This is a genomic window from Arthrobacter sp. Y3224198 (genome assembly GCF_059090025.1).
This window is the reverse complement of sequence record NZ_JBNHFG010000009.1, coordinates 1-114,295: the sequence shown is the minus strand read 5'-3', so window position 1 is coordinate 114,295 and position 114,295 is coordinate 1. Positions and strand designations below refer to the sequence as shown.

At 67.2% G+C, this 114,295-nt stretch carries 102 protein-coding genes and 4 tRNA genes (1 of these 106 cut by a window edge); 44 read left to right on the top strand and 62 right to left on the bottom strand.

The genetic code is table 11. The annotated features are described in order from the left end of the window. Positions 1 to 247: the start of a dihydroxy-acid dehydratase gene (gene ilvD, locus AC5RUF_RS07390; protein ID WP_494130148.1), read on the bottom strand. 1,460 nt of this gene lie to the left of the window's left edge; only the first 247 of its 1,707 coding nucleotides appear in the window; its start codon is at positions 245 to 247; its stop codon lies beyond the left edge, outside the window. A 194-nt stretch (positions 248 to 441) separates the two neighbouring features. On the opposite strand from ilvD, the gene AC5RUF_RS07385 reads away from it, so the two are divergent. Further along, positions 442 to 891, top strand: a complete 450-nt coding sequence (locus AC5RUF_RS07385; RefSeq protein ID WP_493996649.1) for a hypothetical protein — start codon at positions 442 to 444, stop codon at positions 889 to 891. A gap of 16 nt (positions 892 to 907) precedes the next feature. On the opposite strand, the gene AC5RUF_RS07380 is transcribed toward AC5RUF_RS07385, so the two are convergent. Beyond that, the gene (locus AC5RUF_RS07380; protein ID WP_494130147.1) at positions 908 to 1,870 is read right to left on the bottom strand and encodes a 2-hydroxyacid dehydrogenase; all 963 of its coding nucleotides are present in this window, start codon (positions 1,868 to 1,870) and stop codon (positions 908 to 910) included. 105 nt (positions 1,871 to 1,975) lie between these two features. Between AC5RUF_RS07380 and AC5RUF_RS07375 the strand changes: the two genes are divergently transcribed. From AC5RUF_RS07375 to AC5RUF_RS07360, 4 genes are all read left to right on the top strand, one after another. Continuing rightward, positions 1,976 to 2,299, top strand: coding sequence for a hypothetical protein (locus AC5RUF_RS07375; protein WP_493996645.1), 324 nt, complete (start codon positions 1,976 to 1,978; stop codon positions 2,297 to 2,299). Between the two features lie 116 nt (positions 2,300 to 2,415). After that, positions 2,416 to 2,491 (top strand) — tRNA-Lys (locus AC5RUF_RS07370). Between the two features lie 514 nt (positions 2,492 to 3,005). Then, a tRNA-Lys gene (locus tag AC5RUF_RS07365) sits at positions 3,006 to 3,081 on the top strand. 313 nt (positions 3,082 to 3,394) lie between these two features. After that, a complete protein-coding gene (locus AC5RUF_RS07360; RefSeq protein ID WP_494130146.1) occupies positions 3,395 to 5,125 on the top strand; it encodes a tannase/feruloyl esterase family alpha/beta hydrolase in 1,731 nt (576 codons plus the stop codon). 202 nt (positions 5,126 to 5,327) lie between these two features. Here AC5RUF_RS07360 and AC5RUF_RS07355 read toward each other — a convergent pair whose 3' ends face one another. Then, on the bottom strand, positions 5,328 to 5,825 hold the full coding sequence (locus AC5RUF_RS07355; RefSeq protein WP_493996647.1) for a MarR family winged helix-turn-helix transcriptional regulator: 498 nt from the start codon (positions 5,823 to 5,825) through the stop codon (positions 5,328 to 5,330). Between the two features lie 160 nt (positions 5,826 to 5,985). Here AC5RUF_RS07355 and bcp point away from each other — a divergent pair, with 160 nt between their 5' ends. The 5 genes from bcp to AC5RUF_RS07330 all read left to right on the top strand — a co-directional run bounded on the left by bcp (position 5,986) and on the right by AC5RUF_RS07330 (position 10,584). Beyond that, positions 5,986 to 6,453: a thioredoxin-dependent thiol peroxidase gene (gene bcp, locus AC5RUF_RS07350; RefSeq protein ID WP_493996643.1), complete on the top strand. Its 468-nt coding sequence runs from the start codon at positions 5,986 to 5,988 to the stop codon at positions 6,451 to 6,453. 58 nt (positions 6,454 to 6,511) lie between these two features. Then, positions 6,512 to 6,593: transfer RNA gene (locus AC5RUF_RS07345), tRNA-Leu, on the top strand. A gap of 284 nt (positions 6,594 to 6,877) precedes the next feature. Then, on the top strand, positions 6,878 to 8,536 hold the full coding sequence (locus AC5RUF_RS07340; protein WP_493996642.1) for an ABC transporter substrate-binding protein: 1,659 nt from the start codon (positions 6,878 to 6,880) through the stop codon (positions 8,534 to 8,536). A gap of 102 nt (positions 8,537 to 8,638) precedes the next feature. Continuing rightward, positions 8,639 to 9,643 carry an ABC transporter permease gene (locus tag AC5RUF_RS07335; RefSeq protein WP_493996641.1) on the top strand — a complete coding sequence of 335 codons (1,005 nt, stop codon included), beginning with the start codon at positions 8,639 to 8,641 and terminating at the stop codon, positions 9,641 to 9,643. Continuing rightward, entirely contained in the window at positions 9,640 to 10,584 is a 945-nt protein-coding gene (locus AC5RUF_RS07330; RefSeq protein ID WP_493996640.1) for an ABC transporter permease, read from the top strand. The genes AC5RUF_RS07335 and AC5RUF_RS07330 overlap by 4 nt, the downstream gene beginning before the upstream one ends. Positions 10,585 to 10,660: 76 nt before the next feature. On the opposite strand, the gene AC5RUF_RS07325 is transcribed toward AC5RUF_RS07330, so the two are convergent. Both AC5RUF_RS07325 and AC5RUF_RS07320 read right to left on the bottom strand, forming a co-directional pair. Then, entirely contained in the window at positions 10,661 to 11,179 is a 519-nt protein-coding gene (locus AC5RUF_RS07325; RefSeq protein WP_494130145.1) for a tetratricopeptide repeat protein, read from the bottom strand. A 2-nt stretch (positions 11,180 to 11,181) separates the two neighbouring features. Further along, on the bottom strand, positions 11,182 to 12,975 hold the full coding sequence (locus tag AC5RUF_RS07320; protein ID WP_494130144.1) for a dipeptide ABC transporter ATP-binding protein: 1,794 nt from the start codon (positions 12,973 to 12,975) through the stop codon (positions 11,182 to 11,184). A 125-nt stretch (positions 12,976 to 13,100) separates the two neighbouring features. Between AC5RUF_RS07320 and AC5RUF_RS07315 the strand changes: the two genes are divergently transcribed. The 5 genes from AC5RUF_RS07315 to AC5RUF_RS07295 all read left to right on the top strand — a co-directional run bounded on the left by AC5RUF_RS07315 (position 13,101) and on the right by AC5RUF_RS07295 (position 21,347). Next, on the top strand, positions 13,101 to 14,834 hold the full coding sequence (locus tag AC5RUF_RS07315) for an ABC transporter substrate-binding protein (RefSeq protein WP_494130143.1): 1,734 nt from the start codon (positions 13,101 to 13,103) through the stop codon (positions 14,832 to 14,834). A 128-nt stretch (positions 14,835 to 14,962) separates the two neighbouring features. Next, positions 14,963 to 16,456 (top strand): malate:quinone oxidoreductase, encoded by a 1,494-nt coding sequence (locus AC5RUF_RS07310; protein WP_493996750.1) that lies wholly within the window; start codon positions 14,963 to 14,965, stop codon positions 16,454 to 16,456. A gap of 95 nt (positions 16,457 to 16,551) precedes the next feature. Next, a complete protein-coding gene (locus AC5RUF_RS07305; protein WP_494130142.1) occupies positions 16,552 to 19,665 on the top strand; it encodes an efflux RND transporter permease subunit in 3,114 nt (1,037 codons plus the stop codon). 95 nt (positions 19,666 to 19,760) lie between these two features. After that, positions 19,761 to 20,882, top strand: coding sequence for an LLM class flavin-dependent oxidoreductase (locus AC5RUF_RS07300; RefSeq protein ID WP_494130141.1), 1,122 nt, complete (start codon positions 19,761 to 19,763; stop codon positions 20,880 to 20,882). Between the two features lie 9 nt (positions 20,883 to 20,891). Beyond that, entirely contained in the window at positions 20,892 to 21,347 is a 456-nt protein-coding gene (locus AC5RUF_RS07295; protein ID WP_494130140.1) for a MarR family winged helix-turn-helix transcriptional regulator, read from the top strand. Between the two features lie 31 nt (positions 21,348 to 21,378). Here AC5RUF_RS07295 and AC5RUF_RS07290 read toward each other — a convergent pair whose 3' ends face one another. The 8 genes from AC5RUF_RS07290 to AC5RUF_RS07255 all read right to left on the bottom strand — a co-directional run bounded on the left by AC5RUF_RS07290 (position 21,379) and on the right by AC5RUF_RS07255 (position 30,422). Then, on the bottom strand, positions 21,379 to 22,839 hold the full coding sequence (locus AC5RUF_RS07290; protein ID WP_494130139.1) for an MFS transporter: 1,461 nt from the start codon (positions 22,837 to 22,839) through the stop codon (positions 21,379 to 21,381). Then, positions 22,839 to 24,218, bottom strand: coding sequence for a M20/M25/M40 family metallo-hydrolase (locus AC5RUF_RS07285; protein WP_494130138.1), 1,380 nt, complete (start codon positions 24,216 to 24,218; stop codon positions 22,839 to 22,841). Before AC5RUF_RS07285 ends, AC5RUF_RS07290 begins: the two co-directional genes overlap by 1 nt. Before the next feature lie 50 nt (positions 24,219 to 24,268). Then, positions 24,269 to 25,417, bottom strand: coding sequence for a cysteine desulfurase family protein (locus AC5RUF_RS07280; RefSeq protein ID WP_494130137.1), 1,149 nt, complete (start codon positions 25,415 to 25,417; stop codon positions 24,269 to 24,271). Then, the gene (gene nadC / locus AC5RUF_RS07275) at positions 25,414 to 26,301 is read right to left on the bottom strand and encodes a carboxylating nicotinate-nucleotide diphosphorylase (RefSeq protein WP_494130136.1); all 888 of its coding nucleotides are present in this window, start codon (positions 26,299 to 26,301) and stop codon (positions 25,414 to 25,416) included. Before nadC ends, AC5RUF_RS07280 begins: the two co-directional genes overlap by 4 nt. Next, positions 26,298 to 27,884: an L-aspartate oxidase gene (nadB, locus tag AC5RUF_RS07270; protein WP_494130135.1), complete on the bottom strand. Its 1,587-nt coding sequence runs from the start codon at positions 27,882 to 27,884 to the stop codon at positions 26,298 to 26,300. Before nadB ends, nadC begins: the two co-directional genes overlap by 4 nt. After that, positions 27,881 to 29,125 (bottom strand): quinolinate synthase NadA, encoded by a 1,245-nt coding sequence (gene nadA / locus AC5RUF_RS07265; RefSeq protein WP_494130134.1) that lies wholly within the window; start codon positions 29,123 to 29,125, stop codon positions 27,881 to 27,883. Before nadA ends, nadB begins: the two co-directional genes overlap by 4 nt. Then, positions 29,122 to 29,859, bottom strand: coding sequence for an NUDIX hydrolase (locus AC5RUF_RS07260; RefSeq protein ID WP_494130133.1), 738 nt, complete (start codon positions 29,857 to 29,859; stop codon positions 29,122 to 29,124). Before AC5RUF_RS07260 ends, nadA begins: the two co-directional genes overlap by 4 nt. A gap of 86 nt (positions 29,860 to 29,945) precedes the next feature. Next, a complete protein-coding gene (locus AC5RUF_RS07255; protein ID WP_493998057.1) occupies positions 29,946 to 30,422 on the bottom strand; it encodes an Lrp/AsnC family transcriptional regulator in 477 nt (158 codons plus the stop codon). 229 nt (positions 30,423 to 30,651) lie between these two features. On the opposite strand from AC5RUF_RS07255, the gene AC5RUF_RS07250 reads away from it, so the two are divergent. Then, the gene (locus tag AC5RUF_RS07250; RefSeq protein ID WP_494130132.1) at positions 30,652 to 32,124 is read left to right on the top strand and encodes an amino acid permease; all 1,473 of its coding nucleotides are present in this window, start codon (positions 30,652 to 30,654) and stop codon (positions 32,122 to 32,124) included. A 33-nt stretch (positions 32,125 to 32,157) separates the two neighbouring features. Here the strand turns inward: AC5RUF_RS07250 and AC5RUF_RS07245 are convergent, their stop codons facing one another. Beyond that, the gene (locus AC5RUF_RS07245) at positions 32,158 to 32,289 is read right to left on the bottom strand and encodes a hypothetical protein (protein WP_494130131.1); all 132 of its coding nucleotides are present in this window, start codon (positions 32,287 to 32,289) and stop codon (positions 32,158 to 32,160) included. Between the two features lie 221 nt (positions 32,290 to 32,510). Between AC5RUF_RS07245 and AC5RUF_RS07240 the strand changes: the two genes are divergently transcribed. From AC5RUF_RS07240 to AC5RUF_RS07220, 5 genes are all read left to right on the top strand, one after another. Further along, a complete protein-coding gene (locus AC5RUF_RS07240; protein ID WP_494130130.1) occupies positions 32,511 to 33,524 on the top strand; it encodes a thiamine pyrophosphate-dependent enzyme in 1,014 nt (337 codons plus the stop codon). A gap of 127 nt (positions 33,525 to 33,651) precedes the next feature. Beyond that, positions 33,652 to 34,617: an alpha-ketoacid dehydrogenase subunit beta gene (locus AC5RUF_RS07235; RefSeq protein ID WP_494130156.1), complete on the top strand. Its 966-nt coding sequence runs from the start codon at positions 33,652 to 33,654 to the stop codon at positions 34,615 to 34,617. Further along, a complete protein-coding gene (locus AC5RUF_RS07230) occupies positions 34,610 to 34,939 on the top strand; it encodes a biotin/lipoyl-containing protein (RefSeq protein ID WP_494130129.1) in 330 nt (109 codons plus the stop codon). The genes AC5RUF_RS07235 and AC5RUF_RS07230 overlap by 8 nt, the downstream gene beginning before the upstream one ends. A 3-nt stretch (positions 34,940 to 34,942) precedes the next feature. After that, the gene (locus AC5RUF_RS07225) at positions 34,943 to 35,746 is read left to right on the top strand and encodes an alpha/beta fold hydrolase (RefSeq protein WP_494130128.1); all 804 of its coding nucleotides are present in this window, start codon (positions 34,943 to 34,945) and stop codon (positions 35,744 to 35,746) included. A gap of 187 nt (positions 35,747 to 35,933) precedes the next feature. Then, complete coding sequence (locus AC5RUF_RS07220; RefSeq protein ID WP_494130127.1) at positions 35,934 to 36,905, top strand: serine/threonine-protein kinase; 972 nt, start codon at positions 35,934 to 35,936, stop codon at positions 36,903 to 36,905. Positions 36,906 to 37,005: 100 nt separating this feature from the next. On the opposite strand, the gene AC5RUF_RS07215 is transcribed toward AC5RUF_RS07220, so the two are convergent. The 5 genes from AC5RUF_RS07215 to AC5RUF_RS07195 form a co-directional block, all read right to left on the bottom strand. Beyond that, on the bottom strand, positions 37,006 to 37,167 hold the full coding sequence (locus tag AC5RUF_RS07215; protein WP_493998415.1) for a hypothetical protein: 162 nt from the start codon (positions 37,165 to 37,167) through the stop codon (positions 37,006 to 37,008). A gap of 81 nt (positions 37,168 to 37,248) precedes the next feature. Further along, positions 37,249 to 38,622, bottom strand: a complete 1,374-nt coding sequence (locus AC5RUF_RS07210) for an MFS transporter (protein WP_494130126.1) — start codon at positions 38,620 to 38,622, stop codon at positions 37,249 to 37,251. 116 nt (positions 38,623 to 38,738) lie between these two features. Beyond that, positions 38,739 to 41,831, bottom strand: coding sequence for an AAA family ATPase (locus tag AC5RUF_RS07205; RefSeq protein ID WP_494130125.1), 3,093 nt, complete (start codon positions 41,829 to 41,831; stop codon positions 38,739 to 38,741). Continuing rightward, positions 41,828 to 42,985: an exonuclease SbcCD subunit D gene (locus AC5RUF_RS07200; protein ID WP_494130124.1), complete on the bottom strand. Its 1,158-nt coding sequence runs from the start codon at positions 42,983 to 42,985 to the stop codon at positions 41,828 to 41,830. The genes AC5RUF_RS07205 and AC5RUF_RS07200 overlap by 4 nt, the downstream gene beginning before the upstream one ends. 117 nt (positions 42,986 to 43,102) lie before the next feature. Then, positions 43,103 to 44,131, bottom strand: coding sequence for an MIP/aquaporin family protein (locus AC5RUF_RS07195; RefSeq protein ID WP_494130123.1), 1,029 nt, complete (start codon positions 44,129 to 44,131; stop codon positions 43,103 to 43,105). 185 nt (positions 44,132 to 44,316) lie between these two features. Here AC5RUF_RS07195 and AC5RUF_RS07190 point away from each other — a divergent pair, with 185 nt between their 5' ends. Then, a complete protein-coding gene (locus AC5RUF_RS07190) occupies positions 44,317 to 45,357 on the top strand; it encodes an ADP-ribosylglycohydrolase family protein (RefSeq protein ID WP_494130122.1) in 1,041 nt (346 codons plus the stop codon). A 28-nt stretch (positions 45,358 to 45,385) separates the two neighbouring features. Here AC5RUF_RS07190 and AC5RUF_RS07185 read toward each other — a convergent pair whose 3' ends face one another. The 8 genes from AC5RUF_RS07185 to clpS form a co-directional block, all read right to left on the bottom strand. Further along, positions 45,386 to 46,402: a 3'-5' exonuclease gene (locus AC5RUF_RS07185; protein WP_494130121.1), complete on the bottom strand. Its 1,017-nt coding sequence runs from the start codon at positions 46,400 to 46,402 to the stop codon at positions 45,386 to 45,388. Further along, positions 46,395 to 47,150, bottom strand: a complete 756-nt coding sequence (locus AC5RUF_RS07180; protein ID WP_494130120.1) for a DedA family protein — start codon at positions 47,148 to 47,150, stop codon at positions 46,395 to 46,397. Before AC5RUF_RS07180 ends, AC5RUF_RS07185 begins: the two co-directional genes overlap by 8 nt. Positions 47,151 to 47,257: 107 nt before the next feature. Then, a complete protein-coding gene (gene rdgB, locus AC5RUF_RS07175; protein ID WP_494130119.1) occupies positions 47,258 to 47,902 on the bottom strand; it encodes an RdgB/HAM1 family non-canonical purine NTP pyrophosphatase in 645 nt (214 codons plus the stop codon). Further along, positions 47,903 to 48,667, bottom strand: coding sequence for a ribonuclease PH (gene rph / locus AC5RUF_RS07170; RefSeq protein ID WP_493998878.1), 765 nt, complete (start codon positions 48,665 to 48,667; stop codon positions 47,903 to 47,905). A gap of 35 nt (positions 48,668 to 48,702) precedes the next feature. Further along, positions 48,703 to 49,548, bottom strand: a complete 846-nt coding sequence (locus AC5RUF_RS07165) for an MBL fold metallo-hydrolase (RefSeq protein ID WP_494130118.1) — start codon at positions 49,546 to 49,548, stop codon at positions 48,703 to 48,705. After that, entirely contained in the window at positions 49,545 to 50,486 is a 942-nt protein-coding gene (gene murI / locus AC5RUF_RS07160) for a glutamate racemase (protein ID WP_494130117.1), read from the bottom strand. The genes AC5RUF_RS07165 and murI overlap by 4 nt, the downstream gene beginning before the upstream one ends. A gap of 192 nt (positions 50,487 to 50,678) precedes the next feature. After that, entirely contained in the window at positions 50,679 to 51,233 is a 555-nt protein-coding gene (locus AC5RUF_RS07155) for a DUF2017 domain-containing protein (protein ID WP_493998576.1), read from the bottom strand. Positions 51,234 to 51,281: 48 nt separating this feature from the next. Further along, complete coding sequence (clpS, locus tag AC5RUF_RS07150; RefSeq protein ID WP_494130116.1) at positions 51,282 to 51,590, bottom strand: ATP-dependent Clp protease adapter ClpS; 309 nt, start codon at positions 51,588 to 51,590, stop codon at positions 51,282 to 51,284. An 86-nt stretch (positions 51,591 to 51,676) separates the two neighbouring features. Here clpS and AC5RUF_RS07145 point away from each other — a divergent pair, with 86 nt between their 5' ends. Continuing rightward, complete coding sequence (locus tag AC5RUF_RS07145) at positions 51,677 to 53,002, top strand: nicotinate phosphoribosyltransferase (protein WP_494130115.1); 1,326 nt, start codon at positions 51,677 to 51,679, stop codon at positions 53,000 to 53,002. Between the two features lie 2 nt (positions 53,003 to 53,004). Beyond that, positions 53,005 to 53,622: a nicotinamidase gene (locus tag AC5RUF_RS07140; RefSeq protein WP_494130114.1), complete on the top strand. Its 618-nt coding sequence runs from the start codon at positions 53,005 to 53,007 to the stop codon at positions 53,620 to 53,622. A 42-nt stretch (positions 53,623 to 53,664) separates the two neighbouring features. Here the strand turns inward: AC5RUF_RS07140 and AC5RUF_RS07135 are convergent, their stop codons facing one another. The 7 genes from AC5RUF_RS07135 to AC5RUF_RS07105 form a co-directional block, all read right to left on the bottom strand. Next, on the bottom strand, positions 53,665 to 55,458 hold the full coding sequence (locus AC5RUF_RS07135) for a DEAD/DEAH box helicase (RefSeq protein ID WP_494130113.1): 1,794 nt from the start codon (positions 55,456 to 55,458) through the stop codon (positions 53,665 to 53,667). Positions 55,459 to 55,641: 183 nt separating this feature from the next. Then, positions 55,642 to 55,950 (bottom strand): DUF3039 domain-containing protein, encoded by a 309-nt coding sequence (locus tag AC5RUF_RS07130; protein ID WP_494130112.1) that lies wholly within the window; start codon positions 55,948 to 55,950, stop codon positions 55,642 to 55,644. Between the two features lie 23 nt (positions 55,951 to 55,973). Further along, a complete protein-coding gene (locus AC5RUF_RS07125) occupies positions 55,974 to 57,551 on the bottom strand; it encodes a transporter (protein WP_493997579.1) in 1,578 nt (525 codons plus the stop codon). Beyond that, the gene (locus AC5RUF_RS07120; RefSeq protein ID WP_493997578.1) at positions 57,533 to 58,306 is read right to left on the bottom strand and encodes an ABC transporter ATP-binding protein; all 774 of its coding nucleotides are present in this window, start codon (positions 58,304 to 58,306) and stop codon (positions 57,533 to 57,535) included. The genes AC5RUF_RS07125 and AC5RUF_RS07120 overlap by 19 nt, the downstream gene beginning before the upstream one ends. A gap of 160 nt (positions 58,307 to 58,466) precedes the next feature. Beyond that, entirely contained in the window at positions 58,467 to 59,588 is a 1,122-nt protein-coding gene (locus AC5RUF_RS07115; RefSeq protein WP_494130111.1) for an NADH:flavin oxidoreductase/NADH oxidase, read from the bottom strand. Between the two features lie 13 nt (positions 59,589 to 59,601). After that, on the bottom strand, positions 59,602 to 60,576 hold the full coding sequence (locus AC5RUF_RS07110) for a co-chaperone YbbN (RefSeq protein ID WP_494130110.1): 975 nt from the start codon (positions 60,574 to 60,576) through the stop codon (positions 59,602 to 59,604). A 62-nt stretch (positions 60,577 to 60,638) separates the two neighbouring features. Continuing rightward, complete coding sequence (locus AC5RUF_RS07105) at positions 60,639 to 62,312, bottom strand: DUF8094 domain-containing protein (protein ID WP_494130109.1); 1,674 nt, start codon at positions 62,310 to 62,312, stop codon at positions 60,639 to 60,641. A 284-nt stretch (positions 62,313 to 62,596) separates the two neighbouring features. Here AC5RUF_RS07105 and AC5RUF_RS07100 point away from each other — a divergent pair, with 284 nt between their 5' ends. After that, positions 62,597 to 63,946 (top strand): AI-2E family transporter, encoded by a 1,350-nt coding sequence (locus AC5RUF_RS07100; RefSeq protein ID WP_494130108.1) that lies wholly within the window; start codon positions 62,597 to 62,599, stop codon positions 63,944 to 63,946. Positions 63,947 to 63,969: 23 nt separating this feature from the next. Here AC5RUF_RS07100 and AC5RUF_RS07095 read toward each other — a convergent pair whose 3' ends face one another. Beyond that, on the bottom strand, positions 63,970 to 64,314 hold the full coding sequence (locus AC5RUF_RS07095; protein WP_494130107.1) for an Rv1322 family protein: 345 nt from the start codon (positions 64,312 to 64,314) through the stop codon (positions 63,970 to 63,972). A gap of 40 nt (positions 64,315 to 64,354) precedes the next feature. Here AC5RUF_RS07095 and nucS point away from each other — a divergent pair, with 40 nt between their 5' ends. From nucS to AC5RUF_RS07080, 3 genes are all read left to right on the top strand, one after another. Beyond that, positions 64,355 to 65,050 carry an endonuclease NucS gene (nucS, locus tag AC5RUF_RS07090; RefSeq protein WP_493998946.1) on the top strand — a complete coding sequence of 232 codons (696 nt, stop codon included), beginning with the start codon at positions 64,355 to 64,357 and terminating at the stop codon, positions 65,048 to 65,050. Positions 65,051 to 65,120: 70 nt separating this feature from the next. Next, a complete protein-coding gene (locus tag AC5RUF_RS07085) occupies positions 65,121 to 66,278 on the top strand; it encodes an amidohydrolase family protein (protein WP_494130106.1) in 1,158 nt (385 codons plus the stop codon). Between the two features lie 212 nt (positions 66,279 to 66,490). Then, on the top strand, positions 66,491 to 66,694 hold the full coding sequence (locus AC5RUF_RS07080) for a cold-shock protein (protein WP_146361532.1): 204 nt from the start codon (positions 66,491 to 66,493) through the stop codon (positions 66,692 to 66,694). Between the two features lie 72 nt (positions 66,695 to 66,766). Here the strand turns inward: AC5RUF_RS07080 and murA are convergent, their stop codons facing one another. The 13 genes from murA to AC5RUF_RS07015 form a co-directional block, all read right to left on the bottom strand. Beyond that, positions 66,767 to 68,032, bottom strand: a complete 1,266-nt coding sequence (murA, locus tag AC5RUF_RS07075; protein ID WP_493996407.1) for a UDP-N-acetylglucosamine 1-carboxyvinyltransferase — start codon at positions 68,030 to 68,032, stop codon at positions 66,767 to 66,769. A gap of 115 nt (positions 68,033 to 68,147) precedes the next feature. Then, positions 68,148 to 68,576 carry a DUF2550 domain-containing protein gene (locus tag AC5RUF_RS07070; protein WP_493996406.1) on the bottom strand — a complete coding sequence of 143 codons (429 nt, stop codon included), beginning with the start codon at positions 68,574 to 68,576 and terminating at the stop codon, positions 68,148 to 68,150. 9 nt (positions 68,577 to 68,585) lie between these two features. Then, a complete protein-coding gene (locus AC5RUF_RS07065; RefSeq protein WP_493996405.1) occupies positions 68,586 to 68,873 on the bottom strand; it encodes a F0F1 ATP synthase subunit epsilon in 288 nt (95 codons plus the stop codon). 5 nt (positions 68,874 to 68,878) lie between these two features. Beyond that, complete coding sequence (gene atpD / locus AC5RUF_RS07060) at positions 68,879 to 70,342, bottom strand: F0F1 ATP synthase subunit beta (RefSeq protein ID WP_493996404.1); 1,464 nt, start codon at positions 70,340 to 70,342, stop codon at positions 68,879 to 68,881. A gap of 76 nt (positions 70,343 to 70,418) precedes the next feature. Beyond that, complete coding sequence (locus AC5RUF_RS07055; RefSeq protein ID WP_494130105.1) at positions 70,419 to 71,312, bottom strand: F0F1 ATP synthase subunit gamma; 894 nt, start codon at positions 71,310 to 71,312, stop codon at positions 70,419 to 70,421. A gap of 100 nt (positions 71,313 to 71,412) precedes the next feature. Continuing rightward, positions 71,413 to 73,050: a F0F1 ATP synthase subunit alpha gene (gene atpA, locus AC5RUF_RS07050; RefSeq protein WP_493996402.1), complete on the bottom strand. Its 1,638-nt coding sequence runs from the start codon at positions 73,048 to 73,050 to the stop codon at positions 71,413 to 71,415. A 93-nt stretch (positions 73,051 to 73,143) separates the two neighbouring features. Beyond that, positions 73,144 to 73,959: a F0F1 ATP synthase subunit delta gene (locus AC5RUF_RS07045; RefSeq protein ID WP_494130104.1), complete on the bottom strand. Its 816-nt coding sequence runs from the start codon at positions 73,957 to 73,959 to the stop codon at positions 73,144 to 73,146. Further along, complete coding sequence (locus AC5RUF_RS07040) at positions 73,959 to 74,507, bottom strand: F0F1 ATP synthase subunit B (RefSeq protein WP_494130103.1); 549 nt, start codon at positions 74,505 to 74,507, stop codon at positions 73,959 to 73,961. Before AC5RUF_RS07040 ends, AC5RUF_RS07045 begins: the two co-directional genes overlap by 1 nt. A 44-nt stretch (positions 74,508 to 74,551) precedes the next feature. Continuing rightward, positions 74,552 to 74,770: an ATP synthase F0 subunit C gene (gene atpE, locus AC5RUF_RS07035; protein WP_227913847.1), complete on the bottom strand. Its 219-nt coding sequence runs from the start codon at positions 74,768 to 74,770 to the stop codon at positions 74,552 to 74,554. A 73-nt stretch (positions 74,771 to 74,843) separates the two neighbouring features. Then, complete coding sequence (atpB, locus tag AC5RUF_RS07030; RefSeq protein ID WP_494130102.1) at positions 74,844 to 75,647, bottom strand: F0F1 ATP synthase subunit A; 804 nt, start codon at positions 75,645 to 75,647, stop codon at positions 74,844 to 74,846. A 362-nt stretch (positions 75,648 to 76,009) separates the two neighbouring features. Continuing rightward, positions 76,010 to 76,483, bottom strand: coding sequence for a hypothetical protein (locus tag AC5RUF_RS07025; protein WP_493996398.1), 474 nt, complete (start codon positions 76,481 to 76,483; stop codon positions 76,010 to 76,012). A gap of 176 nt (positions 76,484 to 76,659) precedes the next feature. Beyond that, positions 76,660 to 77,655 carry an MraY family glycosyltransferase gene (locus AC5RUF_RS07020; RefSeq protein WP_494130101.1) on the bottom strand — a complete coding sequence of 332 codons (996 nt, stop codon included), beginning with the start codon at positions 77,653 to 77,655 and terminating at the stop codon, positions 76,660 to 76,662. After that, positions 77,655 to 79,565, bottom strand: a complete 1,911-nt coding sequence (locus AC5RUF_RS07015) for a polysaccharide biosynthesis protein (protein WP_494130100.1) — start codon at positions 79,563 to 79,565, stop codon at positions 77,655 to 77,657. Before AC5RUF_RS07015 ends, AC5RUF_RS07020 begins: the two co-directional genes overlap by 1 nt. Before the next feature lie 159 nt (positions 79,566 to 79,724). On the opposite strand from AC5RUF_RS07015, the gene AC5RUF_RS07010 reads away from it, so the two are divergent. The 4 genes from AC5RUF_RS07010 (at position 79,725) to map (ending at position 83,419) form a co-directional block, all read left to right on the top strand. After that, positions 79,725 to 80,624, top strand: a complete 900-nt coding sequence (locus tag AC5RUF_RS07010; RefSeq protein WP_493997856.1) for a glycosyltransferase — start codon at positions 79,725 to 79,727, stop codon at positions 80,622 to 80,624. Position 80,625: 1 nt separating this feature from the next. Next, positions 80,626 to 81,597, top strand: a complete 972-nt coding sequence (locus tag AC5RUF_RS07005) for a glycosyltransferase (protein ID WP_494130099.1) — start codon at positions 80,626 to 80,628, stop codon at positions 81,595 to 81,597. Beyond that, on the top strand, positions 81,594 to 82,565 hold the full coding sequence (locus AC5RUF_RS07000; protein WP_494130098.1) for an NAD-dependent epimerase/dehydratase family protein: 972 nt from the start codon (positions 81,594 to 81,596) through the stop codon (positions 82,563 to 82,565). Before AC5RUF_RS07005 ends, AC5RUF_RS07000 begins: the two co-directional genes overlap by 4 nt. Positions 82,566 to 82,636: 71 nt before the next feature. Next, positions 82,637 to 83,419 (top strand): type I methionyl aminopeptidase, encoded by a 783-nt coding sequence (gene map / locus AC5RUF_RS06995; RefSeq protein ID WP_493998613.1) that lies wholly within the window; start codon positions 82,637 to 82,639, stop codon positions 83,417 to 83,419. Between the two features lie 4 nt (positions 83,420 to 83,423). Here the strand turns inward: map and AC5RUF_RS06990 are convergent, their stop codons facing one another. From AC5RUF_RS06990 to argS, 9 genes are all read right to left on the bottom strand, one after another. Beyond that, positions 83,424 to 84,152, bottom strand: a complete 729-nt coding sequence (locus AC5RUF_RS06990) for an L-threonylcarbamoyladenylate synthase (protein ID WP_494130097.1) — start codon at positions 84,150 to 84,152, stop codon at positions 83,424 to 83,426. Beyond that, positions 84,149 to 85,093 carry a peptide chain release factor N(5)-glutamine methyltransferase gene (gene prmC, locus AC5RUF_RS06985; protein WP_494130096.1) on the bottom strand — a complete coding sequence of 315 codons (945 nt, stop codon included), beginning with the start codon at positions 85,091 to 85,093 and terminating at the stop codon, positions 84,149 to 84,151. The genes AC5RUF_RS06990 and prmC overlap by 4 nt, the downstream gene beginning before the upstream one ends. Then, complete coding sequence (gene prfA / locus AC5RUF_RS06980; RefSeq protein WP_493991212.1) at positions 85,080 to 86,159, bottom strand: peptide chain release factor 1; 1,080 nt, start codon at positions 86,157 to 86,159, stop codon at positions 85,080 to 85,082. The genes prmC and prfA overlap by 14 nt, the downstream gene beginning before the upstream one ends. Before the next feature lie 160 nt (positions 86,160 to 86,319). After that, entirely contained in the window at positions 86,320 to 88,467 is a 2,148-nt protein-coding gene (gene rho / locus AC5RUF_RS06975; protein WP_494130095.1) for a transcription termination factor Rho, read from the bottom strand. 425 nt (positions 88,468 to 88,892) lie between these two features. Then, the gene (gene thrB / locus AC5RUF_RS06970) at positions 88,893 to 89,882 is read right to left on the bottom strand and encodes a homoserine kinase (protein WP_493998179.1); all 990 of its coding nucleotides are present in this window, start codon (positions 89,880 to 89,882) and stop codon (positions 88,893 to 88,895) included. Positions 89,883 to 89,896: 14 nt separating this feature from the next. Then, positions 89,897 to 91,024 (bottom strand): threonine synthase, encoded by a 1,128-nt coding sequence (gene thrC / locus AC5RUF_RS06965; protein WP_494130094.1) that lies wholly within the window; start codon positions 91,022 to 91,024, stop codon positions 89,897 to 89,899. A gap of 3 nt (positions 91,025 to 91,027) precedes the next feature. Beyond that, on the bottom strand, positions 91,028 to 92,320 hold the full coding sequence (locus tag AC5RUF_RS06960) for a homoserine dehydrogenase (protein WP_494130093.1): 1,293 nt from the start codon (positions 92,318 to 92,320) through the stop codon (positions 91,028 to 91,030). Between the two features lie 25 nt (positions 92,321 to 92,345). Next, positions 92,346 to 93,770 carry a diaminopimelate decarboxylase gene (gene lysA, locus AC5RUF_RS06955; protein WP_494130092.1) on the bottom strand — a complete coding sequence of 475 codons (1,425 nt, stop codon included), beginning with the start codon at positions 93,768 to 93,770 and terminating at the stop codon, positions 92,346 to 92,348. 3 nt (positions 93,771 to 93,773) lie between these two features. Next, positions 93,774 to 95,423, bottom strand: coding sequence for an arginine--tRNA ligase (gene argS / locus AC5RUF_RS06950; protein WP_493998084.1), 1,650 nt, complete (start codon positions 95,421 to 95,423; stop codon positions 93,774 to 93,776). A 165-nt stretch (positions 95,424 to 95,588) separates the two neighbouring features. On the opposite strand from argS, the gene AC5RUF_RS06945 reads away from it, so the two are divergent. The 3 genes from AC5RUF_RS06945 to AC5RUF_RS06935 are packed head-to-tail and all read left to right on the top strand — an operon-like array spanning position 95,589 to position 98,578. Beyond that, the gene (locus AC5RUF_RS06945; protein ID WP_494130091.1) at positions 95,589 to 96,098 is read left to right on the top strand and encodes an FMN-binding protein; all 510 of its coding nucleotides are present in this window, start codon (positions 95,589 to 95,591) and stop codon (positions 96,096 to 96,098) included. Between the two features lie 9 nt (positions 96,099 to 96,107). Further along, entirely contained in the window at positions 96,108 to 96,977 is an 870-nt protein-coding gene (locus AC5RUF_RS06940) for an FAD:protein FMN transferase (protein WP_494130090.1), read from the top strand. Further along, entirely contained in the window at positions 96,974 to 98,578 is a 1,605-nt protein-coding gene (locus AC5RUF_RS06935) for an FAD-dependent oxidoreductase (RefSeq protein WP_494130089.1), read from the top strand. The genes AC5RUF_RS06940 and AC5RUF_RS06935 overlap by 4 nt, the downstream gene beginning before the upstream one ends. A 169-nt stretch (positions 98,579 to 98,747) precedes the next feature. Here the strand turns inward: AC5RUF_RS06935 and AC5RUF_RS06930 are convergent, their stop codons facing one another. Then, positions 98,748 to 100,463: an HNH endonuclease signature motif containing protein gene (locus AC5RUF_RS06930; protein WP_494130088.1), complete on the bottom strand. Its 1,716-nt coding sequence runs from the start codon at positions 100,461 to 100,463 to the stop codon at positions 98,748 to 98,750. Between the two features lie 279 nt (positions 100,464 to 100,742). On the opposite strand from AC5RUF_RS06930, the gene AC5RUF_RS06925 reads away from it, so the two are divergent. Beyond that, positions 100,743 to 100,815: transfer RNA gene (locus AC5RUF_RS06925), tRNA-Arg, on the top strand. 90 nt (positions 100,816 to 100,905) lie between these two features. Here AC5RUF_RS06925 and AC5RUF_RS06920 read toward each other — a convergent pair. Next, on the bottom strand, positions 100,906 to 101,346 hold the full coding sequence (locus AC5RUF_RS06920; protein ID WP_494130087.1) for a DUF6176 family protein: 441 nt from the start codon (positions 101,344 to 101,346) through the stop codon (positions 100,906 to 100,908). Between the two features lie 224 nt (positions 101,347 to 101,570). On the opposite strand from AC5RUF_RS06920, the gene AC5RUF_RS06915 reads away from it, so the two are divergent. From AC5RUF_RS06915 to AC5RUF_RS06890, 6 genes are all read left to right on the top strand, one after another. After that, positions 101,571 to 102,149, top strand: coding sequence for a TetR/AcrR family transcriptional regulator (locus AC5RUF_RS06915; RefSeq protein ID WP_493997379.1), 579 nt, complete (start codon positions 101,571 to 101,573; stop codon positions 102,147 to 102,149). A 151-nt stretch (positions 102,150 to 102,300) separates the two neighbouring features. Beyond that, the gene (locus AC5RUF_RS06910; RefSeq protein ID WP_493997378.1) at positions 102,301 to 103,086 is read left to right on the top strand and encodes an ABC transporter ATP-binding protein; all 786 of its coding nucleotides are present in this window, start codon (positions 102,301 to 102,303) and stop codon (positions 103,084 to 103,086) included. Further along, positions 103,083 to 103,799, top strand: a complete 717-nt coding sequence (locus AC5RUF_RS06905) for an ABC transporter ATP-binding protein (protein WP_494130086.1) — start codon at positions 103,083 to 103,085, stop codon at positions 103,797 to 103,799. Before AC5RUF_RS06910 ends, AC5RUF_RS06905 begins: the two co-directional genes overlap by 4 nt. Next, positions 103,799 to 104,677: a branched-chain amino acid ABC transporter permease gene (locus AC5RUF_RS06900; RefSeq protein WP_494130085.1), complete on the top strand. Its 879-nt coding sequence runs from the start codon at positions 103,799 to 103,801 to the stop codon at positions 104,675 to 104,677. The genes AC5RUF_RS06905 and AC5RUF_RS06900 overlap by 1 nt, the downstream gene beginning before the upstream one ends. Continuing rightward, positions 104,674 to 105,873 carry a branched-chain amino acid ABC transporter permease gene (locus AC5RUF_RS06895; RefSeq protein ID WP_494130084.1) on the top strand — a complete coding sequence of 400 codons (1,200 nt, stop codon included), beginning with the start codon at positions 104,674 to 104,676 and terminating at the stop codon, positions 105,871 to 105,873. Before AC5RUF_RS06900 ends, AC5RUF_RS06895 begins: the two co-directional genes overlap by 4 nt. Beyond that, positions 105,873 to 107,156, top strand: a complete 1,284-nt coding sequence (locus AC5RUF_RS06890; protein ID WP_493998337.1) for an ABC transporter substrate-binding protein — start codon at positions 105,873 to 105,875, stop codon at positions 107,154 to 107,156. Before AC5RUF_RS06895 ends, AC5RUF_RS06890 begins: the two co-directional genes overlap by 1 nt. Positions 107,157 to 107,215: 59 nt before the next feature. Here the strand turns inward: AC5RUF_RS06890 and AC5RUF_RS06885 are convergent, their stop codons facing one another. Both AC5RUF_RS06885 and fabG read right to left on the bottom strand, forming a co-directional pair. Continuing rightward, positions 107,216 to 107,668, bottom strand: a complete 453-nt coding sequence (locus AC5RUF_RS06885) for a MaoC family dehydratase (protein ID WP_493998336.1) — start codon at positions 107,666 to 107,668, stop codon at positions 107,216 to 107,218. A gap of 2 nt (positions 107,669 to 107,670) precedes the next feature. Continuing rightward, on the bottom strand, positions 107,671 to 108,444 hold the full coding sequence (gene fabG / locus AC5RUF_RS06880; protein WP_494130083.1) for a 3-oxoacyl-ACP reductase FabG: 774 nt from the start codon (positions 108,442 to 108,444) through the stop codon (positions 107,671 to 107,673). A gap of 185 nt (positions 108,445 to 108,629) precedes the next feature. Here fabG and AC5RUF_RS06875 point away from each other — a divergent pair, with 185 nt between their 5' ends. Continuing rightward, positions 108,630 to 109,607: a helix-turn-helix transcriptional regulator gene (locus tag AC5RUF_RS06875; protein WP_494130082.1), complete on the top strand. Its 978-nt coding sequence runs from the start codon at positions 108,630 to 108,632 to the stop codon at positions 109,605 to 109,607. A 35-nt stretch (positions 109,608 to 109,642) separates the two neighbouring features. Next, positions 109,643 to 113,563: an ATP-dependent RNA helicase HrpA gene (gene hrpA, locus AC5RUF_RS06870; RefSeq protein ID WP_494130081.1), complete on the top strand. Its 3,921-nt coding sequence runs from the start codon at positions 109,643 to 109,645 to the stop codon at positions 113,561 to 113,563. Between the two features lie 27 nt (positions 113,564 to 113,590). Here the strand turns inward: hrpA and AC5RUF_RS06865 are convergent, their stop codons facing one another. Continuing rightward, on the bottom strand, positions 113,591 to 113,824 hold the full coding sequence (locus AC5RUF_RS06865; protein ID WP_494130080.1) for an LAVTG motif-containing sortase-dependent surface protein: 234 nt from the start codon (positions 113,822 to 113,824) through the stop codon (positions 113,591 to 113,593). Positions 113,825 to 114,295 lie beyond the last annotated feature (471 nt).

The window sequence follows — 114,295 nt, the reverse complement described above, 5'->3', positions numbered from 1 at the left end:
TGCCGAACTGCATGGGGAAGCCGCCGCCGGCATGGATGCCTTCCTTGGCACCCTGCGCCAGCCGGTTCAGGGAAAGATTGCAGGGGGTGATCTCGTTCCAGGAGCTGGCGACACCGATCTGCGGTTTGGCGAAATCGTCGTCGCCCATCCCCACGGCACGGAACATGCCCCGGGCAGGAGCTGCGTGTATGCCGTCCGTGACCACTCGGCTGCGGGGTTTGATATCCGGTGTGTTTTCTCCGCTCATGGCTAAATCCTAGGACTTAAGCCGGCCCGCGCGGTCCATGTGACGGACACCGGCATCCGTTGTTACGGCCTGTGAACAGCAGATGAAGATTCCAGGCGCGGCAGGGGCGGGCTTCACGGATGGGGGGAGGGTGTTCATAGACTGGGGAGATGACATCGGACAGAGGATCCACGGATCCAGGTACGGAACCAGGCATGGACACAGGCTCGGAAGCCGGCACCGCGGCCGGCGCTGGCAGCAGCGACAGCCTGAAGCTGGTGCTGCGCCGGGTTTTCGAATCCCAGATTCCGAACTACGGCGACTACAACCTGGTGTGCGCCACGCCCGCACTGGATTCGGATGCAGGCTTCTACGTGCTGGGTTACCGGTGGCGGCCTGCCGAGCTGGTGTTTGCGCCCTTTGACGCCGCTTCCCTGGCCGGGCTCGAGGCACCCACTGCGGTGAACACCACCAACCTCAGCCACACGGACGAGCTCGACACCGATGCGTACGAGGTGGGGACCAACACCGGCCGCATCTTCCGGTTCAGTGTCGAACCCGAAGCCATGCTGCCGGCAGCCGGCGAGGACCCGCGGCTGCTGGAGCAGGCCGCGGACTGGGAAGACTTCCGTTCGTTTGTGGAGTCCTACCTGGAACTGGCCTGACCCGTTCCCCCTGCCATCAGTTCCGCCAGGGGCCGGGGCGGACCAGGTTCAACGGCTCGGCCCCTTCGGCCAGGAGCTGCAGCTGGCGGCGCAGGAACCGGCGGATCCGCGGCTCGAACGCATCCGTGTTCCCGCCCCAGTGCGGGGTAATGATGGCACCGGGTGCCAGGCGCAGCGGATGATCCGCCGGTACCGGCTCGGGATCGAAAACATCCACGGCCGCCCGCAGCCGGCCGGAGAGCACTTCCTTGGTCAGCGCTTCGCTGTCCACCACCGCACCCCGGGCCACGTTGACTACCAAGGCCCCTTCAGGCAGGGCGGCCAGGACCCGGGCGTCCACCAGATGCCGGGTCTGTTCGTCCAGCGGAGTGATGACCACGAGGATTTCCGCCTGCGACGCCAGGTCCGCCAGTTCTTCCGTGCCGTGGACAACACCGTCCTCATCCGTCCTTGCCGTGCGGCCCACACGGGTCAGCTCCACGTCGAACGGACGCAGCCGCGCAGCGATTTCCCGGCCGATGCCGCCCACCCCCACCAGCAGCACCCGCCGGTCGGCCAGCCCGGGATAGCGCACGGAGTCCCACGTACCGGCCTGCTGGCCGCGGACGGCGGCGTCGATCCCGCGCTGTGCCGCCAGGATCAGGGTCAGGGCCATTTCAGCCGTGGCGGCGGCATGGACCCCCGCAGCACTGGCGATGGCCGTGTCCGGCCCCACCAGTTCCGTCAGCCCGTCGTATCCGGTGGTCTGGGACTGCAGCAGGGCGAGCCCGGGCACCTGTTCCAAGGCCGCGCGGTAATCCGTGGCGGACGCGTACGGCAGCACCACCGCGTCAATATCTGCATAGTCCACGCCCTGCGGCTCGCCGGCCAAGTCCCACACGGCGACATTGACACCCTCCGGAAGCGGCTCCAGCGCCGCGCGAAGGTCTTCATCGGGGACGGTCACGGTACGGATGCGTCGGGATGCCATGGAAGCCATGCCTGTCAGCGTAACGGCACCGTGCCGGGACCGCACCGGCTCTGGACAGGGCAAAGCGCTGGCCGTACCGTCGAATGGTGGCTTCCGCCAACCGAAGGATGCGTTGTGGCTCGGAAATCGGTGCTTTTCACTGCCCTTGGAATCGGCTCGGCGGCAGCAGTGTGGGCGGCCCGCACAATCGGCCGGATACTGGGCAACGGCCCCGTGCGGCTGGCAGCCGGCGGGGACACGGCGGCTAGTCCAGCACCGCGGACGACGCCGGTGCCGGCCGATTCCGTCGCGGTCACCACCGTGACCACCGGGGATCCGGCGTCGAACCTTCCTGCCCGCACCTGGGTGGTGGATAACAGTGCCGATTGGGACGGCAGCCCCGGCGAACTGGTGGTACTCCCCCGGTCCCGTTCGTCCAAGGACCGCGGCACAAAGTGAAACAGGCCACAAAAGCGGCCCCGATTTCGTTCTTCGGCAAAACTGCTGGTAGAGTTTCATGCTGTTGCTGATGCCAACGACGGAGAAAATCCGCCGCGAAAACAGCAGTGAAGTACGCACCTCTAGCTCAATTGGCAGAGCAATTGACTCTTAATCAATGGGTTCCGGGTTCAAGTCCCGGGGGGTGCACCAGCAAACCCGTCCGGTCAGGTTCGTCGCCTGGCCGGGCGGGTTTTTTGCTGCTCGGCGCAGGGTTGGATGCACCGTAGCCGAGCCACCGCATACTTGGCGCGGCCATCAAATGGGGTTTTCCATGGCAGGAACCCGGTCCCGATATTGCGGATACGCCCAGACAGCAAGTGCGGTTCTTCTGATCGGCGGTGCGGTCGCCTTGTTGTTGGAGGCCGGTGTTGCTGCCGACCAAAACCGACTTGCTGATGGGGTGCCCCTCGCTGTATGGCTGGTCCTGGCCGTAGGGCCGGCAGGGCTGATTATCAGCCTCCCCTCCTGCTTGGGCATAGGCACAATGCACGGAACCGCCCGCAACTGCCCCCGCCGGAAGACCACCCCTAGCCCCCACATGACAGAACTGCGGCCGATCCTGCAGACCTGATTTCGTGGACCCTGCTCCTACGTGGTAATGTTTCATGTCGTTGCGGAGAACGAACCGCGCCTCACGGCGAAGGTCTGCCTTCCGCCAAAGTGCGCACCTCTAGCTCAATTGGCAGAGCAATTGACTCTTAATCAATGGGTTCCGGGTTCAAGTCCCGGGGGGTGCACCACCGAAAGCCCCGTCTGATCAGGCATTACGCCTGTCAGGCGGGGTTTTTATTTTACCTAAGGGAATCTCCGCCCAGCCTGCGCCCCCCCGAAACAGCGACGAAAAGCGGTTACGGATCGTCAACAATATTGGTACCGTTTCCGCCGTGGCAGCGTTGCCACAGCCTCGCGGGGGGAGGCCTCTACGTCAAAGGAGACCTGATGCACCGATCCGGATCCACCCATCACTCGCTTTTCCTCCACCCGCAGCGCCCTCAATCCGACCGTACGAAGCGCCGGCTTAGCGCCTTCCTGTGCTTCCTGACCGTGCTTGCAGTGTCGCTTTTCCCAGTACAGGGAGCCGTGGCCGACCACCGCAGGCCCGCGCCGCCGCCCGCCGTCACGGCGGAAGGGCTCCGGGTCCTGCCGGCGGTCGCGCCCGTTATGTCCTGCGGCGACGTCACCGAACTGGACCTGCACCGTGCGGCCGAAGCCAAAGTAACCATCATCTCCGCCGTCGTCGTCAGCGAAAACACGCCCAACCCCTACTGCGAGGTGCGCGGAACCATCGCGCCGGCCAACACGATAGTGGTCAGGCTGCCGCTCAATGGATGGACCCAGCGGTACCTTCAGACCGGCTGCGGGGGCCTCTGCGGCAACGCCGACATCAATTATGGCCAGGCGGCGGAATGCCCTCTGGTGGAGGACGGCACCATTGCCAGCGCCACCACCGACATGGGACACCAAGGGCAGAATGACGGGTCCTGGGCGGCAGGGAATCCGCAGGCACAGATCGACTTTGCCTACCGCGGCGTACACGTCACGGCCCTGACGGCGAAGGCTCTGATCACGAAGTTCTACGGCCGCTCCCCCGCCTACTCCTATTTCACTGGCTGCTCCGACGGCGGCCGTGAGGCACTGATGGAGGCGCAGCGCTTCCCGGACGACTTCGACGGGATTGCAGCCGGCGCACCGGCGAACAACATGGCGGTGCAGAACACCTACCACCATGCATGGAACGTCCTCGCCAACAAGGATGCCAATGGCAATGACATCCTCCTCGCCGGGAAACTGCCGCTGATCCACGACGCCGTCCTCGCCGCCTGCGATACATTGGACGGCTTAGCGGACGGAGTCCTGGACGACCCGCGGGCCTGTGGCTTCGACCCGGCGTCTCTCATCTGCGCAACCGGACAGGATCCCGCAACCTGCCTGTCCGCAGCCGAGGCCGGCGTGGTCCAAAAGCTGCATGACGGGGCCGTTGACAACAAGGGCCAGCGGCTGGAACCCGAGATTTCACATGAGTGGGGCTCGGAACTGGCTTGGACGCTCTTTGTTCCCGAGGCTCAGGGTGATCCTGTGTCCAGCGAACAATTCGCCCTGTCCTACCTGCGCTACCTGGCAGATCCGAACAACCCTCGGCCGGACTTCGAGCTGACCGATCTCGAATTCACCAAGCAGGCCTTCTGGGAAACAATGCAGTCCTCCAGCTATATGTCCGCCATGGACCCGAACCTCGGAGCATTCAAGACGAGCGGCGGCAAACTGCTGCTGTGGCACGGCTGGAATGACCACCATATTTCTCCGCAGTCCACGTTGGCCTATTACGATGCCGTCCGGCGCACGATGGGCAAACACGCCGTCAACGACTTCACCAAGCTGTTTATGTTCCCCGGCGTCGAACACTGCAGCGGCGGCGAGGGACCGGACAGCTTTGACGTCCTCACCCCCGTGATGGCCTGGGTGGAAAGCGGTCGGGCGCCGGCGTCGATCATCGCCTCGAAAATAGAAACTGCCGACGACGGGACGGAGACGCTTTCCCGCACCAGGCCCGTCTACCCGTATCCAGCCGTGGCCCGCTATGACGGCTCGGGCAGTACCGATGACGCCGCCAACTTCGCTTCCTACACGCCGAAACGGGAGATCGGGCCGGACTACAAGTGGTTGGGGTCCCGGTTGTATTCGTCCGACTACCAGACGTGGTGCCGGGCCGAGGGAACGGAGCTCGTCTGCGAGCAACACCGCGGCCGCCACAACTGGCTTTCCCAGGAAGCCGGCCGGCACTAGCAGCCCCCCTTTCCAGATGGGCAGCTGGCATGGCGGCGGGATGTCCTCCCCGTCCGGCTAGTCCGTCTGGTCCGGCTGGTCCGGCTGGTCTGGCATCGAGGTCACATCGAGGCCGGAGGCGTTTAACCCGGAGACGTTAAACGCAGGAAGGCGCATCAGTTGGATGCGCCTTCCTGCGAAGCCCTGCCGCAATGCGGTCAGGTCAGCGGCTTTCAGCCACCGGCTCCGGGACAATCTCCAACCCGGCTTCGGGCGGAACCGGAAGTCCGGGAACATCCACGGCAACCTGCCAGCGCGGACTGCCCAGCTCCCTGATGACATTCCGAAGCTGGCTCCGGAGCGCCTCGGACATGAGTTCGCCGCCGTCGAGCAGCGTACGTTCGATGTTCTGCGCCTCGTGCAGGGCTTCGGCGCCCTGCGGGGTGATGGTGACCATGTGGCTGCGCTTGTCGAGATCATTGCGCACACGCGTGACGTGGCCGTGGGTCTCCAGGCGTGCCAGGGTTTTACCCATGGTCTGTGCCTGGACGCGCACCAGCTGTGCCAGGCGTGCCTGTGTCATTGGTCCCTGTGTGTCCAAAACGCCCAACGCGATGACGCCCGCATGGGTCAGCCCGATGCTGACCAATCGTTCGTTCCAGGCGTGCTCTACCAGGCGTGCTGCAGTTGACAACAGGCGACCGGTGGGCCAACGCTCCATATCCGGCATAAAATAAAACTCTTCCTCTCGGCTTGGGACTCGCCCGCTAACAGTCAGTTTGCTGATAACGCACCGATCCACAGTCTAGGATAGCCACCCCGCGTGGGAATGTCGCGTTAAGACGTACGCCACGCCAACCCAACATCTAGGAGAGACACATATGCCCCGCCTCAGCCCGGCCGAAACCGCCCCGGATTTCACCTTGACCGCAGCCGACGGGAGCACCGTTTCCCTGGCCGACCTGCGGGGCAGCAGCACCATAGTGTACTTCTACCCGGCAGCGTCCACCCCGGGCTGCACCAAGGAAGCCTGCGACTTCCGTGACAACCTGAACAGCCTCAAGGGTGCCGGCTACACCGTCCTGGGCATCTCCCCCGACCCGGTGGCCAAGCTGGAAAAGTTCGCCGAAGCGGAGAACCTCAACTTCCCGCTGCTCTCCGACGCCGACCACGCAGTGGCCGAAGCCTACGGCGCGTGGGGCGAGAAGAAGAACTACGGCCGCACCTATGAAGGGCTGATCAGGTCCACCGTGGTGGTTGGTCCCGAAGGCAAGGTTGCCCTCGCCCAATACAACGTCAAAGCCACCGGCCATGTTTCCAAGCTCCGGCGTGATCTGGGGCTCGACTGACCTCAGGTACACTGGAGGCTGGTTTCCGCACCGCGCTCCGGCGCGATTGGGAAACCGCGCGCGAGTGGCGAAATTGGCAGACGCGCTGGATTTAGGTTCCAGTGTCTTCGGACGTGTGGGTTCAAGTCCCTCCTCGCGCACAACATTCCACCAAAAGCCCCGGTCTTCGGACCGGGGCTTTTGTGTTTTCCGGATCCGAAGCACCGCTGTTGCCGCGTTGCTGCGTGACCAAATCGTGACCGCGCCGCATGCGTCCAATTTCACGTAACAGAAACACTTCGCCATTAGGCTCTGTCCATACGTTTGTGTCCCAGGACACAAACGGGCCGCTGTGCCGGCCGCAGCACCACTCGCTTAGCGTTCATCCGCCCTAGAGGAGTACCGAAAAATGTTCCCAGCAGACAGAGTCCGGAAAGGCCGCACCGTGAAGAAGCGCGCGTCCGCCCTTACCGCAGGCCTTGCCCTGAGCGCTCTTGTGCTCTCGGGCTGCGCCCAGAGCAACCGTGAAGAGGGCGACGGCGGTGGGTCCGGCGACGTCGACGGCACGTTTGTCTTCGCCGCATCGTCCGACCCCAAATCCCTGGACCCCGCGTTCGCCTCCGACGGCGAGTCCTTCCGCGTGAGCCGCCAGATTTTCGAAGGCCTCGTGGGCGTGGAGCCCGGTACCGCTGACCCGGCTCCCCTGCTGGCAAAGTCCTGGGAAGTTTCCGAAGACGGCATGACCTACACCTTCGCCCTCGAGGAGGGCGTGAAGTTCCACGACGGCACCGATTTCAACGCCGAGGCCGTCTGCGCCAACTTCGACCGCTGGTACAACTTCAGCGGCATCCAGCAGGCCGAAAGCCAGGCCTACTACTACGGCATGCTCTTCAAGGGCTTCTCCGATTCCCCGGAGACCGCCACCTACAAGTCCTGCGAGGCAAGCTCCGACACGGAGGCCGTGATCGCACTGAACAAGCCGTTCGCCGGCTTCGTGGCGGCACTGTCCCTCCCGGCCTTCTCCATGCAGAGCCCCTCCGCCATGGAGGAATTCGGCGCCAACGAGTCCTCCGGCACTGCCGAGGCCCCGGAGCTGACTGCCTACGCCAAGGAACACCCCACCGGCACCGGCCCGTACAAGTTCGATGCCTGGGAAGTTGGCAACCAGATCACCCTGTCCCTGAACGAGGACTATTGGGGTGACGAGGAAGCACAGGTCACGGACATCATCTTCCGTGTGATCGACGATCCGCAGGCACGCCGGCAGGCACTGGAATCCGGCAACATTGACGGATATGACCTGGTTGCCCCGGCCGACACCGAGCAGCTGGCCGCGGCCGGCTTCAAGGTCATCCCCCGCGACCCGTTCACCATCCTGTACCTGGGCATGAACCAGCAGGTCCCGGAGCTGGCCGACGTCAAGGTCCGCCAGGCCATTGCCTACGCCATCGACAAGCAGGCGCTGGTGTCCCAGACCCTGCCCGAAGGCACGAAGGTTGCCACCCAGTTCATCCCCGAAGTGGTGAACGGCTACAACGACGAGGTCACCGAGTACGCCTACGACCCGGAGAAGGCAAAGTCCCTCCTGGCCGAAGCCGGCTACCCGGACGGGTTCACCATCGACTTCAACTACCCGACCGGCGTCTCCCGCCCGTACATGCCGACGCCGGAGCAGGTCTTCACCAACCTGCAGGCCCAGCTGTCCGAGGTAGGCATCACGGTCAACCCGCAGCCGAACAAGTGGTCCCCGGACTACCTGGACCGCGTGCAGGCAGGCTCCGACCACGGCCTGCACCTGCTGGGCTGGACCGGCGACTACAACGACACCGACAACTTCGTGGGTGTCTTCTTCGGCCAGGAAAAGCCGGAGTTCGGCTTCAACAACCCGGAGATCTTCGCGGCGCTGGAAGAAGCACGCCAGGTCTCCAAGCTCGACGAGCAGACCCCGCTCTACGAGCAGATCAATGAAGAGATCGCCCAGTTTGTGCCGGCAGTCCCGCTGGCCCACCCGGCGCCGTCGCTCGCGTTCTCCGAGCGGGTGGAGTCCTACCCCGCCAGCCCGGTGAATGACGAAGTCTTCAACCAGATCAAGCTCACCAAGTAACGCAGCGAAGGCCGGGGACCCCAGCGGTCCCCGGCCTTTACGCGTGATCCAGTCTTTTTCCCCACCAGATCCTCCAGCTTCCACGGCTGGGAAAGGACGCTCGTGCTACGAGTCATCGGCAAACGCCTGCTTATGCTGATCCCCACCCTCATAGGCCTGTCCATCCTGCTCTTCCTGTGGGTACGCAACCTCCCCGGAGGCCCGGCCACCGCCCTGCTCGGAGACAAGGCCTCCCCGGAAGCCATTGCCAACATCAATAAGGCCTACGGATTCGACCGTCCGCTCATTGAGCAGTACTTCACCTACGTCGGGAAGCTCCTGCAGGGTGATTTCGGCACCTCCATCGTCACCGGCCGTCCCGTCCTGGAAGAATTCGCCACGCGCTTCCCTGCCACCGTGGAACTGGCAGTCGTGGCACTGATCTTCGCCATCGGCATCGGTATCCCGCTCGGTTATCTGGCTGCCCGGCACTACGGGCGTTTCTGGGACCACTCCTCCGTGGTCCTCTCGCTGATCGGCATCACGGTTCCCGTCTTCTTCCTGGCCTTCATCCTCAAATGGGTGCTGGCCATCCAGCTCGGCTGGTTCCCCGCCGACGGACGGCAGGACCCGCGGATCAATGCCACCCACGTGACGGACTTCTACGTGCTGGACGGACTGCTCACCAGGGAATGGGACGCCTCCTGGGACGCCATCATGCACCTGGTGCTGCCGGCCATTGCGCTGGGCACCATCCCGCTGGCGATCATCGTGCGCATTACCCGCGCATCCGTCCTGGAGGTACAGGGCGCCGACTACGTCCGGACCGCACGCGCGAAGGGCCTGATGGAAAAGACCATCCGCGGCCGCTTCGTCCTGCGCAACGCCATGCTCCCGGTCACCACCACCATCGGCCTGCAGACCGGCCTGCTGATCTCGGGAGCGGTGCTGACGGAGACCGTCTTCGCGTTCAGCGGGATCGGCAAATTCCTGCGGGACGCCATTTTTGCCCTCGACTACCCCGTGCTGCAGGGTTTCATCGTCTTCATTGCCGTGGCGTATTCATTGATCAACCTGCTGGTTGATGTGTCCTACGGCTTCATCGATCCAAGGGTGCGTGTCCAGTGAGTACAACTCTGCCCCCCGCCACCGGCGGGTCCGTCCTTCCCGAAGGTGCGCCCACCGCCAAGCCGGCCACCGGAAGCGGCATGTGGAAGGACGCCTTCCGCCGCCTGCGCCGCAACCCGGCCGCCGTTGCCGGCGCCGTGATTGTGGGCCTCTTTATCCTGGTTGCGCTCCTCGCGCCGCTGCTGGCTCCGTACGGCGGAAACGACCTTCCGGGCCGCACGAACATCACCCCCACCAGCATCCCGGGACCGGGCGCGATCGACGGGTATCCGCTTGGCCTCGACCGCTTCGGCGGAGACGTCCTGTCCAAGCTCATCTGGGGTGCCCGTGCCTCACTGATCATCGGTGTGGTGTCCACCGCCCTCGGCCTGCTGGGCGGAATGCTGCTCGGTGTCCTTGCCGGCGGGCTGGGCGGCTGGGTGGACAGCGTCATCATGCGTTTCGTCGACATCCTGCTGTCGGTTCCGAACCTGCTGCTGGCGGTGAGCATCGCCGCCATGATGGGTCAAAGCTCGCTCGCCATCATGATCGCCATCGGCGTGTCCCAGGTGCCGATCTTCGCCCGGCTGCTGCGCTCCTCAATGATTTCCCAGCGCAGCGCCGACTACATCCTCTCGGCCCAGACCCTGGGGCTGAGCCGGCGCACCATCACCATGAGCCACCTGCTGCCCAACAGCACCGGGCCCCTGATTGTCCAGGCCACCCTGACGCTGGCAACGGCGGTCATCGACGCCGCAGCCCTGTCCTTCCTCGGGCTCGGCGGCGGGCTGCCGCAGACGGCCGAATGGGGCCGGATGCTCACCTACGCGCAGTCCGAACTGGGTGTGGCTCCGCAGCTGGCGTTCCTGCCGGGTATTTGCATTGCCATCACCGCCCTGGGCTTCACCCTGCTGGGCGAGTCCCTCCGCGAAGCGCTGGATCCGAAAACGCGCCGGAAGTAGCTTTCCACGGCTCCTTACGGCTCGTTGAAAGGGAAAGGCCCCGCCCGCTGGGTGGGGCCTTTCCCTTATATAAGGGCTAGCTGTCCCTGTAGTCCAGGGATGCCAGGTATTCGGCGTTGCCCCTGATGGCCGGCTTGTAGCGGTCCAGGTCCGCGGAGGAAACGTTGTCCGCCAGCAGGAGCAGCAGGCTCCCCAGCGCGCTGCCGGCCCGCCCTGCGGCATGCAGTGTCAGTGCTTCGAAGACACCCAGGGAAACAGCGTCCGGAAACTCGGCCCGGGCCCGGGCAAACACCGCCAGGGATTCCTCCGTGCGGCCGAGGTTGCGCAGGGTGCTGCCGTACTGCAGCCAGCACCGCCGCAGCACGTCACCGTCCAGCCCGGCCGCCAGGGCGCGTTCGTACAGCCCGGCAGCCGTGCCCTCCTCCCCCGCGGTGTCATAGGCCCCGGCAAGCTCATAGAGGACCCGGGCGTTGCCGGGATGGCGGCGTTCGACGTCGTGCAGCGCGGCGATGGTGGGGGCCATGTGGTTGCGGTTGCGGGCAGACAGCAGGGCATCCAGCTCCGCTTCCAGTTCAACCCCAAGCCCCCGGGCCATGGCTAGGAGGCCAGCTCGCCGTCGTGTTCCAGGTCTGCACCGATGTTCAGCTCGTTGCCCGGGATGGAGGCCAGGAGCTTCCGTGTGTACGGGTGGCGCGGGTTGGAGAAGACCTCTTCGGAGGTGGCGGCCTCCACCAGTTCGCCGTCCTTCATCACGCAGACATAGTCCGAAATCAGCCGGACGACGGCCAGGTCATGGGAAATAAAGAGGTAGCTGAGGCCGAACTCGCGCTGCAGGTCCCCCAGCAGCTGCAGGATCTGGGCCTGGACCAGGACGTCGAGGGCCGAGACCGGCTCGTCGCAGACAATCAACTCCGGCTTGAGCGCGAGGGCGCGGGCGATCGCGACACGCTGGCGCTGGCCGCCGGAAAGTTCGGCCGGGTAGCGGTGCAGCATCTCATGCGGCAGTGCGACCTGGTCCATCAGCTCCCGGACCCGCCGGTGCCGCTCGGCCCGGTCACCGCGCTTGTAGGTCTTCAACGGCTCCTCAAGGATCCGCTCAATGGTGTACATGGGGTCCAGGGAGGAATACGGATCCTGGAAGATCGGCTGCACCCGCTGCCGGAAGTCGCGCAGTTGGACCTTGTTCAGGGTGGCGACGTCCATCCCGTCGAAGGTCATGGTCCCCGACGTGGGCTCAATGAGCTTAAGCAGCATCCGGGCGGTGGTGGTCTTTCCGGAACCGGACTCCCCCACGATGGCCACCGTGCGGCCGCGCGGAATGTCCAGCGTGACATTCCTGGCCGCGTAAAAATCATCCGAACGGCCGCGGATCTTGAAGACCTTCGTGAGGTCGCGGAACTCCACGATGTTGTCCGGGGCGCTGCTGTCAGGAGCTTCGCCGTTCCCGGTGGCGGTGCGGCCTTCGGTGGCGGTGCTGCTTTGCTTGGCGGCGTTGCCGGGGGTCCGGTCGTCGACGGGCTCCGCGCTGCCTGCGGCAGGGCCGGCAGCGGACGCACCGGCGAAGGCACCGGGGCTCAGCCGCACGGCGGCAACGCTGGGAGCTGCCCGCACCAGCGACTGGGTGTAGGGGTGCTGCGGGTCCTCAAGCAGCCGGCGTGCCGGCCCGGTCTCCACCACTTCGCCGCGGTGCATCACCACGAGCTGCGAGGCCCGTTCGGCGGCAAGGCCGAGGTCATGGGTAATCAGCAGGACGGAAGTGCCCAGTTCCTCTGTCATCAGGTCGATCTGGTCCAGGATGGTCCGCTGCACCGTGACATCCAGGGCGCTGGTGGGTTCGTCGGCAATAAGCAGCCGCGGCCGGCAGGCCAGTCCGATGGCGATCAGTGCCCGCTGGCGCATGCCGCCGGAGAATTCATGGGGATACTGCTTGGCGCGTTCCTCGGCATTGGGCAGGCCGGCGGCGGTCAGAACCTCCACGACCTTGCGGTCCACGTCCTTGGAAGTTGCCATGCCGTGCACCAGCAGCGTTTCGGCTACCTGGGTGCCGATCTTCGTCACCGGGTTGAGATTGGACATCGGGTCCTGGGGTACCAGCCCGATGGACCGCCCCCGGATGGCACGCATTTTCGACTCGGGGAGCCCCACCAGTTCCTGCCCGTCAAAACGGATGCTGCCCGAAGCCACGGTGCCGTTGCCGGGCAGCAATCCGATCACGGCCATTGCGGTGGTGGATTTGCCGGACCCGGACTCGCCGACGATGGCCAGCGTTTCCCCCGCCGGAAGGGAGAATCCGGCATTGCGGACGGCGGAGACCTGTCCGTCCATGGTGCGGAAATTAACCGCGAGGTTGCTCACCTCGAGCAGGGGCGCATCAGTGCTCAAATCAGTCATTTCCCCATCCTGCCCCACAGGAGCCCCATGTGACGCGTGTCTCTACCGCTCTTTACCTGTTTTTAATCATTTAGAATGGGAAATCATCAAAACAGAGGGATGGAGCGTCCCGGAGGAGTATCACCGTGACGAAATCCGGCAGGGCAGCATCCGGGACCGCCAGGCGCGGTAAAGCAAGTTCGGACCCCACCGGGCAGACGCTCCTCACCCGCCGGTCCATGCTCCAGGCCGGGGCCGCTGCCGCCGCTTTTATGCTGGCCGGCTGCACGGCCGAGGCAGCGGACGACAAGTCCACCGCTACCCCCTCCACCGCCGCCCCACAGGGTCCTGCCGAGCGGTTCACGTTTGCAACGGCCGCACATCCGGTCACCCTTGATCCGGCACTGGCATCGGACACGGAGTCCTACCGGGTCACGCGGCAGGTCCTCGAAGGGCTGGTAGGCATTGACGCCCTCACCTCGGCCCCCACGCCGTTGCTGGCCAAAAGCTGGACCCAGTCCGAGGACCGCAGGGTCTATACCTTTGACCTGCGCAGCGATGTGACCTTCCACGACGGCGAGCCGTTCAACGCCGAGGCCGTCCGGGTGAACTTCGACCGCTGGTACAACCTGCCCGAATCGGTCCGCAGCGACTCGCTGATGTACAAGTCCGTATTCCGGGGCTATTCCGACACCCCCGCCACGGCCATTTACAAACGCTGCGTAGTGGAGGACGAATACCGGATCCGGGTTGAGCTGACCGAACCCCTGGACAGCTTTATTGCCGCACTGGCAGCCCCGGCTTTCGCCATATCCTCACCGAAGGCGCTGGCGGACGCCACCGCGGACGCGCTCACCCAGGAGCGCTACGGGCGCAAGGTATCCGCCTACGGTGTGCACCCCGTGGGCACCGGCCCCTTCTCCTTTGTCCGCTGGGATGAAGACATTGTCGAACTGGCGGCACATCCGGGTTACTGGGACGAGGCAGGGCAGATCGGCACTGTCCTGTTCAGGACGGTGAACAGTCCCGAAGGCCGGCTGCGGGCCCTGAAAAAGGGTGAAGTGGACGGCTACGACCTGGTGACGGTGAACGACGTCGGCGACCTCGCCCGCAACGGTCTGCAGATCCAGCAGCGGGACCCGTACTCGGTCCTCTACTTGGGCATCAACCAGAACTTCCCGGGCCTGGACAACGTGCTGATGCGGCGCGCGGTAGCCCATGCGGTCGACAAGCCGGCCGTCCTGGACGGATTGTTCCTCAACGGCACCAAACCGGCCAACCAGTTCCTGCCGCAAAAACTCGGGCTCACGTCCGACTCCGTCACCGGCTACGGGTACGAGCCGGAAAAGGCCAAGGAACTGCTCATCGAAGCCGGATACGACGGCCGGGAACTGCCGTTCTACTACCCGCGCCGGGTGACCCGCAGCTACCTGCCCACCCCTGAAAAGGTGTACGCCCGGCTCAGCCGCCAGCTCACGGCGGCCGGATTCAACATCCGTCCCGTCCCGGTTGACTGGTCCGAGGGATACCTGGAGAAGGTACAGGGCAAGGAAGACCGCGCATTCCACCTGCTGGGGCTGGCGGGCAGCTACGAGGCGGGCGATAACTTTGTCGGCTCCCTCTTCGGCCGCTACACGGAGGAATTCTCCTTCAACGACCCCGAAGTCTTCACCGGAATCGAAAAAGCCCGCACCCTGCCGGAAGGCCAGGAACAGGCTGACGCCTACCGTGCCGTCACGGACCGGATTGCCGAGCGCGTACCGGCGGTTCCGCTCGCGTTCCCCATCTCGGCACTGGCTCTCTCCCCGCGTGTGGCGTCCTACCCCACCAGCCCCGTGCTGCACGAGGTCTTCAACCGGATCAGCCTGGCGAACCGCTGATCCGGCCCCGCTTCGGGAAACCGGTTACCTGCCGCCCTGCCTAAACCCGTATATGTACGGCGATAATTTTAGGAAGCCACCTGCTCGGGGATACGCTTCTATGGCTAGCGCCCACGCGACTGGAGAAGATGTTGACTGCTAATAGCCCGGCGGATAATTCCGCAACGAATACTGATGTACTGCTGATCGGCGGAGGCATCATGAGCGCAACCTTGGGGGCGTTCCTGAAGCAGCTGGCACCGGATTGGGACATTTCCCTCTTTGAGCGCCTCGACCGCGCGGGACTGGAGAGTTCCGATCCCTGGAACAACGCAGGCACCGGACACGCCGCACTCTGCGAACTGAACTACAGCCCGGCAGCAGCCGACGGCTCGGTTGACCCTGCCAAGGCGGTGGGCATCAACGAGCAGTTCCAGGTTTCCCGGCAGTTCTGGGCGCACATGGTCTCCGCAGGCCACATCTCCGGCAGCTTCATCAATCCCCTGCCGCACATGAGCTTTGTCTGGGGCGACGCGCACTCCGAATACCTGCGCCGCCGCTACGAATCCCTGAGCGCACAGCCGCTGTTCAAGACCATGGAGTTCTCCGAGGACCCGGCGAAGATCGCCGAGTGGGCCCCGCTCATCATGGAAGGCCGCGACGCCGGCCAGCGCGTTGCCGCTTCACGCGTCGAAGGCGGCACCGACGTCGACTTCGGTGCCCTGACCCGCGAGCTGACCAACTACCTGGGTGCCAACGGCGTGCACCTGAACTTCGGCCACGAGGTCGGCAACGTCACCCGTTCCTCCTCCGGCGGCTGGGACGTGAAGGTCAAGGACCGGGCGACCGGCAGCACCCGCACGGTCAGCGCCAAGTTCGTCTTCATCGGCGGCGGCGGCGGCGCCCTGCACCTGCTGCAGGCTTCCGGCATCCCCGAGGGCAAGGGCTTCGGCGGTTTCCCCGTCTCCGGCCAGTTCCTGCGCAGCACGGACGAATCCATCATCTCCCGGCACAACGCCAAGGTGTACGGCCAGGCCTCGGTAGGCGCCCCGCCCATGTCCGTGCCGCACCTGGACACCCGCTTCGTGAACGGCAAGCGTTCCCTGCTGTTCGGTCCGTACGGCGGCTTCTCCCCGAAGTTCCTGAAGACCGGCTCCTTCCTGGACCTGCCGCTCTCTGTCCGCCCCTCCAACCTGGTACCCATGCTGGCGGTGGCCAAGGACAACATGAGCCTGGTCAAGTACCTGGTCACCGAGGTCCTGAAGACCCGCGAAGGCAAGACTGCAGCGCTGCAGGAATTCATGCCGCTGGCACAGACCGAGGGATGGGACCTGATCACCGCGGGCCAGCGCGTCCAGGTGATCAAGAAGGACCCGAAGAAGGGCGGCGTGCTGCAGTTCGGCACCGAACTGATCACAGCCGCCGACGGTTCCATCGGCGCCCTGCTCGGCGCTTCGCCGGGCGCGTCCACGGCCACCCCGATCATGATCAACCTGCTCAAGCGGGCGTTCCCCCGCCAGTTTGACGGGTGGGAGCCCAAGATCAAGGAAATGATCCCCGGCTACGGCGTCAAGCTCAACGAAAACGAGCGGCTGGCCGAAGAGATCGAAGCCGACACCAACAAGGTCCTGGGCCTGTCCTAGTACCCACCTCCCGCGGCGCGTGCCCGGCCTGACGGCCGGCCGCGCCGCGGCTTGTTTTATCCACTCCTCCAGTTCGCCCTTCCGAAGGCAGGATCATGGACCGTTTGGCCAAGCTGTCCCTCTCCAACCGGGCGCTCATCGCCCTGATCACGGTGTTTATTGCCGTCTTCGGGGTGATCTCCATGAGCTCCCTGAAGCAGGAGCTGATCCCGTCCCTGGAGTTCCCCCAGATCAGCGTGATTACCGCCCTTCCCGGCGCGTCCCCGGATGTGGTGGATGCACAGGTCAGCGAACCGCTCGAGGGCGCGCTCACCGCAGTCGAGGGCCTGGAATCCTCCTCCGCAACCTCTCGGTCCGGGATCTCGACGATCGCCCTGACCTTTGCCTACGGCACGGACCTGGACCGCGCCCGGGGCCAGGTGGACCGGGCCATCTCCAATGCCCGGCAACTGCTGCCCGAAGATGCGAACCCGCAGTCGCTGGCCGGCAGCATCAGCGATTTCCCGATCGTGTACCTGGCCGTCTCCTCGGATAAGCCGCTGGCCGAACTGAACGCGGACCTGCAGCGCCTGACCGTGCCCCGCCTGCAGAAAATCGAGGGGGTCCGCACGGCCGAGGTCACCGGCGGCTCCACCAGGCATGTGGCTATCCTGCCCGATGAAGCCGCCCTTGCCGCGCTGGGCGTGACCCCGTCCGGGATTGTCGACGCACTGGAGAACAGCGGTGCCCTGCTGCCCGCCGGCACCGTGCAGGAGGAGGGCCGAACCCTCTCGATCCAGGTCGGCGCGCCGCTGGACAGCCTGGAAAAGATCTCCGCCCTGCCGGTGGCCTCCGAGCAGGAACAGCCCGGCGGGACACCGGTAACCATCGGCGATGTGGCGTCCGTCGATATCACCGAGGATGACGCCGGTTCGATTACCCGCACCAACGGCCAGCCCACCCTGGCCGTGTCCATCACCAAGACCCCGGCCGGCGACACGGTGGGAATCTCCCACGAGGTCACCGACCTGCTGCCCGCCCTCCAGGACGAGCTGGGCGGCGGGGCGAAGTTCACGGTCATCTTCGACCAGGCGCCCTTCATCGAAAAGTCCATCTCCGACCTCACCACGGAAGGCCTGCTGGGCCTGGGCTTCGCCGTCCTGGTGATCCTGGTCTTCCTGCTGTCGATCCGTTCCACGCTGGTCACGGCGGTTTCCATTCCGCTGTCGCTGCTGGTGACCTTCATCGGCCTGCTGGCTTTCGGCTACTCACTGAACATCCTCACCCTGGGTGCACTCACCATTGCCATCGGCCGCGTGGTGGACGATTCCATCGTGGTGATCGAGAACATCAAGCGGCACCTGGGCTACGGCGAGGACAAACGCACCGCCATCCTCACCGCGGTCCGTGAAGTGGCCGGTGCGGTGACCGCGTCCACCCTGACCACCGTGGCCGTGTTTGCCCCGATTGCGTTTGTGGGCGGCCTGGCCGGGGAGCTGTTCCGCCCCTTCGCCGTGACCACCTCGCTGGCGCTGCTGGCCTCGCTCCTGGTGTCGCTGACCATTGTGCCGGTGCTGGCCTACTGGTTCCTGAAGTCCTCTCCCCCGGTGGCTGATCCGGAAGCCTTCCGCGCCGAAGCGGAGGAACGCGAAGCCCGCACGCTGTTGCAGCGCGGCTACCTGCCGATCCTGCGCACCACCCAGAAGCACCCGGTGTACACCGTGGCCGCCGGGCTGGTCATCCTGGTGGCAACAGCGGCCATGACACCCCTGCTGCCCACCAACCTCCTGGGCGATACCGGCCAGAACACCTTCAGTGTCCGCCAGGAACTGCCGGCCGGCACCTCGCTGGAACGTACGTCCGAAGCGGCCGAACAGGTTGAGCAGGTCCTCGGGGACACCGAGGGCGTGAAGGATATCCAGGTCACCATGGGCACCTCCACCTCGGGGCTGGGCGCCTTCACCGCGGGCGGGGCCTCCGTAGCCAACTTCACCGTGATCACAGAGGAAGGCGTGGACCAGGTGGCCCTGCGGGACACCGTCCGTGCCGCCCTCGAGGATGTGGACGACGCCGGTACGGTCACCCTGGGCAGCACCGGCGGCGGCTTCGGCACCTCCAACACGGTGGACATCGCCCTCTCCGCCGGAGACCCGGCCGATCTCCAGCCGGCCAGCGACACCCTGGTGGCCGCCATGTCCGACCTCCCCGGCGTCGCCGAGGCCAGCAGCAACCTCTCCTCCTCGCAGCCGGTGGTGCAGGTGACCATCGACCGCGGCAAGGCCGTGGCCGCGGGCCTGAACGAGCAGCAGATCGCAGGCCTGGTGGCCTCCACCATCAGCCCCCTGCCTGCCGGCACCGTCCGGCTTGGCACCGATGACCTTCCGGTGCTCATCGGCGAAGGCACTCCCATCACTTCCCTGGAGCAGCTCAACAGCATCTTCGTGCCCACCGGTACAGGTCCCGTGCCCCTGAGCTCGCTGGCCACGGTGGAAGAAGTGGAGGTGCCGACGTCGGTATCCTCCTCCGGCGGGGAACGCACCGCCGTCGTCTCCGTCTCCCCCGAGGGCGACAATCTGGGCGCCACCATCACCGAAGTGCAGGCCCGGCTCGCGGAAACGGACCTGCCGGCCAGTGTCACCGCGGAACTCAGCGGTGCGGCCACGCAGCAGAACGAGTCCTTCACGCAGCTGGGCCTGGCCCTGCTGGCGGCCATCGCCATTGTCTACGTGATCATGGTGGCTACCTTCAAGTCCCTGCTGCAGCCGCTGATCCTGCTGGTCAGCGTCCCGTTTGCCGCCACCGGCGCCATCCTGCTGCTGCTGGTCAGCGGCGTCCCCCTGGGCCTTCCCTCGCTGGTGGGCATGCTGATGCTGGTGGGCATTGTGGTGACCAACGCCATTGTGCTGATGGACCTGATCAACCAGTACCGCCGGCCGCAGGGCAACCGGCCGGGCATGAGCGTGGAGGACGCGATCTTCCGCGGCGCGCGCCAGCGCCTGCGGCCCATCCTGATGACGGCCCTGGCCACGGTGTTTGCCCTGACCCCGATGGCGCTCGGCGTCACCGGCGAAGGCGGGTTCATTTCCCGGCCGCTGGCCGTGGTGGTGATCGGCGGCCTCATCTCCTCCACAGCGCTGACCCTGATCCTGGTCCCGGTGCTGTACCGGCTGGTCGAGGGCTCCCGGGAGAAGCGTGCCCGCAGGAAGGAAACGGCAGCAGCAGCGCCCTGATGCGCCGGGAATGATGCGGCCCGGGTAACCGTTGAAGGAAAGTGTATGCATATGCATATACTTTTCAGGAGACATCCCGACTTCCGGAGGCCAGCATGCAGATCGGCGTATTCAGCGTCAGCGACATCACCCGCGATCCCGTGACGGGACGGATCCCCACCGAGGGTGAACGCATCAAGGCGGCGGTGGCGATTGCCCGCAAGGTCGAAGAGATCGGCATGGATGTCTATGCCACCGGCGAGCACCACAACCCGCCGTTCTATGCCAGCTCCCCCACCACCCTGCTGGGCTACATTGCGGCACAGACCGAACGCATCATCCTCTCCACCACCACCACGCTGATCACCACCAATGACCCGGTGAAGATCGCCGAGGACTTCGCCATGCTCCAGCACGTGGCGGACGGCCGCGTGGACCTGGTGCTGGGCCGCGGCAACACCGCCCCGGTCTACCCGTGGTTCGGCAAGGATCCGCAGGACTCGGTGGAGCTGACCGTAGAGAACTACAACCTGCTGCGCCAGCTCTGGGACAAGGACGTGGTGAACTGGCAGGGCAAGTTCCGCACGCCGCTGCACAACTTCACGGCCACTCCGCGCCCGCTCGACGGCGTCGCACCCTTTGTCTGGCACGGATCCATCCGCACGCCGCAGGTGGCCGAGATTGCCGCGTACTTCGGCGACGGTTTCTTCGCCAACAACATCTTCTGGCCGAAGGAGCACTACATGCAGCTGATCGGGCTCTACCGTGAGCGGTATGAGCACTACGGCCACGGCCGCGCCGATCAGGCAATCGTGGGATTGGGCGGCCAGTTCTTTATGCGGAAGAACTCCCAGGACGCCGTCAACGAGTTCCGCCCCTACTTCGACAACGCCCCGGTCTACGGCCACGGCCCCTCCATGGAGGATTTCACCGCGCAGACCCCGCTGACCGTGGGCAGCCCGCAGGAGGTGCTGGAAAAGACGCTGAGCTTCCAGGAGTACTTCGGCGATTACCAGCGCCAGCTGTTCCTCATCGACCACGCCGGCCTGCCGCTGAAGACCGTCCTGGAGCAGCTGGACCTCTTCGGCGAGTATGTCCTTCCCGAACTGCGGAAGGAATTTGATGCCCGCCGCCCGGCGGATGTTCCGGATGGCCCCACGCACGCCGCACGGGTTGCCGCCCGGGAGGCCGGCGGCGCCGTCGCGCACGGCACCGCAGCTGCCGCCGGCGTTCAGTAGGCTGGATGCATGCACTCCTCCAACGACGCCACCGCGAAACAGGCAGCCGAAGCGTGGGAATCGCTTTTCCGCGTACAGGTGGGGGTGATGCGCCGGCTCCAGCGCGACCCGGAGTTCAAGGAACTCACCATGCGCGAGTACGACGTCCTGTTCAACCTCACCCGCTGCCCCGGCGGCTGGATCCGGCTGAACGAGCTCAATGAGCACCTGCTGATCAGCCAGCCCAGCCTGAGCCGGATGGTGGACCGGCTCGAGGCCCGGGGGCTGGTGCAGCGCCGCCCGGCCGAACAGGACCAGCGCGGCGTCGAACTCTCGCTCACGGACGAGGGCCGGGCCGTGCAGCGGCGCCTGGGCCGGATCCACGTGCGCGGCATCCATGACCTGCTCGGCCCCGCCCTGGACAGCGCGGAACTGGCCCGGCTGAAGGAGCTCACGGACAAGGTCCTGGCCAGCCTGGGCGACTAGCCGGAGCCGCTTTTAGCGGCTCCGGCCCGAATCAGGCGGCGGTTTCCGCCAGCGGCGGATCCGCAAAGGCGAGCCGGGGCACCAGCATCAGCAGGGCCGCAGCCACAAAGGCCGTGGCCGAACACACCGTCCACACCGTCAGGTAGCCTTCCAGCGGCGCGGCCGTGGTGGCGGCCGCGGCCGGCGTGAGCGCATCAGCGGCCGCGCTGGCCAGGGCAATGCCGAACACCGCCGATGCGAAGGAACCGCCGATGGTCTTGGTGGTGTTCGTCAGGCCGGTGGCCATACCGGTCCGGTTCAGGGGTGCTGCCGCCGCAGCAGCCGAAGGCAGCGCCGCGACCAGTGCCCCGGAGCCCAGCCCTGCCACCACCATGTTCGTCAGTGTCTGCGGCAGGGTGTCATGGAACGGGAGGAACAGGGCGTATCCGGCACCGACCAGCAGCGCCGCCCCCACCAGCGTATTCCGCGGGGTGGTGCGCCGGGCCGCCGCCGGGAACAGCAGGGCCCCGGCCAGCAGCGCCAGGACATAGCTGCCGATGATGATGGAGACCTGGGACGCTTCCAGCCCCAGGCCGTAGCCGTGCTGCCCCGGATCGGTGCGGGCAAAGGTGGACATGGGCGCCTGGGCACCCAGCACCGAAATGCCGAAGAGGCCTGCCGTGAGCTGCACGGGCCACATGGAGGGACTGCGCAGCATCGCGAAGTCCACCAGCGGGTCCTTGCGGCCCAGCTCATACCTGACAAAGGGAATGAATGCGGCCGCGCCGGCCGCCAGGACGGCCCAGGCCCACCAGGTTCCCGGGCCGTTGATCCGCAGGAAGGTCAGCCCCGAAGTGAGCGTCAGCAGCCCGATGGCCAGCAGCACAAATCCGGTCCGGTCCACGGTCCCGCCGTCCAGCGCAGTGGATTCGGGCACGCCGAACTGCACGGCGAAGATGCACAGGGTCACGGCAACTGCCGGGATGGACAGGGTCAGCCACAGTTCCAACTGTTCCACCAGCACCCCGCCCAGCAGGGCGCCGCCGATAACGCCGAACTCCAGGGCAGCTACGAGGATGCCGGCTGCCTTCCGGGTCAGGACGGCGCGGTCCGGGGCCTGCCGCAGCCGGCTGAAGATCAGCGCGATCTCCATCGGCAGCCAGACCACATAGAAGCCCTGGAGCGACCAGGCGGCCAGGAAGGTCCAGAAGTCCGGCGCAAACGCCACACCCCAGGATGCAGCGGCCGTCAGCACCGTGGAGACCAGCAGGATGCGCTTGTGGCCGTAAATGTCCCCCAATTTGGCCAGGATGGGCACGGCCAGTGCGCTGAGCATCAGCTGTGCCGATTCGAACCAGTTGACGTCGCCGTCGTCGATCCCCAGGTGCCGCGCAATGTCGGTGAGCATAGGGGTGTAGTAACCCTGCAGGATGCCGCTGGTCAGTTCCACCAGCACCAGGAACCCCACCACGGGGCCGATCATCCGCAGTCCGGCCGCGGGTAGGGAGCCCATCACAACGCTCCCATGAGGCGGCGGTAGAACAGGATGCCTTCGCCGAAGGTTTCAATGCCGATCTTTTCGTTGTCGGCGTGGATGGACGCGCGGTCGGCAGCGCTCATCCGGAACGGTGCAAAGCGGTAGACGGCCGGGCAGATCCCGGTGAAGCGCCGCGCGTCGGTACCGCCGAGCATGATGTAGGGCACCGGGACCGCGTCCGGGAAAGTCTCACGGATGGTGCCTTCCAGCAACGCGAACTGGGCGTTGTCCGTGGCCGAGACCGGCGAGGGTTCGTTGCCTTCCACCACCCGCAGGGACACCTTGGGATCGCCGATGATCCGGCGCAGGCGGGCCAGCGTGGAGTCCACGCTCTCGCCCACGGCCACCCTGATGTTGGCGTTGGCTGTGGCCCTGGTGGCCAGCACGTTGGAGCCCTTGCTGCCACGCAGCTGGGTGACGGCCACGGTGGTGCGGGTCATGGCGTTGGGCTCGCCGCCCAGCAGCCCGAACACCCGGGTCAGCAGTCCGCGCAGGCGGTGCACGTTGCCCAGGACCAGCCGCGGCAGCAAGGGGGCGGAACCGGACAGGCGCTGGATCATTTCCACCGTGACGTCGGGCAGGGAGGCCGGGAAGGGCCGGCGGTCCAGCCGCACGATGGCGCGGGCCAGGCGGGCAGTTGCACCCATGCGGTTGGGCGTCGAGGCGTGCCCACCCGAATCCCCGGTGGCCAGTTCGACGTCGAGGATCCCTTTCTCCGCCACCCCAACGACGGCGAGCGGTGCGGGAACAAACGGGAAGGCACCCGATGCCACGGCACCGCCTTCGTCCAGCACGAGCCACGGCCGGACTCCGCGCGCGGCCAGCAGTTCCGCGGCCGCGGCGGCGGTGTCGCCGGCGGTCTCCTCGTTGTTGCCGAAGGAAAACCAGAGATCCTGCTGCGGGGCGAAGCCCTCGGCCAACAACTGCTCGGCGGCTTCCAGGACTGCGGCGAGGGCGCCCTTGTCGTCCAGGGCACCCCGGCCGCAGATTTCCATGGCCGTGACTGTGCCGGCAAAGGGCGGATGGTCCCACTTGTCCGGGTCCTCCACCGGGACCACGTCATAGTGCGCCATCAGCACGCTCGGTCCGCGCCCGCCCGATTCGGCCGCCGTTCCGGGCCAGCGGTACAGCAGCCCCAGGCCGTTGACACGCTCCACCTCCAGGCTGCGGTGCACACGGGGGAAGAGCTCGGCCAGTGCCGCGATGAAGGCTTCGAACTGGTCCGTCTCCACCTCTTCGGGCACACGGGAGGAGACGGTGCGGCAGGTCAGGAGCCGGGCAAGTTTCGGGGCGGCCGCACGGCCCGTCTGCAGAGCCGTTGCACCGGCTGCCCGGGAAGGGGTTTCGCTAAGCATGGGCCGAGTGTAGCCGGGATGTGACCACCCTCACGGCGCCGTCCGGAATGTTAAGTTACCGACAGGTAACCACGGACCGCCGCTACGGCCTCCACCACCGCGGAGGCGGCTAGGGCAACCTGGGCCTGGGTGAGCGTCGGGGTGAAAGTGAAGCGCACGGCCGTCCGTGCCGTGTCCCCGTCGATACCCATCGCCGTCAGCACGGCGGAGGCCTCCTCGGACCCGGCGGCGCAGGCGGAACCGGAGGAGCAGAGGATCCCGCGCCGCTCCAACTCCAGCAGCACCGTCTCACCGCCGGTACCGGGAAAACAGAACGAGGCGTGTGCCGGCAGCCTCCGGTCCGGATGGCCCGTCAGGAGGGCGCCGGGCACGGAGGCCAGGACCCGGGATATCAGGTAGTCACGCAGTCCTTCGGCGTGCTGCACGGCTGTTTCACGCTCGGCCGCGGCCAGTGACAGGGCGGTTGCCGCAGCTACCGCACCGGCCACGTTTTCGGTCCCCGAACGCTTTCCGCGTTCCTGGCCGCCGCCGTGCAGCAGCGGTTCAAGCGGAAGTGCGCCCCGGACGTAGAGCAGCCCGCATCCCTTGGGTGCACCCAGCTTGTGGCCGGAAATGCTCATGGCATCCACGCCCAGCTCCCGCACGTCAAGGGGCAGCCACCCGGCGGCCTGCACGGCATCGGTATGGAAGGGAACGCCGGCTGCTTTGCAGATCCGGCCGAGTTCCGCCGCCGGCTGGACGGTTCCCACCTCGTTGTTGGCGTACATGACGCTGCACAGGGTGGTGTCCGGGGTCAGGGCGGCAGCAACTGAGCCGGGGTCCACCAGCCCGTCCCGGTCCACGGGGAGCAGAGTGATCCTGAAGTTGTGGATCTTTTCCAGATACCTCAGGGATTCCAGCACTGCGGGATGCTCCACCGTGCTGGAGACGATATGCCGCCCCCGCGGTGAGGCCAGGGCCAGGCCCTTGACCGCCAGATTGTCCGCTTCGGTGCCGCCGGAGGTGAAAACGATATCTCCGGGCCGGCAGCCCAGGACGTCGGCCGCGGTTCTCCGGGCATAATCCAACGCCCGCGCCGCCCCCTCGCCCTGGCTGTGCCGGCTTGAGGGATTGCCGAACTCCGTACTGAGCAGCGGACCGATCAGCTCCAGGATCTCGGGGCGGACCGGAGCGGTGGCCGCAGCATCGAGATAGATCACCGGGACACTCCGGCCGGGTGCAGGACCAGATCCAGGCCGAGGTCCAGGGCCCGCACGCTGTGGGTCAGTGCTCCGGCGGAGATCAGGTCCACACCGGTGGCGGCTATCGCAGCGACTGTCTCAAGCCGCACGTTGCCGCTTGCCTCGATGAGCGCCCGCCCGGCCACCAGTTCCACGCCGCGGCGCAGGTCCGGCAGCGTGAAGTTATCCAGCAGCACGGTGTCCGCACCTCCGGCCAGCACCGCCTCGATCTGGTCCAGCCGGTCCACTTCCACCTCGAAGTGCACCGTGTGCGGCAACCTGCCTTTGGCACGGCGCAGCGCCGCGGACAGCTCGTCCCCGCTGCCGAGCACCGCCAGGTGGTTGTCCTTCGCCATCACGGCGTCCGACAGGCTGAACCGGTGGTTGAATCCTCCACCGCACCGTACCGCGTGCCGTTCCAGCACCCGCAGGCCGGGAGTGGTCTTGCGGGTATCGGTAATGCGGGCCTTGGTGCCGCGGGCCTGCGCCACGAATGCTGCCGTGAGGGTGGCAATACCGCTGAGCCGCTGCGCCAGGTTCAGCGCCACCCGCTCTGCGGTCAGGACAGCCCGCGCATCCCCGTCGATCCGGGCCAGCACCGCTCCCGCCTCGAAGGTGTCGCCGTCGGCCACCGGCAGGGTCACCGAGGTGTCATCCGAGACCAGGCGGAATGCGGCCTCGATGACCTGTCCCCCGCAGAAGACGCCCGGTTCCCGCGCCGTGACGGTCGCGGCAGTGCGGGTGCCCTCCGGCACCAGCACCGAGCTGGTGAGATCGCCCCACGGGGCGTCTTCAGCCAGGGCTGCCGCTACGATGCGGTTCACGGCGGCCGGGTCCGGCGGCAGGATGTCGTGGAGGCTCATGCGAAAAGATCCGTTCTGCCAGCCCCGGCGGGAGCGGCGGAGAGAGGCGGTTCGTCGGTGCGCTGGTGCGCTCCGAGGGAGGTTCGGCGCTGTTGGGCCGCTGCCACCAGCAGGCGGGCGCAGAGCAGCAGGTTGGCTGTCTCGCGGTCCGCCACGGCGGTGCCCGACGGCGGGTTCCAGGCGGCCAGCTGCCGGGAGGCCGCGGACAGATCCGGGCCGTTACGCAGCACCCCTGCACGGGAGGACATCAGCTGCTGCAGTTCCGGCCGCGTCACCTCGGAGCCGGCGGGACCCGGGGCCGGCAGCGCGGCGGGCGCCGCCGTCACGGGCAGCGCAGCGGTGGATGTTCGGGCGGGCCGGGGCTCGGGCCGGGCCTCAAGCCGGGTCTCAGGCCGGATGCCCGGCCAGGCACTCGGTCGGCCGGTGGCCTCTGCCACCCGGGCAGCGAAGACCAGTCCTTCCAACAGGGAATTCGAGGCCAGCCGGTTGGCACCGTGGGCACCCGTGCAGGCAGCTTCACCTACCGCATACAGGCCCGGGACGGAGGTGCGGCCCGCCAGGTCCGTACGGACCCCGCCCATCCAATAGTGTGCCGCCGGCACCACGGGCACCGGCTCTGTCTCCCAGTCGTATCCGTGGGCCAGGGTCAGGGCGGTGAGCCCGGGAAAGCGCCGGGCCAGATACCCCTTCCCGCAGCGGGTGCGGATGCCGGTCGCGTCCAGGAACACCCGGCGGGCGCCCGTGACCTGCAGGTGGGCGGCGATGCCGCGTGAGACCACGTCCCTGGGGGCGAGTTCGGCATCCGCAGCGTAGGCGGAGAGGAATCGGGCACCCGTCCCGTCGCGCAGGACGGCACCCTCGCCGCGGACTGCTTCGGACAGCAGCGGGCTGCCGGGGACGTCCAGGGCCGTGGGGTGGAACTGGAAGAACTCAAGGTCCGCGAGCGCTGCACCGGCCCGGGCAGCCAACGCGACACCGTCCCCGGTGGCAACGGACGGATTGGTGTTGTACGCGTAGAGCTGGCCGGCGCCGCCGGTAGCCAGCACCACTGCGGATGCCGGCACTACGCCCAGCTGCCCGTCGCGCAGCATCTCCAGCCCGGCCACCCGTCCGCCGGCCAGCACCAGGTCCGTGGCAAAGGCGTGGTCGAGGATCCGGATCCGCGGCTGCGCACGCACTGCGGCGATGAGGGCGGCGGCTATGCCCGCGCCGGTGGCATCGCCGTCGACATGCAGGATGCGCCGGGCCCGGTGCCCGCCTTCCAGCCCCCTGCCCGTGTCAAAGCGCACCCCGTAACGGGTCAGGGCACTGATCCCGTCCGCCGCCCCGGCGCAGAGCGCTGCGACTGCGCCGGAGTTGTTGTGCCCGGCGCCGGCACGCAGGGTGTCACGGATGTGCGCCTGGACGGAATCCGGTTCCGTTCCGGGCAGCACGGCGGCTATCCCGCCCTGGGCGTGCCAGGTGTTGCCCGCTTCCGGCTCCCGTTTGGTCACCAGGAGAACCTCCTGCCCGGTGGCGGCAGCACACAGCGCGGTGTACAGGCCGGCAATCCCGCTGCCGGCCACCACCAGCGGTTCCGTCACGGACGGACCGCCAGCATCCGCTCAAGCGCGGTCCGGGCCGGGCCGGCGACGTCCAGGGGTACCGTAATGCGGTTGTACCGCTCGCCGCGCACCAGGCCCTCCAGCACCCAGGCCAGATAACCGGGGTGGATCCGGTACATGGTGGAGCAGGGGCAGATCACCGGGTCCAGGCAGAAGATGGTGTGCTCCGGGTGGGCCGCAGCCAGCCGGCGGACCATGTTGATTTCGGTGCCGACGGCGAAGGTGCTTCCGGCGGGCGCCGCTTCGATGGCTTTTCGGATGTAGTCGGTGGAACCGGATTCGTCTGCCGCGTCCACAACGGGCATGGGGCATTCCGGGTGGACAATCACGCGCACGCCGGGGTACCGGTGCCGGGCCTCGTCAATCTGTGCGGTAGTGAAGCGCTTGTGGACGGAGCAGAAACCGTTCCAGAGCAGCACCCGGGCGTCCCGGATCTCCTCGGCACTGTTGCCGCCGAGCGGAAGCCGCGGGTTCCACATGGGCATGGCTTCCAGCGGGACGCCCATGGCCTTGGCGGTATTGCGCCCCAGGTGCTGGTCCGGGAAAAAGAGCACGCGCTTGCCCCGGGCGAAGGCCCAGGCCAGGACGGCGGCGGCGTTGGAGGAAGTACAGACGATCCCGCCGTTCCGGCCGCAAAAGGCCTTCAGCGCGGCCGATGAGTTCATGTAGGTCACCGGAACCACTTCGGCTGCCGGGCCTTCCCCGGCGCCCAGGAGCTCCGTCAGCTGCTCCCAGCATTCCTCCACCGAGTCGATATCGGCCATGTCGGCCATGGAGCAGCCAGCCGCCAGGTTGGGCAGCAGCACCGCCTGGTCCGGTGCCGAGAGCAGGTCGGCTGTTTCGGCCATGAAGTGCACGCCGCAGAAAACGATGGCTTCCGCATCCGGCCGCGAGGCGGCCGCCTGGGCCAGCTGGAAGGAGTCGCCCACAAAGTCCGCGTGCCGGACCACTTCGTCGCGCTGGTAGAAGTGTCCGAGGATCACCATCCTCTCCCCCAGTGCCGCCTTGGCCGCGAGGATCCGCTCGTCGAGTTCGGCGTCGGACGCCGAAAGGTACTCGGCCGGCAGCGAGCCCTGCCGCGGCGTGCCGGCGGGTGCCTGGTCCGCCTGTGAGGCTCCGGGCCCGTACACGGGCAGCAGGCCGCCGTCGGACAGCCAGGGCGGCGCCGCCAGCGCGGGGCTGCAGGTGCCGGCGGGCGGGGGAAGGGTTTCCATGCTCATGGGGTGCTCCGTTGCGGGGTGTCGGGGTGGGCAGTGCCGGGACCGGGACCGGGGTCCGCGTCCGGGGTGTAGCGGTACAGGCGGGGAGGACGGTGCCGTCCGCCCTCCAGGTACTGGTCGGTGGCGGAGATCTGCGGGGTGGCCCGGAGCTGGCGGCGGAAGTTGGCCGGATCCAGCTCCCGGCCCAGCACCGCTTCGTAGACCCCCCGCAGCTGGGCCAGGGTGAAGGTCTCGCCGAGGAACGCGTAGGCCGCCGGCCCGTATTCGGTTTTGTTCCGCAGCCGCCACAGGGCGTACTCCACGATGGTGTTGTGGTCGAAGGCCAGCTGCCCCACCCGGTCGGCCCGGAACCAGCGCACATTGTCGCCCTCGCGGGCCAGCGCTGCCTCATCCGGCTGGACCAGCGCCCAGTACACAATCGACACCACCCGGGGCGACGGCGAGCGCTCCGGGCCGCCGAAGGCATACAGCTGCTCGAGGTAGCGCGGGGCCAGCCCGGTGGTCTCGGCGAGGTTCCGTCCGGCGGCGTCCTGCAGTGATTCGCGCGCCCGGAGCGGTCCGCCCGGCAGTGCCCACAGCCTGCGGTACGGCTGGCGGGTCCGCCGCACCAGGGGAAGCCAGAGCTCCGACCGGCCGGTTTCCGGGTCGCGCCGCAGGGCGAAAATCACGGTGGAGACCGCCAGCGAGGGCGGTTCCAGTTCCCGTTCGGAAACGTTGGCGTGCCGGGAAACCACAGGTCCCCTTTCGGAGCGGTTCGAGTAAAAGTCAGAATGACTCTAACTCATGCCGCACGGTTTCCCGTTCGGGAACGCGCCGCGGGTCAGCCCTCGGGATCCGCCGCGGCATGCAGCAGGGGAAGCATCCGCCCTTGGAAGTGCGTGTTGAGCACAATCACCGAAGAGGTCCGCAGCACCGTATTGGTGGCCACGATCGCGTCGATCACCCGCTGCAGGTCCGAGTTTGACCGGGCCACTACCCGCGCCAGCAGGTCGCTCTCCCCCGAGACGGTATGCACTTCCTGGATTTCCGGAATGCGGGCCAGCGCCGCCACCACGGCGTCGTGGCCCGTATCCTGGCGGATGGTCAGGGAACAGTAGGCCACCACGTCATACCCCAGGGCCTCGGCGTCGATCCGCGGGCCCCAGCCGGCAATCACCCCTGTCTGCTGCATCCGGTCCAGGCGGGCCTGCACCGTTGCCCGGGCCACGGACAGTTGGCGTGATGCCTCCAGGACCGACATCCGGGGATTGTCCGTAAAGAGGGTGACGATGCGGGCATCGAGGGCGTCGGTGGGCATGGGATCCTTTCGAAGGCGGCCAACGGCAGCCGGGGCAGCACGGAAAACAGGGGAGGTGCACCGACCGTCCGGTGTACAAATTGTAAAGCCATCCCGCCGCCCTGCCGGACCGGAGGTCACACAAAGCGGTTCTAAGATGGAATGCGGTGTACACACCCGCAGTTTCCGCCAGGCGGGATCTGCGGTCTCCACCGGCAGCCCGTCCTCCGTTCTAAGGCTTTGTTCTTCCATGCCGAAATCCGCCCTCCCGTCCAGCACGCAGACACCCGCCGGGGAAGCGGATCCCGCCAAAACCCGCATGATGCAGCCGCGCCACCTTGTCCTCATGAGCCTCGGCAGCGCCATCGGCACGGGGCTCTTTGTCGGCTCGGGAGCCGGGATCGCCGCCGCCGGTCCCGCGGTGCTGATTTCCTTCCTGATCGCCGGAACCCTGGTGATCCTCATCATGCGGATGATGGGCGAGATGGCCGCCGCCGATCCCAGCAGCGGCGCGTTCTCCGTTTACGCCGAAAAGGCCCTGGGGCGGACGGCGGGCACTACGGTCGGCTGGCTGTGGTGGTTCCAGATCGTGATTGTCATTGCCGCCGAGGCCACGGCCGCCGCGGCCATCGTCGCTTCGATGGTCCCCGGCGTCGAGCAGTGGGTCCTGGCGCTGGCCTTCATCATTGTCTTCACCGCCGTCAACCTGGGCGGCGCGGCGAGCCTGGGTGAATTCGAATACTGGTTTGCGATCCTCAAGGTGGCAGCCATCATCCTCTTCCTGGCCATCGGCGCCGCCTTTATCGCCGGCTGGCTGCCCGGCGTACCGTCACCGGGCGTGGACAACCTGTTCCACAACGGCGGTTTTATGCCCAACGGGCTGACCGGTGTGGCCTCCGGACTGCTGCTGGTGGTGTTTGCCTTCGGCGGCACCGAGATCATCACCATTGCCGCCGCGGACACGGCGGAACCGTCCAAGAACATTGCCGGTGCCATCACCTCGGTAATCTGGCGGATCCTCGTCTTCTACATCGGCTCGGTGCTGGTGATGGTCACCGTCCTGCCCTGGGACAGCGAGGCACTCAGCACCGGTCCCTTCGTGGCCGTGCTGCACGCCGCCCAGGTGCCCGGTGCGGACAGAGTGATGGCCGTGGTGATTGTGATCGCCCTGCTCTCGGCCATGAACGCCAACCTGTACGGTGCCTCCCGGATGATCTACTCGCTGGGCGAACGGGGACGGGCACCCGCCGCACTGGGCCGCCTCGGATCCGGCGGAGTGCCCCGCCGCGCCGTACTGGCCTCGGTCGGCTTCGGTTTTGCCGCCGTCGTCCTCAACTACCTCTACCCCGACACCGTGCTGATGATCCTGCTCAACCTGGTCGGCTCCACCTGCCTGGTGGTATGGGGAATCTCGATCGTGTCCCAGATCATCCTGCGGCGCCGGGCCGATGCCGCCGGCACGGAACTCACGTTCAAGATGTGGGCGTTCCCGTGGTTTTCCTACTTCGCCCTCGCGCTGCTGGCCGCCATCATTGTCCTGGGCTTCTTCGACGCCGCCGTACGTATCCAGCTGGCGGCGACGGCGGGCCTGAGCGCGATGCTCGTGCTGCTTGCCTGGCTGTTTGAGCGGCGCAGTGCCCGGCGGCGCGGTTCCGCTCCGGAGACTTCCGCTCCGGACACTTTGACTCCGGACGGCGAGACACCGGCCGGTCCGGCAAAGTAGGCGCCGGACCGGCCGGGTGCCGCTTCGAAGGGCCTAACGCCCCTTGCGCCGCTTAGGCAGGAACTCGGCCTCGACGGCGCTCTTGGCGCGCTTCTCCGCCCGCTTCTCCTTGAGTGCCTTGCCGTGCTTCTTGGAACTAGATCCCTGCGGGGACTTTCCTGACATGTCCGGCTCCTAACTCACTCACTTGGGATAGGTGCCTGAAACCATACGCGGATCGCCCGCCGATTCCAGCCCCTTTCCGTAAACAGCCGGAACCGGCGGGCCGGAAACCTGCTAGGCAAACTGCCTAGTGCCACCGCGTCCTAAATCACACATTTGTACAGACTGTGCAGCGATCCGTGTTCTGTTTGCTCAACGTGTCATAACGCACTACGTTGCGGGTTATGGACATCACTCAGCAACCGGTTGCCGCGGAGGAGCTGCGCAGGCTGTACCGCCTCCTCACCGCCGTCCGGCAACTGGACCTCGCCGCAATCGCCTGGCAGCGCCAGGGCATCATTCCCGGTTACGCGCCGGAACTGGGACAGGAAGCAGCGCAGGTCGGCAGCGCCCTCGCCATGGATCCCGAACGCGATTTCATCTTCCCCACGTACCGCGAAATGGGCGTGGCCCTGACCCTGGGTGTGGACATGACCGCCTACATGTCCACCCACAAGGCCAGCTGGCACGGCGGACTCTACGATCCGGTGCAGACCCGCCTGGCTCCCATCCAGGCCGTAGTGGGCGGTTCCGTGCTGCACGCCGTCGGCTGGGCGCACGGCCAGACGCTGGCCGGCACGCGCGGCGTGGCCCTGACCTACTTCGGGGACGGCGCCAGTTCGCAGGGCGATGTCCACGAGGCCATGAACTTTGCCGGCGTGCTGAAGGCGCCGGTCATCTTCTTCGTGCAGAACAACGGCTGGGCCATTTCGCTGCCCACCGAGGCCCAGGTGGCCGGCGGCACCGTGGCAGCGCGCGCCGCCGGTTACGGCATGCGGGCCATCACGGTGGACGGCAACGACGCCGCCGCCGTCCTCCTGGCCACCCGCGAGGCCGCCGCACACGCCAGGGCCGGACACGGACCCGTGCTGATCGAGGCCATGACCTACCGCCGCGGACCGCATTCCACCAGCGACGATCCGGGCCGCTACCGCACTTTGGACGAGGAACGCCGCGACGCCGGCGCCGACCCCGTGCAGCTGCTCGCGGACCGCCTGCTGGCCGAGGGCGCCGCGGACCAGGCGTTCCTGGCCGCAGCACTCGAAGATGCCAAGGACAACGCCGAACGCGTCCGCGAAGGCGTGGAAGCCCTGGGCCCGAGGCCGGGCAAAGAGATGTTCGACTTTGTCTACGCCGAACCCACCGAAGCACTCAAGGCCCAGGCCCGCGCCTGGCGGGAGGAATCCGAACATGTCTGAGCAGCTCACCCGGGAGACCTCCTCCTCCGACCTGGCAGAAGCAGCCCGCAACACCGCCGGGACCGCCGCCACGCAGCAGTCGGCGGTACCCGTTACCGGCGCGGACGGACCGATCCAGCACCTGTCCATGCAGCAGGCCCTGAACCGGGCGCTGGCCGAGATCCTGGCCGAAGACCCAAAGGCCGTGGTCCTCGGCGAAGACGTGGGCCGCCTGGGCGGGGTCTTCCGCATCACGGACGGCCTGCAGCAGCGGTTCGGCGCCGAGCGCGTCTTTGACACTCCGCTGGCAGAGTCCGGGATCCTGGGCATGTCCGTGGGACTGGCCATGGCCGGTTTCCATCCCATCCCCGAGGTGCAGTTCGACGGCTTCGCCTATCCGGCCGTAAACCAGATCGTCACGCAGCTGGCCCGGATGAACTACCGCAGCCGCGGTACCCTGCCGATGCCGGTCACCCTGCGCGTGCCGAGCTTCGGCGGCATCCGCGCCCCCGAACACCACGGTGAATCCCTGGAAGCGCTCTTTGCGCACGTGCCCGGCCTGAAGGTGGTTTCCCCCTCGAGCCCGCATGAGGCGTACCACCTGCTCAAGCACTCCGCCGCCCGGCCGGACCCGGTCATCTTCATGGAGCCGAAGTCCCGCTACTGGCAGAAGGGCGATGTAGCCCTCGACGACGCCGGCCCGGTGGAAGGCGCAAAGGTGGTCCGCCCCGGCCGGCATGTCACGCTGGTCGCCTGGGGCGCCATGGTGGCCCGGTGCCTGCAGGTTGCCGAACTGGCTGCCGAGGACGGCATCGAGGTGGAGGTTCTGGACCTGCGCTGGCTCAAGCCGATCGACGCAGCCGCCCTGGCCGAATCCGTGGGCCGGACCCGGCGCGCCGTCGTCGTCCATGAGGCGCCCCTGACCTCCGGCCTGGGCGCCGAAGTGGCCGCGCTGATCACCGAGCACTGCTTCGACACCCTGCGCGCCCCGGTTGGGCGGGTCACCGGATTCGACGTACCGTATCCGTCAGGAGACCTTGAAGACGAATACATCCCGAACATCGACCGCATCCTGTTCGGGATCCAGCGAGTATTGGAGTACCGGCGTGGCTGAAATTTCCTTCCCCCTTCCCGACCTCGGCGAAGGACTGATCGAGGCCACCGTGCTGGAATGGCTCGTGGCCGAGGGTGACCAGGTGGAGCGCAACCAGCCGCTGGTAGAGGTGGAGACCACCAAGTCCGCAGTGGAACTCCCCAGCCCGCAGGCCGGAAAGGTGGCCCGGATCTACGGCGGGCCCGGCGAGAAGATCAACGTGGGCGAGCCGCTTATTGTGTTCGAGGTGCCGGACAACACGGCCGGCATTGTCGGCACCGTTCCGCAGGAGGCCCCGGCGAAACGCCGCGTCCGGCTCAGCGCCGTCCTGGACGAGGACTAGCCGGTGCCCGGCTACGGCTCCCTGGTGGAGGGCACCGACCCCCGGCTGGACGTCAGGATCTTTGCGGGCAGTGACGACGCCGCTTCCGCCGTGCGCCCGGTCCTGCTGCTGCACGGGTTTGCCTCCAATGCGCAGCTGAACTGGCACAACTCGGGCTGGATCGATGCCCTGGTGTCCGCCGGCCGGCGCGTCATCACCGTTGACCTGCCCGGCCACGGATCCAGCGCCGCCCCGGCGGACCTGGACGCGTACCGGCCCAGCCGCATCCGTGCGGACCTGCTGCAGGTGGTGCAGGACGCCGGCGCGCGGCCGCTTGCGGACGGCGACCCGGCGGGCGGTTTGGACGTGGTGGGTTATTCCCTTGGCGCCCGGCTGGCCTGGGAATTCGGGGCCACGCAGCCGGAACTGGTGCACCGGATGGTGCTGGGCGGCCCGGGCAGCGGAGATCCGCTGGCGGCCTTCGACCTGGACGCGGCCCGCGAGGCCGCGGCCGGCGGCGCCCCGGTGGCCGATCCCCGCACCGCCGAGCTGCTGCGGATGGCGCAGCTGGTTCCGCAGAACAACCTCGCCGCACTGTTCCGCATGGTTGAAGCCATCAAGGAGGAGCCCTTCTCCCCGGCGTCCGCGGTTCCGTCCATGCCGCTGCTGCTGGTGGCCGGTGAGCGTGATGATCTGGCCGCCACTGCGCCGGAGCTGGCAGCGCTCAGCGGACAGGCCGAAGTGCTGACACTGCCTGCCCGCACGCACACCAACGCGGTCACCTCGCGGGCCTTCAAGACTGCCGCCCTGGAATTCCTCAACGGCTGACCTGCCGCCCCGCCCGGGGCGGCAGGAGCTCCCAGGGTTACGAGTTGGTCACGTCCATCCAATTCTGCCCGGATTCGGGTCTGTCGCACGCTAGGATGAAATGTCCAGTGGGCTAGCCTGAGATTAATCAGCCTACTGATGGTTATTACTCTCACTCTCGCTACTTCACCCTCAAGGGAGGACACCCGTGGATGTACTCCTTGGGCACCGATACCGCACCACCGAGCTCATAGGTTCCGGCGGTGCTGCTTCGGTGTACCGGGCGGTGGACGAGAACCTGGGCCGCGAAGTAGCCGTGAAGCTCTTCAACGCCACGGTCAACGGCGACGACGAGACGCGCCGCCAGCAGACCGAAATGCAGCTGCTGGCGACCCTTAACCATCCCGGGCTGGTCACCCTGCTCGATGCCGGCGTCAATGTGGACGCGGAAGGCCGCGCCGCCAGCTACCTGGTGATGGAACTGGTGGACGGACCCGACCTGCGCGGAAAACTCAAGGAAGGCCCGTTGTCCTCCCCCGCCACGGCTGCGCTTGGCGCCGACCTGGCCGATGCCCTGAACTTCGTACACAGCAACGGCGTAATCCACCGCGACGTCAAGCCGGCGAACATCCTGCTCTTCCCCCAGGAGGACCAGGACACCCGGCTGTATCCGCGCCTGACCGACTTCGGCATTGCCCGGATGGTGGAGGCCACTGTGGCCACGGCTCACGGTGCCACCATCGGCACGGCGAACTACCTGAGCCCCGAGCAGGCGCAAGGTGCGGCGGTTGACCCGCGCACGGACATTTACTCCCTGGGACTGGTTCTCCTCGAGTGCCTGACCGGAGAAAAGGCTTTTCCGGGGCCCATCGTGGAAGCGGCAGTGGCACGTCTGCTCCGTGACCCCGAGATCCCCGGATGGGTGGGACCGGAATGGACGGAAATCCTGCGGGCCATGACGTCCCGCATGGTGGATGCCCGGCCGGAAGCCCACGAGGTTGCCGTTGCCCTGCGCGCCCTCGGAGCAGAGGTCCTTGTGCTGGACGGCCCGGTGGCACCGCCGTCGGACGCCGCGGCCGTCCGCGAACCGGTGACCGGTGAATCCGGCAGCACCGGCGGCATCACCACCGGCAACATCTACATCCCGGCCCCGCCGCCACACGCACCCAGCCTGGGCTAGGCGGGCACCAGCGCGACAAGGCAAGCCAAGGCAAGATACCGGCCTAAACAACAACGGACCGGCCCGCAGGGGCCGGTCCGTTGTTGTTTTTCAGGGGAGGCTACTTGCCGTCGTCGGCGGCTTCATCCTCTTCGGGTTCAAAGTTCGAGGCCTCTTCGGTGCTCGCAGCGGCAATACCGTCCTTGCTCTGTGGGATGGTGCCCTCGGGCCCCTTCGAACCGGTCTGGTCCTCCCGGCCGGCTTCCTTTTCGGTATTTCCCATGGTGTTTCTCCTTAGTGGTGCTCGCTGGCCTACTTGTTCGATACTAGGCCAACCGTGGCGCAGCCGACACCTGCTGCCGGTTCAGGCTCCGGCCTTCCGCCGGGCCGCCGCCGCCCGGGAGGCAACCAGGCTCAGCAGCAGCAGCGCCCCGGCGGCCGCGGACGGGACGATGAAGGCGTGGCTGTAGCCGTAGGAGTCGGCCAGCCTCCCGGCCACGGCGGAGCCCAGTGCGGTTCCGGTCACCACACCGCTGGCCAGCAGTGTCATCACGGTTCCCATCAGCCGGCGCGGAGCCACGATGGCGCCGATGCCGAAAATGCTCACCATGGTCGGCCCCACCGGGATGCCCAGGACCAGGAGCACCACCAGCATGGTGGCGATGTCCGACGGCAGGAACAGCAGCAGGCTGAACGCCGTCATGGCCGCCGCACACAGCATCCAGCGGGCAGCCGGACCGAAGCGCTCGGGCCAGAATGCAACCGACAGTGCCGCTACGGCGGAGCTCAGGCCCATCACGGCGTAGAGCAGCCCGGCCGAGGACGCCACACCGAAGCTGCCGGCAAACGCCGTCAGGCTGGTCTGGGTGGAGCCGAAGAAGGAGCCCATGGCCACCATGCCCAGCACGGGAAGCATAACCACCAGCCACCGGGTGCGGGGGGCTTCCGTGCTCCCGGCAGGGGCACTCTCTGCTGCCGCGGCGCTGCTGCCGGCCGGGCCCTTCCGTGCGGCGGGGCGCCGGGAGGCCGGGACCACATAGCCGACGGTGCGGTGGACCGCGAAAGCGGACACCATGGCCGCTGTCAGGACGGCGGCCAGTGCCAGGGGAAGCCAGGGCGCGACGGCGGCTGCGAGCAGCCCTACCAGCGCAGGGCCCAGCACAAACGTCAGCTCATCGGCCGTGCCTTCGTAGGACAGGGCGGTATCCATCTCGCGGCCCTGCGGCCGCCGGGCCGTCATGGCCATCCAGCGCACGCGGGCCATGGGGCCGACCTGCGGGCAGGAGGCGCCCATAAAGAACGCGGCTGCCAGCATCCAGAACGCGTTGCCGGACGGTTCCAGCAGGGCGGCAGTAAGGAGGAACAACCCGATGGCCACCGGGTTCAGTACCGCGGTGGAAAGCAGGACGGGGCGTTGGCCGATCCGGTCCGCGAGGTATCCCAGCAACGGGGCCCCGACTGCCGAGCCGATGCCGACGCCGCCGGCAGCGAAACCGCCCAGGGCATAGGAACCCGAAACTTCGGTAATCAGGGTCAGGGCGCCGACGGTCAGCATCGCCAGCGGCAGCCTGGCCAGGAAGGCGATGGGGAAGAAGGACCGCCCCGCCAGGGCGAAGATGGCCTGGTAGCGGCCCACGGTTTCAGCCGCTTCGGGCTCCGCCGGGGCGGCAGGATCGGGGACGGGCGCCGGGGCGGGTTCGGGAACCCGGGAACCGGGCGTGGAGGTGTTGTCGTTCATGGTGCGGTATCCAGATATGTCGAACCGCACACCGTCCCTCCTCCCGGTGCGCACAACCCTGGTTACCTGCGTGATTTTACCCATCCCGGGCCGTCCCGCCTAACCGGGGCCGCGGATCAGCGCAGGAGTGCGTCGCCCGCCGTATAGCGGACCGTCGAGCCGTTGCGGCCCTTGAGGATCTGCAGCTGGGCAGGTATCCGCTGCTTCATTTCGGCGACGTGGCTGACCAGGCCCACCACGCGTCCGCCGTCGCGCAGGCCCTCCAGCGCGTCCATCACCTGCTCCAGGGACTGCTCGTCCAGGCTGCCGAAACCCTCATCCACGAACAGGGTCTCGATGTTCACTCCCCCGGCCTCCTGCTGCACCACGTCGGCAAGGCCCAGGGCCAGCGACAGCGACGCCATGAAGCTCTCTCCGCCGGACAGGGTGGAGGTGTCCCGGTGCTGTCCGGTCCATTCGTCCGTCACGTGCAGGCCCAGCCCGGCCTTCCGGTTGCCGGACTTGGAGTCGCTGTGCACCAGCGCATACCGGCCGCCGGTCATGGCAGCCAGCCGTTCGGTGGCGGCAGCGGCAACCTGTTCCAGACGGGCAGCCAGCACGTAGGTGCTCAGGGTCATTTTGTACTCGTTTTCCCCGCCGCCCCGGGCCGTGTCAGCCACCGACTGCAGCAGCTCCCGGCGGGCCCGCAGCGGAGCGGTGCGCTCCAGGGCTTCCGCCAGTTCTGTGGAGTATTCCGCCAGGCGGACGGCCGAGCCCTCCAGCAGCCGGACCAGCAGGGCGGCCTCCTCCTGTGCCTTGCGGGCGGCCGCGGCCTGTTCGGCGGCTTCCGCAACGTCCTCCTCGTCGGGAACGGGCAGCGGCTCGCCGTCGGTGTCCGCGGACGCGTCCTGGCCTTCCCGGCGCACGAGAAGCCGCCGGCCCGCTTCATCCCATTCCTGCAGCGCCGACGCGTAGGCATCCGCCGTACGCGCGTCGAGCAGGGCGGCGTTGACCTCGGCAGCGGAGGAAAAGCCCGTTCCGGCCAAGGCCTCCCCTAGCTCGACGCGGACCCGTTCGAACTCTTCGTCAGATGCTGCGGCTGTGCCCGCTGCCTCCCGTACCGCCCCGGCCAGGCGCCCCAAAAGGTCGAGCGACCGGACCCGTGCATCAATGCTTTCAAATCCGTGCAGGGCCTCAGCCACCCGGCCCGAGAGCTCGGCGGCCTGTTCCGCGGCGGCAGCTGCCCTGGACTCCGCCTGGGCTGCCTGGATCAGGTCCTCGGAGCGTGCGGCCTCCAACGCCGCCACCTCCGCTCCGATCCCCTCCAGCCGGCGTTCGGCGTCCGCCAGCGCACTGGCCGCATCGCGGGCACGTTCCAGCTCCGTCCGGGCCGCCTCAAGCTGCTCCTGCGCCAATGCGGGGTCCCCATCACCGCCGCGGGCCCGGAGGGCGGCAGCAGCTTCAGCGGCCCTGCCCGCCATGCTGCGGGCGGCATCGAAGGCTGCTTCGGCGGCGTCGGCGCGGGCTTTGGCGTCCTGCTCTGCTTCGCGTGTTACCGCTTCCTGGCCGGGCGGCAGCGATGCCGGGCGGGGGTGCTCCAGCCCGCCGCACACCGGACAGGCCGCTCCGTCCTCAAGACCGTGCGCCAACTCCGCAGCAGCCTGCTCCAGGCGTTCCTGCAGCAGGTCCTGCCATACCTGGCGGAGGTCCTGGTATTCCTGCCGGGCGTCCGCTGCGGCCTGTTCGGCGGTTTCGGCTTCCTCCCGGGCGGCCGCATAGGCGCTGATGGTGGACACCAGCTCCCCGGCCCGTGCCTCGGAGGCCTCGGCCCGGGACTCCCCCTCAGCCAGCCGGCTCAGCTCGGCAGCCTCGCCGGTCAGACGGGTTTGTTCGCCGGCAAGGGATGCGAGGGTCTCGGCTGCAGTTTCCGCCTGCGAGCGCAGGGCTCCGGCCTGCGCTTCCTCTCTGCGGGACCGTTCCCGGAGGGCATGGATGCGTTCCTCCTCTTCCAACACGGCCTTTGCTGCAGCGAGGTCCGCTCCGATGCGGGCTTCGATGCCCTCGGGGAGAACGGTTGCGGAACCCGCGGCAGCAGCCTGCACCCCGTAGTCCTGTGCCAGTGCGTGTCCGGAAAGTTCCGCCACGGCAGCCTCACAGGCGGCGGTACGTGCTGCGGCACGTTCCTGCGCGGCCTCGACAGCCCGAACGTACCCGGACAGACCCGCGGCGGCGGTGTGCGTTTCCAGGGCGCGCCGCTGCGGTTCAAGCCCGGCACCGGTGCGCGCATGTTCGGCTTCCTCCCGGAGCAGCTGCTCCAGGGCCACCCCGCGCGCACGCAGCCGCTCAAGATCCTGCAGGTGCTTTTCCGCCTGTTCCCGGGCAGTCCGCAACCGGTCCAGTTCCGTGCGGGCCGCGGCAGTCCGCTGTGCCAGCTCTGCCCGGAACGCGTCAATTTCCTGCTCCGGTTGCCCAGGCTCCGCCTGGTTTTGTTCTTCCCCCGGCTGCCCTTCCTCCGGCTGATCCCCCTGGCGGGACGTGCCGTGCTCCTCACGGTAGCGGCGGATTTCATCGCGGGCGCGCCGGAGCACGTGCTCTGTCTCCGCCTCGGCCGCTTGGAAGAGTTCAGTGGCCGTGGCCAGTTCGGCCTTCAGCTGGCGTTCGATGTCCTCGAACCGCGAGGTACCGAACAGCTGCTGCAGAAGCTGCTCGCGGGAGGCCGCGTCCGCGCGCAGGAAGGCGGCGAAGTCGCCCTGCGGCAGCATCACCACCCTGGTGAACTGCTCCCGGTTCATCCCGAGCAGTTCGGTGATTTCCGCGGACGCCTCATCGTTGCGGGAGGACTTCTCCACCCAGGCCCCGTTGACGTATTCCCGCAGCAGGGTTTTGGCCTGTTCGGTAACCGTGCTGCGGCCGCCCGCGCGCCTGGCCGGGCGCTCCCACTGGGGATTGCGTACCACCTCGAACCGGCGCGGCCCGGAACTGAACTCGCAGACCACTTCCGGTGCCGTCTCCGGCGCCGCATGGTCGCTCCTCAGCCGCCGCGCCTGCTGCCGGGCGCCCGGCACCGCACCGTACAGGGCATAGCAAACAGCATCCAGCACACTGGTCTTCCCTGCACCGGTGGGCCCGTTGAGCAGGAACAGCCCGTGCGCACCCAGCTCGTCGAAGTCGATGGCCTGGCGCTGGGCAAAGGGGCCGAAGGCCTGCATTTCCAGGCGGTGGATCCTCACTTCGCTGCCTCCGATTCGCGGACCTTGTCCAGGATTTCGATAAAGAGGTCTTTTTCTTCATCCGCGGCGCTGCGCGAGCGGACGTGTTCAAGGAAACCGCAGCAGATCTCAAGGTCGTCGGTGGCCTTCGCGAGCCGCTGGCTGTAGGTCTGTTCCGGGCCCCGGGTTCCCCCCTCGGGCTCGAAGGCAAGGACCAGGGTGTCCGGGAAACGGGTGCGCAGCTGCTCCATCGCTTTCGCCGGTCGCTGGCTGTCCGTCAGCGTCACCTGGCAGTACGCCCCCTCCGCGTCGGCGAGCGCCGGATCCGCCAGCAGGTCGGCGAGTTTGCCGCGCAGCACGGCCAGCCGCCGGGCAGCCGGCCAGCTCACTGCTTCCACGGAGGCCAGGACGCCGCCGTCGAACTCAAGGAGCCAGCCGCCCTTGTCCTGCCGCGCTTCGGAGAACGAGTAAGGCAGCGGCGAGCCGCTGTAGCGGACCGAGGGGCTGAGCTTCTGCCGGCCGTGGAGGTGGCCAAGAGCGGTGTAGGAGAATCCGTCAAAAAGGTCCAGCGGCACTGCGCCCAGCCCGCCGACGGCGAGGTCGCGTTCGCTGTCGCTGCTGATACCGCCGCTGGCGAAGGTATGCGCCATGACCACGGAGGCCACCGGGGCACCCGCCCCCGCCCGGGCGCTCACGTCCTGCCGGATACGCTGCACTGCGGCTTCGGTGACCGTGAAGTGGTTGGGCACATCCACCCCGAGATCGGGTGCGGCCAGCCGCGGTTCCAGGTACGGAATGCCGTAGACGGCCACCGAGCCGCCGTCCAGCAGCACGGGCCGGTCAAGGTCTTCGTAGCGTGTGCGCAGATGCACGCCCGCCCGCTCGAACAGGGCACTGCCGAAACCCAGCCGGGCGGCGGAATCGTGGTTGCCGCTGGACAGGACCACGGCAGCCCCGGCGGCGGTAATACGTTCCAGGGCGGAATCGAGGAGGCGCACCGTGTCCACCGCCGGCAGCGCCCGGTCGTAGACGTCTCCGGCGACGAGGACCGCGTCTATCCGCAGGTTGCGGACGCTGTCCACCAGGGCATCGATGAAGGTCGCCTGGGCCTCCAGCATCCCCACGCCGTGGAAGGACCTGCCGAGGTGCCAGTCTGAAGTGTGCAGTATGCGCATGTCTTCAAAGCTACCTGCCGCCTCCGACAGTTAACGGATCGGGGGCAGCGGCGTCGGCCACTGCCCCCCCCCTGCGATACTGCTTCCTTTTATGCTGCCGGCGCTTGCCGGCTGCCGCTAGTTGCGGGTACCCGGCGTACCGTCCGCGTCGTCGCCGGGACGGGCGCCGCGTGTGTCGGCGTCGTTCGCGGCAGCGGGCTTGTCGAAGAAGCCGCGGGCTTCCTCGTCCACCACGGGGCGTCCGCCGGTGGTATCGGCGGGCGTGCCGGTTCCGGGCGTGGCGGTTGCCGGCTTGGATACGACCGGCTTGGCGGTTGCGGTTCCGGCGGTTTCAGCCTCGTCCACCGTCACTGCGGAGTGGCCACGGCGGGACTCGACGGTCATGTCGACGCTGAGGAAGATCAGACCGGCGATCACGGCACCCAGCAGCGGTGCAGCCCAGAAGAGCCAGAGCTGTTCCAGGGAGGTGCCGCCGGCAAAGATGGCGGTTGCCGTGGAACGGGCCGGGTTGAGGCCGCCGCCGGTGACCGGGGCAAGCATGGTCAGGAGCACTGCGTAGGTCACGCCGACGGCGAAGGCACCGGCGACGGCGCCGAAGCGGCGGGCGGTCACGCCCAGGAAGACGGCGGTCAGCAGGGCACCGGCGATAACTTCCAGCAGCAGGGCGCTGGGCAGCGGGAAGGCCGTGGGCGAGTTGTCGCCGAAGCCGTTGGAGGCACTGAGCATGAACTCCTGCGTCTGCGCACCGAACTGCTCGTGGCCGTTGATGGCCACCCACAGGATGGCGACGCCCAGGACGGCACCGATCAGCTGGGCCACAATGTACGGCAGGACGTACTTCCAGGCCGTCCGTCCGGCCACGGCACTGCCGAGGGTGATGGCCGGGTTGAAGTGCCCGCCGGAGATGTAGCCGAAGGCCACCATGGCAGCCGCCAGGGCCAGCCCGAAGGCGAGCGGGGAAGTGATGCCTGATCCGGTGGCGAAGATGGCAACCGCCACGCCGACGAAGACGAGCAGGAAGGATCCGATGGCCTCTGCCACGGAGCGTCCTACAAACCCGTAATCGTAGCCATGGTCTATGGGAGCTTCTTCGCGGACGGGCGCTGCGGCCCGGGCTCCGCTCAGGGGTAAGGACTCAGATGACATGGAAAGGTGTTTCCTAACGTGTGGGTGGCGCCGCCGGCATGCGGCCGCCGGTACAAAGACATGTTGTTGGACTCACAACAAACTACCCCACCGTTTCAGTGCAGTCTGTTAACTCCCTGAATATCCCCTGTACCGGAGGTGTTGACCGCCCGGCCCGGCCGGTGTGCAGCACATATGCTGGAGAGGTGAGCCCAGAACCGCATTCCGCCCCCGTCCCTTCCGCCCATACGTTCCTGTCGGACAGAATCCGGGGCTGCCTTCTAGGCGGCGCGTTCGGTGATGCCGCCGCTCACGCGCACCAGGAGGCGGGCGGCCCCTCGATCACAGCAGACACCCAGCTGGCCCTGTATTCCATGGACGGCCTGCAGGAAGCCATCGAGTGGGCCAACGAAGGGCTGGGCGCGGATGAAACGGCGTGCATCTGGCTGGCCTACCTGCGCTGGCTTCGCAGCCGCGGCCTTCCGCTCCCGGAGGCCGGTCTGGTACCGCAGCCCCGGCCGATCGATGCGGAGCCGCTGCTCCGGGACGGGTCCGGAGCCGATGCGTCCCTTGATCCGGAAGTCCTGGCAGCACTTTCCACCGGCGAAATGGGAACCCGGCAGCGTCCGGTGAACACCGCAGGCAGCTCACCGGCTCCCCTGGTCCGGTCGGCTCCCTTCGGACTGCTCCCCTATGTGGAGACCGAGACGGTGTACAAGCTCAGCTTGGACGCAGCCTCGCTGACGCACGGGCATCCCGCGGCGCGGCATGCGGCAGCCGTTTTCGCCTCGATGGTGCACGGCCTGCTCATCTCCGGCGCCACGCTCAGGGACGCTGCCGCTGCCGCCGTGGAGCGTGCAGGGCAGGTTCCGGCCGACGACGGCGGGGCCCCGGGCCTCGTGGACCGCCTGCGGAAGGTGCTTGCCGTAGGCGCGGAGGATCCGGGAGAAACCGCGGACGGTAATGCGGCACAAAACCGCGCTGGAACGGCAGAAGATGCACTCGCCGTCGGGCTGCTGGTGGCGCTCGAGGTGGCGGAAAAGGAGCAGGAAGGCAGCACAAGCCGCGCAGCCGAAGCCGTCCGCCGTGCCGCGGAGAAGGGCGGTGCGCCCGCAGCAGTGGTCGCCGGCAGTCTGCTGGGGACGTTGTACGGTGCGCAGGCCCTGCCGGAAGCCGAAGCACTCCGCGAGTACAGCGTCATTGAAAAGCTCGCATCGGCCTTCGTCGCCGCGACGATCGCCCCCTAGCCGCCCGGTGCCGGGCAGCCGGCGGAAGCTACTGCGAGGCCCGGGGCCAGATCCCGCCCAGGGTCTGCAGGAATTCCGCTTCGGAAAGGACCTCGATGCGCTGGCCGCGCTCGTGCAGGTCCAGCACCCGGCGGGCCTTGCCCGTGAGGCGTCCGCTGCGGAGGTCCGCCGGTTCGAAACCGTCACCCACCACCAGGACAGTGGTGGCCCGGGTGACGTTGCTGGCCGTTCGGGCGCCGGCGTCGGCAGCGCGTTCCTTTGCCGTCTGCCGGGCCATGCCCAGGTTGCCGGTAAACACCACGGTCTGGCCGTACAGGGGATGCCCCGGATCCGCCAACGGGTTCGGCGGCGGGTTCTCGCCCTCGGAAGGCCAGCCGGACCAGGTTGTGCCCGCCGTGGCCGCTGTGCCGGTGCCCTTGGCCAGGGCGTCCCGGGTGGCCTTGGACAGTTCATGCTCCCCGGGTACGTAGGCAGCCAGCCTGGAGGCCCGCAGGCCCTGGCGAAGGAAGAAATCCGGCATTGACACCGCGCCGCAGCGACGGGCTATGTCCACCATGATGCCGGCGCAGGCACGGGCATCCTCGGTGGCGTCGTGGTGGTTCAGCAGCGGCACGCCCGCGGCTTCCGCGGCAAAAGGCAGCGAGTGCGAAGCCAGCTGGTAGGTGCGGCGGGAATGGACCACTGTGCAGGTGTAGTCGTAGGCGGGCCCGGGCAGCCCGGAAACTTCCAGGGCTGACCGGATCACGCCCATATCAAAAGCGGCATTGTGCGCCACAAGCAGATCGTCGCCGATGAAGGCACCGATCTCGGGAAACAGCTCGCCGAACCTCGGTGCCCCGGCCACCATTTCCGGTTCGATGCCGTGAATGCGCACATTGCGCCGGTCGAAATAGTCGTGTCCCTCCGGCGGCCGCATCAGCCAGGAGGTTTCCTCCACCACGCGCCCGCCGCGTACCTTGACCAGGCCCACGGAGCACGGCGAGCCGCGGAACCCGTTGGCCGTTTCAAAGTCGATTGCGGTAAAGCTCAGTCCCTCGTCAGGCATCGTCGCCGGTCACCGGCTTCCGCCGGTAGCTGCGGATCTTCGCCGTGACAAACCAGACGGCCGCCACCACCACGGCCACGATCACGATCTTCTGGAAGACACCGGCATATTCTTCGACGATGTGCCAGCTTTCGCCCAGGTAGTAGCCGGCGACAATGAAGATGGTGTTCCAGATGAGGCTGCCGGCCGTGGTGAGCGCAGTAAACGTCAGCACGTGCATCCGCTCGATGCCGGCGGGGATGGAGATCAGGCTGCGGAACAGCGGGATCATCCGCCCGAAGAACACCGCCTTGTGCCCGTGCCGCCCGAACCAGGCCTCCACCTTGTCCACGTCTTCCAGGTCCACCAGCGGCACCTTGGCCACGACCTTGCGCATCCGGTCCCGGCCCAGCCAGGCTCCCAGTCCGTAAAGCGCAAGCGCGCCGACGACGGAGCCCAGGGTGGTCCAGAACAGCGCCGCGCCGAGGGAGAAGTTGCCCTGGCTGGCTGCGAAGCCGGCCAGGGGCAGGATGATCTCGCTCGGCAGCGGCGGGAAGAGGTTTTCCAGGGCGATGGCAAGTCCGGCCCCCGGGGCGCCGATGGTTTCCATGATGCCGACGGCCCAGTCGGCCACCCCGCCCAGGGCGGACGGTTCAGCGGCAGAGGAATCGGCCGCGGAGGACTCAGCGGGAGCCGGTCCGGCCGGAACGGGAACTATCCCGGGGGTGGAGGTGGAGGTGGCTGCGGGAAAGGCTTGTGTAATAGTCATCTCCCGCCCAATTCTGCCCCAGGTCCACGGGCCCGGCAGAATCGCGGACCCCGTCCCCGGCGTGTTTGGGACGCATCACACAGTGCACACGCAGAGCAGGTCCAGGGTCAGGAAGCGGTGGCAGCCCCGGCCGCGAGTGCGGTTACCAGCGCCGGCAGCAGGGCCCGGAAGGCCTGGCCGCGGTGGCTGATGGCGTTCTTTTCCGCACTGCTCAACTCCGCGCAGCTGCGGTCCGACCCGGCCGGGACCAGGATGGGATCGTAGCCGAACCCTCCGGTTCCGCGGCGGGCGGTCAGCAGGGTGCCGCGCAGTTCGCCGCGTTCCACGGTTTCCGCCCCGCCGGGCAGCGCCAGGGCTGCGGCGCAGACAAAGGCGGCGCCGCGGTGCGCGGCGGAGATGTCCGACAGCTGGGCCAGCAGCAGGTCCAGATTTGCGGCGTCGTCGCCGTGCCGGCCGGACCAGCGGGCGGAAAAGATGCCCGGCGCTCCCCCGAGGACGTCCACGGACAGTCCGGAGTCGTCCGCCACTGCGGGCAGCCCGGTGGCTGCGGCAACGGCATGGGCCTTGAGCAGGGCGTTCTCCTCAAACGTCACCCCGGTTTCGGCCACGTCGGGAACGCCTGCGGCAGCGGCGTCGATTACCTGGGTATCGACGTCGAGGCCGGGCACCTGCCCGCGCAGCAGTTCACGCAGCTCCCGCAGCTTGCCGGGATTCCGGGTGGCCAGGACCAGCCGGGCGCCGTGCGGGTCCATTTACGCTGTGCCCAGGGTCTGGCGCTGGATGGCGGCCAGCTCGGCGGTCCCCTGCAGGGCCAGGTCCAGCAGCGCGTCCAGCTCGGCCCGGTCGAAGGGTGCGCCTTCAGCGGTGCCCTGGACTTCCACGAACTTACCCGAACCGGTGACCACCACGTTCATGTCCGTCTCCGCACGCACGTCTTCGACGTAGGGCAGGTCCAGCATGGGCACGCCGTCGATGATGCCGACGCTGATGGCCGCCACGGTGTCCAGCAGGGGCGAGGCGTTGCGGGAAATCAGCTTGGCTTCCTTGGCCCAGGCCACGGCGTCGGCCAGCGCCACGTAGGCGCCGGTGATGGCCGCGGTGCGGGTGCCGCCGTCGGCCTGCAGGACGTCGCAGTCCAGCACAATGGTGTTCTCGCCCAGTGCCTTGGTATCGATGATGGAGCGCAGCGAGCGTCCGATCAGGCGCGAAATCTCGTGCGTGCGGCCGCCCAGCTTGCCCTTGACCGACTCGCGGTCGTTACGGGTGTTGGTGGCCCGCGGGAGCATCGCGTATTCGGCGGTGACCCACCCCTTGCCCTCGCCCTTGAGCCAGCGCGGCACGCCCGGGGTCAGCGAGGCCGTGCACAGCACACGGGTGTTGCCGAACTCGATCAGGGCCGAGCCCTCGGCCTGCTTCGACCAGCCGCGGGTGATGGTGATGCTGCGCAGCTGGTCCGGGGTGCGCCCGTCCGCACGCACGATGGTGGCAGAAGGGGCGGGGGTGGAGTCGGTAGTCATGGCTTCAGTCTATCGCCGGCCCGCCGGCCGGCCGTCTACAGGCTGCGTGCCTTCTGGACCGCCAACGGCGCGGTGAAGGGGCTTCCGACGTCGTAGGAGACTCCGGCCACTGCCACGGCCAGGTCTCCGGCGTAGGACTGCCGGGCCTCGGCCACGCTGACGCTGGCGTCATTCCAGACCGGCAGGTGGGTCAGCAGCAGCCGGCGCGCGTTGGCCGCCGTGGCGGCGGCACCGGCGCGGAGTCCGGTCAGGTGCACGCCGGCTATTGCGTCGTCGCGGCCCTCGTGGAAAGCGGCCTCGCAGAGGAAGACATCCGCATCCCGGGCAGCGGCTTCGAGCCCCGGGCAGGAGTCGGTGTCGCCGGAGTACGCCAGGGTGCGCAGCGTGGGAACACCGGCGGCGTCGACGTCGCGGGCCTCCACGCGCAGCGCATAGGCTTCCTCGGCCGGGTGCCGCACCGGATACGGGGTCACCGTGAACGGTCCGATGGCCACGGAACTGCCGGGGCTCCAGTTGAGGAATTCAAAGTCCTCGTGCATGCCCGGCTCCGGGTCCAGGCCGTAGGCGGTGGCCATCCGGTCCGCGGTGGCGGCCGGTCCCCAGACCTTGATCCGGTCCCGGTTCCAGCCGGAGGGATCCCAGTGCACGGCCACGTGCAGCCCGCACAGATCCATGCAGTGGTCCGGATGCAGGTGTGTCAGCAGGACCGCGTCAATGTCCCGCAGGTCCATGTAGCGCTGCAGGGCCCCCAGGGACCCGTTGCCCAGGTCCAGCAGGATGCGCCAGTCGCGCACGCCGTCGTTGGCGGTCACGAGATAGCACGACGCCGGCGAGGCCGGGCCGGGGAAGGAACCGCTGCAGCCTACGATGGTCAGTTTCATGCGGTGCCGTTCCAGGGGACGCCACCCGGCGCGCCCGTATGTTCAGGGGCGTCTGCCCGGGCGGCGGCAACCATCTGCGGGGTGATCCGCGCCATGCTGCCGGTGGGGTAATGCGCAGCCACGTGCTCCACGTGCTGCACGCTGAGGACCTCGGGGCCCAGGAAGCGGCGGGCCAGGAGCTCGAAGGATGCTGAATCGCCGGTGGCGACGAAAGTGTGCTGCGGCGCGGACTGGGCACGGCGTTCGATGCCGTGCGAGATGAGGGCCCGGTAGACGTCCTTGGCGGTTTCCTCGGCGCTGGAGACCAGGGTCACGCCGTCGCCCATCACGTAGGAAATCACACCGGTGAGCAGCGGATAGTGGGTGCAGCCGAGCACCAGCGTGTCCACGTCCTGCGCGCGCAGCGGGGCGAGGTATTCCTCGGCCGTGGCCAGCACATCGGGACCGGAGGTGACTCCCGCTTCGACGAACTCGACGAAGGCCGGGCAGGCCACGGAGGAGACCTGCAGGTGCGGTGCGGCGGCGAAGGTGTCGTCATAGGCCCGCGAGCCGACGGTGGCGGCGGTGCCGATGACGCCGATCCGTCCCGTCCGGGTGGCAGCGACGGCCCGGCGGACGGCCGGCTGGATGACTTCGATGACCGGAATGCCGTAGCGGCGGGTGTAGCGTTCGCGGGCGTCGCGCAGGACGGCGGCGGACGCCGAGTTGCAGGCGATTACCAGGAGCTTGACGCCGGAATCCACCAGCTCGTCCATCACGCCCAGCGCCTTGGCACGGACCTCCGCGATAGGCAGCGGGCCGTAGGGTCCGTTGGCCGTATCCCCCACATACATAATCGCTTCGTTCGGCAGCTGGTCCAGCACCGCGCGGGCAACGGTCAGGCCGCCCACTCCGGAGTCGAAGATGCCGATGGGTGCGTCGGGATCCTTATGCGGCATGGCCGCCTGCGGCTTCCCGGCGGACGCCGGAGCCTTCGCCGGTGCCGTTCCCTGAGTTTTTCCAGACGAGTGGTGTAATGCGGACGGATTGGACGGGTTCGAACTCATAATGACTCGACAATAGTCCTCCCCGATGCATGCGCACATTCGCCGCTGCGTGCCGTTGCTCACAGCGGGAAGCGCGATTCCGCGTCAGGGCAGGTCGCGGAGCAGTGCCTGCATCAGGGTTTCCTGCAGCCATGTGACGAAGTTGTACACCAAGGCGAGGTAACCGTCCACGTCCTGCGCCTTGGACGGGTCGGTGATGTCGTGCAGCCGTTCGGCGTCCTCGTCATCCACCACGCCCAACCGGTCGGCGAGCACCAGGCGTACGTCGTTCAGGGCGCGGGCGAACAGCTGCGCCTGTTCCCGGTCCAGCCGCAGCGGCCCGGTTTCGAGCTGCAGGGCCGCTGCGCGCAGCGCTGCCTGCTTCGATTCGCGCAGGCCCCGTTCCGTGTAGCGGCGGAATTCCAGGGCCTCGCCGTCTTCCGTGGTGCCGTTGGGCAGCAGCCGCAGCAGGGCCGGGTCCTCGGGCGGGACCGCCGAGGAGTCGATGCCCACCATGGCGGCAAGGGGATCTGCATCCGCTGCCGTATCCGGCTCCAGCAGGGACTGCACATCCGAGAAGAGCTTGCGCAGCAGGTCCCGCTCCCCCGGTTCCAGGTTTGCGGTGATGCCCTTGCGGGTGAGCTTGAATCCGGTTGCCACGATATCCGTTCTGTAGTGCGTTGCTTCGAATCGCCGGGACGGGCGGGGCTAGGCTGCGTCGGCCCTTTGGAAGGTGGCCCACAGGCCGTAGGAGTGCATCGCAAGGGTGTCACGTTCGGCAGCCTCCCGGGACCCGGCAGCCACCACCGACTTCCCGGCCTGGTGCACTTCCATCATGAGCCGGTGCGCTTTGGACTCGGAGTAGCCGAAGTAGCTCTGGAACACGTAGCTGACGTAGCTCATAAGGTTCACCGGGTCATTCCAGACAATCACCACCCAGGGGACGTCCGCAGCCACAAGGGATTCAGTCTCCTCGCGTATCAGGGTGTCCGTTCCGGGTGCAGTGCTGGTAGCCATGGCTTCAATTGTAGTGAGGAATCCGTCCCCAACCTCCGGGGCGCCGCCTTCTCCCCAATCGGGATAAGCGGGTTAGAGTTTTGCCTGTGAACAGTCCCGCCGCTTGGCACACGCCCAACTCCGCCCTGTATACGGATCACTACGAGCTCACCATGCTCCAGGCCGCCCTGCACTCCGGCACGGCCTCCCGACGGTCCGTCTTCGAAGTCTTTGCCCGCCGCCTGCCGGACGGCCGCCGCTACGGCATCACGGCCGGAACCGGGCGCATCCTGGAAGCCCTGGAGAGCTTCCGCTTCGAGGAGCGGCAGCTTGAGTTCCTGGCCCGCACCAACGTGGTGGATGAGCAGACCCTGGCCTGGCTGGCCGACTTCCGCTTTTCCGGCAACATCTACGGCTACGCCGAGGGCGAGGCCTACTTCCCGCAGTCGCCGCTGCTCATTGTCGAGTCCAGCTTCGGCGAGGCCTGCATCCTGGAAACCATGGTGCTCTCCATGCTCAACCATGACAGCGCCATCGCCTCGGCGGCCTCCCGCATGACGACGGCGGCCGACGGGCGCCCCTGCATCGAGATGGGTTCGCGCCGCACGCACGAAGAAGCCGCCGTGGCCGCGGCCCGCGCGGCCGTGATCGCCGGTTTCGACAGCACCTCCAATTTGGAGGCCGGGCTGCGCTACGGCCTGAAGACCGTGGGCACCGCGGCGCACTCCTTCACCCTGCTGCACGATTCCGAGAAGGAAGCCTTCACCGCGCAGACGGCCGCCCTCGGCCTCGGCACCTCGCTGCTGGTGGACACCTACGACGTCGAACAGGGCGTCCGCAACGCGGTGGAAGTTGCCGGACCGGCACTGGGCGGCGTCCGGCTGGACTCCGGGGACCTGGTGGCCCAGGCGCGCTGGGTGCGTGACCTGCTGGACGATCTGGGCAACACCGGCACCCGCATCATGGTCACCTCGGACCTGGATGAGTACGCCATCGCGGCCCTGGCTTCGGCTCCCGTCGACGCGTACGGGGTGGGCACGTCCCTGGTCACCGGGTCCGGTGCACCCACCGCCGGCATGGTCTACAAACTGGTCAGCCGCGAAGGCGACGACCACGAGTTCGTGTCCGTAGCCAAGGCCGCGAAGAACAAGATCTCCCGCGGCGGGCGCAAGTACGCCATGCGCCGGCTGGATGAAAACGGCACGGCTACTGCAGAGGTAGTGGGCATCGGCCACTCACCCGTTGACGACGGCAATGACCGCCCGCTGCTGCACCAGTTCGTTGCCGACGGCGAGATCCTGCCCGGCTGGACCGGACCGGAGGCGGTGGCGCGCGCAGCTGCGCGGCATGCCGACTCGCTGGCCGAACTGCCCACCTCGGTGAACCGCCTGCAGCGCGGCGAACCGGCAATCCCCACCGAATACGAGGAGTAAGCATGGCCCGCGCCCTGATCATTGTCGATGTACAAAACGACTTCTGCGAAGGCGGTTCGCTGGCCGTCTCCGGCGGAGCCGACCTGGCCGGTGAAATCACCGACTACGTGGAGAGTTCGGCCGGCCGCTACGACCTGGTCGCTGCCACGCAGGACTGGCACATCGATCCCGGAGCGCATTTCTCCGACACGCCCGACTTCGCCGTGTCCTGGCCCCCGCACTGCGTGGCCGGAACCGCCGGGGCGCAGCTGCATCCGGACCTGGACACCGAACTGGTGGATGCCTTCTTCCGCAAGGGCCAGTACGAAGCGGCCTATTCCGGTTTCGAGGGTGTCCTGGCCCCGGACGAGGAAGTGCCCACGGGCGATCCCGAGGCCGAACCGGACAACGACGGCGAAACGCTGAGCCTGGACGACTGGCTGCGGGACAACGACGTCGACGAGGTAGTGGTCCTGGGCCTGGCCGCCGACTTCTGTGTGCGGGCCACCGCGTTGGACGCCGTGGCAGCCGGATACACCACCGCGGTAATCCCCGAACTGTGCCGCGGCATCAAGCGTGAATCCACCCTCGCCGCCTGGGCGGAGCTGGAGGACGCCGGCGTGGAGATCATCGACCTCTAGCCCCTCCGTACGTCCATCCAGGGGCCGGTTCACCGGCCGGAACTACTTCCGGCCGATGAACCAGTCCTGCAGCTTCAGCAGGCGCTTGTTCAGCTCCTCCTCGTTGGCCTGCGCCACGGGCGGGCCGCCGCAGATCCGGCGCAGCTCGCTGTGCACCACCCCGTGCGGCATGCCCGAACGCGCGGACCAGGCGGAGACGTTCTTGGCCAGCTGGCCGCGCAGCTCCGTAAGGCGGCGGTGGTCCACTACCTCGGGGGGTTCGGCCGGTGCCTGCGCCGCGGCGCCGGTACGCCGGCCCCGGCGGGAGAGCTGCTCATGCTGGCGCTGGCGCAGCAGCATGCTCATCTGGTCCGCGTCCAGGAGCCCCGGAATGCCCAGAAAGTCCTGTTCCTCTTCGCTGCCCAGTGCGCCGCCGGTGCCGAACTCGCCGCCGTCGAAGAGGACGCGGTCGAAGGACGCCTGGGACTCAAGTGCCTCGAACTTCTGTTTGGTCAGCTCACCGGAAGCCTTTTCCTCCCGGTTGGCGGCCTCCATCAGGCTGTCCTCCAGCCCGAAGCCTTCCTCTTCCAGATGGTTGTCCGGGCGGTCCAGGGCATGGTCCCGCTCGACTTCCATCTGGTTGGCCAGTGCCATCAGGTTCGGCACCGAGGGCAGGAACACGGAGGCCGTCTCACCGCGCTTGCGGGCACGCACAAAACGTCCCACGGCCTGGGCGAAGAACAGCGGCGTGGCGGTGGAGGTGGCGTAGACGCCGACGGCGAGGCGCGGCACGTCCACGCCTTCGGACACCATGCGCACCGCAACCATCCAGCGCTGGGTCCCGGCGGAGAACTCCTCGATCTTCTCCGACGCCTTGGCATCGTCGGAGAGGATGACCGTGGGCGACTCGCCCATGATCTTCTTCAGCCAGCCCGCGTAGGCACGCGCGTCGTCGTGGTCCGTGGCAATCACCAGGCCGCCGGCGTCGGGCACGGACCGGCGGACCTCCGTCAGCCGCTTGTCGGCGGCAGCGAGCACTGCCGGGATCCACTCACCGGTGGGGTTCAGCGCCGTACGCCAGGCCTGCGCCGTGATGTCCTTGGTCACCGCGGCCTCGCCCAGCGACGCGGCCATTTCATCGCCGGCACTGGTCCGCCAGCGCATCTGCCCCGAGTAGGCCATGAACATCACCGGACGGACCACGTGGTCCTTGAGCGCCTGTCCGTAACCGTAGGTGTAGTCGGCCTTGGACCGGCGGATGCCGTCACCGTCTTCGACGTACTCCACAAACGGGATGGCTGCCGTGTCGGAGCGGAACGGCGTACCGGTCAGGGACAGCCGCTTCACGGCCGGTTCAAAGGCCTCGCGGATGCCGTCGCCCCAGGACAGGGCGTCGCCGCCGTGGTGGATTTCGTCCAGGATCACCAGCGTGCGGGCGGCTTCCGTTTTGGCCCGGTGCAGCATGGGCTTGGACGCCACCTGCGCATAGGTCACCGCCACGCCGATGAAGCCGTGCCCGTGCCGCCCGTCGGCGTTCTTGAAGTTCGGATCGATCGCCAGGCCCACGCGGGCAGCGGCGTCGGCCCACTGCCGCTTCAGGTGGTCGGTGGGCGCCACGACGGTGATGCGGTTGACGATGCCGCGTTCCACCAGCTCATTGGCCACCCGCAGTGCAAAGGTGGTTTTGCCTGCACCCGGGGTGGCCACGGCCAGGAAGTCGCTGGAGTTGGAGGCGAAGTACTTCTCCAGTGCCTCCGCCTGCCACTGGCGCAGCTTGGGGGCGGTTCCCCAGGCGGCACGTTCGGGGTAGGCGGGCGGCAGGGACGCACCGGCGCCGAAAAGCGTTTCGGAACTCACGCGGGGAACGCAACCTTTCTCATTGCTCGATCGGTTGTTGCCGTGCGGGTGCCGGACGGGGACAGCTGTTGACGCACGCAAACGCGCGCAGGGGTTAACACACAGGTCATGCAGGCATCAGGACTAACTGCCTTCCGTGCGGAAGGCTGGGATACGGGCGGTCACCAGGGCAGCAAAGGCGGATTACTTCCGGCCCTTGGGGCTGTCACCTTCCGGACGCAGGCCTTCGTAGATTTCCTTGCAGGCAGGGCACACCGGAAACTTCTGCGGATCCCGTCCGGGGGTCCAGACCTTGCCGCACAGGGCGATGACCGGCTCGCCGGACAGCGCGGATTCCATGATCTTTTCCTTGCGCACATAGTGGGCAAAGCGCTCGCTGTCGCCGGGTTCCAGCTCTTCGCGAAGTTCTTCACGTTCGATGGTGGCCGTGGACGTACCGTTGTCGTCCAGGCGGCGGGGATCGTTTTCGAAAGGATCGGGAGGCAGGCTCATGCGTCCATCTTAGTACCCGACGCCTACTTGTTGACGGAGACCTGCTGCAGCAGTTCCGGGCCGCGGGCATCCAGCCAGCGCCCGCCCACCCGGATCCCTGCCACCAGCACCACGGCGCCCAGCACCGCTCCGGCGGCAAGCGTCACAACGCCCCACAGCATGCTCTCCGTCACCACTGCAATGACACCCGGCACCAGGACCGGGAGCAGCAGGGCAAAGATGAGCAGGCTGAACACACCCTGTACCAGCAACGACCTGCCGGCAGAACCGGGCGGGGTCTTGAATGCATTTTCGCCGGGCAGCGGCACGTTGTAGGTGTACCGGGCCGAGACCACGCTGGAGAGGCCGAATCCCACCAGCAGCGCACCGAGCCCCACCCCCAGCACCGGCAGCACCAGCGCGGGCCGGCCGGTGATGAGTCCGGGCAGTACCGAGGCCAGCAGCACGGCCGGGACGGCAAATACGGCACAGGCCAGGATCCTGCCGGCCCGGTCCGCCCGGCCGCTGACGCCGGTGGACAGATGGAGCGCAAACGCGGTGTTGTCGTAGGAGACATCGGCGTGCAGCGAAAAGCCCAGGAGGAAGCCGACCAGCGGCCCCAGGGCCAGTGTCACCAGCAGCCCACCGTCCGCGCCCGCGTTGTTGCCGGAGAAGACCAGGACAACGGCCAGCAGCGGGACGATCAGCAGCGAGGCACTGTACCGGGGATCCCGCAGCCAGTAAACGAGGGCCCGGGCCGCAACGGCCCCGGTGGGGGTGGCGGGGAAACGGGCAAACACTCCCAGCCCCGCCGCCTTGCCCCGGGCTGCCGCCGCCTGCGGCGGGTTGACCAGCGCACGCTGCAGCAGAACCTTCCAGGCCAGGACCAGGACCGCCAGGAACACCACCGCAATCAGGGCTTTCACGGCGGCAGCACCGTAGTGTCCCAGTGCTGCGTCCCCGGGTACTGCCCACGCCGCCCCCAGCGGAGTCCAGGACAGTCCGGCGGCGAGGCGGGCCAGGAAGTCTCCGCTGGAGGCTATCCCTTCTCCGATGGCCGAGAGGATGGGTCCGATCAGGACCAGAGGGATCACCAGCAGCAGGGTGCCGGCCTCCCGGAACCTCCGGGAGCCGGTGAGCGACACTGCGGCGGACACCGCCACGCGGGCGGCGATGAGGCAGGTGAACACCGCTACGGGTGCCATCAGCAGCGCTGCGGCCAGGGCACCGGGCTCGCGGTACCAGCTGAGGGCCTGGCCGAGCACGGCCAGTGCGGTGACGGCTCCCGGAATGCCGATCAGGCTGCCCACGGCCAGCCCTGCCAGCAGTTGCGGCAAGGGGATGGCATAGGTGGTGAAGCGGGCCGGGTCCAGGGTCAGGTCCAGTCCGGAGAAGACCACCGGGATAAGTGCCCAGCCCAGGATTGCGGCAGCACCGGCCAGTACCACCACGATGCGGGCCAGCTCGGGATCACTGCCCAGCGCAAACAGTGCCGCCACAAGGAGGGCCAGGATGCCGAGGGCATAAAGCGCCCCCAGGATGATCCCTACCAGCTGCCAGGGGCTGCGGCGCAGTGAGTTGCGCAGCAGCAGCAGCTTCAGCCTCAGAAGGTGCGCAACCATTCCAGCCCCTCCGAGTGTGTGCGTCCGCCGACCAGGGAAACAAAACGTTCCTCCAGGCTGCCTCTGCCCCGGACCTCGTCCACGGTTCCGGCTGCCAGCAGGTTCCCGCCGGCCACCACGGCCACGTGGTCGCACATCCGCTGGACCAGGTCCATCACGTGGCTCGAAACGATCACCGTGCCGCCGTTGGAGACATAGCCCGAGAGGATGTCGCGGATGTTGGCCGCCGACACCGGGTCCACAGCCTCGAACGGTTCATCCAGCACCAGTAGCCGGGGGGCATGGATCAGGGCCGAGGCAAGGGCCACCTTTTTGGTCATGCCTGCGGAGTAGTCCACTACCAGCTTGCCGGCGTCCGCGGTCAGGTCCATGGCCGCCAGCAGATCCTTGGTCCGTGTGGCCACCGTGTCGCGGTCCATACCCCGCAGCAGGCCGGCGTAGGCCACCAGCTGCTCGCCGGTCAGCCGGTCGAACAGCCGGACGCCGTCCGGCAGGATCCCCATCAGGCGTTTGGCTTCCAGGGGATTGGCCCAGACATCGGTGCCGTGCACCAAGGCGGAACCGTGGTCCGGCCGCAGCAGCCCGGTAGCGAGCGAAAGCAGCGTGGTCTTGCCGGCACCGTTGGGTCCGACCAGTCCGTAAAACGAGCCGGCCGGCACGTCCAGGGAAATGCCGTTCACGGCAATCTTTTCACCGAATCTCTTGGCCAGTGCCCGCATGGCCAGGGCCGGGGCGGCATCAGGTGTCTGCGTCATGGGTCCAGATTAGTCCCGGAGCCCGCTTGGGCGGCTCCGCACAAGGGACCAGAAATGGCGCGTTCATCCCGGCCCCGGCTCCGTCCTACGGACTATCGAAGCGGACTAACGAAGGCGGCCAGCCATCGAAGGCAGCGGACTATCGAAGGCCGCGCACTGTCTAGAAGCCCCCGGGACGGGCACCGCGCTCGTACTGCGGAACCCAGGGCAGTTTCTGGTCAAGTTCCGCCGCCGCCCGCAGCCACCAGTGCGGATCCCGCAGCGCCGCACGGGCAATCAGGATGGCGTCCGCGGAACCGGCCGCCAGGATCTCCTCGGCCTGGGGCCCGTTGTCGATCAGCCCGACGGCGGCCGTTGGCATCCCGGATCCGCGGCGGACGGCCTCGGCCAGGGGCACCTGGTAGCCCGGTCCCACGGGAATGGAGGCCCCGGGCACCGCTCCGCCACTGGACACGTCGATCAGGTCCACGCCGTGTTCGCGTGCCTGGCGGGCAAGGGCCACCGAGGATCCTGCGTCCACTCCCCCGGGCATCCAGTCGGTGGCCGAGATGCGCAGCAGCAGCGGCATGGAGTCGGGAATGACGGCGCGGACGGCGTCGATGACCTCCAGGGTCAGTCGGTTGCGGCCGGCTTCGCTGCCGCCCCACCCGTCGGTGCGGGTGTTGACCAGCGGACTGAGGAACTGGTGCAGCAGGTAGCCGTGCGCTCCGTGGATTTCGATCGTGTCGAACCCGGCGTCGACGGCGCGGGTTGCTGCGGCGGCAAAGTCGCGGATGATCCGGCGGATGCCGTCTTCGTCCAGCTGCACCGGCGCGGCGTAACCGCCGAAGGGATCCGCCGTCGGACCCACCGTGGGCCAGCCGCCGTCCGCCCCCGGGACGCTGCCCCGGCCGGCAGCGAAAGGTGCGTAGGTGGAGGCCTTACGCCCGGCATGGGCGAGTTGGATGCCGATGCGTGCCGGGACTGCGCCGTGCCGGTGCACGAAGTCCGTGATCCGTTCCCACCCGGCTGCCTGGTCCGGGTTCCAGATCCCGGCATCCTGCGGGCTGATGCGTCCTTCCGGGCTGACGGCGGCGGCCTCGGTGATGATCAGCGCAGCGCCGCCTGCGGCGAACGAGCCCAGGTGCATCAGGTGCCAGTCGTTGGGGACACCCGGGGCATTTGCGGGATCCGCCGCATTGACGGGATCGGCGGAGTACTGGCACATGGCGGCGAGCCAGCCGCGGTGGGCCAGCTCCAATCCGCGCAGTGTCATGGGGTCGAAGAGGGATACCGGTCCCACCGGAGACACCACCCTAGAACAGCGCGCGTGCGAGTGCGGAGCGGGCCTTGGTGACCCGCGGATCGGAAGTGCCCACCACCTCGAACAGGTCAAGCAGCCTCAGCCGGGCCGTCTCCCGGTCCTCACCGTGCACCCGGGCAATCAGGGCGGTGATGCGGCGGAAGGCGTCCTCCACGTGGCCGCCGGCAACATCCAGGTCCGCTACGGCCAGCTGCGCCTGCACGTTGTCGGGTTCCTCGGCCCCGGCCCTGCGGACCGCTTCGGCGTCGGCGCCGCGGAGGCGGGCCATCAGTTCCACCTGCGCCAGGCCTGCCTTGGCGTCGGCGTCGGCGGGCTGCTCGGCAAGGGCCTTGCGGTAGGCCGCTGCGGCGGCGTCGTAATCCTCGGCGTTGATCGCGTCGAAGGCTTCCTGGTGCAGCGGGGACAGCGGAGCCTCGGCCGCACCCTCCCCGGGTGCGGCTCCGTCCAGCGAACCGTTCACGCCGTTGGTGGCCGCCACCTGCATCAGTTCGGCAACCACTGCCCGGATCTGTTCCTCGGGCAGCGCCCGGTCAAACAGCGGCACCGGCTGGCCCTTGAGGACGGCGGCGACAGTGGGAACCGCAACGGCCTGGAATGCCTGGGCGATCTGTGGATACGCGTCAACGTCCACCCGTGCCAGCAGCAGCCGGCCGTTCTGCTCACCGGCCACTGCCGCGAGGACCGAGGAGACATTCTGCGACTCGGCGCTGGCCCGGGAGTACAGGTCAATAACCACCGGAACATCTGCGGAAAGCTGGACCACCTGGGGGAAGGTCTGCTCCGACACCTCCACCACAAACGGGGACGGGGCCGGGGCGGTTCCGTGGGCCGGGGTGCCGGAGCTTCCCGGGGCGGCTGCCGCCGGCGGAGCCGCCGGGCGGGCCTTGAGGGCGGAGAGGTCGACTGCTCCCCGCAGGTTCACGGGCGAGGGTGCCGCCGGCGACGGGCGGTGGTTCGGTGTGCTCATTTCTTCACCTTATTACGCCGCGCCCCGTCACCGGCAAGCCCGCCCCGGCATCCGCCCGTGGACTACTTCAAGGTGGCCGACATCAGCTGCTGAGCGGCGCCGATCACCAGGGCCTGGCTGCTGTTCCCGGATGCCGGGACGTAGAGCATCACGGCCTCGCCGTGGGTCACGTCGATCCCGGCATCGGTGTTGGGCTGCCCCGTGAGCGCCTGGTAGATGGTGCCCTCCAGATTGATGGAGTCCCCGGCTTCCTTCGGCGTACTGGAGAAGGTGTTGGAGAGGTAGCCGAAGACGATGGCCCCGCCGTCGTCGGTTCGCAGGGCATAGGTCCCGGACGGATCGGCGGTGTGCATGAACGTGTTCGTAGCGAACTCATTCTTGGGGTCAGTCTTGACCTGTTCCTGGAACTTCACCACGTCTTCACTGAACCGGTTGCCGGCGAAGGTCGCCTTGTTGGCGCCCTGCGGGTCGGTCAGGGAATCTGCCAGGGCGTTCACAGCGGTCTGCGGCGACATGGTGAGGCCGTTGTCGGAATCGGCCGGAATCTGGTCGCTGCCGGTGCCGGCGGCCGGCGGCTGCGGGAAGGTGCTGGCCGGGAGCATCTGCACCGCGGACACCAGCTTGTAGTTCTCCCGTGCGGTGGCCTGCACCAGCAGCAGGGCCTGCGGCACCGGGTTGGCCTCGCCCTGCGTGACGGCAACAATGCTGCGCGGCCAGCTGTCCGTTGCGGACACGGACTGCGTCCGCAGGGTCTCGGCGGCCACGGGAACCGGAGCGTCGTGGTCTGCGGCCTTCGCGGTCACTGCGTAGTTCGCCTCGCGCAGGGCGTAGGCCGCACCGGTAACCCGCGGGGTGAGCACCGAAGCGTCCTTGGCCGTATCGCCGGCCTGGACGGTACCCGCCACATCCACCAGGATCCGTTCCAGCTGCGAATCCAGGACCACGGGACGGCTGCCGCCCCCGGTCTCCTGGGCCAGTGCGGGAGCGGGAACCGAGACCAGCAGCAGTGCTGCTGCTGCGGTCGCGGCAAACGCGGGACGACGGCGCCCGGCAGGCTCTGCCGTGAAGGCGGAGGGGGTGTAGGAGTCCTGGCGGGGAGCTGCTCCGGCATCCGCGCCCGCGCTGCGACGGCCGCCGCGGCGCGGAGTGTCTCCGCTGCGCAGGAACCCAAGGGCCAGTCCGAGGACGGCCAGCAGGGCACCGACCACAATCAACGGCACGGCCAGCGGGCGGGTCGCGTCATTTTCCCAAGTCATCGTGACGTCGCCGGGAGCCGGGGCGGTTCCATCGGCAGCGAGCAGGATCTCCCAGTCGCCTTCGGCCGGAGCCTTCCAGTCGTAGGACAGCTCGCCTTCACCGGATTCCTCAACCACCCACAGGTCGGAGCCGGCGGGGTCCGGAGTTGCCGCCTCGCCCTCTTCCGTTGCCATGGCGAGGTCCTCGTCCCCGTCCGCCTGGACCCGGTTGGCGGCGGCTTCGCCTACCCAGGCCTCGACGTCGTTGGCCCGGCCCACCGCCAGCGTGAAGGCGGAGTCCTGGCGGACCGTGATCTTGACGCCGTCGGGATAAGCGGCCAGCAGTTCCGCGTCAAGGACGGTGACCGCGGCCTTGCCGTCCTCCACGACAGCGGAGGCAGACTCGGTCGCCGGGGGCGCCCAGATGGTGCGCTGCCCGATGCCGATAAGCATCAGCAACACCCCGAGGACGATCAGCGGAACTGCAAATTTGTTTCGCACAACTTACCTATCTTTTGTCAATGACATCTTGGACGGCGCATTTTCCGGCCGGCAGGCAGGATCCGGGCACCGGTTTACGGCGGCCCTGGCGCAGCGGTTTCTCAGTTGTCCTGGCACTTTATAACCCAATGGTAACGAAATCCCCATCCACCTCCCATTCGCGGGGTGCCGGCGTACTGCCGTCTCCGTTCCGTACTGCGGGAGCAACCGGCCGGAAGGCGCCCCGGCTGGTAGGGTTTCGCAACGTAGCAAGAGGCAGGAAGAACAGAGGGAGAACGCACGCGATGAGCGAGAACGAGGACGTCCCCGTCCACGCACCGCTCCCCGGTCCGGACGCGAAGAACCGGGATGCGGCGCAGCCGGAACCCGCCGAATCCGCATCCGGTCCCGGCCGGAACCGGATGCCCGGTTTCCTCTCCACAGCGGCGGACCGCGTCCGTTACAGCCTGCGCCACGGCGTGCCCGGCGCCCGGCCCCGGCGCCGTTTTGAGATCCCGCCCGAGGACGGGACCGTCAGGGTGGACCCCGATGTGCGCCTCCCCGACGAACGGCTCGCCGTCAGCGGTGCCGAACATGCCCCGGAAGCCGACGCGGGCAGCCTGCGGGCCCATCCCATCTACTTCGGTTTTATGCTCACGGTCGGCGTGGGCCTGGCCCTGCTGCTGTATTTCGTCATCACCAACGTGGGCGAACTGCTGGTCTGGATAGGAGCGGCGCTGTTCATTGCGCTGGGGCTTGACCCGGTGGTCCGCTGGCTGGCCGCGCGGCGCATCCCGAGGCCGGCGGGAATCGCCATCACGGTGCTGGTGCTGGCCGGCGTCGTTGCCGCGTTCTTCGCCACGCTCATCCCCACCATCGTCAGCCAGACCTCCGACATTGTCTCCAAGACACCGGGATACATCGACAATTTCCTGGCTTCGGATTTCTTCCTCAACATTGACCGGCAGTTCCAGGTCCGTGACCGCATCGATGAGGAAGTCACGAAGTTCTTCTCCAACAGCGACGCTGTGGGAGGCATCTTCGGCGGGGTGCTCAGCGTGGGCACGGTGATCGCCAACGGGCTGTTCGGCGCGCTGATCATCCTGGTCCTGACCCTCTATTTCCTGGCCTCCCTGCCTTCCATGAAGAAATGGGCCTACCGGCTGGCACCGCGCAGCCGCCGCCGCCGGGTGGAGGCATTGTCGGAGGAAATCACGGGCAGCGTGGGCAACTACGTGATCGGCCAGGGTTTTGTCGCCCTGCTCGATGCCACCTACGCCTTCATCGTGATGACCATCACCGGAGTCCCGTTCTCCGTGCTCCTGGCCTTTGTGGTGGCGCTGCTGGCCTTCATCCCCCTGGTCGGTCCGCCCATTGCCCTGGTGCTGGTGTCTCTGGTGGCGCTCACCGAGGGGTGGCAGACGGCGGTGGTGTTCGCCATCCTGTACATGGCCTACCTCCAGTTCGAGGCGTATTTCATCTCTCCGCGCATCATGCAGCGGGCGGTGGCGGTGCCCGGCGCGGTGGCCGTGATCGCCGTGATTGCCGGAGGCTCACTGCTGGGCGTCCTGGGTGCCCTCATCGCCATCCCGACGGCAGCAGCCACACTGCTGCTGCTCAAGGAAGTCTTTATCGCCCGGCAGGACCACCACTAGCAGCCGGTCCTCCGGCCCCGGGGTCAGTACCTGCGCCGGATGCGCCAGCAGTGGCTGTGCCAGTGCCGGCGGCCCTCCACTGCCGCCTGGCGGCCCAGCAGGGAATCCTCCTGCCACACCACCAGGTGCGGGGTTCCCGGCGGGATGACCTGGCCGCAGCCGGGGCACCGGTAGTCCTTGGCAGCGTTCTTCGCCGTGATCTGCCGCACGGACCATTCGCCGTCGGGGCCGCTTTCGCGCCGGGGAATTCCGGCACGGGTCCGCTCCAGATCCACGTCCGGGGCGGGCGCCGCCCACTTGCGGCGGGCATTCCTACCGGCGGGGCTGCCGGCGGCGGGCGCACGGCGGGGACGGTTGGAACGGGGCATAGAAGTCATTTTGCCGCAGATCAGCCGGTAAAGTGCAACTGTGCGTTTAGTAATAGCCCGCTGCTCCGTTGACTACGTCGGCCGCCTCCGTGCCCACCTGCCCCTGGCCGTACGGCTCCTGATGGTCAAGGCCGACGGTTCGGTCCTGATCCATTCCGACGGCGGATCCTACAAACCGCTGAACTGGATGAGCCCGCCGGCGACCATGCGCAGCGTGGAGCCGGACGAAACCGACGCCGAGGCCGGCGTCACCGAGGTGTGGAACGTGCAGAGCGCCAAGACGGACGACCGTCTGGTGATCAGCATCCATGAGCGTTTCTCCGACGTTTCCCATGATCTGGGTACCGATCCCGGCCTCATCAAGGACGGCGTGGAAGCGGACCTGCAGCGGTTGCTGGCCGAACAGATCAACCGGCTGGGCGAGGGTTATACGCTGATCCGCCGCGAGTACATGACAGCCATTGGCCCGGTGGACATCCTGGCCCGGGACTCCACCGGTGCCACCGTGGCGGTGGAACTGAAGCGCCGCGGTGATATCGACGGCGTGGAGCAGCTGACCCGCTACCTTGAACTGCTGAACCGGGATCCGTTGCTGGCTCCGGTCAAAGGCGTTTTCGCCGCCCAGCAGATCAAGCCCCAGGCCCGGGTTCTGGCAGAGGACCGCGGCATTTCCTGCCTCACGCTCGACTACGACGCCATGCGCGGCGTCGACGACCGCGACTCGCGTCTTTTCTGAGGACCGGCGTCTTTTCCGGCGTAGGGCAGCATGCCTCCCCACCCGTAGGCGCGGTGCCTAGAATCGGTGCATGACGCCTACGGCTCCCAATGACAACCGCGGCTTTCTGCGGGGTACCGTCCTCACCCCTGATGACCTGGTGCCCGACGGGGTCCTTGCCTTCGAAGCGGACCGGATCGTGTACGCGGGGCCGCAGGCGGGTTTTGCCCCCTCGGGCTGGCCCGAAGCGGTCCCGGTGCCCGACGGGGCACTGATCCTTCCCGGGCTCGTTGACCTGCACTGCCACGGGGCCCTCGGCCGGGACTTCACCACTGCGGACGACGGCGGGGCGCGGCACGCCGCTGCCTTTCTGCATGCCTCCGGCACCACCACGCTGCTGGCCACCGCGGTCCCGGCCCCGCGGGCGGAACTCCTCGCCGCAGCGGCACGGCTCGGAGCACTGGCACGGGAGGGAATGGTGGCCGGTATCCATGCCGAAGGCCCCTTCCTCTCCCCCGCCCGGCACGGACCCCACGATCCCGCCTATCTGCTGCCCCCGGACCCCGCGTTGGTGGATGACCTGCTGGCGGCCTCGGAAAATGAACTGGTCACCATGACCTATGCTCCGGAACTTCCCGGCGCCGAGGACCTGGTGGACCTGTTGGTGAGCCGGGGAATCACGCCGTCGCTGGGACATACGGATGCCGATGATGCCACAGCCGCCGCATCGCTTGAGGCGGCGCGCGAGGAGCTGGAAGAGGCGGGATTTGACGGGTACGCCCCGCGGCCAACGGTGACACACCTGTTCAACGGCATGCCTCCGTTGCACCCCCGCTCCCCCGGCGCGGCGGCCGCGTGCCTGCGCGCCGCACGGCGCGGGGAGGCCGTGCTGGAAGTCATCGCCGACGGGGCCCGCCTGGACCCGGCCATGCTGCGGACCGTGTTCGAGCTTGCCGGCGGAGACAACGTAGCCCTGGTCAGCGCTGCCATGGCAGCCCCCGGCGGGGCCGGCGGCACCACCACCCTCCTGCAGTGCCTCGCCCGAGCAGTGGAGGCAGGCGTACCGCTGGCGGATGCCGTGCGTTCCGCCACCGTGGTGCCTGCGGACGTGCTTCGGTTAGCCGATGAAGTGGGGGCGCTGCGCCGCGGGCTGCGGGCTGACGCACTGGTGGTTGGCCCGGACCTGGAGCTGCACGCGGTCCTGCGCTGCGGGAGCTGGCTGCCTGCCCCGGAATCACTTGGGAAATAGTTCAAAATATTTGGTTTTGAGCATTGACCCCGGAAATCGCTTATGCCACTCTATTACCAAGTCTTTGTGTAGGTGTTTTTTCATGCTCGCAAGACCGTTGCGAGCGAGAAGCTCCTCAAGGAACTGCTGAATGGCAAGAACTTGGGCTTTCTTGCTTCAGTAACACAGCCGGCACGGAGCGTGCAGGTAAGTTCCATAAATGAGGAGAAATAATGGCTCAGGGTACCGTCAAATGGTTCAACGCTGAAAAGGGCTTCGGCTTCATCACCCCGGACGACTCCGACGGCGACGTCTTCGTCCACTACTCCGAGATCCAGACCAACGGATTCAAGACCCTCGACGAGAACCAGCGCGTTTCCTTCGAGATCGGCCAGGGCGCCAAGGGCCCCCAGGCCACCGGCGTAACCGCCCTCTAAGCGAGCGTCTTCGAAACATTTGGGAAAGCCCCCGGCAGTCGCCGGGGGCTTTCCCTTTTATGTGCCGGGACGCTATCCGCGGCGCCGGGCTACATTCGCACCCAATGCGCGAAGATTCGCCATGAAATTCTCATAACCCCGATCAATATGGTCAACCCCGCGCACCTCCGTGGTGCCGTCCGCCGCCAGCCCGGCAATAACCAGGGCAGCACCGGCGCGGATATCGTTCGCCACCACCGGGGCACCAGAAAGAAGCGGCACCCCCTGGATCAAGGCATGGTGGCCGTCCAGGCGGACCACGGCACCGAGCCGCGCCAACTCCGAGGTAAAGCCCCACCTCGCTTCAAAGACGTTCTCCGTGACCATCCCGGACCCGCTGGAGACCGCGTTGAGGGCCACCACAAACGGCTGCAGGTCCGTGGGGAAGCCCGGATAGGGCAACGTGGACACGTTGATGGGATCGGGCCGTGCGGGGCCCTTCACCGAGAACCAGTCCTCCCCCGTGCTGACCTCGCATCCGGCCTGCACCAACTTGTCCAGCACTACGGCCAGCGCTGAGGCATCCGCGGAGCGCACTTCGATCTCGCCCCCGGTAATCGCCGCGGCGAACGCCCAGGTCCCGGCCACGATCCGGTCCGGAACCACGCGGTGCACCACGGGACGCAGTTCTCCGACGCCGTCAATCACCAGCGTATTGGTGCCGACCCCGCCGATCCTGGCCCCCATCGCATTGAGCATCTGCGCAATGTCGCTGATCTCCGGCTCGCGGGCCGCATTGTCAATCACCGTCCGACCGCGGGCCAGGGTGGCAGCCATCATCAGGTTCTCGGTGGCGCCAACGCTCGGGAAATCCAGGATGTGCGCCGCACCATGCAGGCCTTCCGGAACCGAGGCCACCAGGTAGCCGTGGTCTATGCCGATCTCCGCCCCCATCAGCTCGAGCCCGGAGCGGTGCATATCCAGCCCGCGGGAACCGATGGCGTCTCCGCCGGGAAGGGCAACCTCGGCACGGCGGCAGCGGGCCACCAGCGGGCCCAGCACCGAAATGGACGCCCGCATGGCACGGACCAGGTCGTAGTCAGCCTGGTGGCCCAGTTCTGCCGGTACGTCCACGGCAACCGTGGCGGCTTCGACGTCGTAATCCACCGTGCAGCCAAGGCGGCGCAGCAGCTCGGCCATGATCCAGACATCCTGGATATTGGGCACATTCGTAATCACGGACCGGCCCTGGGCGAGCAGCGTGGCGGCCATCAGCTTCAGGACGCTGTTCTTCGCCCCCGGGACGGTGACCGTGCCCCGCAGAGTTGACGGACCGGTAACAACAATGACGTCTTCCATTACTCCATACTAGGCGGAGGGGGCACCGCCCCGGGCAGCCGCAAAAGGCCCGGCAGTGCAAAAGGCCCGGCAACAAAAAAGGCACAGGGAAGAATCCCTGTGCCTTTGCAGCCGGCTAGCGCCAGGTGCCGATGCCGACCACGGGGCCGGCCTCGACCCAGGACGAAAGTCCGGTGTACGCCTCGTAGGTCATGGCCACCAGGACAACACTGCCCTGGTAGTTGAGCCGGACCACAACGGCGCCGGGCTGGATGCGGGCCCGCTCGGCTTCGGTCGGCTCCCGCCAGCCGCCCATCTCCAGCGAACTGCGCAGGAAACGGTACGGCGGACGGGGGCTGAGCGAAACCAGGCGAAGCCACTCCAAATGGGTGTCCGTATAACGGCAAACCCCCATCCGCCACCCGCCGGGCGGGAAGCAGATGGAGGCGTCAAGAGTTCCCAAGGTGCGCCGCAGCTGGCTGCGGCGCACCCAGAAAAGCACTACTGCCAGGACGAGCAGCCCGAACAGGGCTGCCAGCGCTAGGAACACGTAGGAGCTCTCCATCGGTGGGGGTCAGCGGATCCCGGCGGTTGCTTCGTTGGTCACCTTGGCATTGTCGGCCACGATGACCACACGGTTGTTGTCCACGGAGAAGAACCCTCCATCGACGCTTACCTCAATGCGCGAGCCGGAGACCGGCTCGATGGCCAGCGTACCTTCGGCCAGGATGGCCAGCACCGGAGAGTGTCCGGGAAGGATCCCGATCTCGCCGTCGCTGGTGCGGGCCTTGACCATCTTTGCCGCTCCCGACCACACGAAGTGGTCGGCTGCCACAATCTCAACTTCGAGTTCGTTCGCCATGTGGCTTACTTCCCGGTCTGCTCTTGGATCTTCGCCCACTGACGCTCGACATCGTCCATGCCGCCGACGTTGAAGAAGGCCTGCTCGGCGATGTGGTCCACGTCGCCGTCGCAGATGGCCTTGAAGCCCTCGATGGTGTCCTTGACGGAAACCGTGGAGCCTTCAACACCGGTGAACTGCTTGGCGGTGTAGGTGTTCTGGGAGAGGAACTGCTGGATGCGGCGTGCACGCGACACGACGATCTTGTCTTCTTCCGAGAGCTCGTCAACACCGAGGATGGCGATGATGTCCTGCAGTTCCTTGTTCTTCTGGAGGATCTGCTTGACGCGGATGGCCGTGTCGTAGTGCGCCTGGCCAACGTACTGCGGGTCGAGGATGCGCGACGTCGAGGTCAGCGGATCCACGGCCGGGTACAGGCCGCGGGATGCGATTTCACGGGAAAGTTCCGTGGTTGCGTCCAGGTGGGCGAACGTGGTGGCCGGAGCCGGGTCGGTGTAGTCGTCAGCAGGGACGTAAATGGCCTGCATGGACGTGATCGAGTGACCCTTGGTGGAGGTGATGCGCTCCTGCAGCAGACCCATCTCGTCAGCCAGGTTCGGCTGGTAGCCCACAGCGGAAGGCATGCGGCCGAGAAGGGTGGAAACCTCGGAACCTGCCTGCGTGAAGCGGAAGATGTTGTCGATGAAGAGCAGCACGTCCTGGTTCTGCACATCGCGGAAGTACTCCGCCATGGTCAGGCCGGACAGGGCCACGCGAAGGCGCGTTCCCGGCGGTTCGTCCATCTGGCCGAATACAAGGGCCGTGTCCTTCAGGACGCCTGCCTCTTCCATTTCAACCCAGAGGTCGTTGCCTTCACGGGTACGCTCACCCACGCCGGCGAAGACCGAGGTACCGCCGAAGTTGCGGGCCACACGGGTGATCATTTCCTGGATCAGCACGGTCTTGCCGACGCCGGCACCGCCGAACAGGCCGATCTTGCCGCCCTTGATGTACGGGGTCAGGAGGTCGATCACCTTGATGCCCGTTTCGAGCATCTCGGTGGAACCCTCAAGGTCCGCGAAGTTCGGAGCGGAACGGTGGATCGGCCAGCGCTCGGAGATTTCCAGCTTGTCGGCAGGAACATCGAGGGGCTCGCCCAGGACGTTGAAGATGTGGCCCTTGACGCCGTCACCCACGGGGACGGAGATGGGGGCACCGGTGTCGACCACGGCTGCGCCGCGGACCAGGCCGTCGGTGGCCTGCAGGGAGATTGCACGAACGAGGTTGTCGCCCAGGTGCTGGGAGGTCTCGAAGGTGATGGTGCGCTTGGCGCCGTTGACCTCAAGCTCGGTGGTCAGGGCGTTGTAGATGGTGGGGATTGCGTCAGCCGGGAATTCGACGTCGACAACCGGGCCAATGACACGGGCGATACGGCCTGTGGCGCCCGGTGCTACGGAGGTTGCTCCGTGCTCGGCAGTTTGGGCAGTCATCTCTCTCACTTCACTCAGTTAGATGGCGTGTGGACTAAGTTTTGTTTTGCTTTGGAGCCTGGCGTGATGCGGCCGGTCAGGATGCGCTGAGCGCGTCCGCACCGGCAACGATCTCGGAAAGCTCCTGGGTGATTTCAGCCTGACGGGCGTTGTTGCGAAGTCGCGTGTACTTCTTGATCAGGTCCGTGGCGTTGTCACCTGCGGCCTTCATGGCGCGCTGGCGGGCTGCAAGCTCGGAAGCGGCGGCCTGGAGCATGGCTGCGAAGATGCGCGACTCGATGTAGCGCGGCAGCAGTGCGTCCAGGACCTTTTCGGGCTCGGGCTCGTATTCGTAGAGGGGCAGGAACTCAGCGTTGGGCTGTGCTTCTTCCTCCACTACCTCCAGCGGCAGCAGCCGGATGACCGCAGGTTCCTGAATAACCATGGACTTGAAGCGCGTGTAGACAATGTGGATTTCATCCACGCCGCCGTCTTCGTAGGCCGTATTGAAGTCATCGAGGAGTGCCTTGCCGATTTCTCGGGCTGTTTCGAACTCGGGTGCGTCGGTACCGCCGGTCCAGACCCGTTCCACTGAACGGTTGCGGAATTCGTAGTACGCCTGCGCCTTGCGTCCGACAAGGTAGGTCTTAACTTCCTTGCCCTCTTCACGGAGCAATTCATTAAGTGCTTCGCCCTGCTTGAGGACACCGGCGGAGTACGATCCGGCAAGACCGCGGTCGGAGGTCATGATGACCACGGCTGCACGCCGGATCTGCTCCGGTTCGGTCGTCAGCGGATGGTCGATCTCCGACTGGGATGCCACAGCAGAAACGGCACGGGTGATCGCATTGGAGTAAGGCAGTGACGCAGCCACACGGGTGCGCGCCTTTCCGATGCGAGAGGCAGCAATCAGCTCCATCGCCTTGAAGATCTTCTGCATCGACGTGGTCGACGCAATCTTCTGGCGGTAGACCCGAATTTGGGCTCCCATACTTTTCCTTTCAGTTCCTAGCGTTCGAACTAGGGGCTAAGGCAATGGCCAGGGGTTCCGCTGCCGGGCGTGATGCCCGGCAGCGGAACTTCCCAGGCCGCTAGCGCTTCTGCTTGACGATCTTTTCCTGGTCTACGGAGTCCTCGTCCAAGGCCGAGGTCTCTTCGTTGCCGGCAGCAACCATGCGGTTGTCGCCTTCGCCGAAGAAGCCCTGCTTGAAGTTGGTGATGAGCGTCTTCATCTCATCAACCGTGGAATCCTCGAGCTTGTTCGTCTCGGCCAGGACGGTCATGACGGACGAGGAGTGGCGTACGTGCTCCAGGAACTCGGACTCGAAGCGGCGGACGTCCTCAACGGGGACGTCATCCAGGTAGCCGTTGGTGCCCATCCAGATGGAGACAACCTGGTCTTCCACCGGGTACGGCGCGTACTGGCCCTGCTTGAGCAGTTCCATCAGGCGTGCACCGCGGGTCAGCTGCTGGCGGGAAGCCGCATCCAGGTCCGAGGCGAACATGGCGAATGCCTGCATGTCCCGGTACTGGGCCAATTCCAGCTTCAACGTACCGGAGACCTTCTTCATGGCCTTCTGCTGGGCGGCACCACCAACGCGGGACACCGAGATGCCCACGTCGACTGCCGGACGCTGGTTGGCGTTGAAGAGGTCCGACTGCAGGAAGATCTGGCCGTCGGTGATGGAGATGACGTTGGTCGGGATGTAGGCCGAGACGTCGTTTGCCTTGGTTTCGATGATCGGCAGGCCGGTCATCGAGCCGGCACCGAGCTCGTCGGAGAGCTTGGCGCAACGTTCCAGCAGACGGGAGTGCAAGTAGAACACGTCGCCCGGGTAGGCTTCGCGTCCCGGCGGGCGGCGCAGCAGCAGCGACACGGCGCGGTAGGCTTCGGCCTGCTTGGACAGGTCATCAAAGATGATGAGGACGTGCTTGCCGCCGTACATCCAGTGCTGGCCGATGGCCGAGCCGGCGTACGGTGCCAGGTACTTGAAGCCTGCGGGGTCGGATGCCGGGGAGGCCACGATGGTGGTGTACTCCATGGCGCCCTGGTCTTCCAGCGTGCGCTTGATCTCGGCGATCGTGGACGCCTTCTGGCCGATGGCTACGTAGATGCAGCGAACCTGCTTCTGGACGTCGCCGGACTCCCAGTTGGCCTTCTGGTTCAGGATGGTGTCCACGGCAATGGCGGTCTTACCCGTCTTGCGGTCACCAATGATCAGCTGGCGCTGGCCGCGGCCGATCGGAATCATGGCGTCGATAGCCTTGAGACCGGTCTGGAGCGGCTCGTGGACCGACTTGCGCTGGGTAACGCCGGGTGCCTGGAGTTCCAGTGCACGGCGCGCTTCAGCCTGGATCGGGCCCAGGTCATCCATCGGCTCGCCCAGCGGGTCCACAACGCGGCCCAGGAAGGCATCGCCTACGGGTACGGACAGGACTTCACCGGTGCGGTGTACTTCCTGGCCTTCTTCGATACCGGCGAAATCGCCAAGTACCACGACACCGATTTCACGGGTGTCAAGGTTCTGGGCGAGGCCCAGCGTGCCGTCCTCAAACCGAAGCAGCTCATTCGCCATAACGGAGGGCAGGCCCTCCACACGGGCAATGCCGTCGCTGGCGGTGGTTACGCGGCCAACTTCAACGCGCTCTGCGTTTCCGGGTTCGTAGGACGCCGCGAATTCGTTCAACGCATTACGGACGTCGTCGGCGTTGATGGTCAATTCGGCCATCTGCAGTCCCTGCTCTCCTATGTTGTGATCATCGCTTCGAGCCGATGACCGTGATTGGTACTCAATTGTTTCTCGGGCCGTTTCCGGCCGTGACTAGACAGCGAGCTTTCGGCGAAGTTCTGTCAGACGCGTCGCAACGGTGGAATCAACTACTTCATCCCCCACTGTGACACGGATGCCGCCGAGAATCGCCGGGTCCACGTTGACGTTGATCTTCAGCTCGCGGCCATACAGCCCGTTGAGGGAGGACTGCAGACGCTTCTGCTGCTCCTGCGTCAGCGGACGGCTGGACTGCACATCGGCAATCCACCGCTGCTGCCGGCCGGCTACCAGTTCCATAAAACGGGTGACCAGTGCCGAGGGGCGCAGGCCGCGCGGGGCGGTAACTGCCTGCTTCACCAGCACCTTTGCTTCGGCTCCCATGCCCGGCACAAGCTTCAGCGCCAGCTCGGAACGCGCTGCGGCCGAGGCCTGCGGTTCCTGCAGGGCACGCTGCACCTCGTGGTTGGCTGCAACTACCTGGTTGAAGCGGAACAGTTCGCTTTCCAGTGCTTCAAGGTTGGCCAGGCCGGGGCCCTTGTTTTCCGCCACTGCGGAAACAACCGTTGCGCCCAGGGTTTCCAGGGCGTCGCCGAGGTCACGCGCTGCGCGCCACCGCGACTCAACCAGGGAAACAACAAGCTGCTCGGCATCGGCGGAAACCTTGCCGCGCACCAGCTTGGAGACCAGGGATGCCTTGGCAGAGGCTTCACGAGCCGGATCCGTCAGGGCACGCAGCAGTCCAGCGTCGCTGTCCAGCAGGCCCAGAATTCCAAAGAGTTCTTCAGCCAGGGACAGGCTCGCCGTCGGAAGCATGGCTTCCAGCTTTTCCTGTGCCGCGGCCAGTGACTCGCTCGATATACCTGCCATTACTGGACCGCACCTGCGTTCTGGTTATCCAGGTCGTCAAGGAAGCGGTCAACGACACGGGCTGCGCGGGCATCATCGGCGAGGGATTCCCCGACGATCTTGCTGGCAAGCTCCGTGGCGAGGGTGCCCACTTCACTGCGGAGGGAAACGACAGCTGCCTGGCGCTCCGCCTCGATGGCGACGTGGGACTGTTCCATGATGCGGGCGGATTCTGCGCCGGCCTTGGCCTTGAGGTCGGCAAGGATCTGGGCGCCTTCGGCGCGTGCTTCCTCGCGGATCCGGTTGGCCTCGGTACGGGCGTCAATCAGCTGCTGCTTGTATTCGTCCAGAGCCGCGCTGGCCTCGGCCTGTGCGGCTTCGGCCTTCTTGAGTCCGCCTTCGATGGCCTCGGTACGCTCTGCATACGTCTTCTCGAACATCGGGACGACGAACTTGACCACGATGAACATCAGCACAGCGAAGCCAAGCAGTGTTACGAGGATCTCCCAGATGTTTGGGATCAGAGGATTCGCGCCTTCTTCAGCGGCGAGGATTAGTGCCTCGTTCATTTCAATCCGTCCTATCTACTTGGTTAGGAAAATACGCGCTGAAGTTAGCTGAGGACGAACGCGAAAACCAGACCAAGGATAGCCAGTGCTTCAGTCAGTGCCAGGCCCAGGAAGGCGATGGGCTGCAGGACGCGCTGAGCCTCCGGCTGGCGGGCAACACCGTTGATGTAGGCAGCGAAGACCAGACCCACGCCGATGGCGCCGCCGATGGCGGACAGACCGTAGCCGACGAGGTTGATGTTGCCGTTGATTTCACCAATCATTTGGCTTGTTCCTTTCAAGATGCCCCGGAGGGCAGGTTGTGTGGTTCAGGGGTTTCCCCCGGAAGGGGGAGGTTTAGTGTTCCTCGGCGATGGAGCCTTGGATGTAGATCGCGGTCAGCAGGGTAAAGACATACGCCTGCAGGACCTGGATCAAAACTTCGAACAGGAACATGGCGACGCCGCCGATCAGGGTGAGAGCACCCAGCGGCTTCAGCAGTCCCTCAGCCTCGAGCAGCAGGAACGAGGTTCCGGCACCCGCAAGCATGATGATCAGGTGGCCCGACAGCATGGTCGCGAAGAGTCGCAGGCTGTGAGTGATCGGGCGGACCAGGAAGGTGGAGATGATCTCGATCAGCACCACCAGGGGGAGGATGGCAATGGGCACACCGGACGGCACCGTGGCGTACTTGAAGTAGGCGATGCCATGCTTCTTGATGCCGAGGATGATCCAGGTGAAGTACACAATGCCTGCCAGGGCGTAGGCCGTACCCACGTGGGACGTGGTTGGCAGCTGCGCCAGCGGAATGCTGCCCCAGAGGTTGTTGATCAGGATGAAGAAGAAGAGTGAGAACAGCAGCGGGGTGAAGGCCCTGAAGTCCTTTTCACCGATGATGTCGCGTCCGATCGAGTTGCGGACGAAGTTGTAGCTCCATTCGCCCAGGAACTGCAGCCGGCCCGGGACCATCTGGCCCTTTCGGGCAGCGGCCACGAAGAACCATCCGAGAATGAGGACGGAAAGAAGGATAAGCAGCATCTGCTTACCGAATCCCTCTCCACTTTCGGCGCCCCAGGGAAGGATCTCAGGGAGGTGCATGTCTTCGAGGGTGGGTGGAACGAATCCCTCGTCATTGGAGGCGGGAAGCGCAAGCGCGATCAACGCGTTTCCTCTCTGCTGTGTCCATCGTTGGGCATATCATTGGCGGGCACGCACGAGGTGCGCCCTCTATTCAGGTTTTGTGAAATCAATTCGATTTATCCGTATCCGGCTGTTTTCCGCCCTTTGCGGGTCGGTCCGCAGCAGTGGTCAGCCTGTGGGCGGCGGCCACATAGTAGCCACTGACTGCCCCCAGGACGATACCGGCCGGCAAAATCCAGCGAGTTCCCAGGAGACTATCCAGGCTCCACCCTATCAAACCCAGGGCGATGATTCCCGCCAGCAGGTACTGCACCGTTGCGCGGCGCCTGGAGGAGGGAGCTTGGAAGGCTGCGGGACCGGAGGAAGGCTGCTTTTGAGGCATGTCAGGCTCCCTTACGGGCAGGTTCGGGGGTTTCGGTAAATACCAGGTGCCGGGTCCGGGCAAAGGCCCGGATCTCCGTTGCCTGCCATAGAACCACGGCGCCGACGGCAGTCAGGGCAAACCATTCTCGGTGCAGCCAATCAGGCGTGCCCAATCCAAAAAGAATGACGGCGAAACCCACGATCTTAATCGCATAGGTCACCACAAACATTCCGATTGCGCCCGAAGGATTCCTGCGGCCCACGAAATGTCCCACCAGGAGGCTGATTCCGAAGAACGCCGCGATCAGGAACCAGCCGAGCACCGAGCTCACTGCGGCATCCAGACCCGTAAACACTGCGGCTGCTGCCGCGGCCAGGACAGCGGCGCCGCCGGTCACGGCAAGCGCCTTCCCGAGAATCCCCAGCCAGGGGGCCGTCGTCGGCCCGGAGGGGGTCAGGAACCCGGCATCGCGGGAACCGTCTGTGGATCTCATGGTGTGGGCAGTCTTCCTTGCCTGTGATCTGGTGCGTGGCGTCGTGCGTCTCGTGTCCGGAGTCGGGAACCCCGGGAAACTCCGCGGAGTTACCGCGACCCTTGAATTCTACAGTACATAGAAGAAACCTCCGGCAACCGTGTCCCGGGCCTCCGGACGCGGCTGCACGGACCCCGTCAGTGGGCGTAGCGGCGGCTGAAAATGCCCGGAGACGCGAGGTAGAACACCACTACCGCCACGGAGAAAAGGACTCCGGCCGAGGTGGCGCCGGCGCCGGCACCGGCCGTGAACAGGCCTGCCAGCCCGACGGCAAGGGTGCAGCCGGTGACGAACAGTGAAACCTGGACGTGGCTGAGGCCGGTGTCAGTCAACCGCTGGTACACGTGCGAGCGATGCGCCGTGTACCACCGCTCCCCCCTGCGCACCCGGCACAGGAGCGTGGAGAACGTGTCCGCCAAGTACACCAGGATCGGGAAGAGCAGGTACTCCACGTACACACCGGCCAGAAAGGCCGCCACCGCAATACCGGCTATTGACGCACCGAGCAGGTAGCTGCCGACGTCGCCGAGGAAGACGTGGCCCCGGCCCAGGTTCCAGGGCAGGAACGCGGCAAAGGCCGCTGCCGTGACGGCACCGGCCACGGTGAGCCAGATGTGGTCCGACAACACGCCGCTGAGGGAATACAGGATTCCCACTACGAGCCCGTGCAGCCCGGAAATGCCGTTGATGCCGTCCATGAAGTTGGCCACGTTGATGTAGGCCGCTATGGCCAGTCCGCCTACCGGAATCCACCACCAGCTCTGTTCCATGGTCCAGGCCAGGGCGGCGGTGGATGCCAGGCCGATGGCCAGCTGGCTGCCGGCACGCACCCGTACGGAGACGCCCCGCCAGTCCTCGATCCAGCCCAGCAGTGCTGCCAGTCCAATGGTGACAATGAGGATGGCCATCACCGACCGGTCCACGGCAACCAGGCCGGTCACCAGGGACAGCACCAGACCGGCCAGCAGGCCGGCGGCCACGGTGACGCCCACGCCGCGGATCACCACGGTGGTGTGGGACGAGCGCTCGTTCGGAACGTCCAGGACACCCAGCCGGCGCAGCAGCGGGATGAAGGCAAACGGAAGCAGCAGGCTCAGCAGGAACGCAGCCGCCACGCATACGGCCAGCAGCATCAGCCGGTCCGCCGTTCGCCGTAGCTTTCCTGGCCGGTGCGCGGCTCGTCCGTGCGGGCGGTGCCTGCGTCGGGAAGCCGGACGACTCCGGCGGCGGCGTCTCCGGCTGCCGGGTCCGCCAGCCCGCAGCGGCGCAGCCAGTCCGCCAGGTCCAGGTCATCGGGATTGAGCACGGCGACGGAAGCGTGGGAAATCTTCGGGTGGAACGGCCGGGAATCCTCTTCACCGGTGCCCACCAGGATTTCGTGCATCTTTTCGCCCTGGCGCAGGCCGGTGAAGACAATGTCGATGTCCTTGCCGGACATGGCAATCATGCGGCGGGCGACGTCGAGGATCTTCACGGGCTCGCCCATGTCCAGGATCATCACCTCTCCCCCGCGTCCGATGGCGCCGGCCTGGATCACCAGCTGGCAGGCCTCGGGGATGGTCATGAAGAACCGGGTGACCTCGGGGTCGGTGACGGTGAGGGGCCCGCCCTGCCGGATCTGTTCGCTGAAGAGCGGCAGCATGGAGCCGCGGCTTCCAATGACGTTGCCGAAGCGGACGGAAACGTAGCGTTCGCCGGAGTCCTCGGCCATCCAGGCCGTGAGCTTCTCGGCCACGCGCTTGGAGTGGCCCAGGACCGTGGTGGGGTTGGCCGCCTTGTCCGTGGAGATATTCACGAAGTGGCGCACGCCGGCATTCCGGGCGGCGGCGAGCACGTTCGCGGTGCCCAGCACATTGGTTTTCCAGGCTTCCTGCGGGTACTGCTCGAGCAGGGAGACGTGTTTGAGGGCGGCGGCGTGGAAGACGACGTCGGGGCGGCGCTCCGCGAAGATCCGTTCCAGCGCCTGCGGGTCCCGGATGTCGGCCAGGACCGTGTCCCGGCCGTCCAGCAGGCCCCGGCCGGTGATGGAGAGCTGGGTCAGCTGGAGGCCTGTCTCGTCACGGTCCACCATGATGAGCTCACCGGGATTAAACGCGGTGATCTGCCGGCAGAGCTCGGAACCGATGGAGCCGCCTGCGCCGGTGACCAGCACCTTCTTGCCGGAAAGGTAGCCTGCTACCTCGTCCACGTGGATGTCCACCGGCCGGCGGCCGATCAGGTCCTCCACCGCAACGTCCCGGAAGTCGCCCAGGCCAGCCCCGGCACCCTTGGCCAGCATGTCCTTGAGCGGGGGCAGCACCAGTACGCGCAGGTTCAGGCCTTCGGCGCGGTCGGAAATCTCCCGCACCTGCCGGGCTTCAACCTCGGCAAAAGCGACGATAAGGACCGTGGCGCGGGTGCGGTGCACCACTTCGGCAAGGTCCCCCAGCTTCCCCAGTACCGGAACCGTGGCCAGGCGCAGGTGCTTCTTCGCGGGGTCGTCATCGATCAGGCCCACCGGGTAGTACGGGGACTCCGGATCCTTCATCATCCGGGAGACCAACGAACTGCCCAGGAAACCGGCACCGTAGATCAGGGTCCGCTGTGCTTCCTCGCCCGGGCGGGTCCGGCTTTCGACGTACATCCTCTTGACGTAGCGGATGGCCGCCATGAACAGGCAGGCAAACGGGAAGGCGATCATGCCGGTGCTTCGCGGAATGTCGATGACCAGGCCGAACAGTGCGCTGGCCAGGACCAGGATGGCGGAGACAATCAGGGTCACCACGGCCAGCAGGCGCATCTCATGGAAGCTGCCGAAGCTGTAGCGTCCCCGGTAGAGGGCGAACGAATAACCGACGATCAGCTGCGTCAGGACCGCCACGCCGCAGAACACGGCAAGACCGCCGGGACTGATCTGCTCAACCGTCAGCTCGTACCGCAGTACCAGGGCAAGGACAATGGACACGATCCATGCCAGGGAATCCAGCATGTACTGCGACCAGAGCCACAGAACAGGTTTTTCCTCCCTGGGAAGGCTGGTGTTGTCCGTAGGTTTTTGCCTCATGGTCCTCAACGGGTAGGTACCCGGCTTTCTTCTCGGTCGAGCGAAGAACTGGTGGAAGAATCCGGTGTAATAGACTGGAATCTATTCAGCATACTAACTGCAGACCCTGATCTGTTTCGGCTTTGGCCGTTCCGAAGGGGTTGCTACGAAAGGATCATCTTGCCGGACTCCGTTGCCGTAGCAGCAGTCACCTTCGACCGCCCGGATGACGTTAAGACGCTCCTCGAAGCACTCGCTGCCCAGAGTGGAAACATCACATCCGTAGCCCTGGTGGACTCAGGCAAGAGCCCGGTGGCCGAGATCGCCGAAAGCTCGTCAGCGCCGGTCAATTATATCCGTTCCAACACGAACCTCGGCGGAGCCGGCGGCTTCTCGCTGGCCATTCTTTCCGCCATGGCCTCGGGGGCCGAGTGGATCTGGATCATGGACGATGACGCCCATCCGGAGGATCCGGAGTGCGTGGCCACTCTCTTGGCTGCTGCCAAGGAGCGCGGACTCGACGTCGTCCTGCCGCTGGTGGTTGCCCCCGGCGCCCCGGACACGCTTTCCTTCCATTTCCGCCTTGACGGCAAGCTGACGCATGACCGCGCCGAAGTAGCCGCCCGCGGCTTCCTGCCCAACGTAGGGCATTTCTTCAACGGCGCCCTGATCCGTGCCGATGTGTTCTACCGGGTGGGCCTGCCGGACCTGCGCCTGTTCATCCGCGGGGACGAGACGGATTTCATGATTCGGCTGCGCCGCGCCGGCATCCGGTTCGGGACCGTCACCACCGTGGCCCTGACCCACCCCGCCGCTTGGGCAGAGGTCCAGCCGGTACTCGGTGACCGCATGCATGTGCTGGTACCCGAAACACCGTTCAAGCAGTTCTACTTCTACCGCAACCGCGGCCACCTCACCCGCAGGTACGGACGGGTGAAGTCCTTTGTGGCCGACGCCGTCGGTTATCCCGTCCACTTCGCCCGTACCAGGGACCCGAAGGGCTTCCTGAACTGGCTGCGCGCCTACGCCGCGGGCATGGGCGGACGCCGCTTCGGGCCGCCGTCGGACTTCGGCTTCTGACATGGGTCCGGCACAGGCGGCCGGTGACGCCGCGCTGACGATCGTAGTCACCACCTTCAACCGCTCCGCTTACCTGGCCGGACTGCTGGACAGCATCGCTGCGCTCGATCCGGCCCCGGCGGGCGTCATTGTGGTGGACAACGCCAGCACTGACGACACCCCTGCGGTCCTGGCCTCCGCCGGCAAGGACTTTCCCGTACCGCTGACCGTCCTGCGCCTCCGGGAGAACACGGGTGGCGCCGGCGGCTTTGCGGCCGGTGTCGACGCCGCCCTTGCCCAAGGGGTGCAGTGGCTGTGGCTGATGGACGACGACGTCGAAGTCCTCCCCGGCGCCGTGGCCGCACTGCGCAAATGGACCGGCAGCTATGAGTGCATCCACGGCCGGCGCCTGGACGATTCCGGTGCCCCGTTTTTCTGGCAGCACCGGTTTGTGCCGTTCCTTGGCGTGCACCTTCCGGTACGCGGCAACGTGTTCCGGGATTCACCCGTCTTTGAGACCAACCTCGGCTGCTTCGAGGGGATGCTGATCAGCGCCGCCCAGGTCCGCCGGATCGGCCTCCCGGACGCCCGCTACTTCATCAACGGCGATGACCTGATCTACGGCTGGCTGGCCTCGCTGGACCGTCCGGTGGCCTACGTCAACGAGTTCGTGCTCCGGAAGGTCCGTGCCCAGAAGCAGATTGACCTGGGTATCCGGCACTTGAATGATTCCAGCGACCTCGGCCGGTTTACCGCCATGCGCAACCGGGGCCACACGGCCCGCTACCTCCAGGTCCACGGCCGGTACAACCGTGCCGGCTTTGCCCTGGGCACCTTCCTGACCGCCGGCAAGGAAATCCTCCGGCTGGTTGCCGTGGAGCGTACGCTGCACGGTGCCGGACGCCTCTGGGCGGGCTGGCGCGGCGCGCGCCGCATCCTGCACGAGCGTTCCTGGTCCCCTATGCCCGCCATGACCCGAAAGCAACAGGTTTGAGCAACACATCTCCACTGCACTCCCCCGCCGGTTCCCCGCAGGTCTGGGTGGTTGTCGGCGCCACCGGATTCATTGGTTCCGCGGTCCGTGCCGCACTGGCCGACCGGGGTGCCGAAGTCCGCACCGTGCGCGCTCCGCGGCTGGCGGCTGACGGCTCCGATGTCCGGGCACTGCTGTCCACAGCAGCCGAGTTGGACGCGGAACGGGCGGAGCTTGCCGCCGGGTTTGCCGGTGCCGACGTGGTGATCAATGCTGCGGGCCTTGCTACGCCCGGTGCCGGGGACTCCCCCGGGCTCCGCGGCGCCAACGCGTTGCTTCCGCTGCTGGTTGCCGACGCTGCCGATGCCGCGGGAGTCCGCCGGTTCGTGCACCTCAGCAGCGCCGCCGTGCAGGGCCACCGGCCGTTCCTGGACGAGAGCAGCCACGTTGAGCCTTTCTCCGCCTATTCGCGCGCCAAGGCCCTCGGCGAGCAGGCACTTTCCGCCCGCCCGGCCGGCACCTGCAGCGTGGTGACTGTCCGTGCCACCTCGGTGCAGGGCCCCGGGCGGACAACGACGGCGAAGCTGGCCCGGCTGGCTGCCTCGCCGCTGGCGTCCGTTGCCGCCCCGGGCACGGCGCCCAGCCCGGTGAGCTCCGTTGACGCCCTGGTGGACTTTGTCCTGCGGGTGGCCGAACACCGCGGGCCCGTACCCGCCGTGGTGCTCCAGCCCTGGGAGCAGGCTTCGGTGGCGTCCGTCCTGGAGGCCGCAGGCGGCCGCCGGCCGGCACGCCTGCCGGCCTGGTTCTGCCGTGCCGCCCTTCGCACCGGCTACGCGGTCTCCTCGCTCGCCGGGGAACGTCTGCACGGCCCGCTGCGTCGCGTGGAGATGATGTGGTTCGGCCAACGCCAGGAACCGGGCTGGGCGGAGTCCACCGGCAACGTTCCCGAACCGCGCGTAGAGCAGGTTCTGCAGGATTCCCGCAGCTGATTGGCCTTTGCCGGGGTAACCGGTGCCGCCGCGTCCGGTTATGGTGGGGAGATGTTGGCGAAAGGCACCCCGTGATCGAAATCCTCAATGACAACGAACTGGCGCGCGCCGAAGTGACCGGCCGGCTGGTTGCCAATATCCTGCAGGACCTGAAGAGCCACACGCAGGTGGGCACCAACCTCCTGGAGATCGACCGGCGGGCAGGTGAGCTGATTAAGGCCGGCGGGGCCAGCTCCTGCTACGTGGATTATGAGCCGGCCTTCGGCCGCGGTCCGTTCGGCCACTACATCTGCACTTCCGTCAACGACGCAGTGCTCCACGGATTGCCGCACGACTATGCCCTGGCCGACGGCGACCTCCTGACCCTTGATTTCGCCATCGTCAAGGACGGGATCGCGTCGGACTCCGCCATCAGCTTCATTGTGGGTGAGGCCCGGCCGCCCGAGAGCGTCGCGCTGATCCGTGCCACGGAACGGGCGCTGGAGGCAGCCATCGCGGCTGCCGTACCCGGTGCCCGCGTCGGTGACATTTCCGACGCCATCGGGTCCGTGCTCACCGCGGCAGGCTACCCGGTCAATACCGAGTTCGGCGGCCACGGCATCGGCAGCACCATGCACCAGGACCCGCACATCCCCAACAGCGGCAGGCCGGGACGGGGCTATAAGCTCCGCCCCGGCCTGATGCTTGCCCTTGAGCCGTGGGTAATGGTCGACACGGACAAGCTCACCACCGATGCCGACGGCTGGACGCTCCGCAGTGCCACCGGCTGCCGTACAGCGCACAGCGAACACACAGTGGCCATCACCGAGGACGGCGCCAAGATCCTCACTTTGCCCTCGGCGGCAGGCAAGTAGCGGGCTACTCCTTGGTCAGGGTAGGTGCCGGTGCGGTCCCGTTGTCCTCCGGCCGGTCCGCGGCCGGAGACTCCTCGCCCAGGTCCAGCAGGTCCGGAACCACCTCCCGCAGCGCCTCGATACTGATCGCGCCGCGGCGGACAACCCGCATGGGTTCACTGGTGGCATCCACGATGGTGGAGGGAACGCCGTCGGCGCCCACGATCGGACGGTGACCGGCTTCGAGGTACACCTCCACGGATTCCGCGAGCATGGCCTGGGCTTCCGCGGCGTTCCGCGCAGCCGGGGAACCGGTGCGGTTGGCCGACGAGACGGCCAGCGGGCCGGTAACCGAGAGCAGGTCCAGGGCAATGCGGTCATCGGGCATCCGCAAGGCCACGGTGCCCATGGTGTCGCCGAGGTCCCAGCTCAGGGACGGCTGGGCATGGCAGATCAGGGTCAGCCCGCCCGGCCAGAAGGTACGCGCCAGGCTGCGGGCATCTTCCGGAATGTCCGTGGCCAGTCCGTCCATGGTCTGCAGCCGGGGAATCAGCACGGGCGGCGGCATGCTGCGGCCGCGCCCCTTTGCGGCAAGCAGCGTTGCCACGGCCTGCGGCGAGAAGGCATCGGCGCCGATGCCGTACACGGTGTCCGTGGGAAGCACCACGCAGGCCTTGGCAGCAATTGCACGCTGCGCGGCAGCAAGGCCTTCGCTGAGTTCCTCGGGGTTGGAGCAGTCATAACTGGTGGTCACGGCAACATTCTTTCATTAGGGGATGCCATTGGTTTTGTCTCCGGCCGACGGACCGCGGAGGTGGCCCTCGGCCGGCCGTTGAGGTCGCGGTGGGATTCGACGCCGGTCCAGGCGGGGTCCGCAGCCAGCCGGCGGGCTATCTCCGGTGCCTGCACTTCGGCGTGTTCCATCACGAAGCTGCCGCCGGGAACCAGCAGGCGGGCGGCGGTGGCGGCGGCTGCCATCGGCAGTTCCAGTCCGTCCGCTCCCCCGCCGTACAGGGCCATGGCAGGATCGTGCTGGGCGGCTTCGGGTTCGTTGGGGACGGCTTCGGCGGGGATGTAGGGCGGGTTGGACACCACTACGTCAAAGGATCCGTTGTGTTCCGCCAGCGCGTCGCGCAGGTCGGCCCGGACCAGCCGGACACCCAGCGGCGCGAGGTTGCGCTCCGCCCAGGCAAAGGCCAGCGGGCTGAGCTCCACGGCGTGGACTTCGGCGTCGGGAACCTCCGATGCCACCGAGGCGGCAATGGCTCCGGACCCCGTGCCCAGGTCAACCACCTTGGCGGGGGCGGCCCGGCGGGCGGCGTCGATCGCCAACTGGGCCACGGTCTCGGTCTCGGGCCGGGGCACAAAAACTCCCGGCCCCACGGCCAGCTCCAAGTAGCGGAAGTGCGCCTTGCCGGTGATGTGCTGCAACGGCACCCGGGAGGCACGCTCGGCTACCAGCTCGGCATAGCCGGCAGGGGCGGGCACGTCAGTGAAGGCCAGCGCCCGCACCCGCCCGGCGGATTCGCCGAGCAGGTGCGCTGCCAGCAGCTCGGCGTCCACCCGGGGTGAGGGAACACCTGCGGCCGCGAGCTCCGCCGTCGCGCCGCGGAGCGCGTCGGCGAGGGACAGTGTTCCCGCCGGGGCGGAGTCCCGGGGTGCGGGTACGGCCGGCGACTTGTTAGCTTTCGTCACCGATGGCGTCCAGACGGGCCTGTTCATCCATTTCGATGGCTGCCTGCACCACGGCTTCGAGTTCGCCGTTCAGCACGGTGTCCAGGTTGTAGGCCTTGTAACCCGTGCGGTGGTCCACAATCCGGTTTTCCGGGTAGTTGTAGGTACGGATGCGCTCGGAGCGGTCCATGGTGCGGATCTGTGACTTGCGGATGTCGGAATTCGCGGCGTCGATCTTCTCCTGCTCGTGCGCGAGGATGCGCGAACGCAGCACACGCATGGCAGCCTCGCGGTTCTGCAGCTGGGATTTTTCGTTCTGCATGGCCACCACGATGCCCGTGGGGAGGTGGGTAATGCGCACGGCCGAGTCGGTGGTGTTCACGGACTGGCCGCCCGGACCGGACGAACGGTAGACGTCGATCTTGAGGTCGTTCTGGTTGATCTCGACCTCTTCGGGCTCGTCCACTTCGGGGAGCACCAGGACGCCGGCGGCAGAGGTGTGGATCCGGCCTTGGGACTCGGTCACGGGGACGCGCTGGACGCGGTGGACGCCACCCTCGTACTTCAGGCGGGCGTACACGCCTTCGGCCGGGTCATTGGAGCTGCCCTTGATGGCCATCGAAACATCCTTGTAGCCGCCCAGGTCCGATTCGGTGGCCGAGATGATCTCGGTGCGCCAGCCGCGGTGCTCCGCGTAGCGGGTGTACATGCGCAGCAGATCGCCGGCGAACAGGGCTGCTTCGTCGCCGCCTTCACCGCCCTTGACCTCGATGATGACGTCGCGGCCGTCGTTGGGGTCGCGCGGGATGAGCAGGCGGCGCAGTTTCTCCTGGGCTTCGGCCAGCTGGTCCTTCAGGACGGGAACCTCGGCGGCGAACTCCGGATCCTCGTCCGCCATTTCGGTTGCTGCAGCCAGGTCGTCCTCGAGTCCGTGCCACTGGTTGTAGGCGTCCACAATCCGGCTGAGCTCGGCGTAGCGGCGGCCCAGCCGGCGGGCCAGGCCCTGGTCCGCGTGCACTGCCGGATCGGAGAGGCGCAGCTGGAGTTCTGCGTGCTCATCCAACAGACCCTGAATGGACTCAAACATGTTTTCGGTTCCTCTTTCGACTGTGTTTCCCACAGGCAGTTTATCGGCCCGTCGGGGATCCCGTGCTTCCGGCGGCCTTCGCCGGGGTTAACGGACAAACCGCCCAGGCCCAAGGCCCCGGTTGGAACCGGGACCTGGGCATGAGCGGCTTGTAAGGCAGCTAGTCGTCCTTGCTGCCGAGGGTGGTCTTCTGGATCTGCATCAGGAATTCCACGTTGGACTGCGTCTCCTTGATCTTGCCGGTCAGGAGTTCCAGCGCCTGCTGGGTGTCCAGGCCGGAGAGGACGCGGCGCAGCTTCCACATGATCTTGACTTCATCCGGAGACAGCAGGTTCTCTTCGCGGCGGGTGCCCGAAGCGTTGACGTCCACGGCCGGGAAGATCCGCTTGTCCGCCAGGTTGCGGGACAGGCGCAGTTCCATGTTGCCGGTGCCCTTGAACTCTTCGAAGATGACTTCGTCCATTTTGGAGCCGGTTTCCACCAGCGCGGTGGCCAGGATGGTCAGGGAGCCGCCGTTCTCGATGTTGCGGGCAGCACCGAAGAAGCGCTTTGGCGGGTACAGCGCGGAGGAATCCACGCCGCCGGAGAGGATGCGGCCCGAGGCCGGAGCGGCCAGGTTGTACGCGCGGCCCAGGCGGGTCATGGAATCCAGCAGCACCACAACGTCGTTGCCCATTTCCACCAGGCGCTTGGCACGCTCGATGGCGAGCTCAGCCACGGTGGTGTGGTCATCGGCGGGACGGTCGAAGGTGGAGGCAATGACCTCGCCCTTGACCGTGCGCTGCATGTCCGTAACTTCTTCGGGACGTTCATCAACCAGGACCATCATCAGATGGACCTCCGGGTTGTTGATGGTGATCGCGTTGGCGATGGACTGCAGGATGAGCGTCTTGCCTGCCTTCGGCGGGGAGACGATCAGGCCGCGCTGGCCCTTGCCGATCGGAGCAACGAGGTCGATGACACGCGGACCGATCACCTTGGCGGAGGTCTCCAGGCGCAGGCGCTCGGAGGGGTACAGCGGAACCAGCTTGGAGAAGTCCACGCGGTCCTTGTTGTCTTCGGCGGGCTTGCCGTTGACGGAGGTCAGCCGGACCAGTGCGTTGAACTTCTGGCGCTGGTTGCCGCCCTGGCTCTCGCCTTCGCGGGGGGCGCGGATGGCGCCGACCACGGCGTCGCCCTTGCGCAGGTTGTACTTCTTGACCTGGGCCAGGGAAACGTAGACATCGTTCGGTCCGGGCAGGTAGCCGGAGGTGCGTACGAAGGCGTAGTTCTCCAGCACGTCCAGGATGCCGGCTACGGGCAGCAGGACATCGTCTTCGGTGACCTCGACGTCGTCAACCTCGGGGTTCTGGTTGCGGTTGCGGCGGCGTTCGTTGCGGTCGCGGAAGCGGTCGTTCCGGTCGCCGCGGTCATTGCGGTCGTTCCGGTTGCGGTTGCGGCGGTTGCGTCCGCGCCCGTTCTCTTCGTTATCGTCGCGGTTGTTGTCGCGGTCCCGGTTGTTCTCGCGGTTACCGCCGTTGTTCTCGCGGTCCCGGTTGTTCTCGCGGTTACCGCCGTTGCTGTCGCGGTCGCGGTTGTTCTCGCGGTTGCCGTTGCGGCGTTCACGGCGCTCGTTGCGCTCGTCGTCGTTGGAACCGCGGTTGTCAGCACCGTTCTGGCCACTCTGGCCCGAGCCGTTCTGGCCGGCATTGTTCTGGCCGGCATTGTTCTGGCTGGAGCTGCCGGCTTCGGCGGCCTCGCCGGCGCCGTTGGACGAGGCATTGGCGGAACCGGCCTCGCCACTGTCGCTGCGGCGGTTGCGGGTACGGCGGTTGCCGCGCTCACGCTGGTTTTCGTCGCGGGCGGGGCGGGCGTTGTCGGCGGACTCAGCGGCCTCGGCCTGCTGGGGTGCCTGCTGGGCCGGTGCCTCGGCGGGAGCTTCGGCCGGAGCGGAGGTGACGACGCCGTCACTGGCTGCGCGCCGGTTGCGGTTGCGGGTACGGGCAGGACGCTCTGCGGCTGCCTGCTCCTGGTCCGCGGGGGCCGCAGCTTCCGGTGCGCTCACGGCGCCCTTGGCAGCGTCTTCGCCCGAACGGGATCCGCGGACCGGACGGTCGGCTACGGCGCCGCCGCGCTGGTGGTTGGAGATGGCCGTAACCAGGTCCCCCTTGCGCATGCGGGAGCCGCCGGTGATGCCGAGCTGGCCGGCAAGCGCCTGGAGCTGTGCGAGCTTGAGGCCGGCAAGGCCTGCACTCTTTGAAGTGTTCTCGCCGGCGGAGCCGGCGGAAGCGGATTCCACGCCTGCAGTCAGGCTGGTGGTGTCTGTCACGAAGGATCCTTCCCCCTCGTCGGGCGGTCCGGCGCATTGCCGGCCGCGGTGATTGGCCCTGGACCCATGGTCAGACATTGGGCCAGGGTTCGCCTGCTTCCGGCACGGGCCGGAGAAGGGCGAATCTGCTGGGTGCCTTGTAAGAAGAATCCACGCGGAGTTTGGCCAGCTTTGCTGCCGAACACGCGGCATTCAGTGGGACGCGCCGCTTCTTGGCGGTTCCGGATGAAGGCTACACCGAAGACTGTGCCTCCGCCGGTCAGACGATTGAATCAACATAATCGCCGGTGACCGGTGCGACTGCACCTGACGGCGGCAAAGTGTTTTCAACGAAAGCCCGGGGCGGCCCAACAAAGTCGAATCTCCAGATGGAAATCCAAACTGAATCCTGCTGGACGGCCGTGCCGGTGGAAGCACAAGAACGGTTAGTACCGCTGGTGCACTTCCACTCTAGCACCATCTCGCTGAACGCCAAGACGGAGAACACGCCAGTTTTCGGCGGTTCCTGCGGCCCGCAGGTGTTCTGCCATCAGGTTCTCCGCCTCCCTCGCCGCGGCGTCGCCGTCGGCAAGGCACAGGACGGTAGGTCCGGCCCCCGAGATGACTGCCGCGAACCCGGCCGCACGCAGGGCGGTCATGAGTTCGGCGCTGGGAAGCATGGCCGGCGCCCGGAACACCTGGTGCAGTTCATCCTTCGTGCCGTCGGGCAGCAGCGAGGGATCATTGGCCAGGGCATGGACCAGCAAGGCTGCCCGGCCGGAGTTGGCCGCCGCAGTGCGGTGCGGAACCGTGGCCGGCAGCAGCCCCCGGGCGCTCTCGGTGGACAGCTCGGTGGAGGGAACCGCCACGACGGGCACAATCCCGGGATGCACGGAGGCCTGCACGGAACGGAAAGTGCCGCCGGTTTCCCACGAGATGGCGAGGCCGCCGGCCAGCGCCGGAGCCACGTTGTCAGGGTGGCCTTCAAGCGCCGAGCAGCGGTCCAGCAGGGCGGCGCCGTCCAACTTGGCCTCCTGGGGAAGCAGGGCATTGGCTGCAAGCACACCGGACACAATGGCCGAGGCCGAGGAGCCCAGCCCGCGGCCGTGCGGGATGGCGTTCACTGCGCTCAGATGCAGTCCGGCAGCGCCGTAACCGGCGGCGGCCAGCGTGGAGACCAGCGTCCGCACCACCAGGTGCGAGCCGTCCAGCGGTACGCTGCCGGCACCTTCTCCGGCCACCTCGACCAGCAGGCCCTCCTCCCCGGAGGTCCGGACCCGGATGCTGTCATGAAGGTCCAGAGCAAGGCCGAGGGAATCGAAGCCGGGCCCGAGGTTGGCGCTGGTTGCCGGCACGTGCACGCTCACGTCCTGGCCGGCCTGGATGAGGGCCGGAGCGGACCGGGAGCCGGCAAGCTGCGCGCCGGGCAGATCCATCTGCACGGGACGGCCTACTTTCCGGTTGCGGCAGGTGCTGCCGCTTCCAACCCCAGCGCGGCGGCCACGCTGACGACGTCGAAGTCCACCTTGGTGGGTTCGACGTCGGAGCCGTCCGCGGTGCGCAGGGCCCACTGCGGGTCCTTGAGCCCGTGGCCGGTAACCGTGATGACAATGGTCTTGCCTGCCGGCACCTCCCCGGCGGCGTGCTTCTTGAGCAGACCGGCCACGCCTGCGGCAGAGGCCGGCTCCACGAAAACGCCCTCCCGGGAGGAGAGCCAGCGGTGTGCCGCCAGGATTTCCTCGTCCGTAACGGCTTCGATCAGGCCGCCGGACTCGTCGCGGGCAGCAATCGCCGCGTCCCAGGAGGCGGGGTTGCCGATCCGGATGGCGGTGGCGATCGTATCGGGATCCGTGACCGGGTGTCCCTTGACCAGCGGGGACGCGCCTTCGGCCTGGAATCCCCACATGCGCGGGGTCTTGGTGGCCACCGGTGCCAGTTCCTCGCCCGCCAGGTTGGTCCAGGGACGGGAGTACTCCTGGTAGCCCTTCCAGTAGGCGGTGATGTTCCCGGCGTTGCCGACGGGCAGCAGGTGGTAGTCCGGGGCGTCGCCGAGGGCGTCCACCACCTCGAAGGAGGCGGTCTTCTGGCCCTCGATACGTGCCGGATTCACGGAGTTCACCAGGAACACCGGGTAGGCCTCGGCCAGCTTGCGGGCCACCTCGAGGCAGTTGTCGAAGTTGCCGCGGACCTGCAGCAGCTGGGCGCCGTGGGCAATGGCCTGGCTGAGCTTGCCCATGGAGATCTTGCCGTCCGGCACCAGCACGGCACAGGTGATGCCCGCCTGCGTGGCGTAGGCGGCAGCCGAGGCGCTGGTATTGCCGGTGGAGGCGCAGACCACGGCCTTCGCCCCGGATTCCACAGCAGCGGTCATGGCCATGGTCATGCCGCGGTCCTTGAAGGAGCCCGTGGGGTTCATGCCTTCGACCTTGAGGTAGACCGTTGAACCGGTCAGCTCGGACAGGGCCTTAGCCCGGACCAGCGGGGTGCCGCCTTCGCCAAGGCTGATGATCTCGGTGCTGTCGGTGACCGGCAGGCGGTCTGCGTATTCGCGGATAACGCCGCGCCATTGGTGAGCCACGGCTCAGACTCCTTCTACCCGCAGGACGGATTTGATGTTCTTGATGACGTCGAGGTCCCTGATGGCCTCGACGGTGGCCGCCAGGGCGGCCTCGGTGGCACGGTGCGTGACGAAGCGCAGCTCGGCGCTGGCGCCTTCCCCGTGGATGGTCTGGCGCATGGTCTCGATGGATACGCCGTGTTCGGAGAACACCCTCGCAACGGCGGCCAGCACGCCGGGCTGGTCCGCCACCTCCAGTCCGATGGAGTAGCTGGTGGTGACCTTCTCCAGCGGCAGGGCCGGCAGCTGTCCGCTGGGACGGCCGGCGGGCACCGGGCCGCCCAGGACCAGCCGGCGGGCCGCCGTGACCACGTCGCCCATCACGGCGGAAGCCGTGGGGGCACCGCCGGCGCCCTGGCCGTAGAACATCAGTTCACCGGCGTTTTCGGCTTCCACGAAGACGGCGTTGAACGCCCCGTGCACGGCGGCCAGCGGGTGCCGGCGCGGCAGCAGGGTGGGGTGCACCCGCACGCTGACGCCTTCGCCGTCGTCGCCGTCGAACTTTTCCGCAATGGCCAGCAGCTTGATGACAAAGCCTGCATCCTGTGCGGCGCTGATGTCCTCGGCCGTCACGGAGCTGATGCCCTCGCAGGACACCGAGTCCAGGTTGAAGCCGGTGTGGAAGGCCAGGGAGGCGAGGATGGCGCCCTTGGCCGCGGCGTCGTGTCCCTCGACGTCGGCGGTGGGGTCCGCTTCCGCGTAGCCCAGGCGCTGTGCCTCGGCCAGGGCGTCCGCAAACTGCGCGCCGGTGGAGTCCATGGCGTCCAGGATGTAGTTGGTGGTGCCGTTGACGATGCCCATCACCTTGGTGATCCGGTCTCCGGAGAGGCTGTCGCGGATGGGCCGCAGGATCGGAATGGCGCCGGCCACGGCCGCCTCGTAGGAGAGCTGGACGCCGGCGGCGTCGGCCTTTTCGTACAGCGCGGCGCCGTCGGCAGCGAGCAGGGCCTTGTTGCCGGTCACCACGGCGGCGCCGGATCCGAGGGCGTGCAGGATCAGGGTGCGGGCCGGCTCAATGCCGCCCATCAGCTCGATCACGATGTCCGCGTCCGCCACAAGGGCCTCCGCGTCCGTGGTGAACAGGCCGGCCGGCAGGTCAACGTCCCGCGGTGCGTCCGGGTTGCGGACGGCGATCCCGCTCAGCTCCAGCCGGGCGCCCAGGCGGGCGGTGAGGTCTGCGGCGTCATCGATGAGAATCCGGGCGACCTGCGATCCCACGTTTCCGCAGCCCAGCAGGGCCACTTTCAGGGTCTTCATGGTGCGTGCCAACTCCTCTAAACGGTTAGGAAACGTCCCGTGCCAACAGGTCGTCTTCGGTTTCGCCGCGGACGATCAGCCGGGCAGTGCCGTTGCGCACGGCGACAACGGGCGGGCGGGGAATGTAGTTGTAGTTGCTGGAGAGCACCCAGCAGTAGGCACCCGTGCCGGGAACGGCCAGCAGGTCCGAGGCGGCAACGTCTGAAGGCAGGTAGACGTCCCGGACCACTATGTCCCCGCTTTCGCAGTGTTTGCCAACCACGCGCGACATAACCGCGTCATGATCGGAGCTGCGGGAGGCCAGGACGGCGGAGTAGTCCGCGCCGTACAGCACCGGACGCGCGTTGTCGCTCATGCCGCCGTCCACGCTGACGTAGCGCCGCGGGGAGGTGCCGCCGTCGGGCGTGTCCACCCGGACGGTCTTGGTGGTGCCGGCGCGGTACAGCGTGAACGTGCTCGGACCGACAATGGCGCGGCCCGGTTCGATGGAGATCCGCGGCACCGCCAGGCCCAGCTCGGCGCAGGTGCTGCCGACGACGGCGGCCATGGCGTTGGCGATCTCAGCGGGCGGGCGCGGGGCGTCGGCCTCGGTGTAGGCGATGCCGTAGCCGCCGCCCAGATCCAGTTCGGCCAGTTCGACGCCGTAGCCTTCCTTCACCTCGGACAGGAAGCCGAGCAGCCGGCGGGCGGCCAGTTCGAATCCGGCGGACTCGAAGATCTGCGAGCCGATGTGGCAGTGCACGCCCACCAGGTTCACGCCGTCGTGCTTCAGGGCGTTTTCCACGGCGGCCATCGCCGGGGACTGCCCGTTGAGTGCCGGATCGCCGACCATGGAGAGCCCGAACTTCTGGTCCTCGTGTGCGGTGGCAATGAATTCGTGCGTGGAGGCGTGGACGCCGGGGGTCAGGCGCAGCATCACGTTGGCGCGCACCCCGCGGGCGGCCGCCAGGTTTCCGAGCAGTTCGAGCTCGCCCAGGCTGTCCACCACGATCCGGCCCAGTTCCATGTCCAGCGCGCGCTCCAACTCGGCCACGGACTTGTTGTTGCCGTGCAGGCCCAGCTGGCTGCCCTGCAGCCCGGCGCGCCGCGCTACGGCCAGTTCGCCGCCGGAGCAGGTGTCCAGGCGCAGCCCCTCGGAGGAGACCCAGCGGGCCACCTCGGTGCAGAGGAAGGACTTGCCCGCGTAGTAGACGTCCACTCCCCCGCACAGGCCGGCAAAGGCGGCGTCGAACGAGTCCTTGAAGTCCCGGGCCCGGGCCCGGAAGTCGTCTTCGGACATCACGAAGACCGGGGTGCCGAAGTCCCCCGCGATCCGGCTGACCGGGATACCGGAGATTTCCAGCTCCCCGCCCTCTCCCCGTGCGACGTCGCGCGCCCACATCTGCGGGCGCAGTGCATTAACATCCTCCGGGTGGCTCAGCCACGCGGGGGCCAGGGGTGAAGCAGTCATGAATTACATCCGTTCGGGTGCGGAGACTCCCAGCAGGTCCAGGCCGTTGGCCAGGACCTGGCGTGCGGCAAGGTTCAGCCACAGCCGGGTGCGGTTGGTGTCGGTGATTTCCTCGTCCCCCTGCGGCGCAATGCGGCAGGCGTCATACCAGCGGTGGTAGGTGCCGGCGATGACTTCCAGGTGGCGGGCCACACGGTGCGGTTCGCGGAACGCGCTGGCCTGGGCAACGACGCCGGGGTACTGGCCGAGGGCGGCGAGCAGGGCGCTCTCGGTCGGATGGCTCAGCAGCGAGGCGTCGAAAGCGGAATCGTCCACGCCGGCGGCCTCGGCGTTGCGCGCCAGGGCGTGGGTGCGGGCATGGGCATACTGGACGTAGAACACCGGGTTTTCGTTGCTGCGCTTGGTCAGCAGGTCCAGGTCCACGTCGATATTGGAGTCCGCGGAGAAGCGGGCCAGCGTGTAGCGGGCAGCGTCAACGCCCACGGCGTCCACCAGGTCTTCGAGGGTGACCACGGTGCCGGCGCGCTTGGACATGCGGACCGGCTTGCCGTCCTTGACCAGGTTGACCATCTGGCCGATCAGCACCTCAACGCACTCGGGGTCATGTCCCAGCGCGGCGGCCGCCGCCTTCAGCCGGGCGACGTAGCCGTGGTGGTCGGCGCCGAGCATGTAGATGTTCAGGTCGAAGCCGCGTTCGCGCTTGTTCTGGATGTAGGCAATATCGCCGGCAATGTAGGCGGCGTTGCCGTCCGACTTGATGACCACGCGGTCCTTGTCATCACCGAACTCGGATGAGTTCAGCCACCAGGCGCCGTCCTTTTCGTACAGGTTCCCGGAGCCCTTGAGCTGCTCCAGCAGCTTGTCCACCTGGCCGTTTTCATGCAGGGAATCCTCGTGGAAGTAGACGTCGAAGTCCACGCCGAAGTTGTGCAGGGATTCCTTGATGTCGCCGAACATAAAGTCAACGCCCACAGCACGGAAGCGTTCCTGTGCCTCGGCATCGGGCAGTTCGGTGATGTTCGGTTCGGCGGCCAGCACGCGGTTGGCGATGTCCGTGATGTAGGCGCCGGCGTAGCCGTCCTCGGGAGCGGGCTCGCCCTTGGCGGAGGCCAGCAGGGACCGGGCGAAGCGGTCGATCTGTGCGCCGTGGTCATTGAAGTAGTACTCGCGGGTGACATCTGCGCCCTGCGACTCGAACACGCGTGCCAGCGCATCGCCGACGGCGGCCCAGCGGGTGCCGCCGAGGTGGATGGGGCCGGTGGGGTTGGCGGAGACGAACTCCAGGTTGATCCGCGTGCCCTTGAGGTTGTCGGAGGTGCCGTAGGCAGGACCGGCCTCCACGATTGCCTTGGCGAGTTCGCCCGCCGCGCCTGCATCAAGGGTGATGTTCAGGAAGCCCGGCCCTGCAATGTCCACCTTGGCCACGCCGTCGATCTGCTCCAGGCGGCTCTTGAGGATTCCGGCGAACTCGCGCGGGTTCATACCGGCCTGCTTGGAGAGCTGCAGGGCGATGTTGGTGGCCCAGTCACCGTGGTCCCGGTTCTTCGGGCGCTCCACACGCACCTCCCCGGGCAGTTCGATGCTGAAGTCACCGGCATCGATGGCGGCTTGGAGGCAGGCGGTTACGGCGGAGGAAAGTTCTTCAGGAGTCACCGGTTAAGCATAGCCGGGTGCGGCGCTGCCCCCGTTGACTATGACGGGCCTTACCCTGTGCGGGCTCAACCCGCGCCGCCATGATGCGATGTAATGAAGGGGAAGCGTCTGTGCTTGACCATTGCAGAGATTCCCATCCGGGGAACCCCACCAACGAGGAGAACCGTGAACCGAGCGAGCAAGTCCCTGCTGTGTGCCGCCGCCGGCCTGTCCCTGCTCTCCGCGGCAGGATGTGCCGCGGGCGAGGAGGCCGACACCGCCGTGGAAGCACCTGCGGGTCCGTCCACTGCCACCAGCGACGCCCCCGCCCAGTCCCCCGTCCCGTCCGATGCCGGGGCCTCCGGATCTGCTGATTCCGGATCTGCCGCCTCCGGAAAGTACGCCGACGGCGAGTACTCCGGGACCGGAAGCTACATTCCGCCGTCGGGCACCTCGGAAGACGTGGATGTGACGCTGCGGCTGGAAAACAACGTGGTCACCGAGCTCGAGGTGGAAACGTCCCAGAAGAACCCCACGTCCAAGCAGTACCAGCGCGAGTTCACCTCCGGCGTGCAGGAGCAGGTGGTGGGCAAGAACCTTGACGAACTGGATGTCCACAAGGTGGCCGGGTCCTCACTGACCAGCCAGGGCTTCAACCGGGCACTGGATGCCATCCGTTCCGTGGCGGAATCCTAGGTCCTGCCCGTGCATACCCTGGACTTCGAGGCGATCGGCACCGTGTGGACGCTGTCCACGGCCGAGCCCTTGGAGCCCTCCGTCCGGGCCGAGGTGTCCCGCACCGTCGCGGACTACGACCGGACCTATTCGCGGTTCCGCACCGATTCCACGGTGGCGGCCATGGCCCGGGAGGCGGGCAGCTTTGAGCTTCCCGCCTCTGCCGCCCCGCTGCTGCGGCTTTTTGATGTCCTGAACCGGGTGACCGGCGGCGCCGTGAATCCCCTGGTCGGCCGTTCCCTCGAGGTGTTGGGGTACGACGCCGCCTACAGCTTTGCGGCGTCCGGCGCCCCGGTGGCTGCCGCCGACTGGGCCGGAACCGTCGCGTGGGAGGAATCCGGTTCCGGAATCAAGGTCTCCACCCCGGTTCCGGTGACGTTCGATATCGGTGCCGCCGGCAAGGGTCAGTTGGTGGACCTCGTCTGCGGTGTGCTGGAGTCTGCGGGCCACCGGGAGTACACGGTGGATGCCGGTTCCGATATGCGCCATGCCGGCACCGCTCCCCTGCGGGTGGCTTTGGAGCATCCGTACGACCCGTCGCGTGCCGTCGGGATCCTGTCCCTGGCCGACGGGGCCCTGTGTGCCTCGGCCGTGAACCGGCGGCGCTGGGGCGACGGGCTGCATCACGTCCTGGACGCCCGGACCGGGGCGCCCGTGGACGCAGTGGCGGCGACCTGGGTCCTGGCTGCGGATGCCATGACCGCGGACGGACTCGCCACCGCACTCTTTTTTGCCGGGCCGCAGGAACTGGCGGCCGGGTTCGACTTTGACTATGTCCGGATGTTTACCGACGGCCGGGCCGACTATTCCCCTGCAATGGCTGGAGTCCTGTTTTCATGAGCGTCAATGCACCTGCCGTTCCACGCACCCTGGGCACGTTCCTGGGCCGTTGGACCATGTACCGGCTGACCGTGTGGCTGCTGCTGGCCTGTGTGGCCTGGTCCTTTGTGCTCTCCTTTGCCGGCCTGCTGTTCTACACGCCGGCACAGCTGGGTGCCACGGTGCTGACAGCCGTGGCCAGCACGCTCATCACGAGCCGGGTGGCCGGGCTGCTGTTGCGCACCCGTCCGCAGACCGACTCGTCGATCATCACCGGCCTGCTGCTGTTCTTCCTGTTCTGGCCCGGCACGGAGGGCATGCAGCTCGGCACGGTGGCGCTCGCCGGTGCTGCGGCCACGGCGTCCAAATACCTTTTGGCTTTCCGCCGCCGGCACATCTTCAACCCGGCGGCGGTGGGTGCCTTTGTGGTGGCAGTTACCGGGTTGGGCGGAGCAGTGTGGTGGGTCGCCACGCCGTGGATGCTTGTGGCCGTGCTGCCGGCGTCGCTGCTGATCCTCTACCGGAACCGCCTGCTGCCGATGGCAGGGGTGTTTGCCCTGACCGCGGCAGTGATCATCCTGGTCCGCTTTATGGCCGAAGGGGAATCTGCTGCATACGCGCTGACAACGATGGCGGGGTCGTATCCGCTGGTGTTCCTGGCCGGATTCATGCTCACCGAACCGCTGACCTTGCCGCCGTTGCGCAGCCAGCGGCTGGCGGAGGCCGTCGTCGTGGGCGTCCTGTTTGCGGTGCCGCTGTCCTTGGGACCGGTAGCCATGTCGCCGGAGCTCGCACTGCTGGTGGGAAACGCCATCGCGTTTGCGCTGGGACAGCGAGGTGCGGTGCAGCTGCGGCTGCGGGAAAACCGCGAGCTCACGCCTACTGCGCGGGAGCTGGTGTTCGAGCCGTCGCGTCCGGTCCGGTTCCGTGCCGGGCAGTACGTGGAACTCTCGGTGCCGCACTTTGAGCCGGATTCGCGCGGATCCCGGCGGATCTTCAGCCTCACCACAGCGCCGGATAACCGTGGAAGCGTGGCAGTGGGCCTGCGTGTGGCCGCGGAGGGCGGCAGCAGCTTCAAGAAGGCACTGCTGAAGATGCGCCCCGGTGCAGAGGTGACTGCCACAGCCGTAGCCGGTGACTTCCTGCTGCCGAAAAACCCGGGAAAGCCTGTGCTGATGGTCGCGTCCGGCATCGGCATCACGCCGTTCATCAGCCAGTTGCGGCAGGTGCGTGGCGAAAGTGGCGTCGGAAGCGCGGGCAGTGGAGCCGGAACTGACAGCGGAGCGACCGGATCGTCCGGCAGGGAACGGTCCAACGGGACCGACCGGAACATTGTGCTGGTCTATGCGGCGGCCGATACGGCGGAGCTTGCCTATGCGGAGGAGCTGCAAGGGCTGGGCGTTCGGGTGCTGGCCTGCACCCCGACCGATCCCGGTGTTGCCGGATGGACGTGGCTCGGTCCCCGGCTTCCGGACGCTGCAGTGCTTAAGCGCGAGGTTCCGGATGTTGCGGCACGGGCGGTGTACGTTTCGGGGTCACCCCAGGCTGTGGCTGCTGCCCGAAAAGCAGTCCGAGAGGCCGGCGGCCGGCGCATCCGGACGGATCCGTTCCTCGGGTATTAGCCTGTGGTCTGCCTGCGTGGCTGACGCTGCTGAGAACGAGCACAGGGGACCCGGGCACGGGGACCTGGGACCGGGCACCAGGCACCAGGCACCAGGCACCAGGCACCAGGCACCAGGCACCATCAACCATCACGGGCACCGTGCTGCGCACTTTCAGAAGGGTGCACTCTCAGAATGGCGGATCCTCGACTATTGGCGCCCCGGTCGATCCATTACCTGGGTGGGCAGCTGCATGGGCATGGTCGGTCCCTCTATGATCCTGTCCGGGGTCGTGGTCCTGGCCTAGTTCCAGGAAGGGTTCGGTCCGGTAGACCCGGCCGGTGGGCGAGGTCCATTCGAGCACTCCCGGCACCGGTTGGCGGGCCTTCCAGTACCCCAGGGTTTTGAACCGGTGATGCCGCCGACACAGATGTGCCAGGTTCCCGTGGTCCGTGGGTCCGTCGGTTGCCCAGTCTTCTGTGTGGTCGATGTCCGCACTTGCGGTGCTGACCCGGCAGCCGGGAAACCGGCAGGTCCCGTCCCGTGCCCGCAACCAGCGGCGCAGTCCGGCCGGGACTTTCCGCCGCCGCCCGACCCCGAGGATCTCCCCCGTTTCCGGATCCAGGGCCAGTCCGGTCCAGCCGAGTGCGTTTCGGGCCAGGCGGCGGGCTTCCTCGGCGCTGACGGGACCGTAGCCGTGCAGCTCGGCCGGCTGGTCGCTGGCACCGAAGAGGGTTTCGGCGTTGATCAGCACCATGATCTCCGCCCGCGGCACCGCGCCGGCGGGATCGTCAAAGGCATCAGCGGCCGGTCTTCCGGCGCCTGCACCACCCGCGCTTGGGCTCCGGCCCGCCCCGCCGCTGAGGCCGCCCATCAGCAATTGGGCCAGGACGTCCGCCCGCAACTGATCCGCCGTGCGGGAATCCCCCTGGGCCTGTTCTCCGCGCGCAGCGTTGCCCAGGGCGGTGTAAATCTGCTGGGCCTCGGCCGCACGTAAATGTGCGGACAGGCAGGACATGCCGTCCTCTTCCCGGTCCAGGGTCACCCGGCGTTTATCGAACGCGCTCAGATGCCGTTTGCTGACGGTTTCGGGATACGTTTTCTCCCGCAGCCGGCGGGCCCGTACGGCGAACTGGGCCCGGGTCTGCCCTGGTACGGCGGCCAGCAGTTCCGTTTCGAATTCCGGGAGCCGGGTGGGCGGGATGTTGTCACACTGGTCGAGCACGACTTGGGCGTGCGGGTAGGAGAACCGTCCATCCTCCAGGCCGGCGAGGGTGGCGCTATGGGTGGTGCAGAGGCGGGTGGCTTCGTCCAGCATCCGCTGGCTGGTCATGTGCGGAATGGTCAGGATGGTGGCGCATTCGGCGGCCGCGAGGCTGAACGCCAGTCCGGGGTCCACCTCGACACGTCGGCCTGCGGTCCCCGGCTCGCCTGCTTCCCCTGCTTCAGCCGGTCCGCCTGCTTCGCCCGGTCCACCTGCAACGATGAAGCCTTCCCGGAAGATCGTGTCCATCCGGTGCATCAGGCGGGCCTGCTGGGCCTGGGCCCAGGCGATCAGGTGCGCGACCCGTCCCAGGGCTTCGCCTGCAGTCCGCTCGTCGAAGGATTCCGGGTTCTGCAGGGCCAGGGTCCCGGTGAACCCGTCGGCGAAACCAGCGTCCGTCTCCGGGCCTGTAACCGTTCCGCAGTCGTTGGCAGGTCCGTTTGCTGCCGGTTTAGCGGCATCGGCGGCAGGCGCCCTTCCGCCGTCGCCGTCTGAAGCCGCACTTACCGAGGCTCGGAACACCGCCCGGGTGCAGGCGTCGGCGGGCAAGCCACCGAGGTACGCCCCTCCCCCAACGCCCCCACTGCCGGCGTCGTCGTCTGCCTTTTCGGTTATCCGTTCGGTGTTCCCGAGCTGGTCCATGACCTCAGAATTTCATCCGCCACCGACATTTCCGGCCCGAAAACAGGCCAAAAACGGGCGCATTGAAACCTCATTTACCCGTCTTTAGGAGCTAACTACCTGCCCGCATTTGAGGGCCGTGTCGAACACAATCCACTGTTGGAACACCGCTGCGTGCACTGCACGTCTGAATCCGCAGGGCGTCCGGCCTGTCCCCGAAGGACGCAGGGTTTTCCTGCACCGGCGGAAACCTGCTAAGCTTCTTGAGTCCCACAGGACGTCCGGTTTACCGGTGTCCTTGCCCTCGTAGCTCAGGGGATAGAGCGGTTGCCTCCGGAGCAACAGGCCGTAGGTTCGAATCCTATCGAGGGCACTTTGAGACAACACAGAAGAACCCCGCAGCCACCGGTTGCGGGGTTCTTCTGTGTTCCGGCCAAAATCACGGCCAGGATTACGGCCAGGATTACCCCGCCCCACCGGCCTTGCTAATGGCGTCCTGCACCTCCGGCGGGCAGAGGAAGAACCTGGGCTGGAGTTCTTCCCACCCGGCATGCTTCGTTTTCATCGCGTATTCAAGGTGCGTCTGGTCCAGAGGATTGTCCGGAATGAGCCCGGGGCTCTCCTCCCCCAATAGCTGAAATTGGTACATCCACCAGGATCCGTCGGCTTCCTGGTTCAGGAACGTCGCTTCCACTGCCATGAGCTCCCGCTCGAGGGTGGCCAGACATTCGTCGTAGCGCCGGTGCAGCATGGTCATCCAGTCATCAAAGGATGCCTCCCTGCCATCCAGCAGGCGTGCCCGGCTCAATTCCATCCGCAGCCCGGGCGGCACAGAGGACGGCATGGGCCAGCCGGGAAAGCCGGAGGGTGCAGGACGGAAGGGAATGGATTGAGAGGCGGGCATGGCCGCAATCCTAGGCCAGCCCGCCTGCGGGCACGGGGAAGAACGCGCCGCAGCCCGATCCGGACCGCCGGGCACACCCACGGGACCAAAGCCGAAAAGTTTTTCCGGAAACCTTGTCCGTAATCGGACTTTCCGGGTTATGGTGTTCGCACATACCAACCGGTCGGTTCTGGAGACAGACCGCCTGGACCCTGCACCAACGCGAGAAGCCCGGACCCCGCCGCATGAAAACCATGAACATCAAGGAAGAACTCGCACGGACCTCCGTGGAGCTTTTCGCGCGGCAGGGGTACGCGAAGACCAGTGTCCAGCAGATCGTCGATGCAGCCGGAGTGACCAAGGGCGCCCTTTATCACTACTTCAATTCCAAGGATGACCTGCTCTTCGACATCTATGACCGCATCCTGACCCTGCAGCACCAGCACCTGACCGAGATCATCGGCCGAAACCTGCCGGCCGCCGAAACCATGCGCCTCGTCTGCGAAGACCTCATCCGCACCTCGATCGATTGGATCCGCGAAGGCTCGGTCTTTTTCCGGTCCCAGCACATGCTCAGCAACGAGCGGCTCGAGGAAGTGAAACGACGGCGGCGCGAATACAACGACGCCTTCACCGCCATCCTGGTCCGCGGCCAGCACGACGGCGACTTCCGCACCGATATGCCCATCACGGTCCTCGCCGCACACTTCTTCTCCGACCCCCATTACCTCTCCTACTGGTACTCGCCAGGCGGGGCGATCAGCCGCGAACAGGCTGCCAGCCAGCTGACCGAGCTCTACCTGGCAGGCCTCAAGCCGAGGTAACCCGGCCCAGGCCGCACGCTGCAAGACCGCAAGACCGCAAGATCCAGCACCACCGGAACACAGCACCTCCAGCACCACCGCACCTCCTCACTACCGCAAGACACGCGCCACCCAAGCACGCAAGGTAAGAGCTGAGAACGATGGAGTACTCATGCAGGAGCAACATACCGACCGGTCGGAACTACCACGGCTCCGACTCAACGGCATCACGGTTCGATTCGGCGGGCTCACGGCCCTCGACTCGGTGTCCCTGGACGTCCCGGCAGGAGGAATCGTTGGGGTCATGGGTCCCAACGGCGCCGGGAAAACCACCCTTTTCAACGTCATCTGTGGTGTTTTCCCACCCACCGAAGGCGTCCTGGAGCTGGACGGCAGGACCTTCACACCGCGCCCGCACCAACTCACCCGGCACGGGGTGTCCCGGACCCTGCAGGGACTGGGCCTGTTTCCCGGGCTGACCGTCCTGCAGAACGTCATGACCGGCCTGGCCGCGGGCTCCCGCCGCGGACTGGACCTGCTGGCCACGCCCGGCTCCGTCCGGCACGAGGCAAGGACGGCCGCACGGGCCCTCGAAGCGCTGGATGCACTCGACGTCGCCCGCTATTCCGCAGCGCTGCCGGACACCCTGCCCTACGGCATCCGCAAGAAGGTGGCCCTGGCCCGTGCCCTGGTGGCCAAACCCCGCCTGCTGCTGCTCGATGAGCCGGCCGGCGGACTGGGCCACGAGGACATTGCCGAACTCGCGGCACTCATCCGCACCCTGCCCGCGGACGGGTGCTCCGTGGTGCTGGTGGAACATCACGTGGACCTGGTGATGGAGGTCAGCAACCGCATAGCCGTCCTCGACTTCGGGCGGCTGATTGCCGAAGGAACCCCGGCAGAGATCGGCGCCGACCCGGCCGTGGCGGATGCCTACCTGGGAGTTGAGGTCGCATGAGCGGCGGCCTGGCCCTCACCGGCGTGAGCGCCGGCTACGGTACCGTCCCGGTGCTTCACGACGTCGACCTCGACGTGCCGGAAGGCTCCATCACCGCCGTCGTGGGCGCCAACGGTGCCGGAAAGACCACGTTGCTGCGCACGATCACCGGCCAGCTGCGCCCCTCCGCGGGAAGCATCCGCAAGGACGGTGCCGATCTGGCCCGTGTCCCGGTGGAAGCCATGGTGCGCCACGGCGTCGCACTGGTTCCCGAAGGCCGCGGCGTCATCACCGAACTCACCGTGGAGGAGAACCTCCGCCTGGGCGGGCTGTGGCGGAGCGACCGCAAGGCTGCCGCCGCTGTCCTGGACGAGGTGTACGGACTGTTCGAACCCCTCGCCAGGCGGCGGAAGGCAGCAGGCCACCAGCTCTCCGGCGGCGAGCGCCAGATGCTCGCCCTCGGCCGGGCACTGATGGCTGCACCTTCGCTCCTGCTCCTGGATGAACCGTCCCTCGGCCTGGCCCCCAAGGTCACCGCGCAGATCATGGGCATGCTCCGGCGGCTGCGCGATGAGACCGGACTGACCGTGCTGCTGATCGAACAGAACGTCCGCAGCGCCCTGGCCGTCGCAGACCACGGCGTTGTCCTCAATCTCGGCCGCATCGTCGCCTCCCGTCCCGCCGCTGAACTGGCCTCGGACACCGACCTCCGCCACACCTACCTGGGGTTCTAATGGACAGATTCCTTTTCCTCACCTTTGACGGGCTCGCCCGGGGTGCCGTCCTGGCCGCCTTCGCGCTCTCCCTGGTCCTGATTTGGCGCGCCGCACGGATCGTGAACTTCGCCCAAGGCGCCATGGCCGTCGCAGCCACCTACATCGCCTTCAGCGTCACCGCCCTGACCGGCAACTACTGGGCGGGGCTGGCTGCGGCCCTCGCCGCCGGCTTCCTGATCGGGGCCCTCGTGGAGCGGGGCGTGATGCGCCATGTGGGAAGTTCCTCGGCCCTGAATCCCGTTATTGCCGGGCTCGGCCTGCTCCTGGTGATCCAAGCGGTCCTGGGCATGATCTTCGGGAACAGCTACCGGACCATGGTCACGCCCTTCAGCTCCAACCCGGTGGAAATCTTCGGGATCACCGCTGTCTCCTCCTATGACCTCTTTGTGTTTGCCTGCATCGCGGTACTGGTGGGCGGCCTGGTCCTGCTCTTCACGAAAACGCCGCTGGGCCTGCGGCTGCGTGCCTCGGCCTTTGCGCCGGAACTGGCCCGGCTGCTGGGGGTGCGGACCTCGCGGATGCTCACCCTCGGCTGGGCCATGTCCTCGGCGCTGGGAGCCCTCGCGGCACTGCTGGTGATCCCCACCGAACTGGGCCTGAACCCGCACGCAGCGGACGCCGTGTTTGTGTACGCCTTCACAGTTGCGGTCATCGGCGGCCTCGACTCCCCGGCCGGCGCGGTGATCGGCGGCCTGGCCGTGGGTGTCCTGCTCAGCTGGGTCACCGGGTACCTCGGGGCCACCCTGGCTCCCATAGCCATCCTCCTCCTGCTGCTGGCGGTGCTGCTGGTCCGCCCGGGCGGGATCTTCTCACTGACCAAGGAGCGGACCGTATGAGCGTCCCCAAGCGATACCTGCTCGCGGCCGGCACAGCCGTCCTCCTGATCGGGCTCACCTTCCTGATCCCCTCCTTCACCTCCTACCAGCTGGCCACCGCCTGCGCCTACCTGTGCGGCATCGCCGGCCTGACACTGCTGACCGGCGCCGGCGGGCAGCTGTCACTGGGACAGGCCGCGCTGATGGCCGCCGGCGCCTACTCCTACGCGCTCAGCGCCAACGCGCTGTCCGACGCCGGCGTGGAGGGCCCGCTGCTGCTCCTTCTCCCGCTCGCAGCGGCTGTGATCGGTGCTGCCGTGCTGGGTCTGGTGATCGGTCTGGCCGCCGGACGGTTGCACGGCCCGTATCTGGCCGGCTTCACCATGGCTCTGGTAGTGGCTCTTCCCGCCGTCACCAGCACATTTTCCCCGGTGCTCGGCGGCGATCAGGGACTGTGGATCACCGTGGAGAAACGCCCTGCCGCCCTGCGCGGCACCGTGTCCACCGAAGCCTGGCAGGCGTGGCTCGCCGTCGTCTGCGCCGTTGCCGTCATGGCGGTACTCGCGAACCTGCTCCACGGACGCTTTGGCCGTGAACTGCGTGCGGTACGGGACAACCCCGTGGCCGCAGCCCTGGCCGGGATCCATCCCGCCCGGACCAAGGTGGCGGCCTTTGTCATCAGCTCGGCCGCGGCAGGCATGGGCGGCGGACTGCTGGCCTACACCACGCAGAGCGCCAGCCCCGGCGCATACTCGCTGGTGTTCTCACTGTTCCTGCTGATGGCGGCCGTGGTGGGCGGTATCGGCTCGCTGGCCGGCGCCGTCTGGGGTGCGGTGCTGCTGGTGGCCCTGCCACATCTCATCAGCACCGCCACCGCCCGGCTGCCGCTGTCCACCGACCTCGCCCAGCGGCTGGACGGGAACCTCGCGGTGGCCGTGTTCGGACTGGTCCTGGTTCTCGTGGTCTTGCTGGCACCCCAGGGAATCCACGGCCTGCTGGTCCGGCTCCGGTACCGCGCGGCCCGGTTGCGCGCATCCGGACCCGCCGGCGCGGGCCGTACCGAACCAGGCCGCACCGAAACCGCCGCCTCCGAACCCGACGAACCCGACGAATCCGACGAACCTGAATCCACTGCACCCGCAACCGCACCAACACCACCCCGGCTGTCCGCCCGGCGCGAGCCAGGGCAACTACCCGCAACCCAGAAAGGTCAATGATGACTAGTTCCAAGCTCCCGATGGGCGTGGCCGTCCTCGCCGCCGCTGCCCTTGCCCTCTCCGCCTGTTCCGCAAACGCGGACGGTGACGGCGACGCGGCGGCCGCCGAAGACGTCCCCGGCATCACGGATACCACCGTCACCGTAGGCACGCACCAGCCACTCACCGGACCGGCGGCAGCCGGCTACTCCACCATTTCCCCCGCCACCAAGGCGTACTTCGACTACGTCAATGCCAACGGCGGGGTCAACGGCCGCACCATTGAGTACATCGTCAAGGACGACGGCTACAACCCGGCCAACACCCAGTCCGTGGTGCGGGAAATGGTGCTCCAGGACGAGGTCTTCGCCCTGGTCGGAGGCCTCGGCACCCCGCCGCACAGCGCGGTGCTTGACTTCGTGAACGACAACGAGGTCCCCGACCTCTTTGTGGCCTCCGGCTCCCCCACCTGGAACCAGCCGGAGGACTACCCCTACACCTACGGCTTCATGGTGGACTACCCCACCGAATCCCGCATCCTGGCCACCTACGCGCAGGAGGAATTCCCGGACAAGACCTATTGCTTCTTCGGCCAGGACGACGATTTCGGCGAGGAGTTCAAGGCCGGGCTGGAAGCGGTCCTGGGCGCGGATGCGCTGGCCGATGCACAGGTGTACTCCACCTCCAACACGGACGTCGCCGCGCAGATCAGCTCCATGAAGGAGTCCGGCTGCGAGGTGAACTTCCTGGCCACCATCAACGGTTACAGCGCCCAGGCCGTGGGCACGGCAGCGAAGCTCGGCTACTTCCCGCAGTGGATGGCTTCCTCGGCCGGCGGAGACTTCAACACCCTCTCCGGTTACCTGGGCGAAAACACCAACAAGCTGCTCCAGGGCTTCGTCAGCGCCAACTACCTGCCTGCCTACTCCGACACGGAGGACGAATGGACCACGAAGTTCCGGGAAATCAACGAGGAATACAACGCCGGAGCCCCGTTTGACGGCAACACCATCTTCGGGATGTCCATCGGCTACCTGTTCGTCGAGGCGCTGAAGGAGGCGGGCGAGAACCCCACCCGCGAATCCCTGATGGAGGCCCTTGAGTCCGGCAACGTCACCGGCAACGGCCACACGCCACTGGGCTTCGGCGAGGACAGCCACCGCGGCTACACCGGTGCCATGCTGACCCGGGTGGACAACGGCGTCCAGGCCTACTTCGGCAACCCGTACGTGGTCACCGGCGACGAGGTGCAGGAATACACGGAGGAACGGGCCGCCATGCCCGCCAACGGCATGCCGGAATAAAGGCAGCAGGTACAAAGAAGGAGGGCCCCGCCGGGGCCCTCCTTTCCTGTGCCTGCCGGCTACTGCATCACGTACAGCGAGATCGACTCGGCCACTGCCGCCGGCTTGTCCACGCCGTCGATCTCGACCGTAACGAGAAGCTTCACCCGCACCCCCTGGGCCACCTCTTCCACCGACACGATCTCAGAGTGTGCCCGGACCCGGCTGCCCACCGGGACCGGGTGCGGGAAACGGACCTTGTCGAGCCCGTAGTTGATGCCCATCACCATGCCATCCACCCGGAAGCGTCCGGAGGCGAGCGCCGGGAGCAGCGCCAGGCTCAGGTAGCCGTGGGCAATGGTGCCGCCAAAAGGGCCGTGCGCCGCACGCTCCGGATCAACGTGGATCCACTGGTGGTCATCGGTGGCATCGGCAAACAGGTTCACGCGCTCCTGGTCGATGGTGATCCAGTCGCTGGTTTCAACCTGCCCCACGGCAGCGGCGAGTTCCTCCACGGAACCGAACTGTGCCACCGCTAGTCCTTCGGTCCGCCGGCGACGTACAGCACCTGGCCGGAGACAAACGAGGCCTCTTCACGGGCGAAGAAGGACGCCGCCGCGGCAATGTCCGCCGGCGTGCCTGCCCGGCCCACCGGAATGTCCTTCGCGGCGTGCGCCACGAAGTCCTCGAACGGCACCCCCACGCGCTCTGCCGTGGCCCGGGTCATGTCGGTTTCGATGAAACCCGGGGCAATGGCATTGACAGTTACGTTGTAGCGGCCGAGCTCAATGGCAAGGGTTTTCGTGAAGCCCTGGATGCCCGCCTTGGCCGCGGCGTAGTTCGCCTGCCCGCGGTTGCCCAGCGCCGAAGTGGAGGAAAGGTTGATGATCCGCCCCCATTCCGCCTTTACCTGGTGTGCCTGCACGGCCCGGCTCATCAGGAAGGCGCCGCGCAGGTGCACGCCCATCACGGCGTCCCAGTCCGTCTCGCTCATCTTGAACAGCAGGTTGTCCCGCAGGATGCCGGCGTTGTTCACCAGGATGGTGGGGGCGCCCAGCTCCCCGGCGATCCGCGAAACTGCCTGCTCGACGGCGGCGGCATCGGACACGTCGGCACCGACGCCGAGCGCTTCTCCCCCGGCTTCGCGGATCGCGTCCACGGTCCGGGCGGTGTCCTCCTCGCGCAGGTCGATGACGGCAACGGCATTGCCGTCCGCGGCGAGCCGGGAGGCGACCGCGGCGCCGATGCCGCGTCCTGCTCCGGTGACTACGGCTATGCGGCGGGTGGAGGGAACTGGTGTTTCAGGCATGGCTCTCCTTTGGCTCCGCCCTCCCGCGCGTTGGTGCATGTTGGCAGGAAGGCGCCGGACGGACGAACGTGACGGGTGTCTCAATCGTGGAGCCGACAATACCGACCAGCCGGTATGCACCGCAACGGGTAGGAGGTTACAAATCAGGACAGCTCTTGACCTGATCCCGGCGTACCTTGATGTCCATGTTGGAAACTTCCGCGCGGCTGCTGCAGCTGCTCTCCCTGCTGCAGCTGCGCCGCGAATGGACCGGAGCAGCACTGGCGGAGCGGCTGTCCATCACCGAACGCACGGTGCGCCGGGATATCGGCAAGCTCCGGACGTTGGGCTATCCCATCTCGGCGTCCCCGGGCATTGCCGGGGGTTACCAGCTGGGCGCCGGTGCCCAGCTGCCGCCGTTGCTGCTCGACGACGACGAGGCGCTCGCCGTCGCCCTGGGACTCACGGCAGTGGCCGCCGGGCCCGTGACCGGCATCGGCGAGGCGTCGGTGCGCGCCCTCGCGAAGCTTGAGCAGGTACTCCCGGGCCGGCTCCGCCCCAAGTTCTCCGCCCTGCGCCAATCCGTCTCCACCCTCTCCGGCCCCCCGGGCGGGGTGGATCCGGGCATCCTCACGGCATTCTCCGCGGGCATCACCGAACGCCGGGTCCTGAGCTTCCGGTATACCGGGGCCGACGGCGGCTCGGCGCGCAGATTGGTGGAGCCTTACCGGCTGGTGAGCACCGGACGGCGCTGGTATGCAGTGGCCTGGGACCTTGAACGCTGCGACTGGCGGACCTTCCGGGTGGACCGCTGCGGCAGCACACCCTCCCCGCGCGAGCGGTTCACGCCACGCCCGCTGCCGGCCCGCGATCTGGCCGCCTACGTGCAGGAATCGATCACCCGCAACCCCTACCGCTACACGGTGGTGGTGCGCCTGGCCGCGCCGTTGGAGACCGTGGCCGAGCGGGTACCGCCGGACGTGGCAAGCCTCACCGCCGACGGACCGGGGCACACCATCGTGCGCGGCGGCTGGGACTCCCTTGACCTGCCCCTGATCAACCTGACTGCGTGGGGTGTGCCGTTCGAAATCCTGGAACCGCCGGAAATGCGTGACCGTGCCCTTCGGGCCGTGTCACTGCTGCAGCGTGCCGTCCAAATCCCGCCCACGGCGGAATCTCCGTAAGGGTGCCGGGCCAAGCCACTAGACTGGTGGCAATCATGGCACTGACAATTTCCTATCCCGAGCTCCTGCCTGTTTCGGAGCGCCGCGAAGACATCATGGCTGCCATCGCGGCCAACCAGGTCACCGTCATTGCCGGTGAAACCGGCTCCGGCAAGACCACCCAGATCCCGAAAATGTGCCTGGAGCTGGGCCTGGCGGAAAAGGGCCTGATCGGGCATACCCAGCCCCGCCGGCTCGCCGCCCGCACCGTGGCGGAACGGATTGCCTCCGAGCTCGGCGTCGACATCGGTGACGAAGTGGGTTTCCAGGTCCGCTTCACCGGGGAGACCAGCCGCAAAACCAAGGTCAAGCTGATGACCGACGGCATCCTGCTGGCCGAAATCCAGCACGATCCGAAGCTGAAGAAATACAGCACCATCATCATTGACGAGGCCCACGAACGCAGCCTCAACATCGACTTCATCCTGGGCTACCTGCGCCGGCTGCTGCCCGAACGCCCGGACCTGAAGCTGATCATCACCTCGGCCACCATCGATCCGCAGCGTTTCGCCGAACACTTTGCCTTGGACGGCACACCGGCGCCCATCATCGAGGTCTCCGGGCGCACCTTCCCCGTGGAGATCCGGTACCGGCCGCTGAACCAGCCCGCGGACGGCGGCAGCGACGACGACGGCCCCGACGACGAGCTCGAAGAGGACCGCGACCCGGTGGACGCGGTCTGCGACGCCGTGGACGAGCTGTCCCGCGAGGCACCCGGCGACGTCCTGGTGTTCTTCTCCGGCGAGCGCGAAATCCGCGACGCGGCAGATGCGCTGCGTTCCTCCGTTGCGCGCAACCCCCGGCTGGCCAACACCGAGATCCTGCCGCTCTACGCCCGGCTCTCCCTGGCCGAGCAGCACAAGGTCTTCTCCCCCGGCCGGAACCGCCGGATCGTGCTGGCCACCAACGTGGCCGAAACGTCGCTGACCGTCCCCGGCATCAAGTACGTCATTGATACCGGCACGGCCCGCATCTCCCGCTACTCCCACCGCACCAAGGTCCAGCGGCTGCCGATCGAACGGATTTCCCAGGCCTCCGCCAACCAGCGCTCGGGACGCTGCGGCCGCGTCTCGGACGGCATCGCCATCCGCCTGTACTCGCAGGAGGACTTCGAGTCCCGTCCCGAGTTCACCGACCCGGAGATCCTGCGCACCAACCTCGCCGCCGTGATCCTGCAGATGGCGGCCATGGGTGTGGCCAAGGGCCCCAAGGACGTGGCGGACTTCCCGTTTGTGCAGCCCCCGGACTCCAAGGCCGTCAACGACGGCGCCGTCCTCCTGCGCGAGCTCGGCGCCCTGCACCCCAAGGGCGGCATCACCCCGGTGGGCCGCAAGCTCTCCCAGCTGCCGGTTGATCCGCGGCTGGGCCGGATGATCGTGGAAGCCGGCAACCGCGGCTGCGCCAAGGAGGTCATGGTGCTCACCGCGGCACTGACCATCCAGGACCCGCGTGAACGCCCGTCCAAGGATGACCCGGCCCGCGCGCAGAAGGCCGCGGAAATGCACAAGCGCTTTGTGGACGAGAAATCCGACTTCACCGGCTACCTGAACCTGTGGCGTTATATCCAGGAAAAGCAGAAGGAGCTCTCCTCCTCGGCTTTCCGCCGGCTGTGCAAAAACGAGTTCCTGAACTTCCTGCGCATCCGTGAATGGCAGGACCTGTTTGCCCAGCTGCGCCAGCTGGCCAAGCCGCTGGGCATCACCCTCTCCCCGGATCCGGTGGACCCGGTGGGGCGGCATAAGGAAATCCACATGTCGCTGCTGTCCGGCCTGCTCAGCCATATCGGACTCTACGACCAGCGCAAGCGCGAATACGCCGGCGCGCGCGGTACCCGGTTTGCCGTGTTCCCCGGCTCGGCGCTGTTCAAGAAGTCCCCCGACTGGGTGATGGCCGCCGAGCTGGTGGAGACCTCCCGCCTCTGGGCCCGGGTGGCGGCATCCTTTGATCCGCTCTGGGCGGAGGAAGTGGCCCCGCACCTGGTCAAGCGGACCTACAGCGAACCGCACTGGTCCAAGAGCCGCGGGGCGGTCATGGCCTATGAGAAGGTCACGCTTTACGGCGTCCCGGTGGTTCCGCAGCGGAGCATCAACTACGGCCGGATCGATCCGGCGCTCTCGCGGGAAATGTTCATCCGGCATGCCCTGGTGGAGGGTGACTGGCGCACGCACCACAAGTTCTTCCACCGGAACCAGGCTCTGCTGGCCGAGGTGGAGGAACTCGAAAACCGGGTCCGGCGCCGCGGCCTGCGCGTGGACGACGAGACGCTCTTCGAGTTCTACGACGAGCGTGTGGGTCCCGACGTCGTCTCCGAGCGGCACTTCGACAAGTGGTGGAAACACGCACGGCATGAGAACCCCGCCCTGCTGGACTTCGATCCGGATGCCCTGCGCACCGACGACGCCGCCGGCCTGGATGAGGACGACTTCCCGAAGTCCTTCTTCTACGGCTCCTTCGAGCTTCCGCTGACCTATGAGTTCACGCCGGGTGTGACCGGAGCCAACGACGGCGTGACCGTGGAAGTACCCGTGCTGTTCCTGAACCAGCTCGCCCCCGGGCCGTTCACCTGGCAGATCCCGGGCCTGCGTGCCGAACTCATCACTGCCCTGATCAAGTCCCTGCCCAAGGCCATCCGGAAGAACTTTGTTCCGGCGCCCGACGTCGCCCGTTCGGCTGCCGCAGCCCTGGCCGCGGACTTCGACCCGGCAACGGATGAGCTGGAACCCTCGCTTGAACTGGTGCTGCGCCGGCTCAAGGGCTCGATCATTCCGCCCGGTTCCTGGAACTGGAACGCGGTGCCGGACCATCTGCGCATGACGTTCACCGTGGTGGATTCCGCCGGCCGCGTACTGGACGAGGGCAAGGACCTGGCCGCCCTGCAGGAGTCCCTGGCACCGGCTACCCGCCGGGCCATCGCCGAGTCGCTGGGCGCCACGCCGTCGACCGTCCGTCCGGCTAAGCCGGCCAAGACCAACGGCAAGGGCAACGGCAACGGCAACGGCACGCAATCCGGTGTGCGCGACGGCAAGCCCGACGCCGGTTCCTCCGTGGCGGAACAGACCGGGCTCACGGAGTGGAGCGTTGGCACCTTGGAGAAGCAGGTGCAGCGGCTGGTCGCGGGGCACACCGTGACCGGCTACCCGGCACTGGTGGACGAAGGCAGCACGGCAGGCGTGCGGATCTTCCAGAGCCCCGGCGAACAGCAGGCGGCCATGCGCGCCGGCGTGATCCGGCTGCTGGTGCTCCGGGTGCCCAGCCCCGCCAAGTATGTGCTGGAGCACCTGAGCAACACCGAGAAGCTGACCTTCAGCCAGAACCCGCACGGCAGCGTTGCGGCGCTGATCGAGGACTGCACCCTGGCCGCCGTCGACAAGCTCACACCCGAGGCGCTCCCCTGGTCCCGGGCCGAGTTTGATGCCCTCTATGAAACGGTGCGGGCCGAGCTCATCGATACGGTGTTTACGGTGACCGCCATCGTGGAAAAGATCCTCTCCAGCACCCGGCGGATCACCAAGGCGCTGAAGGGCACCACGTCACTGGCACTGATCAGCGCGCTCAATGACATCCGGTCCCAGCTGGACAACCTCGTCTACCCGGGATTCGTGGCCCGGACCGGCTACGCACAGCTGATGCATCTGCCCCGCTATCTGGCCGGCATTGAACGGCGCCTGGAAAAGCTCCCGGGCAACGTGCAGCGCGACGGGCTGAGCATGGCAGTGGTCCAGCGCCTCGAGGATGAGTACGACGACGCCGTGGCGGCGCTGGCGCCCGGCCGCGGCACTCCTCCGGAACTCGCCGAGGTCCGTTGGATGATCGAAGAGCTGCGGATCAGCTTCTTTGCCCAGGAACTGGGCACGGCCCGGTCCGTTTCGGAGAAACGGATCCGGACCGCGCTGAACTCGGCACTGGCCCCGGCCTAGCGCACCTCGTTCGGGTACCCCTTGTGCCTAGCTCTCCCTTCGGCGGGCTGCCAGCAGCAACGCGGCTCCCACAACTAGGACGAGGGAAGCCGCTGCCGCCACCCACGTGCCTTCGGCACCGGTCGAGGCCAGTCCGGACGCAGGATTACTCGGGGCAGGGTCTGCCAGCACACGCGTTCCTGACCCGGGAACTGTCGTTCCAGGAACCGTACCCGTGACTGCCGGCGGAATGACGTTGCCCGTTCCGGCGGGTGGTGCCATCGGCGGTGCAGGCGGTAACTCCAGCAGCGTATCCCCGGGCAGCCCTGGCGAACCGGCTGACGGGGTGTCGGACGGGGTATCAACAGGGGCATCCGTGGGCTGGCTCGACGGGCTGGCTGTCGGCTGATCCGAAGGCGACGCGGTGGGCCCGTCCGAAGGCGAACCCGTCGGAGAACCCGTCGGCTGATCTGTCGGGTCCGACGGGTGCGTCGGCTGATCCGAAGGCCCATCCGTAGGCGAACCCGTCGGAGAACTCGTCGGCTGATCTGTCGGGTCCGACGGGTGCGTCGGGTAATCCGGTGTATCTGTGGGCGGCAATGCCGGGCAGACATCTGGCGGGTCGGTCGGCTCCACCGGATCAGTCGGCGGGTCACTCGGCTCCACCGGATCAGTCGGCGGGTCACTCGGCTCCACCGGATCAGTCGGCGGGTCACTCGGCTCCACCGGATCAGTCGGCGGGTCACTCGGCTC

Bases quoted from the DNA above. Each gene is read 5' to 3' on its own strand.
- AC5RUF_RS07385 (WP_493996649.1), top strand. From the start codon at position 442: ATGGACACAGGCTCGGAAGCCGGCACCGCGGCCGGCGCTGGCAGCAGC.
- AC5RUF_RS07380 (WP_494130147.1), bottom strand. From the start codon at position 1,870: ATGGCTTCCATGGCATCCCGACGCATCCGTACCGTGACCGTCCCCGAT.
- AC5RUF_RS07355 (WP_493996647.1), bottom strand. From the start codon at position 5,825: ATGGAGCGTTGGCCCACCGGTCGCCTGTTGTCAACTGCAGCACGCCTG.
- bcp (WP_493996643.1), top strand. From the start codon at position 5,986: ATGCCCCGCCTCAGCCCGGCCGAAACCGCCCCGGATTTCACCTTGACC.
- AC5RUF_RS07325 (WP_494130145.1), bottom strand. From the start codon at position 11,179: ATGGCCCGGGGGCTTGGGGTTGAACTGGAAGCGGAGCTGGATGCCCTG.
- AC5RUF_RS07320 (WP_494130144.1), bottom strand. From the start codon at position 12,975: ATGACTGATTTGAGCACTGATGCGCCCCTGCTCGAGGTGAGCAACCTC.
- AC5RUF_RS07310 (WP_493996750.1), top strand. From the start codon at position 14,963: ATGTTGACTGCTAATAGCCCGGCGGATAATTCCGCAACGAATACTGAT.
- AC5RUF_RS07305 (WP_494130142.1), top strand. From the start codon at position 16,552: ATGGACCGTTTGGCCAAGCTGTCCCTCTCCAACCGGGCGCTCATCGCC.
- AC5RUF_RS07300 (WP_494130141.1), top strand. From the start codon at position 19,761: ATGCAGATCGGCGTATTCAGCGTCAGCGACATCACCCGCGATCCCGTG.
- AC5RUF_RS07295 (WP_494130140.1), top strand. From the start codon at position 20,892: ATGCACTCCTCCAACGACGCCACCGCGAAACAGGCAGCCGAAGCGTGG.
- AC5RUF_RS07290 (WP_494130139.1), bottom strand. From the start codon at position 22,839: ATGGGCTCCCTACCCGCGGCCGGACTGCGGATGATCGGCCCCGTGGTG.
- AC5RUF_RS07285 (WP_494130138.1), bottom strand. From the start codon at position 24,218: ATGCTTAGCGAAACCCCTTCCCGGGCAGCCGGTGCAACGGCTCTGCAG.
- nadC (WP_494130136.1), bottom strand. From the start codon at position 26,301: ATGAGCCTCCACGACATCCTGCCGCCGGACCCGGCCGCCGTGAACCGC.
- nadA (WP_494130134.1), bottom strand. From the start codon at position 29,125: ATGAGCATGGAAACCCTTCCCCCGCCCGCCGGCACCTGCAGCCCCGCG.
- AC5RUF_RS07255 (WP_493998057.1), bottom strand. From the start codon at position 30,422: ATGCCCACCGACGCCCTCGATGCCCGCATCGTCACCCTCTTTACGGAC.
- AC5RUF_RS07250 (WP_494130132.1), top strand. From the start codon at position 30,652: ATGCCGAAATCCGCCCTCCCGTCCAGCACGCAGACACCCGCCGGGGAA.
- AC5RUF_RS07245 (WP_494130131.1), bottom strand. From the start codon at position 32,289: ATGTCAGGAAAGTCCCCGCAGGGATCTAGTTCCAAGAAGCACGGCAAG.
- AC5RUF_RS07240 (WP_494130130.1), top strand. From the start codon at position 32,511: ATGGACATCACTCAGCAACCGGTTGCCGCGGAGGAGCTGCGCAGGCTG.
- AC5RUF_RS07235 (WP_494130156.1), top strand. From the start codon at position 33,652: ATGCAGCAGGCCCTGAACCGGGCGCTGGCCGAGATCCTGGCCGAAGAC.
- AC5RUF_RS07215 (WP_493998415.1), bottom strand. From the start codon at position 37,167: ATGGGAAATACCGAAAAGGAAGCCGGCCGGGAGGACCAGACCGGTTCG.
- AC5RUF_RS07210 (WP_494130126.1), bottom strand. From the start codon at position 38,622: ATGAACGACAACACCTCCACGCCCGGTTCCCGGGTTCCCGAACCCGCC.
- AC5RUF_RS07200 (WP_494130124.1), bottom strand. From the start codon at position 42,985: ATGCGCATACTGCACACTTCAGACTGGCACCTCGGCAGGTCCTTCCAC.
- AC5RUF_RS07195 (WP_494130123.1), bottom strand. From the start codon at position 44,131: ATGTCATCTGAGTCCTTACCCCTGAGCGGAGCCCGGGCCGCAGCGCCC.
- AC5RUF_RS07185 (WP_494130121.1), bottom strand. From the start codon at position 46,402: ATGCCTGACGAGGGACTGAGCTTTACCGCAATCGACTTTGAAACGGCC.
- AC5RUF_RS07180 (WP_494130120.1), bottom strand. From the start codon at position 47,150: ATGACTATTACACAAGCCTTTCCCGCAGCCACCTCCACCTCCACCCCC.
- rdgB (WP_494130119.1), bottom strand. From the start codon at position 47,902: ATGGACCCGCACGGCGCCCGGCTGGTCCTGGCCACCCGGAATCCCGGC.
- rph (WP_493998878.1), bottom strand. From the start codon at position 48,667: ATGACTACCGACTCCACCCCCGCCCCTTCTGCCACCATCGTGCGTGCG.
- AC5RUF_RS07165 (WP_494130118.1), bottom strand. From the start codon at position 49,548: ATGAAACTGACCATCGTAGGCTGCAGCGGTTCCTTCCCCGGCCCGGCC.
- murI (WP_494130117.1), bottom strand. From the start codon at position 50,486: ATGCCGCATAAGGATCCCGACGCACCCATCGGCATCTTCGACTCCGGA.
- clpS (WP_494130116.1), bottom strand. From the start codon at position 51,590: ATGGCTACCAGCACTGCACCCGGAACGGACACCCTGATACGCGAGGAG.
- AC5RUF_RS07140 (WP_494130114.1), top strand. From the start codon at position 53,005: ATGGCCCGCGCCCTGATCATTGTCGATGTACAAAACGACTTCTGCGAA.
- AC5RUF_RS07130 (WP_494130112.1), bottom strand. From the start codon at position 55,950: ATGAGCCTGCCTCCCGATCCTTTCGAAAACGATCCCCGCCGCCTGGAC.
- AC5RUF_RS07125 (WP_493997579.1), bottom strand. From the start codon at position 57,551: ATGGTTGCGCACCTTCTGAGGCTGAAGCTGCTGCTGCTGCGCAACTCA.
- AC5RUF_RS07120 (WP_493997578.1), bottom strand. From the start codon at position 58,306: ATGACGCAGACACCTGATGCCGCCCCGGCCCTGGCCATGCGGGCACTG.
- AC5RUF_RS07110 (WP_494130110.1), bottom strand. From the start codon at position 60,576: ATGAGCACACCGAACCACCGCCCGTCGCCGGCGGCACCCTCGCCCGTG.
- AC5RUF_RS07100 (WP_494130108.1), top strand. From the start codon at position 62,597: ATGAGCGAGAACGAGGACGTCCCCGTCCACGCACCGCTCCCCGGTCCG.
- AC5RUF_RS07095 (WP_494130107.1), bottom strand. From the start codon at position 64,314: ATGCCCCGTTCCAACCGTCCCCGCCGTGCGCCCGCCGCCGGCAGCCCC.
- AC5RUF_RS07085 (WP_494130106.1), top strand. From the start codon at position 65,121: ATGACGCCTACGGCTCCCAATGACAACCGCGGCTTTCTGCGGGGTACC.
- AC5RUF_RS07080 (WP_146361532.1), top strand. From the start codon at position 66,491: ATGGCTCAGGGTACCGTCAAATGGTTCAACGCTGAAAAGGGCTTCGGC.
- murA (WP_493996407.1), bottom strand. From the start codon at position 68,032: ATGGAAGACGTCATTGTTGTTACCGGTCCGTCAACTCTGCGGGGCACG.
- AC5RUF_RS07070 (WP_493996406.1), bottom strand. From the start codon at position 68,576: ATGGAGAGCTCCTACGTGTTCCTAGCGCTGGCAGCCCTGTTCGGGCTG.
- AC5RUF_RS07065 (WP_493996405.1), bottom strand. From the start codon at position 68,873: ATGGCGAACGAACTCGAAGTTGAGATTGTGGCAGCCGACCACTTCGTG.
- atpD (WP_493996404.1), bottom strand. From the start codon at position 70,342: ATGACTGCCCAAACTGCCGAGCACGGAGCAACCTCCGTAGCACCGGGC.
- AC5RUF_RS07055 (WP_494130105.1), bottom strand. From the start codon at position 71,312: ATGGGAGCCCAAATTCGGGTCTACCGCCAGAAGATTGCGTCGACCACG.
- atpA (WP_493996402.1), bottom strand. From the start codon at position 73,050: ATGGCCGAATTGACCATCAACGCCGACGACGTCCGTAATGCGTTGAAC.
- AC5RUF_RS07045 (WP_494130104.1), bottom strand. From the start codon at position 73,959: ATGGCAGGTATATCGAGCGAGTCACTGGCCGCGGCACAGGAAAAGCTG.
- AC5RUF_RS07040 (WP_494130103.1), bottom strand. From the start codon at position 74,507: ATGAACGAGGCACTAATCCTCGCCGCTGAAGAAGGCGCGAATCCTCTG.
- atpE (WP_227913847.1), bottom strand. From the start codon at position 74,770: ATGATTGGTGAAATCAACGGCAACATCAACCTCGTCGGCTACGGTCTG.
- AC5RUF_RS07025 (WP_493996398.1), bottom strand. From the start codon at position 76,483: ATGAGATCCACAGACGGTTCCCGCGATGCCGGGTTCCTGACCCCCTCC.
- AC5RUF_RS07020 (WP_494130101.1), bottom strand. From the start codon at position 77,655: ATGCTGCTGGCCGTATGCGTGGCGGCTGCGTTCCTGCTGAGCCTGCTG.
- AC5RUF_RS07015 (WP_494130100.1), bottom strand. From the start codon at position 79,565: ATGAGGCAAAAACCTACGGACAACACCAGCCTTCCCAGGGAGGAAAAA.
- AC5RUF_RS07005 (WP_494130099.1), top strand. From the start codon at position 80,626: ATGGGTCCGGCACAGGCGGCCGGTGACGCCGCGCTGACGATCGTAGTC.
- prfA (WP_493991212.1), bottom strand. From the start codon at position 86,159: ATGTTTGAGTCCATTCAGGGTCTGTTGGATGAGCACGCAGAACTCCAG.
- thrB (WP_493998179.1), bottom strand. From the start codon at position 89,882: ATGGATCTGCCCGGCGCGCAGCTTGCCGGCTCCCGGTCCGCTCCGGCC.
- AC5RUF_RS06960 (WP_494130093.1), bottom strand. From the start codon at position 92,320: ATGAAGACCCTGAAAGTGGCCCTGCTGGGCTGCGGAAACGTGGGATCG.
- lysA (WP_494130092.1), bottom strand. From the start codon at position 93,770: ATGACTGCTTCACCCCTGGCCCCCGCGTGGCTGAGCCACCCGGAGGAT.
- AC5RUF_RS06935 (WP_494130089.1), top strand. From the start codon at position 96,974: ATGAGCGTCAATGCACCTGCCGTTCCACGCACCCTGGGCACGTTCCTG.
- AC5RUF_RS06930 (WP_494130088.1), bottom strand. From the start codon at position 100,463: ATGGACCAGCTCGGGAACACCGAACGGATAACCGAAAAGGCAGACGAC.
- AC5RUF_RS06920 (WP_494130087.1), bottom strand. From the start codon at position 101,346: ATGCCCGCCTCTCAATCCATTCCCTTCCGTCCTGCACCCTCCGGCTTT.
- AC5RUF_RS06915 (WP_493997379.1), top strand. From the start codon at position 101,571: ATGAAAACCATGAACATCAAGGAAGAACTCGCACGGACCTCCGTGGAG.
- AC5RUF_RS06910 (WP_493997378.1), top strand. From the start codon at position 102,301: ATGCAGGAGCAACATACCGACCGGTCGGAACTACCACGGCTCCGACTC.
- AC5RUF_RS06905 (WP_494130086.1), top strand. From the start codon at position 103,083: ATGAGCGGCGGCCTGGCCCTCACCGGCGTGAGCGCCGGCTACGGTACC.
- AC5RUF_RS06900 (WP_494130085.1), top strand. From the start codon at position 103,799: ATGGACAGATTCCTTTTCCTCACCTTTGACGGGCTCGCCCGGGGTGCC.
- AC5RUF_RS06895 (WP_494130084.1), top strand. From the start codon at position 104,674: ATGAGCGTCCCCAAGCGATACCTGCTCGCGGCCGGCACAGCCGTCCTC.
- AC5RUF_RS06890 (WP_493998337.1), top strand. From the start codon at position 105,873: ATGACTAGTTCCAAGCTCCCGATGGGCGTGGCCGTCCTCGCCGCCGCT.
- fabG (WP_494130083.1), bottom strand. From the start codon at position 108,444: ATGCCTGAAACACCAGTTCCCTCCACCCGCCGCATAGCCGTAGTCACC.
- AC5RUF_RS06875 (WP_494130082.1), top strand. From the start codon at position 108,630: ATGTTGGAAACTTCCGCGCGGCTGCTGCAGCTGCTCTCCCTGCTGCAG.
- hrpA (WP_494130081.1), top strand. From the start codon at position 109,643: ATGGCACTGACAATTTCCTATCCCGAGCTCCTGCCTGTTTCGGAGCGC.
- AC5RUF_RS06865 (WP_494130080.1), bottom strand. From the start codon at position 113,824: ATGGCACCACCCGCCGGAACGGGCAACGTCATTCCGCCGGCAGTCACG.